This is a genomic window from Streptomyces sp. SS1-1, assembly GCF_008973465.1.
In the GTDB taxonomy this organism is placed as follows: domain Bacteria; phylum Actinomycetota; class Actinomycetes; order Streptomycetales; family Streptomycetaceae; genus Streptomyces.
In genome coordinates this window covers 4,751,325-4,862,009 of the sequence record NZ_WBXN01000004.1, presented here as the reverse complement: position 1 = coordinate 4,862,009, position 110,685 = coordinate 4,751,325, and the positions used below count along the sequence as shown (strand labels likewise).

Genomic DNA, 110,685 nt, shown 5'->3' with positions numbered 1-110,685 from the left:
GTGCTGGCCCTGCTCGCCGAGCGGCTGGCCTGAGCGGACGGGACCGGCTCACGCCGACCGTTTCCGGAAGGCCGTCCCACGCCGACCGTTCGCGGAAGGCCGTCCCACGCAGACCATGCCCGGAAGGCCGTCCCGCGCCGGCCGTTCGCGGAAGGCCGTCCCATGCCGGCCGTCTCCGGAAGACCGCCTCACGCCGACCGTTTCCGGGAAGCCGTCTTCTTGGCCGCGGGCTTCCTGGCCGCCGTCGTCTTCGCCGTCGTCTTGGCGGTGCTCTTGGCCGTCGACTTCTTCGCGCCCTGGGCGGACTTGGACGTCGACTTCCTCGCGGAGGACGTGGACGACGTGGACGACGCGGACGACGCGGACGACGCCGACGAGGCCGTCTTCTTCGCGGCGGTCTTCCCGCCGGCCGCGGACTTCTTCCCGGAGGTCTGCTTCGGGGCCGCGCGGGCGGACTTGCGCTGCGGCAGCGTCCGTACCTCCGCCTCCGAGGTCTTCGCCGGCTCCCCCGAGTCGGCCGGTTCCTCGCCCCGCGACTCCTTCGCCGCGCGCACGCTCTTCTCCAGGGCGGCCATCAGGTCGAGGACCTTGCCGGAGCGCGCCGGCTCGGGGGTCTCGGGCGGGGCCTCGCCGGAGACCTTCGCGGCGACCACCTCCTCCAGCGCCTCGCGGTACTCGTCGTGCAGCTCCTCCAGCTCGATCTCGCCGAGGGTGTCCATCAGGGCGTCCGCGAGGTCGAGCTCCTTGTCGTTCACGGTGACGGGTGTGTCCGGTGCGACGCCCTCGGGGGCCCGGACCTCGTCCGGCCACAGCAGACCGTGCATGGCGATGGCGTCGTCGACGACCCGCAGCATGCCGAGCCGCTCCCGGCCGCGCAGGGCGTACTTGGCGATGGCCACCTTCTGGCTGCGCTTGAGCGCCTCGCGCAGCAGGGTGTACGGTTTGGCGGCCTGCGCCCCGCCCGCCGCGAGGTAGTAGGCGGCGTCCATCTGGAGCGGGTCGATCCGGTCGGCCGGGACGAAGGCGACGATCTCGATGGTCCGGGCGGTCGGCAGCGGGAGGTGGGACAGGTCCTCGTCGGTGATCGGGACGATCGTGCCGTCCGCGTCCTCGTACCCCTTGCCGATCTCGGCCTGGCCGACCTCGCGGTCCTCCAGCTCGCAGACCTTGCGGTAGCGGATCCGGCCGCCGTCCTCCGTGTGGATCTGCCGGAACGAGATCGAGCGGTTCTGGGTGGCGTTCACCAGCTTGATGGGGATGCTGACCAGGCCGAACGAGATGGCGCCGTTCCAGATGGATCGCACTTCCGCACCCCTTCGGTCGATACACCGGGCGTTGTGCCAGGATTGTTCCTATATTCATCCGTTTCTCTGGAATCCTCATCGTATGACGCCGATCACAGAGGTGGAGGGGCGACGGCTCGCGCTGAGCAACCTGGAGAAGGTGCTGTATCCGGCGACCGGCTTCACCAAGGGCGAGGTGCTGCACTACTACGCCACCACCGCGCCGGTGCTGCTGCCGCATCTGCGCGACCGGCCGGTGTCGTTCCTGCGCTACCCGGACGGTCCGGACGGACAGCTGTTCTTCGCCAAGAACGTGCCGCCGGGCACCCCCGACTGGGTCACCACCGCCGAGGTGCCCCGCATGGAGGGGCCGGCGCGGATGGTGCTGGTGCAGGATCTGGCGAGTCTGATGTGGGCCGCGAACCTGGTCACCGAGTTCCATACGCCCCAGTGGGTGATCCAGGCGCCCGGTGAGGCGGACCGGCTGGTCTTCGACCTGGACCCCGGGGCGCCCGCCTCGGTGGTCGAGTGCTGCGAGGTCGCCCTGTGGCTGCGGGAGCGGCTGGCCGCCGACGGCATCGAGGCGTACGCCAAGACCTCCGGCTCCAAGGGCCTGCACCTCAGCGCGGCCGTACGGCCGGTGTCGTCCGAGCGGGCCACGGAGTACGCCAAGGAGCTCGCCGTGGAGGCGGAGCGGGCGATGCCCCGGCTGGTCGTGCACCGGATGACGAAGAGCCTGCGGCCAGGCAAGGTCTTCGTCGACTGGAGCCAGAACGCCGCCCGCAAGACGACGGCCGCCCCCTACACCCTGCGCGCCCGCGCCGAGCCCCTGGTGTCGGCGCCGGTCACCTGGGAGGAGGTGGCGGAGTGCAGCTCCCCCCGCTCCCTGGCCTTTCTCGCTCCGGACCTCGCCCCGCGCCTGCAGGACTACGGCGACCTGCTGGCGCCCCTGCTGGATCCGAAGGCCGCGGCCGAGGTGCCCTGACGCCCGCGACCGGGTCGGCCGTACGGCTCCGCGACGGACTACGACTCCGCGACGCCCGTACGGCTCACAGCGCCGCCGTCCACACCGTGCGGTCCCGGGCCAGCGCGAACAGGGCCTCGACGTCCGCCGGCTTCAGCAGCCCGCCCGTCCGCGCGAACCCGGCGATCTCCGTGTCCCGGAGCACCCGTACCTCGCTCGGTGGCGTGGGCACCGCCACCTCGGCCGGGTCGACGAGGACGAGGACCGGGCGGACCTCGGCCGTCAGGGCGTGCGCCGCCCGGCCGGCGTCGGCGCGCAGGCGCCGCAGCAGCGGCTCGGTCGTGCGCCGGCCGAGCGTGACCAGCGGATCGGCGACGGTGACCTTCTGCCGGCGGGCGTACAGGCTGTGCAGGGCGAACAGGCCGCCGGGCCCGATCAGCAGATGGTGGACGCGGTCGCCGCCGGGCAGCGGCACGGAGTGCAGGACGCGCCAGCCGGCGCCGTCCAGGAGGTCCAGCGCCTCGCCGACGGTCCGCTCGGCGGTCAGCGCCCGCCGCCGGGGGTCGGCGCGCAGGCGGTGGGCGGGGCCGGGGTCGCGGTCGAGGGCGACGAGCAGCGCCTCGCCGGGGCGGTTGGGGGCCAGGTCGTCGTCCGGGTGGAGGGCGAGCCGGGCCAGGTCGGCGGGGGTGGGGACCGGGGGCGGGCCCACCGTGACCGGGCCGGTGACGAAGGGGCCGAGGGCCTCCAGCACCTCCTCGCGGTGGTCCCGGACCAGCAGGTTGACGCGGGCCGCCTCCCGGTCGTACCAGGCGATGTTCCGCCCGTCCGGGAGGCAGACGTACAGCTGTTCCTGGCCGTGCCGCCAGGCTGGTACGACGCGCAGTTCGCTCATGGCACCATTACCCCACCGACCATGGGAACAGGCGGGGTGCTGCGCGGGCAAGAACCCGGTTACCTTGGGGAGGAGTTGGGCAGGGCCCCGCGAGGGGCGGCTGGGGAGGCGCCGTTGCGTACCCGCAGGAAGCAACCCGACGTACCCGCTCCGGACAGTCCCTGGAGCGAGATCGTGCCCGGCCTGTGGATGGGCGGGCACCAGTTCCGCGGTCCGGCGGGGCAGCTGGAGTTCGCCGTGGTGCGGGACGAGTTCGACCTCGTCCAGACCTTGCTGCGGCTGCCCGGGCACGGGCCCGACCCGGGCGTGGAGCACCATGTGTGGCCGATCCCGGACGGGCCGCTGGACGGGACGCAGCTCGCGGGCGTGATCCGGCTCGCGGACGCCGTGACGGAGGCGCTGGACGCGGGCCGCAGGGTCCTGGTGCGCTGCTACCACGGTTACAACCGGTCGGGGCTGGTCGTCGCCCAGGCGCTGATCCGCGGCGGGCACTCGGCCGACCGGGCGATCCGGCTGATACGCTCCCGCCGCTCTCCCTGGGCGCTGCACAACGAGCTGTTCGTCGACTACCTCCACGCGGGACTGCCGGTCGCCCGGCTGCTGGAGGAACTCGACGGGTGATCGTGCCGCCCCTCCGACCCCGGGTGCGCAAAAAGGACTTCCGTACGAATACTGTGGACGCGCCCGCCCAGCGCCCGCTCAGCGCCCGCCCTTCCCTGGAGAACCGTGCCCCGCAGCCGCCTCATGCGCCTCGCCGCGCTCGTCGCCGTGCTGTCGGCGGCCGTCGCGGGGTGCGGTGACGCCGGGGAGCTGCGGAGCGCGGGCCCGACCGAGACCGCGGTGGCACCGGACAAGCTGTGGCCGCGGCTGACGCCCGCGTCGAGTCCGGCGTATGTGATCGGCGAGGTGAACCGGGAGGTCGTCAAGGGCCTCACCGTGCCCGGCGGGGACATCCGCGCCGTGGACCCGGTGGACGTCGTGCGCCGGGAGATGGCGAAGAGTCCCGGGGACTACGAGGGCGACAAGGCGCCGTACCGCGAGACCGGGCGGCTGATCGACGACTGCGGTGACGGCGCGGGGCACGGCCGGTGCCCGGTGCTGCGGCCCTACTACCGGGATCTCACCGGTGACGGGCGCGCCGATCTGACGCTGGGCTTCCGGCTGCTGCCGGGCCGGACCACGGCGGTGCGCGTCTACACGGTCGAGAAGGACCGGCTGGTGCAGGTGATGAGCTGGGACGACGCCGTCAGCGGGGTGGAGCTGGCCCGGCGTTCGGTGATCATCCGCTCACCGTCGGAGGTCGCCGGGTACGAGTACCGGCTCCAGTGGACGTGGGAGCCGGACCAGAAGGCGATGCTGCTGACCCACGACGAGATGCTGCGCACCGGGCCGCACCCGACGAAGCCGCCGAAGTCGCCGAAGGCGTCCGTGTCCCCCTCGGCGGGCACCCCGTGAGGCTCTGGCTGCCCCGGTGGGCCGGTCCGCTCGCCGTGCGGGCCGCCGTGTTCATCACGGTGATGTGCTGTGCGCTGGCGGCCCTGCTCGGTGTGCTGGTGCACGTCTCGGTGACCAACCAGACCGTCGGCAAGGCGCGCGACCTGGCGCTGGACCGGCTGGCGGGCGCCACGACGGCGTTCGAGGCCGGGGACAGGCTCGCTCCCGGCGCCGCGGTCGACCCGCCGGGCCTGCCGCGTTCCCTGCGGGACCTGGCGCTGGGCGGCGAGCGGGGCACCGTCGTGGCCCATCACCGGGGGCGCCCCACGATGTGGGCGGCGGGTCCCGTCGACCGGGGCCGGGTCCTCGCCGTCGAGGTGGACTACTCGCAGCAGGCCCGCACGATAGACGGTCTGGACCGGGCGATCCTGTGGTCGTCGGCGCTGGCGATCGGGGTGACGGTGCTGGCGGGCGCGTTCGCGGTGACGCGGGTGACGCGCCGGCTGCACACGACGGCCGGGGTGGCCCGGCGGATCAGCGTCGGCGACCTGGACGCGCGGGTGGGCGACCCCCGGACGAAGGACCCGGACCGGCCGCAGGACGAGGTGGCCGTGGTCGCGGCCGCCCTGGACTCCATGGCGTCCTCGCTCCAGGCCAAGCTGCTGGCCGAGCAGCGCTTCACGGCGGACGTGGCGCACGAGTTGCGCACCCCGCTGACGGGGCTGCACGCGGCGGCCGAGCTGCTGCCGCCGGGACGGCCGACCGAGCTGGTGCGGGACCGGGTGGCGGCGCTGCGGACGCTGACCGAGGACCTGCTGGAGATCTCGCGGCTGGAGTCGGGCCGCGAGCGCTCCGAAGTGGACACGGAGTCGCTGGCCGCGCTGGCCGACCGGGTGGTGCGGGGCGCCGCCGGTGACACGGAGGTCGTCGTGGTGCGGGACGCCGTCGTGGAGACGGACCGGCGGCGGCTGGAGCGGGTGCTGGGGAACCTGGTGGCCAACGCGCACAAGCACGGCCGGGCACCGGTGGTGCTGACGGTCGACGGTCCCGTGGTGACGGTCCGGGACCACGGCGAGGGCTACCCGGACTACCTGGTGGCACACGGCCCCCAGCGCTTCCGCACGGAGGGCGGCACCACGGGCCACGGCCTGGGCCTGACGATCGCCCTCGGCCAGGCAGAGGTCCTGGGCGCCCGCCTGACGTTCACCAACGCGGAGGACGGCGGCGCGGTGGCGCGGTTGGCGCTGCCGTAGGAGCGGCGGGGTGCGACACGGCTGACGTCCGTCGCACTGGCCTCTCCCCCCGGCACGGGCCGCTCGGTTGGCCCATTCAGACGCGCGGCAGCCCCCGGGCCGCTCCTAACGTGGCGATCAGTCAGGTTTTCCTGTCCCGGGGGTTGTCCGGGACTGTCCTCGGAGGTGCCTCATGGCCCTGCGTTCGCGTTTCGCCCTGTCCATAGCCGCCGGTCTGCTGGCCACCGCCGCGGCCGCCACACCCGCCCTGGCCGACGACGAGTGGGGGTCCGGCACCGGCACGGAGTCGCAGGGGGACTGGGGCGGGGCCCAGGGAGTGGGTGGGGACTGGAGCGGCCAGGGCGGGGAGCAGAACGGCCAGGGGGCCTCGCAGGGCGCCTCACAGGGCGCGGCCCAGGGCGACTGGGGTGGCGGTCAGGGCGGGAACCAGCAGTTCACCCGGGGCCGGGTGACCGCCGGCACGTTGCTGCTGCGCAGTGCGCCGAACCGGGGCAGCCAGGTCATCCGTGTCGTGCACCGGGGGGACCGTGTCCGCATCTTCTGCAAGACCCGGGGCGAGAGCGTCCAGGGCAACGGGAACTGGTACCTCCTCGCGGACGGCATCTGGGCCTGGGGCTCGGCGCGCTACATCGACACCTTCGGGCACACGCCGCGCTGGTGCTGAGGCATCAGGCGCGCGAGACGGACTATTTGGGTAGGTTCCGGACATGATCAAGGCCGGAACCTCCCTGGCGGCAGCGGACGCACCCGCTCCCGCCGCACCCCTCCCCCGGCGCCGTGGCATCGAACTGTCCCTCATCGTCGTGGCCGTCCTGCTCAGCGTGTACGGCTACTGCGCGGTCGGCCTCGCCCGGCAGGGCACCGTTCCGCCCGGCGCCGCCGGCTACGGCGCCGGGCTGGGCGTGCTGGCGCTGGTCGCGCATCTGGCCGTACGCCTGCGCGCCCCCGCCGCGGACCCCCTGCTGCTGCCGATCGGCGTCCTGCTCAACGGGCTCGGCCTGGTGCTGATCTACCGGCTCGACCTGGAGACGCCGGGCGACGCGGCGGCGCCCACCCAACTCGTGTGGTCCACGCTGGGGGTGGCCCTGTTCATCGTGGTCGTGCTGCTGCTGCGCGACCACCGGGTGCTCCAGCGGTACGCGTACGTCTGTGTCGTCGCCGCGCTCGCCCTGCTGACCCTGCCGATCCTCTTCCCCTCGGTGAACGGCGCCCGCATCTGGATCCGGATCGCCGGATTCTCCATCCAGCCCGGCGAGTTCGCGAAGGTGCTGCTCGCGGTGTTCTTCGCCGCGTACCTGGCCGCCAACCGCAGCGCGCTGGCGTACACGGGCCGGCGGGTCCTCGGGGTGGAGCGGCTGCAGCTGCCGACCGGGCGGGTCCTCGGCCCCATCGTCGCGATCTGGCTCATCAGCGTGGGCGTGCTCGTCCTCGAACGGGACCTGGGCACCTCGCTGTTGTTCTTCGGGCTGTTCGTGGTGCTGCTGTACGTGGCCACCGGGCGCACCGGCTGGATCGCGGTCGGTCTGCTGCTGGCCGCCCTCGGCGCGGTCGCCGTGGGCCTGCTGGAGCCGCATGTGCACGCGCGGGTGGAGGACTGGCGGCACCCGTTCGCCTCCATCGAGGCGGGTGAGGGCCCCAACCAGCTCTCCCAGTCGCTGTTCGCCTTCGCGGCGGGCGGCACGTTCGGCACCGGGCTCGGCCTCGGCCACTCGATCCTGATCGGCTTCGCGGCCAAGTCGGACTTCATCCTGGCCACCGCCGGGGAGGAGCTGGGCCTGGCCGGGCTGTCCGCGGTCTTCCTGCTGTACGGCCTGCTCGTGGAGCGCGGCTACCGGACGGGCCTCGCGCTGCGCGACCCGTTCGGGCGGCTGCTCGCGGTGGGGCTCGCCTCCATCGTGGCGCTCCAGGTGTTCGTGATCGCGGGCGGGGTGACCGGGCTGATCCCGTTGACCGGCATGGCGATGCCGTTCCTGGCGCAGGGCGGCTCGTCGGTCGTCACCAACTGGGCGATCGTGGCGCTGCTGATCCGGCTGAGCGACCGCGCCCGCAGCCGTCTCGGCGTGCCCCGCGGCGAGGAGGCCGCGGCGCCGGAGACGGGTCGGCACGAGCCCGCGGGGGCCGCCCGATGACCCGGCACATCCGCCGCGCCGCATTCTTCTGCGCGCTGCTGCTGGCCGCGCTGCTGGTCAACGCCGCCCGCGTGCAGGTCGTCGAGGCCCCGTCGTACGGCGACAACATCGCCAACCGGCGCACCACCATCGCCCGGTACGGGCAGCCGCGCGGGAACATCCTGGTCGACGGGGCGCCGGTCACCGGCTCGCAGGACACCGGGGAGCATCTGCGCTACGAGCGGACGTACACGAACGGCCCGATGTACGCCCCGGTGACCGGCTACGCCTCGCAGGTCTACGGCACGACCCTGCTGGAGCACACCGAGGACGGAGTCCTGGCGGGCACCGACCCGCTGCTGTCGCCGTTCCCCCTGTGGGGGGCCGCCGCGCGGGGCCGGTACCCGGGCGGGGACGTGGTCACCACGCTGCGGGCGGCCGCGCAGGAGGCCGCGTACGAGGGGCTGGCGGGCCGCAAGGGGGCGGTCGCGGCGATCGAGCCGTCGACGGGCCGCGTCCTGGCCCTGGTGTCGGCGCCCTCCTACGACCCGTCGGTGCTGTCGGGGAACGGCTCGGCGGTGGCCCGGTCCTGGTCGACGCTGAACCGGGACCCGGACAAGCCGATGCTGAACCGGGCGGTGCGCAAGACGTATCCGCCGGGGTCGACCTTCAAGGTGGTGACGGCCGCCGCCGCCCTGGACGCGGGGGTGGTCGAGGACCTGGACGTCCGCACCCGCACCCCGGACCCGTACACGCTGCCGGGCACCCGGACGAAGCTGACGAACGCGTCCGAGGGCTGCGAGGACGTGCCGCTGCGCAAGGCGTTCGAGTGGTCCTGCAACACGGTGTTCGCGAAGCTCGGCGTCGAGGTGGGCGTGGAGCGGATGGCGGCGACGGCGGGCGCGTTCGGGTTCAACGACCCGGATCTGAAGATCCCCTACTCGGTGGCCCGGTCCACGTTCGACACCCGGGTGGACCGGGCGCAGCTCGCGCTGTCGTCGATCGGGCAGTACAACACGCGGGCCACGCCGTTGCAGATGGCGATGGTGGCGGCGGCCGTGGCCAACGGGGGTCAGGTGCGCTCGCCGTATCTGGTGGAGCGCACGGTGCGGGCGGGCGGGGGCACGGTGGCGGCGGCCGGGTCCCGGCCGATGCGGCAGGCGATGCGGCCCTCGACGGCCGCGAAGCTGCGGGAGCTGATGGTGGACGTGGTGCGGGAGGGCACCGGTACGAACGCCTGGATCCCGGGCGCGACGGTCGGCGGCAAGACCGGCACCGCGCAGCACGGCCTGGGCAACTCCGGGACGCCGTACGCCTGGTTCGTCTCGTGGGCGCAGGGCGACCGCGACGTGGAGCCGAAGGTCGCGGTCGCCGTGGTCGTGGAGGACGCGGACGCGGACCGTGGCGAGATCAGCGGCGGCGGGGACGCGGCGCCGATCGCGCGGGCGGTGATGGAGGCCGTGCTGAAGTCGTCGCCTGAGCCGCGGCGGTGATCCGGGCGGCTCAGTCGCCGCCCGCGCGCACGGCGTCGGTCACCTCGGCGACCCGCTCGCGCTCCTCGCGCGCGAACCGCTCGGCGTCCAGCCGCTCGGCGATCTCCTCGTCCTGGGACATCAGCAGGTCCAGGTTGTGGTCGCCCATCTCCAGGACGCCCATGTCGACGTAGGCCTGCTGGAGGCGTCCGCCCCACAGGCCGATGTCCTTGACGCAGGGCACGATGCGGGAGAACAGCAGCCGGCGGAACAGCTGGAGGAACTCGGAGCGCTCGCTGAGCTCCTCGGCCTCCGCCTTCGGGATGCCGAAGTTCTCCAGGACCTCGACGCCCCGCAGCCGGTCGCGCATGAGGTAGCAGCCCTCGATGACGAACTCCTCGCGTTCGCGGAGCTCGGCGTCGGTGAGCTGCCGGTAGTGGTCGCGCAGGGCCATCTCTCCCGGTCGTTCATCCGGTCCCAGTGGGGTGTGCCGTACAGGGCCATCGCGTCCTCGGGGGTGCCCAGCGGGTCGTACGGGTCGACCTCCAGGTCCCAGTCGATCCTGCGCTGCCCGTCCCACTGTCTGTCCTTGCCCTTCTGGTAGAGGGCGAGGAGGCGTTCGCGGCCGTCGTCGTACTCCCAGGTGAAGCGGGCCGCGCCGGTCGCCGGTACCTGCCAGAGGGGGTCACCCGGATCGTCGGCGTACACGTCGAATGTCGGCATATGGCGCAGGCTCCTCCTTGGTGGACGCGGGGTCAACAAGTGCGGCACGGGGGATTGACGGGCTTGCTGACAGGCAGTCTCATAAGACCCGTACGATGTGACCACCGGTAACGAGGTGAGGGACCGATGACTGCCCTGACGGAAGCCGAGGCGCTGGACGGACTGCGCGACGCGCTCGGCCTGCTCAAGGACCGCGAACAGGTGGCCGAACGCCTCCTCGCCTCTTCCGCGAAGCACTCCTTCGACCCCGACAAGGAGCTCGACTGGGACGCGCCCTTCGAGGAGGGCAAGTGGTTCTGGCCGCCGGAGCTCGTCTCGCTCTACGACACCCCGATGTGGAAGCGGATGAGCGAGGAGCAGCGCATCGCGCTCTCCCAGCACGAGGCCGCCGCGCTCGCCTCCCTCGGCATCTGGTTCGAGATCATCCTGATGCAGCTGCTGGTCCGGCACATCTACGACAAGTCCGCGACGAGCGCCCACGTGCGGTACGCGCTCACCGAGATCGAGGACGAGTGCCGGCACTCCAAGATGTTCGCGCGCCTGATCTCCCACGGCGGCACGCCCTGGTACCCCGTCAGCCGCGTCCACCAGAACCTGGGCCGGCTGTTCAAGACGATCTCCACCACCCCGGGCTCCTTCACGGCCACCCTGCTCGGCGAGGAGATCCTCGACTGGATGCAGCGCCTGACCTTCCCGGACGAGCGCGTCCAGACCCTCATCCGGGGCGTCACCCGTATCCACGTGGTCGAGGAGGCCCGCCATGTGCGGTACGCCCGTGAGGAGCTGCGCCGGCAGATGATGACGGCGCCGCGGTGGTCGCAGGAGTTCACCCGGGTCACCTCGGGCGAGTTCGCCCGCGTCTTCTCGGTCGCCTTCGTCAACCCGGACGTCTACACCAACGTCGGCCTCGACAAGAAGGAGGCCATGGCGCAGGTGAAGGCCAGCGGCCACCGCCGCGAGGTCATGCAGACCGGCGCCAAGCGGCTGACCGACTTCCTGGACGACATCGGCGTCCTGCGCGGAGTGGGCCGCCGCCTGTGGAAGTCGTCGGGCCTGCTCGCCTAGGCATGGCCCCTGGTCCCTTCCGGCCCGGCGGTTAGGCTTCCTTCCATGCCAGCCGCTCCCGCCTACCGCCGCCTGAGCGTCGAGGAGCGCCGTACCCAGCTCCTCGACGCCGCCCTCGGACTCTTCGCGCACCGCGCCCCCGAGGAGGTCTCCCTCGACGACGTGGCGGAGGCGGCCGGGGTCTCCCGTCCCCTGGTGTACCGGTACTTCCCGGGCGGCAAGCAGCAGCTGTACGAGGCGGCCCTGCGCTCCGCCGCCGAGGAGCTGCGGACCTGCTTCGACGAGCCCCGCGAGGGTCCCCTGGTCCCCCGGCTCGCCCGCGCGCTCGACCGGTACCTCGCCTTCGTCGACCAGCACGACACCGGCTTCAGCGCCCTCCTCCAGGGCGGCAGCGTCGTCGAGACGTCCCGGACGACCGCCATCGTCGACGGGGTGCGCCGCGCCGCCGCCGAGCACATCCTGCGGCATCTGGAGGTCGGCGATCCGGGGCTGCGGCTGCGGATGACCGTCCGCATGTGGATCACGGCCGTGGAGGCGGCCTCCCTCATCTGGCTCGACGAGGGCAAGCAGCCGCCCGTGGCGGAACTGCGCGACTGGCTGGTGGACCAGTTCGTCGCCGTGCTGTCGGTGACCGCCGCCCGGGACCCGCAGACCGCCGCACTGGCCGAGCGCCTCCTGGCGGATGGCTGACACTGGTCCCGTGAAGAGCGAAGACACCCCGTTCGAGGGCGGCCCGATGGACGGCCGCGTGCTGCCGGTGCTGCTGGGGATCACCGGCCACCCGCCGAAGACGTACCGCATCCCCGTCCCGGACCCCGACGGCGGGCCGCCCACGGTCCTCGTCTACCGCCGCGTGCCGCGCGCGCAGGGCGCCCGGCCGGGCCTGTCCCGGCGCTGGAAGTACGCCTACGACCCCGAGGGCGAGCAGGGCCGCCGGCTGAACTGGCCGTGGTCGCGTCCCGGCGACACGCCGCGCGGCACACCGGACGACCCCCACGGGTGACCGGCCTACGCCGAACCGCGCACGTCCCGCGCGCACACCCGGTGCGTCCGCCCGATGCTCTCGGTGCGAGCAGAGACCCTGTCCGCACCGGAGGTGATGTCATGTCAGGAAGGCCGCTGCGTCTGGCGTGCACCGCGGCCGTGCTGTCCGCCGCGCTCCTCGCACCCGGGGCCGCCACGGCGGCCCCCGAACCCCCCGAGCGCACCACGGCCGCCCTCCTGGCGGACCTTCAGAGGCTGTACCGGGAGGCGGAGCGGGCGACCGAGACGTACAACGCCACCGAGGAGAAGCTGGCCGGGCAGCGCGCCGAGGTGGCCCGCCTGGACAAGGCCCTCGCCGCCGCGCGGCTGCGGCTGCACGACAGCCGGGGCGCGGCCGGCCGGCTGGCCCGCCAGCAGTACCAGAACACCACGGCGATCTCCCCGTACGTCCGGCTGCTGCTGGCCCGGGACCCTCAGCACGCCCTGGACCAGGGTCATGTCATCGGGCTGCTGGCCCGCGAGCGCGCCGACACCGTCGGCCGGCTGACCGGCACGGAACGCGCGGCCGACCGGCTGGCCCACGCCGCGCGCGCCGCCCTCGACCGGCAACTCGCCCTCGCCGAACGGCAGAAGAAGGACCGCGACACGGTACGGAAGCGGCTGCGGAAGGTGGAGGAACTCCTCGCCTCCCTCACCGCCGAGCAGCTCGCCGCGCTGGCCGAGCTGGAGGAGAAGGGCGTCACGAAGGCGCAGAAGGACCTGCTGGAGTCGGGCACCCTCGCCGAGGACGACCACAAGCCGTCCGCCCCGGCCCGGCGTGCGATCCGCTTCGCCGAGCGGCAGCTGGGCAAGCCGTACCGGTGGGGCGCCGAGGGCCCGAAGGCGTACGACTGCTCGGGGCTGACCCAGCGGGCCTGGGCGCACGCCGGCACCCGCATCCCCCGTACCAGCCAGGAGCAGTGGGCACGGCTCGAGCGCGTCCCCCTGATCGAACTGCGCCCCGGCGATTTGGTGATCTACTTCCCGGACGCCACGCACGTCGCCCTGTACATCGGCAAGGGCAAGGTGGTCCAGGCCCCGCGTCCCGGCGCGAAGGTCACGATCTCCCCGATCGCCTCCAACCCGGTCCTGGGCGCGGTCCGCCCGGCGCCCAGGACGCGCACGTCAAAGTAGCCGAAGTGGCCTTTTATCGAGCCACCGATGATCGATGATCGACGTCGCCACGATCGGCTCCGGCGTCCTCGCCGCCATCTACGAGCTCGCCGTGCTGATCCCCTCGCTCGCGGTCGCCGTCCGCCGTCCGCACGACACGGACCGCTCCGGCGGGTGGCTGGCGAACAAGTACGGCGAGAACCCGAAGCTGGTCCCGGCCGCGGCCTGATCACCTCACCCTCGCCCACCCGACGGCGGCCCGCCCCCTCCTGGGGGGGCGGGCCGCCGTCGGGTCGTGCCGCGGTCAGGCTCCGGCGAGCGAGCCCAGGTAGGCCTCGGTCTTCTCCGGCTCGTAGAAGAAGTTCTCGAAGTCGGCCGGGTCGTTGAACGCGTTGGCGAAGCGGTCGGCGGCCGGCTGGAGCTCGCCCGCGGCGCCGATGAGGTTCAGGACGTGCTCCGGCGGCGGGGCCAGCATGGCGTTCGTCCACTTGGTGACGTGCTGGGCGGTGGCCCAGTAGCGGTCGAACGTGGCCCGCATCCAGGCCTCGTCGAACTCCTTGTCGCCGTGCTCCAGGATCGACGCGAGGTAGGCGGCCGCGCACTTGGACGCGGAGTTGGAGCCCTGCCCGGTGATGGGGTCGTTGGCCACGACGACGTCCGCGACGCCGAGGACCAGGCCGCCGCCGGGGAGCCGGCCGACGGGGTTGCGGACCGTCGGGGCGTACCGCCCGCTCAGCGTGCCGCCGGCGTCCGTCAGCTCGACCTTGGTGGCGCGGGAGTACTCCCACGGCACGTACCGCTCCATGAGTTCCAGGGTCAGGGAGAGGTGCTCGGCCGGGTCCTTCACGCCGTCGAAGACGTCGAGCGGGCCGCCGGGTATGCCCTCCCAGAACAGGATGTCCGCGCGCCCGGACGTCGTCAGGGTCGGCATGACGAACAGCTCGCCGACGCCGGGGACGAGGTTGCAGCGGACGGCCTCGGTGCCGGGGTGCTCGGGGCGCGGGCCCATGCCGTGCACGTAGGCGACGGCGAGGGCGCGCTGGGGCTCGCTGTACGGGGAGCGCTGCGCGTCCCGGCCGAACATCTGGACGAGCTCGCCCTTGCCCGCGGAGACCAGCACGAGGTCGTAGGTGCGGGAGAAGTAGTCGAGGTCGCCGACGGCCGCGCCGTGGATGACGAGCTGGCCGCCGCGCTGGGCGAAGGTCTCCATCCAGCCGGCCATCTTCACCCGCTGGTCCACGGACTGCGCGAACCCGTCGAGCCGGCCCAGCCAGTCGATCGCGCGGGCCGCCGGGCCCTCGGCCCAGGAGCCGGGGGCGGCGACCGAGACACCGAGTCCTTCGATCTTCGGGGCCTGGGACTCCCAGAAGTTCAGCTGGAGGTCGCGCTCGTGCTGGAGTGCGGTGTGGAACATGCACTGGGTGGACATGACCCGCCCGGAGCGGATCTCGTCCGCGGTCCGGTTGGACATCAGGGTGACCTCGTACCCGTGGGACTGGAGTCCGAGGGCGAGCTGGAGACCGGACTGGCCGGCCCCGACGACGAGTATCTTCCGCATGCGGGTGAGGGCTCCTAACCGCGATTCACTCGGGGGTGACGTCGAGCGCGTGTCCCACCAGGGACAGAAGGGTCTCGATCACCGAGATCCGGCGCCGCGCGTCCATGATCATTACAGGTATGTGCGCGGGGATCGTCAACGCCTCGCGCACGTCCTCCGGTTCGAACCGCTCGCTGCCGTCGAAGTGGTTGACCGCCACGACGTACGGCAGTCCGCAGCTCTCGAAGTAGTCCAGCGCGGGGAAGCAGTCCTTCAGCCGCCGGGTGTCGGCCATGACGACCGCGCCGATCGCGCCGCGCACCAGGTCGTCCCACATGAACCAGAACCGCTGCTGGCCCGGTGTGCCGAACAGGTACAGCACCAGGTCGTCGTCGAGCGTGATCCGCCCGAAGTCCATGGCCACGGTGGTCGTCGACTTGCCGGGCGTGGCGGTGAGGTCGTCGGTCTCCTCGCTCGCCTCGGTCATCAGCGCCTCGGTCTGCAGCGGTGTGATCTCGGAGACCGCGGTGACCAGCGTGGTCTTCCCGACGCCGAACCCGCCGGCCACGACTATCTTCGTGGCGATCGGGGCCCGGGTGCGGTCGGTCTGCCAGGACCTCAGGTCTTCCTCGGTCGTGTCCTCAAAGACGACGGAGTCCACTCAGCACCCTTTCGAGCAGAGCCCGGTCCGGACGGCCGGTGCCATGACCGGTTCCGGTGCCGTACACACGGATCTTTCCCTGGTCCGCCAGGTCGCTGAGGAGCACGCGGACCACGCCGAGCGGCATCTTCAGCAGCGCGGCGATCTCGGCCACCGTACGCATCCGGCGGCACAGTTCGACGATGGCCCGCAGCTCGGGCATCACCTTGGTGCTGAGCGAGCCCTTCGTGAGCTCCTTGCGCTCCTCGGGGGCCTCCAGCGCGGCCACGAAGGTCTCCACCAGGAGGACGTGACCGAAGCGGGTGCGGCCGCCGGTGAGCGAGTACGGCCGCACGCGGGCCGGTTTTCGGTCACCTCCGCGCACGGGGAGCTGTGGCCGGTTCCTCGGGGCGTTGCTCATCGGGTGCTCCCTGCCGACGCGGGCTCCAGCGACTTCCGCAGCTCGCTGCGGAGTTCGGGAGTGAGGACGTGGCCGGCCCGGCCGACGAAGAGCGCCATGTGGTAGGCGACGACACTCATGTCGCAGTCCGCGGAGCCGTGCACACCGAGCAGCGAGCCGTCGCTGATGGACATGACGAAGAGGCTGCCCTCCTCCATCGCGACCATCGTGTGCTTCACCCCGCCGAACTCCATGAGGCGGGCCGCGCCGACGGTGAGGCTGCCGATGCCGGAGACGACGGTGGCGAGGTCGGCGGAGGACCCGCGCGGGCCGGAGCGGTCCGTGGGCCTCGCCTCGCGGGCCTCGTCGTTGCGTGCCTGGTCCGAGGAGAGGAGGAGCAGGCCGTCGGAGGAGACGACGGCGACCGACTGGATACCCGGCACCTCCTCGACCAGATTCGTCAACAACCAGTGCAGGTTGCGGGCTTCACTGCTCAGTCCGAAGGTACTGGGCGCGGTCAACTGCTTGCCTCCTCGACTGTGCCCCCCGTGGCTGCTTCGGATTCGGTGCGCGCCTCGGCGGGCGTGGCCGGTGCCTTGTTCTGTCCGGTGCGTTCGGCGATCTCCGCCTCGACGTCGCGGTAGCCGGCCTCGGCTCCCTTGCGGAAGCCGCCGAGCCGGCGGCGCAGGGCCTCGGCGTCGACCGTGCCGCCGCGCCGCGGTGGCGGGGCGGCCGGTGTGGTGATCCTGGGGGTGCGCTTGGGCAGGCCCTTGTCGGTGACGGGCTCCGTGTCCTCGTCGGCCTCTTCCGCCTGTTCCGCCTGTTCCGCCTGCTCGGCCTCGTCACGGGTGCGCTCGTGGGCGTCGGGGCCGATGGCGTACGGGTCGGGCCGCTCGGGCAGCGACTCCTCGGCCGGGGCGGCGGCGGGCTCCGGGATCAGCAGCTCCATCGTCGTCTCGGACGGCGAGGGCTCGGCCGGTGCCTCCTGCGCGGCGGGCGTCTCATCCCCTGTATCGGGCTCGGCGCCCTCGGCCTCGGACGGCGGCTCCGCCTCCTGCCGCTGGACGGCCTTCTCGGCCAGCTCCACCAGCGGGTCGGCGCCCTTCGGCCGGGCCGGCAGGTGGTTGGAGTTGGCCTCGGCGTCGGCGCCCGGCAGGGAGAAGGTGTGGCTGCCGGCGGGGCGCGGCGCGTCCGTGGGGACCGCGGCGGTGGGGGCGGCGGCCAGCAGGCCCGCGGGCAGGACCGCGACGGCCGCGACGCCGCCCTGCTTCTGCTCGCGCAGCTGGACGCGGACGCCGTGCCGGTGGGCGAGACGGGCGACGACGTACAGGCCGAGGCCCAGGCCGTCCTCGCCCTCCTGGTCGTAGGTGGCCTCGGGGTCGAACTCGGCGAGGCGGGAGTTGAGCCGCGTCAGCCGGTCGCCGGCCATGCCGATGCCCTCGTCCTGCACGGAGAGCATGACCTCGCCGCTCTCCAGCAGCCAGCCGGACACCTCGACGGGCAGGTCGGGCGGCGAGAACGAGGTGGCGTTCTCCATGAGTTCGGCGAGCAGGTGGGAGAGGTCGTCGGCGGCGAACCCCGCCACGTGCGCGTGCGGCGGCAGCGCGGCGATGCGGACCCGCTCGTACCGCTCGATCTCGCTGACGGCGGCGCGGACGACGTCGACCAGCGGCACCGGCCCGGCGTGCTGCTGAACGTGCTCGGTGCCGGCCAGCACGAGGAGGTTCTCGCTGTGCCGGCGCATGACGGTGGCGAAGTGGTCGAGCTTGAACAGGGTGGCGAGGCGCTCGGGGTCCTGCTCGCGCTCCTCCAGACCCTCGATCACGCCGAGCTGGCGCTCCACCAGGCCGAGGGTGCGCAGGGCCAGGTTGACGAAGGTGCCGCCGATGCTGTCGCGCAGGCGCTCCAGCTGGGCGGCGGACTCGGCGAGTTCGCCGCGCAGCTTCTCGCGGGCGTCGGCCATCTTCTGGCGCTGCCCGACGAGGTGCTTGCGGTCGGACTCCAGGGTGGCGATGCGCTCGTGCAGGGCGACGGCGCGGGTGTGCAGCGCGTTGACGGAGTCGACGACCTGGGCGAACTCGTCCTTGCGGCCGGTGAACCGCACGGGTTCCTCGGCGGCCGGGTCGGCGGCGCCCGCGAGCCGGGCGGAGCCGAGCCGCAGCACGGCGAGGGGGCGGGTGAGGCTGCGGGCCATGCCGGTGGCGACGCCCACGGCGAGCAGCATCAGCGCGCCGAGGATCGCGATGTGGATCTCCAGCGCGGTGACGTCGTCGTCGCGGAGCTCCTCCAGGGCCTTGGTACGGCGGTCGTAGAGCGCGGACTCCGCGCCGCGCATCGAGTCGACGCGGGCGGACAGGGCGGCCGAGGCACGGCGGGTGTTCGTGGCCAGGTCGCGGTCGGAGAACGTGGGCTGGTCGGTGAGGGCGGCCAGGTAGCGCTCGGCGGTGTCGACCTCGGGGCCGGTGACGGTGGAGTCGTAGGAGGCGCGCGCGGCCGGGGCGGCGGTGTCGCGGAAGCCGGCGAGGGCCGCGTCGGAACGCAGCCGGGCCTGCTGGGCGGCGGTGGTGAGAGCGTCGCGCTGCTTGGCGTCCGCGTCCGAGGCGGTCTTGCGGGTGGTGGCGACCCCGGTGAGCGGGTCGATCACGGTCTGGGTGGTGGTGGGCACGCTCAGCGCGGCGAGCAGCAGTCCGCGGGCGGCGGCGGCCTGCTGTACGGCGGTGTCCAGTTCGGCGAGCGCGTGGGCGCCGGTGCCGGCGCGGGACGGCATCTCCTCGGCCAGCTGCTCGGCGAGCCGGTGCAGTTCGGTGACGGCGCCCGTGTAGGCGGCGTGCGCCTCCAGGGCGCTGCTCTTGCCGGTGAGCGCGGAGCGGCGCAGGGTGGCGACGCCCTCGAGGTCGTCGCGGAGCCCGGCGGGGAGGTCGGTGTCGGCGCGCAGCTCCTCGACCTGCCGGTCGACCCGGGCGCTGCGCTGTTCGCTGGGCGCCTTGGACTTGGGGCGGCCGGCGGCGATGTAGGAGGTGACCTCGTCGCGCTCGTCGGCGAGGGAGTGCGCGAGGGTGAGCGCGTTCTGGGTCTGCTCGGCGAGCGTCACCGTGCTCTGTGTGTCGTGCAGTTGCCCGGAGGCGGCGACGACCGAGGGGACTCCGGCGCCGGCGATGGCGGCGGCCACGACGGCCACGGCCACGATCAGCCGGTTCCGTACGTGGGTCGGGCGTCCCTTGCCCGCCGGGGCGGGGGCGTCGGCGGTGCCGGGGATGGGCTGGTCGCCTCCTGCGGAGGCCGTCTGCTTGCCTGAGCGACGAGGCCGCGTCTTCTGCACCGGTGCTCGCATTCCTGACTCGTGGTACCCATGGGTCCGGATGACGTGTCGTCAACTGGCGTCGACCGTACGTACACCCCTCCCCCAAGCTCGCGACTGGGTTCGCGCCCGGGGTGGCCCTCACCGGTCCCCGACCCTCCCAGTGCGGGTGGGCGACGGCCGCACATCACCTGAGCCGCCACCCGAAGGAGTGAACCCCGGAGGGGAGTTGGCGGGCAAGTTCCCGTGGCGTGTGCGGACGCCGTGCGCGGTGGGCCGGTTGGACGTCTGCGGCGGGCGGTGGCAGTATTCGCCGCCACGCCTTGCCGGAGTCCAGCATTCCTCCCAAATCAGGCGGGTGACCTGCGCGGCCGTGACGATCCGGCGGGAGTCGCGCCCTCCTGGGAGACCTTGTGAAGGGCTCGTGCAGACTGGCCGGATGCGTACCGAGCTAGTTTCGGAGTCGGGCGATCCGGACCGCGCCAACGAGGACTTCGCGAGTGTCGCCCTGCCCGCTTCGGGGCGGGGCGGGGCCCTCGTCGTCCTGGACGGGGTGACGCCGCCGAGGGACGCGACGGGGTGCCGGCACTCCGTCCACTGGTTCACCGCACGCCTGGGCGGGGCGCTGACCGAACTGACCGTTTCCCTCCCCGATGTTCCGCTCGCGGACGTGCTGGGCCGTGCCATCGCCCGTACGGCCGAGGCCCACGCGGGGACCTGTGACCTTTCTCACCCGCGCACGCCGCAGGCAACCGTCGTCCTCGCGCGGTGGTCCACCGGGGCGGTGGAGTACCTCGTGCTGTCCGACTCGGTGCTCCTCGTGGAGTCGCCCGACGGCACGGTGACGGCCCGTCTGGACGACCGGCTGGCCCGGCTGCCGCGTTCGGCACTGGCGACGGACGCCCACATCGACGCGCATCTGCGCAACAGGGAGGGCGGCTTCTTCACGGCGGCCGCGGACCCGGCGGTGGCGGCGCGCGCGGTGACGGGAACGCTGCCGCGCGGCGGGGTACGGACCCTGGCCGCCCTGTCGGACGGCGCGGCCCGCTGGGTGGAGCGCTTCGGGCAGGGCGACTGGGCGGACTGCCTGGCGCTGATCCGGGAGGAGGGCGCGGGGACGCTGGTGGAGCGGGTCCGGGAGCTGGAACGCGCACACGAGGGCCGCGGCAAGCGGCATGACGATGCGTCGGTGGTGTACGTGGAGCTGTGAGGCGGGACCCGCCGGGGGTTGTCGGGTGGGCGGGCTGCCAGGGGTGCGGGGGTGTGTGGGGCCGCCTGGGCGGGAGCGCCGTTCGGGCCCTGCCGTGATCGCGCGGCTTCCGGTGCGCGGGGGTTGTTCGCGCAGTTCCCCGCGCCCCTTCGCCGCCGGGACCGTGAGGCCCCACCAAGCCGTGATGCCGGCCGGACGGGCAGGGCGCGCCCTAGTCCATGCCTCGGTTCAGCTGGTTCAGGAGGCGGGCCAGTTCGGCCACCTCCTCGCGTTGCCAGTGGGAGAGCTGGGCGACGTAGCGTGCCCGGCGGGCCTCGCGGACCTTGGCGACGCGGCGGCGGCCCTCCTCGGTGAGGTGCACCAGCCAGGCCCGGCCGTCCGCCGGGTCCGGTTCGCGGGCGACGAGTCCCAGGTCCTCCAGGGCGCGCAGCTGGCGCGACATGGTGGCCTTGCCGACGCCGATGAACGCGGCGAGTTCGGTGGCGCGCAGTTGCCCGGACTCGTCCAGCCGGACCAGCAGTCCGTACGCCGCCGACTCCAGGTCCGGGTGGACCTCGCGGGCCATCTCGCCCTGCTTGGCGCGGGCCCGCCGGAAGAGAACCGTCAACTCGCGTTCCAGGTCCAGGAACTCGGGCTGGTCCATACCACCGCGGGCAGCCCCGGGTCCGGGCGCCGTCGCGTCGCCGTTGCCGTCTTCGTGCACGTCAGCCCCTGCCTCGTTTTCCCGGCCCTGAAAGTTTCCGCCAACCGGCGTCATCGCCGCAGCTCCTTCAGTATTTCGCAGGCTTAGACCAACGGCAGCCGCCAGGCCCTCTTCCACCAGCCCGGTCCGCTGCCTAGCGTCGTACGGCGGAGCATGACACTGACATGCTCACGCCACACCCGTGCGCGTTCCCCACCATGCGTCACCGAGCCTTCGGAGGCACGCTATGCCCGTGCACAGACCCGAACAGCGCCACCCCCACAGCCCCCATCCGACCGGACTCCTGCTCACCCTCGTCCTCGCCCTGGCCCTGCTCGTCCTGGCCGCCCAGCCGTCGTCCGCGCGGGACGACGCCACCCCGCCACGCGGCTCCGCGTACATGGGCGTCGGCGTCGCCGCCCACGACGGCACCGACGGCTCTCCCGCCGGCACCCTGGCCGCCCAGACGGAGGGCGTGGACGTCTCCAGCCACCAGGGCAACGTCGCCTGGTCCACCCTCTGGTCCAGCGGCGTCAAGTGGGCCTACGTCAAGGCCACCGAGGGGACGTACTACACCAACCCCTACTTCGCCCAGCAGTACAACGGCTCATACAACGTGGGCATGATCCGCGGCGCGTACCACTTCGCGACGCCGGACACCACCAATGGAGCAACCCAGGCGGACTACTTCGTCGACCACGGCGGCGGCTGGTCCCGCGACGGCCGCACCCTGCCCGGTGTCCTCGACATCGAGTGGAACCCGTACGGCGACGCCTGCTACGGCAAGTCCGCGAGCGCGATGGTCACATGGATCCGCGACTTCGCGAACCGCTACAAGGCCCGCACCGGCCGCGACGCCGTCATCTACACGGCGACGAGCTGGTGGAAGCAGTGCACCGGCAACTCCAGCGCCTTCGCCACGGCCAACCCGCTGTGGATCGCCCGGTACGCGACGGCCGTCGGCGAACTGCCCGCCGGCTGGAGCTACCACACGATGTGGCAGTACACGTCGACCGGCCCGACCGTGGGCGACCACGACCGGTTCAACGGCGCGCTCGACCGGGTCGTGGCCCTGGCCAACGGCTGACCTCCCCCGCACGGCGAAGGCCCGGGCCCCCTTCCGGGGACCCGGGCCCCACCCTGTCCGGCGGCGTCCGTCACGCCGCCGCCGGAACCTCCCGGGCCGCGTCGCTGGTGGCCGGCGACAGGGCCAGTTCCAGGACCTGGCGGACGTCGGTCACGGCGTGGACGTCGAGCTTGTCCAGCACCTCGGCCGGGACGTCGTCCAGGTCGGGCTCGTTCCGCTTGGGGATGATCACGGTCGTGACCCCCGCGCGGTGCGCGGCGAGGAGCTTCTGCTTCACCCCGCCGATGGGCAGCACCCGGCCGGTCAGCGAGACCTCACCGGTCATCGCCACGTCCGTGCGGACCAGCCGCCCGGACAGCAGCGAGGCCAGCGCCGTCGTCATCGTGATGCCCGCGCTCGGGCCGTCCTTCGGCACCGCGCCCGCCGGGAAGTGGATGTGCACGCCCCGGTCCTTCAGGTCGGCGACGGGCAGCTCCAGCTCGGCGCCGTGGCTGCGCAGGAAGCTCAGCGCGATCTGGGCGCTCTCCTTCATCACGTCACCCAGCTGGCCGGTCAGCGTCAGACCCGCCGCGCCCGTCTCCGGGTCGGCCAGCGACGCCTCGACGAACAGGACGTCACCGCCCGCGCCGGTCACCGCGAGTCCGGTCGCCACGCCCGGCACCGCCGTACGGCGCTCGGCCGGGTCCTGCGCCGACTCGGGCACGTGGTGCGGCCGGCCGATCAGCCCGCGCAGCTCGCCCTCGGTGACGGTGAACGGCAGCTCCCGCTCGCCCAGTTCGTGCTGGGCCGCCACCTTGCGCAGCAGCCGCGCGATGGACCGCTCCAGGGTGCGCACGCCCGCCTCACGCGTGTACTCGCCGGCGAGCTTGCGCAGCGCGCCCTCGTCGAGGGTGACCTCGTCCGCGTTCAGTCCCGCCCGCTCCAGCTGGCGCGGGAGCAGGTGGTCGCGGGCGATGACGACCTTCTCGTCCTCGGTGTAGCCGTCGAGGCGGACCAGCTCCATACGGTCGAGCAGGGCCTCCGGGATGGCCTCCAGGACGTTGGCCGTGGCCAGGAACACCACGTCGGACAGGTCGAGCTCGACCTCCAGGTAGTGGTCCCGGAAGGTGTGGTTCTGCGCCGGGTCCAGGACCTCCAGGAGGGCCGCCGCGGGGTCCCCGCGGAAGTCGGAGCCCACCTTGTCGATCTCGTCGAGCAGGACCACCGGGTTCATCGACCCGGCCTCTTTGATCGCCCGCACGATCCGTCCGGGCAGCGCCCCGACGTACGTACGGCGGTGACCGCGGATCTCGGCCTCGTCGCGCACACCGCCGAGGGCGACGCGCACGAACTTGCGGCCCATCGCGTGGGCGACGGACTCGCCCAGCGAGGTCTTGCCGACGCCGGGCGGGCCGACGAGGGCCAGCACGGCACCGCCGCGCCGTCCGCCGACAACACCGAGCCCGCGCTCACCGCGCCGCTTGCGGACCGCCAGGTACTCGGTGATCCGCTCCTTCACGTCGTCCAGACCGGCGTGCTCGGCGTCCAGCACGTCCTTCGCGCCCTGGATGTCGTAGGCGTCCTCGGTGCGCTCGTTCCACGGCAGCTCCAGGACGGTGTCCAGCCAGGTGCGGATCCAGGAGCCCTCGGGCGACTGGTCGGAGGACCGCTCCAGCTTGTCGACCTCCTTGAGGGCGGCCTCGCGGACCTTCTCCGGCAGGTCGGCCGCCTCGACGCGGGCGCGGTAGTCGTCGGACTCCTCGCCGTCCTGCTCGCCGTTCAGCTCGCGCAGCTCCTTGCGGACGGCCTCCAGCTGGCGGCGGAGCAGGAACTCGCGCTGCTGCTTGTCGACGCCCTCCTGGACGTCCTTGGCGATGGTCTCGGCCACGTCCTGCTCGGCGAGGTGGTCGCGCAGCTGCTGCGTGGCGAGCTTCAGCCGGGCCACCGGGTCGGCGGTCTCCAGCAGCTCGACCTTCTGCTCGGTGGTCAGGAAGGGCGAGTACCCGGAGTTGTCGGCGAGCTGCGAGACGTCGTCGATGGCCTGCACCCGGTCCACGACCTGCCAGGCGCCGCGCTTGCGCAGCCAGGCGGTGGCGAGGGCCTTGTACTCCTTCACCAGCTCCGCCACCTGTCCGGGCAGCGGCTCGGGCACGCTCTGGTCGACCGGCGTGCCCTCGACCCACAGCGCCGCACCCGGCCCGGTGGTGCCGGCACCGATGCGCACCCGGCCGCGGCCGCGGATCAGGGCACCGGGGTCACCGTCGGCCAGCCGGCCGACCTGCTCCACGGTGCCGAGCACCCCGGTGCTCGCGTAGGTGCCGTCGATACGCGGCACGAGCAGCACCCGGGGCTTGCCGGGCGTGGACCGCGCGGCGGCCTGGGCGGCCTCCACGGCGGCGCGCACGTCGGCGTCGTTCAAGTCCAGGGGGACCACCATCCCGGGCAGCACGACCTCGTCGTCGAGCGGCAGCACGGGCAGGGTGAGCGATGTGGACGTCGAAGCCATGATCTCCCCTTAGGCAGTCAAGTTGAGTTACGCCGACTCAATGCTTGACGGCCCTTGATTGTTCCCGGCCCGCCGACGCGTTCGCTGACAGCGATCGGCCGGGAACCCGGGGTGCCGGAACCGCCCGGTGTGCAAGGGAGCCGCAGAACTGCCACGGCTATTCCGGCAGCCCCCGGCCGCCGCCGGACTGGCAGGATGGGCCGATGCCCACTTCGTACGACACCCCTGTAGTCCTGGACCGTCGCGAAGGCCCCCACGGGGAGGTGGTGCTGCGGCGGCACGGTGATCTGCTCCAGATCATCGCCAACGGCTGCTTCCTGATGGACACGTCCGACGGCCGCTCGGAGCGGCTGCTGGTCGACGCCGCGCTGGACGCGCTGGGCGACCGTTCACGGCCGCACATCCTGATCGGCGGGCTCGGCGTCGGGTTCTCGCTCGCACACGCGGCGGCCGACCCCCGGCCAGGGAGGATCACCGTCGCGGAGCGCGAGCGCGCGATCATCGACTGGCATCTCGGCGGGCCGCTCTCCGGTCTCTCGGCGGCGGCGCTCGCGGACCCGCGGACGTCGATCCTGGAGACCGACCTCGTCACTCATGTGTATGAGACATCCGCCACGTACGACGCGCTCTGCCTCGACATCGACAACGGGCCCGGCTGGACCGTCACCGAGGACAACGAAGGCCTGTATTCGCCAGGCGGACTGGCCGCGTGCGCAAGGGCGTTGACACCGGGCGGGGTACTGGCCGTATGGTCCGCGCAGCCCTCTCCGGAATTCGAAGAAACCTTGCGCAATGCCGGATTCCAGCAGGTGCGTACCGAAGAGATCCCCGTTGCCCGGGGCGTTCCGGACGTCGTGCACCTCGCCGTCCGACCTGGATAGCCCTGGCACGGTGACTCCCCGTACTCTGCTTTCCTGACGCGGATCATTCAAGCGTCAATCGCAAGCATGCGCAGGCACAGCCAGTAAGCGGGATCACCCCACGGATTCCGGAAAGCAACTTTGGGGCGGGCGATGGAGCAGACACACACCTCCCACAACGGCACGGCGGCGACCCCCGGCGCACAGCGCCGGGTCCTGGTGGTCGAGGACGATCCGACCATCGTGGACGCCATCGCGGCCCGTCTGCGCGCCGAGGGATTCCTCGTGCAGACCGCGGGAGACGGCCCGGCGGCCGTCGACACGGCCGAGGCCTGGCAGCCCGACCTGCTGATCCTCGACATCATGCTGCCGGGCTTCGACGGTCTGGAGGTCTGCCGCCGGGTGCAGGCCCAGCGGCCGGTGCCGGTGATGATGCTGACCGCGCGCGACGACGAGACCGACATGCTGGTCGGGCTCGGTGTCGGCGCCGACGACTACATGACCAAGCCGTTCTCCATGCGGGAGCTGGCGGCCCGTGTGCACGTGCTGTTGCGCCGCGTCGAGCGCGCCGCCCTCGCGGCCACCACGCCGCGCTCGGGCATCCTGCGCCTCGGCGAGCTGGAGATCGACCACGCGCAGCGGCGCGTGCGGGTGCGCAGCGAGGACGTGCACCTCACGCCGACCGAGTTCGATCTGCTGGTGTGCCTGGCGAACACCCCGCGCGCGGTCCTCTCGCGCGAGCAGCTGCTCGCCGAGGTCTGGGACTGGGCGGACGCCTCCGGCACCCGGACCGTCGACAGCCACATCAAGGCGCTGCGGCGGAAGATCGGGGCCGAGCGCATCCGCACGGTGCACGGCGTGGGCTACGCCCTGGAGACGCCGACGCCATGAGCGACGGTCCGGCCGCGCGGAGAGGCCCCGGGGAGCCCTGGGGCGGCGTTCGTCCGTTCTCGATCAAGACCAAGCTGGGCGCGCTCGTCGTCATCGCGGTCCTGATCACCACCGGACTGTCGATGATCGCGGTGCGCACCCAGACGGAGCTGCGCTTCATCACGGTCTTCTCGATGATCGCCACCCTGCTCATCACGCAGTTCGTGGCGCACTCGCTCACCGATCCGCTGGACGAGATGAACACGGTGGCCCGGTCGATCTCCCAGGGCGACTACACGCGCCGGGTCAGTGAGAGCCGCCGTGACGAGCTGGGCGACCTGGCCGGGACGATCAACCTCATGGCCGACGAGCTGGAGGCCCAGGACCAGCAGCGCAAGGAGCTGGTCGCGAACGTCTCGCACGAGTTGCGCACCCCGATCGCGGGCCTGCGCGCGGTCCTGGAGAACGTGGTCGACGGCATCGCCGAGGCGGACCCGGAGACGATGCGCACGGCACTGAAGCAGACCGAGCGCCTGGGCCGGCTCGTGGAGACGCTGCTCGACCTGTCCCGCCTGGACAACGGCGTCGTCCCGCTGCGGATGCGCCGCTTCGAGGTGTGGCCGTATCTGTCCGGGGTGCTGAAGGAGGCCAACATGGTCGCCTCCGCGCGCGCGGGCATGACCTCGGGCTCCGGCAGCCACACCCGTACCGACGTGCATCTGCACCTCGACGTGTCGCCGCCGGAGCTGACCGCGCACGCCGACCCCGAGCGCATCCACCAGGTCGTCGCCAACCTGATCGACAACGCGATCAAGCACAGCCCGCCGCACGGCCGGGTCACGGTCAAGGCGCGCCGCGGGCCGCACCCGGAGTCGCTGGAGCTGGAGGTCCTGGACGAGGGGCCGGGCATCCCGCGCTCGGACTGGCACCGGGTCTTCGAGCGCTTCAACCGGGGCGCGGTGAGCCGGCCGCACGGGCCGGGCAGCGACGGCGGCACGGGTCTGGGGCTCGCGATCGCGCGCTGGGCGGTGGATCTGCACGGCGGCCGGATCGGCGTGGCGGAATCGGATCGGGGTTGCCGGATTCTTGTCACACTTCCAGGGCAGCCGTCCGTACAAAGTTGACGTAAAGTTCGAAGCGGAGCGCCAAGATCCACACGCGTCGTGCCTGACAGGCCGTGTGATCAGGTACAGACCTGCGCCGTCGCAGCGTCAGCTCGCGGCCGCGCCATCCCATTTGCGGGCCGCTGAAGCGGAACCACGCTTGTTTCCCGCCAATTCTGAGCCCGAAACACGCTTCGCGATGTGACTTACACGACGATGACCATGCCCGGCCTGACCTTCCCGCTCGGGGAGGCGTAGCCTTGATTCCCGCTGTCCATCACCTTGTGAAGCGGAAGAGGGCGGTTCTCGCCGTGTCGCCACAGTCCCCCAGTAACGCATCGAGCATCTCGACCGACGCGGACCAAGCGGGCAAGAACCCCGCTGCCGCGTTCGGAGCCAACGAGTGGCTCGTCGACGAGATCTATCAGCAGTACCTCCAGGACCCGAATTCGGTAGACCGCGCCTGGTGGGACTTCTTCGCCGACTACAAGCCGGGGGCTGCCGCCGCCCCGGCTGCGGCGGGTACCGCGGCCGCGGGGGCCGCGGAGACCACCGCTCCCGCCGCCGCGCCGGTCCCGGCTCCCGCCCCGGCCTCGAAGCCGGCTCCGGCCAAGGCCGCCGCGCCTGCCGCGCCCGCCGCTCCGGCGGCTCCGGCGGCGAAGCCCGCTCCGGCCACCAAGCCGGCCCAGCCGAAGAAGGCCGAGCCCGCCGCCGCCTCCGCGGACGGCCCCGAGTTCGTCACGCTGCGCGGCCCCTCCGCCGCCGTCGCGAAGAACATGAACGCCTCGCTGGAGCTGCCGACCGCCACCTCGGTCCGCGCGGTCCCGGTGAAGCTGCTGTTCGACAACCGCATCGTCATCAACAACCACCTCAAGCGGGCCCGGGGCGGGAAGATCTCCTTCACGCACCTGATCGGCTACGCGATGGTGCAGGCCATCAAGGCCATGCCGTCGATGAACTACTCCTTCGCGGAGAAGGACGGCAAGCCCACCCTGGTCAAGCCGGAGCACATCAACCTCGGTCTCGCCATCGACCTGGTCAAGCCCAACGGCGACCGCCAGCTCGTCGTCGCGGCGATCAAGAAGGCCGAGACGCTGAACTTCTTCGAGTTCTGGCAGGCCTACGAGGACATCGTCCGTCGCGCCCGCGACAACAAGCTGACGATGGACGACTTCACCGGTGTCACGGTCTCCCTGACCAACCCCGGCGGCCTCGGCACCGTGCACTCCGTGCCGCGTCTGATGCCCGGCCAGTCGGTGATCATGGGCGTCGGCTCCATGGACTACCCGGCGGAGTTCCAGGGCACCTCCCAGGACACCCTGAACAAGCTCGGCATCTCCAAGGTCATGACGCTCACGTCGACCTACGACCACCGGGTCATCCAGGGCGCCGCCTCCGGCGAGTTCCTGCGCCAGGTCGCGAACCTGCTGCTCGGCGAGAACGGCTTCTACGACGACATCTTCGAGGCCCTGCGCATCCCCTACGAGCCGGTCCGCTGGCTCAAGGACATCGACGCCAGCCACGACGACGACGTCACCAAGGCCGCCCGGGTCTTCGAGCTGATCCACTCCTACCGGGTCCGCGGCCACGTCATGGCCGACACCGACCCGCTGGAGTACCGCCAGCGCAAGCACCCCGACCTGGACATCACCGAGCACGGCCTCACCCTGTGGGACCTGGAGCGCGAGTTCGCCGTCGGCGGCTTCTCCGGCAAGTCCCTGATGAAGCTGCGCGACATCCTCGGCGTGCTCCGCGACTCGTACTGCCGCACCACCGGCATCGAGTTCATGCACATCCAGGACCCCAAGCAGCGCAAGTGGATCCAGGACCGCATCGAGCGCCCGCACACCAAGCCGGAGCGCGAGGAGCAGCTGCGCATCCTGCGCCGGCTGAACGCGGCGGAGGCCTTCGAGACCTTCCTGCAGACCAAGTACGTCGGCCAGAAGCGCTTCTCCCTGGAGGGCGGCGAGTCCGTCATCCCGCTGCTGGACGCGGTCATCGACTCGGCGGCCGAGTCCCGCCTGGACGAGGTCGTCATCGGCATGGCCCACCGCGGCCGGCTGAACGTCCTGGCCAACATCGTCGGCAAGTCGTACGCGCAGATCTTCCGTGAGTTCGAGGGCAACCTCGACCCGAAGTCGATGCACGGCTCCGGCGACGTGAAGTACCACCTGGGCGCCGAGGGCACCTTCACCGGCCTGGACGGCGAGCAGATCAAGGTCTCGCTCACCGCCAACCCCTCCCACCTGGAGGCGGTCGACCCGGTCCTGGAGGGCGTCGCCCGCGCCAAGCAGGACATCATCAACAAGGGCGGCACGGACTTCACCGTCCTGCCGATCGCCCTGCACGGCGACGCGGCCTTCGCGGGCCAGGGTGTCGTGGCCGAGACCCTGAACATGTCGCAGCTGCGCGGCTACCGCACCGGCGGCACCGTGCACGTGGTGATCAACAACCAGGTCGGCTTCACCGCGGCCCCCGAGTCCTCGCGCTCCTCCATGTACGCGACGGACGTGGCCCGCATGATCGAGGCCCCGATCTTCCACGTGAACGGCGACGACCCCGAGGCCGTCGTCCGCGTCGCGCGGCTCGCCTTCGAGTTCCGTCAGGCGTTCAACAAGGACGTCGTGATCGACCTCATCTGCTACCGCCGCCGCGGTCACAACGAGTCGGACAACCCGGCCTTCACCCAGCCGCTGATGTACGACCTGATCGACAAGAAGCGCTCGGTGCGCAAGCTCTACACCGAGTCCCTGATCGGTCGCGGCGACATCACCCTGGAAGAGGCCGAGCAGGCACTGCAGGACTACCAGGGGCAGCTGGAGAAGGTCTTCACGGAGGTCCGCGAGGCCACCTCGCAGCCGTCGACGGCCGCGCCCTCGGACCCGCAGGCCGAGTTCCCGGTCGCCGTGAACACCGCGGTCTCCGCGGAGGTCGTCAAGCGGATCGCCGAGTCCCAGGTCAACATCCCCGACCACATCACCGTCCACCCGCGTCTGCTGCCGCAGCTGCAGCGCCGGGCGTCGATGGTCGAGGACGGCACGATCGACTGGGGCATGGGCGAGACCCTCGCGGTCGGCTCCCTGCTGCTGGAGGGCGTCCCGGTCCGGCTCGCCGGCCAGGACTCGCAGCGCGGCACCTTCGGCCAGCGTCACGCGGTGATCATCGACCGTGAGACGGGCGAGGAGTACACGCCGCTGCAGTACCTCTCCGAGGACCAGGCGCGCCTGAACGTCTACAACTCGCTGCTGTCCGAATACGCGGCCATGGGCTTCGAGTACGGCTACTCACTGGCCCGCCCCGAGGCGCTCGTGATGTGGGAGGCGCAGTTCGGCGACTTCGTCAACGGCGCCCAGACGGTCGTGGACGAGTTCATCTCCTCGGCCGAGCAGAAGTGGGCCCAGACCTCCGGCGTCGTCCTGCTCCTGCCGCACGGCTACGAGGGCCAGGGCCCGGACCACTCCTCGGCCCGCCCGGAGCGCTTCCTCCAGATGTGCGCGCAGAACAACATGACGGTCGCGATGCCGACGTCGCCGTCGAACTACTTCCACCTCCTGCGGTGGCAGGTGCACAACCCGCACCACAAGCCGCTGGTCGTCTTCACGCCGAAGTCGATGCTGCGTCTGAAGGCCGCGGCGGCGAAGGCGGAGGAGTTCACCTCCGGCCAGTTCCAGCCGGTCATCGGTGACGCGTCGGTCGACCCGGCCGCCGTGAATAAGGTCGTCTTCTGCGCCGGCAAGGTCTACTACGACCTGGAGGCGGAGCGGAAGAAGCGCGGCGTCACGGACACGGCGATCATCCGCATCGAGCGCCTGTACCCGCTGCCGGGTACCGAGCTCCAGGCGGAGATCAAGAAGTACCCGAACGCCGAGAAGTACCTGTGGGCCCAGGAGGAGCCGGCGAACCAGGGTGCGTGGCCGTTCATCGCGCTCAACCTGATCGACCACCTGGACCTCGCGGTCGGCGCCGACGTCCCGCACGGCGAGCGCCTGCGCCGGATCTCGCGTCCGCACTCCTCGTCCCCGGCCGTCGGTTCCGCCAAGCGGCACCAGGCCGAGCAGGAGCAGCTGGTGCGTGAGGTCTTCGAGGCCTGATCCCGCGTACGGAAGGCCCGGCTCCGAGTCCCCTCGACTCGGCGCCGGGCCTTCCGGCGTTCTCAGCTGAGGGCGGCCAGGAGCTGGGCCAGGGCCCGGACGGTCGACCGGATCTCCAGCAGGTACGCGGTCGCGCCGGACGGGCGCCGGGCGGGCTCCGGCGCCGGTGACGGTTCGATGCCGACGGTGTCCACCTCCACGGCGAAGGGCAGCTGGAGCATCCGTACGGCGGTGGCGTGCTGGGCGGGGACGTGGAGCGCGGTCGTCACCAGCAGCAGCCGCTCCCCCGGCTCCAGTTCGGCGATCCGTTCGGCGAAGAAGGCGTAGCTGTCCGCGGTGTCCGCGCGGCGGCGCTCCGGCGCGCTCGACGGGGCGGCGACCACCCGGACGGGCAGCCTGCCGGGTGTGCGGTAGGTGCGGACGGCCCAGGTGCCGCCGGGCAGTTCGGACTCCTCGCCCGCCACGGACTCCGGTGTCTGCAGGTTGAACGCGCGGCGCGTGCCGAAGTCGAGCGCCTCGTACTCCTCGCCGAGCTCGGGTGCCCCGGCGAGCGCCGCGAGCTCGAACTCGTCGCCCACGAAGGGGCGGTGGCCGCCGAGCGCGGTGACGGAGCCGGTCGTCACCCGCCCGGTGCGGATCAGGTGGGCGGCGTACGCCGTGCGGGCCAGGCAGGCCCGGATGAGTCCGCCCAGCACCAGGACGTGCTCGTAGTGGCCGTAGCGCAGGCGGGTGCCGCCGCACAGGCCGAGCGCCTCGGCCGCGGCCCGCACGAGCCGCTGCTGCTCGGGCCGCACGGGCAGTTCGTCGGCGAGGTTGCGTTCCCTGCCCCGCCGGGTGTCCCAGCGCAGGGTGAACACGTCGAGGCGGGCCAGCCGCTCCGCCGCGTCGCCCTTCCCGGCCGCGAGGTCGCGGGCCAGCTCGTGGTCCTGTTCGGTGCGGGCGAACGCCTCGACCAGGGCGCGGACCGGCGGGGAGGCCAGCCAGAACTCGATGTCCGCGGCAGGTTCAACTCCCGTGCCGACGAGGGGGACCGGGTCGAAGTGGGTACTCATGTCGTTCCGCCTCCGTGGGGTGGGTCTACCGCGCGCCGTCCCGAGAACTGCCGGGAGGGGGGCAGGGTCACGGAGCCCGCGGGGGCGGCTCCGGCCCGGGACGCAGCCATGGCGGCCAGGACATATCCTCACTGCATGTACTTCACCGACCGAGGCATCGAAGAGCTGGAGAAGCGGCGCGGCGAGGAGGAGATCACCTTCGAGTGGCTGGCCGAGCAGCTGCGCACCTTCGTCGATCTGAACCCCGACTTCGAGGTACCGGTGGAGCGGCTGGCGACGTGGCTGGCCCGGCTGGACGACGAGGACGACGACATCTGAGGACGCCGCCCTCGGGCGTCAGTCCAGCGGCCTGACCGGCGCCCAGGCGAGACCGAGCGCGCCATGGGCCAGCAGGAGCGCGCCCGCGGCCGTCCAGCCGCCGCTGCGGCGGTGCACGCCCCAGGCGGTGAGGGGCAGACCGGCCGCGATCTGGGCCAGGGAGAGCACGCGGCCCCACGGCCCGGCGGTCCACGGCCAGGGGCCGGGACGGTCCTCCTGTGTCCCGTGCCGGTCCGCGCCGTCGCCCTCGGACCGGTTCGCGTCCTGTGCGGGGCGCGTGTGCGGCCAGGCGCGCGCGGTGGCGCACATCAGTTCGGCGCTGTCGCCCGGCGCGAGACCGCCGGGCAGGTCCACGCCCGCGCGCTGGAGGACGGCGAGCAGGCCGCGCAGCCGGGAGCGGGCGTCGGAGGCAGGGTCGGGGCGGGTCAGGTCGTCGAGGGACTGCACGTCGAGCACGGGGTCGAGGCCGAGCCGCCCGGCGAAGGTGTGCATGGCCTCGTCCACTCCCGCCGGGGTGCCGTTGGCGAGCCATTCGTAGCCGACCGGGCGGCGGAAGCCCGAGGCGAGGGAGAACCCGGCGCGTTCGGTGTCCCACCACAGGGCGAGCGCGGGCCAGGGGGCGCCGACGGCCAGGGCGAGCGCCCATCCGGAGAGGACGCGGTCGACGGGCTCACCGCCGTCCTGCCAGGGCCTGCCCTCGGGGACGAGGACGCTCCACCCCTCGCCGGCGGGGGCGATCAGCATGTCCTCGCGCAGCAGCCGGGCCACGGGCGCGACGGCATCGGGTTCCGCCCGGCACAGGAGCAGGGCGCCCGGGGCCGGCTGGGCCTCACGGGCGGACCGGGACTGTTCCGTCGACATGCCTCCCACGCTAGGCCGGATTGTCCGGTCAGCGGGATTTGTGATCACCAGAACGAGTGCCTTGACTTTCCCTGCCCGCGATATATCGTGTTTTACGGAAGACGCGATATGGCGTGTCGTGTTCAGGTCCGGCCCGCGAGCCGCACCCGGTCAGCCAGGAGGTCCGCACCATGCCCGAGTGGTCCGTCACGGAGCCCAGGAAACTCACTTTCGAGGAGCCGGTGCGCGACCTGCACGTCCGCGTCGTCAACGGCACGGTGAACGTCGTGGGCACCGAGGAGGGTTCCGCCCGCCTGGAGGTCTCCGAGCTGGAGGGCCCGCCCCTGGTGGTGACCCAGCGGCACGGCACCCTGACCGTCGCCTACGACGACCTGCCCTGGAAGGGGTTCCTCAAGTGGCTGGACCGCAAGGGCTGGCGCCGCAGCGCGGTGGTCTCCCTGGCGGTACCGGCCGGCACCCGGGTCGAGGTGGGCGTGGTCGGCGCGAGCGCGTTCGTCTCCGGGCTGCGGGGGCCGTCCGTGATCAAGGGCGTCACCGGCGACACGACACTCGTCGGCCTGTCCGGCCCGGTCCGCGCGGACACCGTCTCGGGGAACCTGGAGGCACAGGCCGTCACCGGCGACCTGCGCTTCAACTCGGTCTCCGGCGATCTGACGGTCGTCGAGGGGGCCGGCTCCTCGGTGAAGGCGGACTCGGTCAGCGGGTCCATGATCGTCGACCTCGACCCGGAGGGCCCGACGGACGTCCGGCTCACCAGCGTCTCCGGCGAGATCGCGATACGGCTGCCCGCCCCGGCGGACGCGGACATCGAGGCCAACACCGCGAGCGGCACCATCTCCAACGCCTTCGACGACCTGCGGGTGCACGGCCAGTGGGGCGCCCACAAGATCACCGGACGGCTGGGCGCCGGCACCGGCAAGCTCCGGGCGACGACGGTCTCCGGCTCGATCGCCCTGCTGCGCCGCCCGCCACGCGACGAGGAGCCGTGGGAGGGGCACACCGGCAAGGAGCCGGGCCCCACTCCGGGTGCGGCACCGGGCCCGGTGGACGGTCCGGCGGACGCGGCGGGGGACAATTCCCTCTCCGGCCAGGGCGACGACCCGTCCGGCGCCCCCACACCCCGCCCGGCCGACGGCCCGACCGACAAGAAGGTGCTCTGACATGCCCCCCGTCTTCGCCCACGGCCGTCTCCGCCTGTATCTGCTGAAGCTGCTGGACGAGGCGCCCCGCCACGGCTACGAGGTGATCCGCCTCCTGGAGGAGCGCTTCCAGGGGCTGTACGCGCCGTCCGCCGGCACCGTCTACCCCCGTCTGGCGAAGCTGGAGGCCGAGGGCCTGGTCACCCACACCACCGAGGGCGGCCGCAAGGTATACGCGATCACGGACGCCGGTCGCGCCGAACTGGCCGACCGCAGCGGTGAACTGGCCGACCTGGAGCTGGAGATCCGGGAGTCGGTCGCCGAGCTGGCCGCCGAGATGCAGGCCGATGTGCGCGGCGCGGCCGGGGATCTGCGGCGCGAGATGCGGGCCGCCGCGTCCGAGGCCCGCAAGGGCGGCTCCCGGTCGGAGACCTCCTACGGCGACCATGGGGACGTCGGCGACAAGGAGGCGTGGCGGGCCGCCAAGGAGGAGATGCGCCGGGCCAAGCAGGAGTGGAAGGAGCAGGCCCGCCGCGCCAAGGACGAAAGCCGTCGCGCCCGCGAGGAGGCCCAGCGCGCCCGGCGCCAGGCCAAGGAGGCGCAGGACCGCGCCCGGGCCCAGGCGCAGGAGGAGGTCCAGCGCATCGCCCGCAAGGTCCAGGAGCAGGTGCAGGACCACTTCGCGCGCGGCGACTGGCCGACGGGGCTGCGCGAGGGCCTGACGGAACTGGCCAAGGAGTTCGGCGACTTCGGCAAGGACTACGGCAAGGGGCTCGGCCGGGACTTCGGTTTCGGCCGCCAGGGCGCCTCGTCCCAGGGTTCCGCCTCGAAGGGCGCGTCCTCCCCCGGTGCCGATCCGGCCGGGGACTCCCCCGCCGCCGAGTACACCCGCCCCCCGGAGTTCTCCGAGACCCCGGAGGACTTCCCGGCCGGCTACGAGCCCTCCTGGTCCCATGAGGCCGGCACCGGTGACCCGGTCCGCGATCTGGACCGCCTGCTCGACCGGTTCCGCGACGACATCCGCGACGCGGCCCGCGACCACGGTGTGACACCGGACCAGTTCCGGGACGTCCGCCGCCACTTGTCGACGGCGGCGGCCCACATCGGGGCCGTGCTGCGGGCGCCCAGGTCCTGAGGGAGACCCGGCCTCGGGCGTGCCCCGGCCGGCGGTGGCCTCTCAGCCGGCCTTGGTCTCCGGGCCGCCGTACAGGACCCGGGTGACGGACTCGTGGGTGACGCCGTGGTCGGCGAGGGCCTCGGCGGGCACGCCGGGGCGGCTGGTCAGGGCGAGCAGCAGATGCTCGTCGCCGATGTGACGGTCCCGGCGGGCGACGGCCATGCGCAGCGACCGCGTCAGCACGTCCTTGGCGTCCTTGCTGAACGGGCGGTGCCCTGACCACCCGGTGCCGCTCCGGCGGTCCCCGGCGAGCGCGCCGACGCCGTGCGCCTCCTCGACCCGGGCGACGATCTCCGTGACGTCGATGCCCAGTCCGGCGAGCGCCTCGGTCTCGGCCTGCGAGAGCCCGCCCCGCCGCCGGGCGTCGCCGAGCGCCCGGCGTACGGAGTCGACCCACTCCACACCGCCGAGTGCCGCCAGGGCGAACGACGCCCGGCCGCCCTCCCGGTCGAGCAGGGCGAGGAGCAGATGCTCGGCCCCGACGGCCGGCGCCTTGTCCCGCTCGGCGTGCTCCACCGCGCCCGCCACCACCGCGCGGGCGTCCTTCGTGAACCGCTCGAACATCAACGCCTCCCGTATTTCTTGTGCACGGCCTGCCTGCTGACCCCGAGTTCCGCGGCGATCTCCTGCCACGACCACCCTTGGTTGCGCGCGCTGCGCACCTGCACCGCCTCCAGCTGTTCCAGCAGCCGGCGCAGTGCCGCGACGGCCCGCAGGCCCACGCGTGGATCGCGATCTCCCGCCCGCTCGGCGAGATCCGTTGCCTCGGTCATGCTGTCAATATTGGTTGACAAGCCTCGGCATGTCAACCCCAGTTGACATGCGTCATGCCTGAGGCCCGGGAACGCGAACGGCATGGCACCCAGGCTCAGTTGGTGAGGTTCAGTTGGTGAGGTTCAGTTGGTGAGGTTCAGTTGGTGAGCACGATCTTCCCGAACTGCTCGCCGGACGCCATCCGCTCGAAGCCCTCGCGGGCGCGGTCCATCGGAAGCACCTCGTCGATCACCGGACGCACCCCGGTCGCGGCGCAGAAGGACAGCAGGTCCTCCAACTCGTCCTTCGTGCCCATGGTGGAGCCGACGACCTTCAGCTCCAGGAAGAAGATCCGGGTGAGTTCGGCGTGCGAGGGCCGGTCGCCGCTGGTGGCACCGGAGATGACCAGCGTGCCGCCGGGCTTCAGCGACTTCACGGAGTGCGACCAGGTGGCCGCGCCCACGGTCTCGATCACGGCGTCCACGCGCTGCGGCAGCCGGGCCCCCGACTCCACGGCCTCCACGGCGCCCAGCTCCAGGGCGCGCTTGCGCTTGGCCTCGTCCCTGCTGGTGGCGAAGACGCGCAGCCCCGCCGCCTTGCCGAGGACGATGGCGGCCGTGGCGACACCGCCGCCGGCCCCCTGCACGAGCACCGAGTCGCCGGGCCGTACACCGGCGTTGGTGAACAGCATCCGGTACGCCGTCAGCCAGGCGGTGGGCAGGCAGGCGGCCTCCTCGAAGGAGAGCTCCTTGGGCTTGGGCAGGACGTTCCACGTGGGAACGGCGACCTGCTCGGCGAAGGTGCCCTGGTACCGCTCGGTGAGGATGGACCGGGGCTCGCGGGGGCCGACCCCGTGCCCGCTCTGACCGATGACGGAGTGCAGGACGACCTCGTTGCCGTCCTCGTCGACGCCCGCGGCGTCGCAGCCGAGGATCATCGGCAGCCGCTCCTCGGGGAGGCCCACACCTCGCAGGGACCAGAGGTCGTGATGGTTCAGGGAGGCGGCCCTGACGTCGATGGTGCTCCAGCCGGGGCGGGCCTCGGGGGCCGGGCGGTCCCCCAACTCCAGGCCGGAGAGCGGCTGGTCGCGGTCGATTCGGGCGGCGTAGACGGCGAACATGACCTCGACGATAGGCTCCGCGCCCGGCCGGCGGAACGGTGGGGCGTTGTGAGACACGCCCTCTTGCCAAGCCGCGGAGCACCCCGTGGGCCTTCCGCGCCCGCGGAGCCCCTTCCGCGCGACACGCCGGGCCCGCCCTCCCCGCTCACCCGGACGGACGAGCGGCCGGGTAAAGAGACGGCACGCATCGGCGGGCGGCACAACGAGACGGCACGCACCGGCGGTACGAGCGAACGGCCCCGCCCGGAAGCCGGGCGGGGCCGTCCATGCGACGTCCGGGTCAGCGGCGCGCGACGCCCTCGGCGCGCGCGGCGGCGGCGACGGCCGCGGTGACCGCGGGAGCCACCCGCTCGTCGAACGGGGACGGGATCACGTAGTCGGCGGCGAGGTCGTCACCGACGACACCGGCGAGCGCCTCGGCGGCGGCGATCTTCATGCCCTCGGTGATGCGGGAGGCCCGCACCTGGAGCGCCCCGGCGAAGATGCCCGGGAAGGCCAGCACGTTGTTGATCTGGTTCGGGAAGTCCGACCGGCCCGTGGCGACGACGGCCGCGTACTTGTGCGCGACCTCCGGGTGCACCTCGGGGTTCGGGTTGGCCATGGCGAAGACGAACGCGCCCTCCGCCATGGAGGCGACGGCCTCCTCGGACACCGTGCCGCCGGAGACGCCGATGAAGACGTCCGCGCCGGCCAGCGCCGACTCCAGCGAGCCGGTGAGCCCGGCCTTGTTGGTGAAGCCGGCCACCTCACGCTTGACGTCCGTCAGGTCGGTCCGGTCGGCCGACACGACGCCCTTGCGGTCGGCCACCGCGACATCGCCGATGCCGGCCTCGACCAGCATCCGGGCGATGGCGACCCCGGCCGCGCCGGCGCCGGAGATGACGGCCCGCAGGTCCGCGAGGCCCTTGCCGGTCAGCCGCGCCGCGTTGCGCAGGGCGGCCAGCGTGACGACGGCCGTGCCGTGCTGGTCGTCGTGGAAGACCGGGATGTCGAGACGCTCCTGCAGCCTGCGCTCGATCTCGAAGCACCGGGGCGCCGAGATGTCCTCCAGGTTCACCCCGCCGAAGGACGGCGCGAGGCGCACCACGGTCTCGACGATCTCGTCGACGCCGGTGCAGGCGAGCGCGATCGGGACGGCGTCGACCCCGCCGAACTGCTTGAACAGGATCGCCTTGCCCTCCATCACCGGGAGGGAGGCTTCGGGGCCGATGTCACCGAGCCCCAGCACGGCCGTGCCGTCGGTGACGACGGCGACGACGGACGACTTCCACGTGTAGTCGTTGACGAGGTCCGGCTGCTCGGCGATCGCGCTGCACACTTTCGCGACGCCGGGCGTGTACGCCAGGGACAGGTCGTCCTTGTCGCGGACCGGCACGGTGGCCTGCACGGCCATCTTGCCGCCGCGGTGCAGGGCGAATGCCGGATCGAAGGAATCGAGGGGCTCGACCCCGCCGTCCTGATCGGTATTGCCCCCGCTGCGAGGATTGACGATCTCCGCTGCCACTTTGTCTGACCCCTTAGGTGTTCTGGTTGAGGGTGGGACCACTCCTGGTGAGAAGTGGGCGGGGACGCGCATGGCCCTGCTCGTTGATACGTACGACGTACGACGTACGGCCCATACGCGACGGGCGCGCCGCACACGCGCCCTGAAGCCCCGGATGAGGGGTGTAAAGAACCTTCTTACCGGACGGACCGCGCCGGGACGAGTCCAATACGTGCAAGATCACATGACGCATGGGGAGACTTCCTCACCCATGGATACGAATCGGACACGACGTGAGGACGTCACCGGTGTGAATCGTGCCGAAATGGGCGGACAATCATCACCAAACATTATGAAAGGCCGATGACCCTCACGTACCCCGCACACCACCGGTCCGTATCCCGCGAAACGCCGAAGATCTTCCGGCCGGAAGGATGGATTCCCGCAAGAGGTGCGGTCTGGGTGGACCGGCCCGCGGCGGTTCGGGGGTAACCCGTTATCCGATTTTGACATGGCGGGCGCCCTGAATGGCCCAGTCCGAATGGCAAGATGCCGTAATCACACAGGGTCGCGACACTCGAAGGCGTGTGCTCTCGTCGACCTGAGCAACTCCAGGCCCCTGCCGGTCCACCGGCAGGCGCCCGCCCCATCGGCAACTCCACCCATCCGCCGGAGGAACCCACCATGACCGCACGCACCACCCGTCGTACGACCGCCGCTCGCTCCCGGTTGGCAGTGGTCGGCTCGATCGCGGTCGCAGGCGCACTGATTCTCACCGGTTGCGGTGACCAGACCGACAGCAACTCGGAGAGCTCCGGCTCGAAGAGCGCGGCGCCGCTCGCCGACAAGCTGCCGCAGGCGATCCGCGACAAGGGCGTCATCAAGGTCGGCTCGGACATCGCGTACGCCCCGGTCGAGTTCAAGGACGACTCCGGCAAGACGGTCGGCATCGACCCCGACCTGGCCGCCGCCATGGGCAAGCAGCTCGGCGTGACGTTCCAGTTCGAGAACGGCACCTTCGACAGCCTCATCACCGGTCTGCGTTCCAAGCGCTACGACATCGCCATGTCGGCCATGACGGACACCAAGGACCGCCAGGAGGGCATCGACTCGGACACCGGCAAGAAGGTCGGTGAGGGCGTCGACTTCGTCGACTACTTCACGGCCGGTGTCTCGATCTACACCCAGAAGGGCAAGAACACCGACATCAAGACCTGGTCGGACCTGTGCGGCAAGAAGATCGTCGTGCAGCGCGGCACGGTCTCCGAGGACCTGGCCAAGGCCGAGGCCAAGAAGTGCTCCGGCGGCAAGACCATCACCATCGAGGCCTTCGACAACGACCAGCAGGCCCAGACCCGCCTGCGCGCCGGTGGCGCCGCCGCCGGTTCGTCCGACTTCCCCGTCGCCGCGTACGCCGTGAAGACCTCCGGCGGCGGCAACGACTTCCAGCTGGTCGGCGAGCAGGTCGAGGCCGCCCCGTACGGCATCGCCGTCGCCAAGACCAACACCCAGCTGCGGGACGCCCTCAAGGCCGCCCTCGACGCGATCATCGAGAACGGCGAGTACGAGAAGATCATCAAGAAGTGGGGCGTCGAGGACGGTGCGGTGAAGGAAGCCACCGTCAACGGCGGCAAGTGACCGCGCCGGACAGCGGGCACTGAAAGGCAACACCTGTGACTGACATCGACAAGAAGGACGGGCCGGCGGACACCCCGCCGGCCGGCCCGGAGGCCATCAAGGCCATCCCGGTCCGCCACTACGGACGGTACGTCTCCGCCGTCGTGGCGCTCGCCCTGCTGGCTGCCGTCGTGTACGCGTTCTCCCAGGGCAAGATCAACTGGGGTGCGATCCCGGACTACTTCTTCGACGACCGCATCCTCGACGGCGTCGGCAGGACCCTGCTCCTGACGATCCTGTCCATGGCGATCGGCATCATCGGCGGCGTCCTGCTCGCCGTGATGCGCCTGTCCAAGAACCCCGTGACCTCGTCCATCGCGTGGTTCTACATCTGGTTCTTCCGCGGCACCCCGGTCCTGGTCCAGCTCATCGTCTGGTTCAACCTCGGCCTGGTCTTCGAGTACATCAACCTCGGCCCGTTCTACAAGAACGAGTGGTCCGACTTCATGACGCCGTTCCTGACGGCGCTCCTGGGTCTCGGCCTCAACGAGGCGGCGTACATGGCGGAGATCTGCCGCGCCGGTCTGCTCGCCGTCGACGAGGGCCAGACGGAGGCCTCGCACGCGCTCGGCATGAGCCACGTCAAGACGCTGCGCCGCATCGTCATCCCGCAGGCCATGCGCGTGATCGTGCCGCCGACGGGCAACGAGGTCATCAACATGCTGAAGACGACCTCGCTGGTCTCGGTCGTCCAGTACCCCGAGCTGTTCCGCGCGGCCCAGGACATCGGCCAGACCTCCGGTGCCCCGGCCGAGATGCTGTTCCTCGCCGCCGCCTGGTACCTGCTGCTGACCTCGGTCTTCAGCATCGGCCAGTACTACCTGGAGCGCTACTACGCGCGCGGTTCGAGCCGGTCGCTGCCGGCCACGCCGTTCCAGAAGATCAAGGCGAACCTGCTGTCCCTGTCCAACCGCTCGGCGTCGACGGGAGGCACCGCATGACCGCCATGGTCAAGGCCGAGGGCGTCCACAAGTCCTTCGGCCCGGTAGAGGTCCTCAAGGGCATCGACCTCGAGGTCAAGCAGGGTGAGGTGTTCTGCCTCATCGGTCCCTCGGGTTCCGGCAAGTCGACCTTCCTGCGGTGCATCAACCACCTGGAGAAGATCAACGCCGGACGGCTGTACGTCGACGGCGAGCTGGTCGGCTACCGCCAGAAGGGCGACAAGCTGTACGAGCTCAAGGACAGCGAGGTCGCGCTGAAGCGCCGGGACATCGGCATGGTGTTCCAGCGGTTCAACCTGTTCCCGCACATGACGGCCCTGGAGAACGTCATCGAGGCGCCGATCCAGGTCAAGGGCGTCGCGAAGGGCCAGGCCCGGGAGCGGGCGCGCGAGCTCCTCGACCGGGTCGGTCTGGCCGACAAGGCCGGGAACTACCCCTCGCAGCTCTCCGGCGGCCAGCAGCAGCGCGTGGCGATCGCCCGTGCGCTGGCCATGGACCCAAAGCTGATGCTCTTCGACGAGCCCACCTCGGCGCTCGACCCGGAGCTGGTCGGCGACGTCCTGGACGTCATGCGCGACCTGGCCGAGTCCGGCATGACGATGGTCGTCGTCACGCATGAGATGGGCTTCGCCCGCGAGGTCGGCGACAGCCTGGTCTTCATGGACGGCGGTGTGGTCGTCGAGTCCGGCGATCCGCGGGAGGTCCTGACCAACCCGCAGCACGAGCGGACGCAGGCGTTCCTGTCCAAGGTGCTCTGACACCTGGCAGGCCCGAGAGGGGCGGTACGGATCATCCGTACCGCCCCTCTCGTCATCCGCTACTTCAGCGCCAGCAGCAGCGTGTCCGACGGGGAGCACCAGACCGGCCGGGCCTCCCCGAAGCCGGCCTCGCGCAGGACGCGCGCGTGCCAGGCGGCCGAGGGCATCTCGCCGTCGGCGTGGTCGCCGTAGATCTCGAAGCGGCGGGCCGTCGGCTCGGCGAGGGCCGGGTCCTGGGCCGCCAGCCGCCACCACTCGGACCAGTCGTGGACGCCGTCCGCCCTGGCCGCCTCCATGCGCGCGTGGCGCTGGGCGCGCTCGGCGGCGTTGATCCGGGGCGTCGATTCGTCGATCATGTGGTCCGCGTTCATGAAGACACCGCCGTCACGGACGAGCTCCGCGACCTGACCGTAGAGGGCCACGAGGGGTTCACGGTGCAGCCAGTGCAGGGCCGTGGCGGTCAGGACGGCGTCGTAGGAGTCGTACGGCAGCCGGGCCGGCCAGTCGGGGTCCTTGAGGTCGGCCGTGACGAACGAGATCCGCTCGTCGCCCGCGAAGGTGCCCTCGGCGATGGCGAGGAGCGCCGGGTCGAGGTCGACGCCGGTGCTGGTGGCCTCCGGGAACCGCGCGAGCAGCCGGGCCGAGATACTTCCGGTGCCGCACGCGAGGTCGAGCACGCGCGGGGCGGGGCCGACGAGGGCCTCGACCATGTCCAGCATGATCCGGAAGCGGTCCTCCCGGTCGGGCATGTACCACTCCTGCTGCCGGTCCCAGCTGCGCTGCCAGCCGGCCCAGTCCGCCGTGGCCGTGGTCGCCGTGCTGTCCAGATCCGTCATCGGGCCCCTCCGTCACAGGATTGCGTAATACCCTGGATGCGCGATCGCCCATTACCCGACCGCACGACGACGATAGAACGTCTCCGTAAGGACTACAAGTGGAACTGGCCTATTACTCGGACTACGCCGTACGGCTCGTCAACAGCGAGGACCCGGCCCGGGGCAAGGACTCGCTGACCTCGGTCGAGGCCGTCCGCGACCTCTTCGGCGGCGGCCAGGAGGCGGCCCGCCGCGCCACCGAGGCCGACGTGACCCGCTTCCGCTCGGTCCGCGCACGCCTGCGGTCGGTCTTCGAGGCGGCGGACGAGGGCGACGAGTCCACCGCGGTGAACCTGCTGAACGCCCTGCTCCTGGAGTTCCCGGTGAGCCCGCAGATCTCCGGGCACGACGTCCGGGACGAGGACGGGCGCCCGCTGTGGCACATGCACCTGGCCGACCATCCGTCGAACGCGACCGCCGGTTACGCGGCCATCGCCGCGATGGGCCTGGCGTTCCATCTGACGGAGTACGGCGTCGACCGGCTGGGGCTGTGCGAGGCGTCGCCCTGCCGCAACGCCTACCTGGACACCTCGACCAACCGCTCCCGGCGCTACTGCTCGGACCGCTGCGCGACCCGTGCCAACGTCGCCGCCTACCGGGCCCGCAAGCGCCTGGAGGCCGACCGGTCGGCCAGCACCGGGCGCACCGCCGACAGCGCCCAGCGCAGCACGGCCCACGGGGAGCGCTGACCGGGCTTGCGCGGCCGGACCCGCAGCCGTACACGGCCCAGGATCAGCTCGTCGGGGACGACGCCGTAGTCGGTGCTGTCGCCGCCGGCGAACGCGTTGTCGGCCAGCACCCACCAGCCGCCCTCCCGGCGCTCGGCCGCGCGCTTGACGACGAGCAGGTCCTGCTGGAAGGGATGACGCAGGACGACGATGTCACCGGGACGGGTGCGGCCCCGGTGCGAGACCACGAGCAGATCGCCGTGGTACAGCGTGGGCACCATGGACGGACCGGTCACCTCGGCCCACCCGTAGGGCCGCCCGGCCCGCCCGCGCTCGGTCTCCTGCGACAACTCCGGCATCCCCGGCACCTCCCCGGTACGGTCCTCCACCAGTCTCAGTCTCACCCTGGACTTTTGTCCTAAGCCCACGGGGGCACTCGCGAAATCCGGTCTTGCAGGGAGTAATGTCCCACCTGAGAAGACGATCACGAGGAAGGAATGCTCCATGCTTTCCCGCCTGTTTGCCCCCAAGGTCAAGGTCAGCGCACACTGCGACCTGCCCTGCGGTGTGTACGACCCGGCCCAGGCCCGCATCGAGGCGGAGTCGGTGAAGGCCGTCCAGGAGAAGATGGCCGCCAACGACGACCCGCACTTCCAGGCGCGTGCCACCGTCATCAAGGAGCAGCGCGCCGAGCTGGCCAAGCACCACGTCTCGGTGCTCTGGAGCGACTACTTCAAGCCCCCGCACTTCGAGAAGTACCCGGAGCTGCACCAGCTGGTCAACGACACCCTGAAGGCCCTCTCGGCCGCCAAGGCGTCGACGGACCCGGCGACGGGCCAGAAGGCTCTGGACCACATCGCCCAGATCGACAAGATCTTCTGGGAGACCAAGAAGGCCTGAACCCAGGCCGTTTCGTCGTTCTCCCGACGCCCGAAGGGGCTCGGCCGGTTCGCCGGGCGGGCCCCTTCGGTGTCGGTCGGGGCGGGCCGCCCTCGGCCCGCACGCGTTTCAGCGGCCCCCGGTTCCCTGAAGGGGCCGTGACGGTGTTCACCCGCTGAGAAGTCGTTCTTGATCGACATGACCCCGTAGGTTTTGGCATGTCCACCCCGGTGGGCGAGATGCCGATTCCCGGGGGGAACACGCGTGCCCGAAACGTCCTCGACGGCCGTCATGACGGCGGCGGTCGTGCCCCGCGCGCACGCCCTGGAGCCGGTGCGCCGGCGGTCTCGGCGGTCGTTGCTGTGGGTGGTCCCCGCGGTGTGGACCGTCGCTCTCGGGCTGTGGGGGCTCTCCCGGCAGCAGAGCGTCTGGCGGGACGAGGCCGCGACCTGGCAGGTGGCCCGGCGCTCCAGCGGGGCGATCGCACACATGCTGGAGCACGTCGACGCCGTGCACGGCCTCTACTACCTGCTGATGCACGCCCTGTTCACCTGCTTCGGCGCCGGCACGACCACCCTGCGGCTTCCCTCGGTGCTGGCCATGGCCGTCGCGGCGGCCTGTGTCACCCGGCTCGGGCAGCGGCTCGCCGGGGCCTCGGCGGGGCCGGCCGCCGGGCTGGCCCTCGGGCTGATCCCCGCCGTGCAGTTCCACCTGCAGGAGGGGCGCCCGTACGCCCTCGTGACCGCCGGGGCCGGGGTCGCGACCGTGCTGCTCGTGACCGCCCTGGAAGGGCGTGCCCGGCGCCGGCACTGGATCGCCTACGCGGCCGTGGTCGCCGTGTGCGGGCTGCTGAACTGGCTGGCGCTGCTGGTGCTGCCCGCGCATCTCGTGACCCTGGCGTGGACGCGCACCCCTCGCCGGGTCCTGGCGCGCTGGGCGGGGGCGTCGGCGGTCGCCGTGGCGGCGGTGCTGCCGCTGATCCTGTTCAGCCTCGGGCAGGCCGAACAGGTCTCCTGGATACCGCCGTTGACCTGGCACCAGCTGATCGGCCCCGGGGTCCTCGTCGCGATCGGGGCGCTCGGCGCCCTGGTGGACCGCCCCCGCACCCGGCGTGTGTCGGCGGCGGCGGTGGGGCTTCCACTGCTGGCGGTGCCCCAACTCCTGCTCCTGGGCGTCTCCTTGGTGAAGCCGCTCTTCCTGGACCGCTATGTGCTGTTCTCGATGCTGGGTCTGGCGCTGCTCATCGGCACCGCGCTGGGCGCGGCCGTCCGGGCGCTCCGGCCGCGGCTGCCGCGGGTGTCGGCGGCCCTGGTCCCGGTGGCGGTCGCGGTGGCACTGGTCGCGCTGCTGCCCCAGTCGCTGGCGAAGCGGTCCCCGGCGAGCCGCGTCGACGACGTGCTGGCGGTGGCGGCGGACGTGGGGCGGCTGAAGCGGGGCGGCGACGCCGTAGTGTTCGTGCCGGCGGCCCGGCGGGACACCGCGCTGGTGTCGCCGGCCGCCTTCGCGGGGCTGCGGGACATAGCGCTGGCCCGTGGCCCGGTGGAGTCCGGCACGCTGAAAGGCGAGGAGGCGTCGCCCGCCCGGATACGGTCCGCGATGCTGGCCCAGCGGCGCATCCTGCTCGTCACGGACGCGGCGGCGGTGGCCCGGCCGGTGGCGGGGCGCCGGGACCAGGTCAAGTCGGCCCTGCTGACGCGGTACTTCGGCGTGGTGGCGGACTTACAGGTGCGCGGGCGGCGGGTGACCGTGTACGAGCGGCGGCCGTCCCGGTGAGCGGCGGTTGCCCGGCCTACGATCACCCCATGAGCATCCGCTGGACGTACGCCTTCGTGGACCGGCCCGCCGCCGTCTTCGGACGGGCCCACACCTTCTGGGCGGCGGTGACGGAGAGTGGCCTGTCGGCCTTCCGGGGCGAGCGGGACGAGTTCGTCACCCTGCTGCCGGGCGGCGGGGCGGACCCCTGCGTCAAGGTGCAGGGGGTCGGATCGGGGGCCGGGGGCGCGCATCTCGACTTCGCCGTCGAGGACGTACGGGCGTTCGTGGACGGCGCGTCGGAGCGCGGGGCCGGGCTGGTCGCCGAGCACGACGGGTGGGCCGTGCTGCGCACGCCGGCGGGGCTGTCGTTCTGCGCGGTGCCGTGGGCCGGGGAGGCGGTCCGGCCGCCCGTCGTGGACGGGAGCCGTCTCGACCAGGTCTGCCTGGACGTCCCGCCCTCCGCGTTCGACGCCGAAGTCGCCTTCTTCACCGCGCTGTTGGACGGCTGGGAGTCCCGGCCCGGCTCGCGCCCCGAGTTCCATGTGCTGCGTCCCCCGGCCGGGCTGCCGGTCCGCGTCCTCATCCAGCGGCTCGGCGAGGAGCGCGCGGCCTCGGCCCATCTCGACCTCGCCTGCGCGGATGTGCCGGCGACCCGTGCCCGGCACGAGGAGCTGGGCGCCGTCTTCGTCGCGGAGGGCGCGCACTGGACGGTGATGCGGGACCCGGCGGGTGGCGTCTACTGCCTGACGTCTCGCGATCCGGGCACGGGCGCGCTCAGCGGGACCTGACGAAGCACAGGGTGTCCTCGCCGGGCTCGGGCGGTGTGCACTCAGGCGGGGGCGTGGGGCTGGTCGCGTTCTCCCAGCGGTACGGCCCCGGCGGTCCTGCGGCGTCCCGCAGCCACAGCGTCACGCCGCCCGCGACGGCGGCCAGCACCAGCCAGGCCGCCACGATCCACCGCCATAACCGGCGCCGCCCCGTCACGCCCACCGCTCCACGTCGACCACGGCGCTCACCGGCAGGGGTCCGTACACGTGCGGAAACTCCTCGCCGCCCGGCTTCACGGCTTCGTAGCGCAGCGGCACGTGCAGCCGCTCCGGGTCGACGACCAGCACGACCAGGTCGTCGTGGCCGTCGTAGGAGCCGTAGAGGAAGGCGGCGACCGCCGGGAGCTGGGCACGGGTCGAGCAGTGGATGAAGCCCTCCTCCTGGAGCGTGCGGCCACGAGTGGAGATCTCGTAGGCACCGCGCTCGCGGGCGGCCTCCCAGAGCGAGCGCTCGGTGAGGTGGAGGATGTACGCGTGTTCGGACATGCGGCGAGCCTACGGTCCGGGGTGGACCGGCTTTCCGACGCAGGTCAGGATTCGGTCACGGTGGTCTTCTCGGGCCGGTCGGCGGGGGCGGGATGTCCGGGCGGGGCGGGCCGGTGGTGATGCTGCTCGGCGGCCTCCTCCGATGAGTGCGCCGCGCAGTCCGGGTTCCGGCAGGGGCCGGCGACCCAGGTGGGGACCCACGCGCCCAGCGTCTTGTGACGCCGGACGACCGTTTCGACGGGCTGTCCGCAGGAGGGACAGACGTGCTCTTCGCTGCCCATGTCCCCAGGGTAGGGCGGCTCGGGGCTCAGCGCTTCCTGCTGTACGTACGGACCACGGCTCCGTTGCCGAAGGCGCGGACCTCGTCGAGGGCGAAGTCGGTGACGGAGAAGCCCGAGGCGAACATCGGCATGCCGGTGCCGTAGACGACCGGGTAGCTCTTGACGACCAGTTCGTCGATCTCGTCGAGCAGGGCGCCGGCGAGCTGCGAGCCGCCGCACAGGTAGATGTCCCGTCCGCCCTCCTCGGCCTTCAGCGCCCGGACCCTGCCGACGACGTCGTCCGCGATCAGCTCGACCTCGGGGTCCGGGGACTCGGGCAGGGAGCGCGTCGCGACGTACTGGCGCAGGTGGGCGTAGGGGCTCGTGATGCCCAGCTTCAGCGCCTCGTCGTAGCTGCCGCGGCCCTGGATCACCGTGTCGAACCGCCTGTTCTCCAGATGGTCGAGGCCGAGGGCACGGCGGCCCTGCGTCGGCACCGTCTCCGGGTACTGCTCCGTGAGATACGCCAGGAACTCCTCGTCCACGAAGCGGAACATGTCCGTGGCGTCGCCGGCCGCGTCCCCGATGAAGCCGTCGAGGGAGCAGGCGATGAAGTACGTGAGCTTTCGCAAGCCGGTCTCTTTTCGTAGGCTGACCGCAACCACTTCGGTTCTAGTGCTTCAGTTGTAGTGCTCCACCTGTAGTGGTTACAAGTGCTTTTCCCGTGCTGTTCCGTGAGAGCTTCAAGTGAGGGAGGGGATTCCGCATGGCGGGGAATCCGGAGCGGCGGGCCGCTCTCGTCGACGCGGGCGTCGAGGTGCTGGCGCGCGAGGGGGCGCGGGGGCTGACCTTCCGGGCGGTGGACGCCGAGGCCGGGGTGCCGGTCGGCACCGCCTCCAACTACTTCACCGGGCGCGCGGACCTGCTCCGGCAGATCGACGCCCGGCTGCACACGCGGCTCGCGCCGGACCCGAAGGTGATGGCCGGGCTGCTCGAACGGCCGAAGGACCGCTCGCTCGTCACCGCGTTCATGCACGACCTGATGGGCCGCGCGACCCGCGACCGCACGGGGTATCTGGCGCTGCTGGAGATGCGCCTGGAGGCGTCACGGCGCCCCGAACTGCGCGACGCGTTCACCAAGTCGGTGCGCGGCGACCTCGACGAGGCCCTCGCCTTCCACCGCTCCGCCGGGCTGCCCGGCGGCGACGAGGTCGTCACCGTCCTCTATCTGGCGATGCTGGGCCTGCTCATGGAGCACCTGACCCTGCCGGACGTCCTGGACGGCGTCCTGCCCGGCGTGAGCATCCCGGACGGGCTGGTGGAACGCATCACGGCGACGGTGCTCCCGGAGGAGTAGGCGTGGCCGGCCGGTGGTGGGGCGGCCGGGCTCAGGCCCGCGGCTCGCGCCACATCGGCCACATTCGCGGGCCCTCCGGGAGGTCGAGGGGGCGTCCTTCCAGGGTGAAGCCGAGGCGTTCGTACAGCACACGGCTGCGGGCGCTGCTCGCCTCCAGGTAGGCGCCGAGACCTTCCTGGTCGCAACGGTCGAGGACGGAGGTGATCAGGGCCGTGCCCAGGCCCTGCCCCTGCCGCTCCGGGGCCGCGGCGATCATCCACAGGTACTCGTGGGCCCGCCCGGCCGGATGGACCCCGGCGGTCAGCCGGCCGATCAGTTCGACGCGCTCGTTGTCCGGGTCGACGTCCGCGCGCAGCTGGGCGGGGCCCTCGTCGTCCTGCTCGGGCGCGTCGGCGGGGACGGACATCCACAGCGCGCAGGCCGTGCCGTCCTCGGTGACGTCGATCCGGCCGTGGGCCAGGACGACATCGGTGAACGCGGCCATCAGCTTCGGGTGGGTGGTACGGCGGTGCTCCTCGCCGGGGAAGACCCAGCTGCTGACCGGGTCGTTCTGGAAGGCCGCGTCCAGCAGCCCGACCACCAGCTCCCGGTCCGCCTCGCCCGCCGTCCGGATCGCCACACCCATGAGTCCGCGCCCCTTCGTCTCAACCGGCCTTGATCGTAGGCCGGTTGACCGTGTCCTGCCGCACCGGGGACGACTTTGACGCGATCCGTTCGGCTCACGGAGGCGGACAGGGGGCACCCGCGTACGGAGGCGGGACAGGGGACGGGCCCCGCACACCGTGGGGATGTGCGGGACCCGCCGGGCCGGAGCCAGGAAGGCGCCGTACGGGGTCAGGAGCCGTACGGCCCCGATGGCTCCGGGGTCCTCATGGCCGCGGCGCCCTGCCCGCGGCCCTCGCTCAGGCGCTGCGCCGGGTCACGAACTCGGCCAGCGCCAGCAGTCCCCCCGCCTCCTCCGGGTCGGGCACCGCGCGGGCGAGCGCCTGCACGGCACGGGCCATCCGGTCCGCGGCCTGGGCCTGCGCCCAGTCACGGCCGCCCGCCCGTTCCACGGCGAGCGCGGTGCGCTGAAGGTCCTCCTGGTCGTAGGGCGTCGTGTACAGCTCGGCGAGCTCACGGGCCGCCGGGCCGCCCGAGGTGAGCGCCGCGACGACGGGCAGCGACTTCTTGCGGGCGGCGAGGTCCGCGCCGACCGGTTTGCCGGTGCGGCCCGGGTCTCCCCATATGCCGATCACGTCGTCGATGAGCTGGAACGCGAGCCCGGCCTCGCGGCCGAACGCGTCCAGCGCCCGCACCTCGTCGTCGCCGGCGCCCGCGTACAGCGCCCCGAGCGCGCAGGCGCAGCCGAGGAGCGCGCCGGTCTTGGCCTCGGCCATGGCGAGCACCTCGTCGAGGGAGACCTCGCCGGGGTGCCGCTTCTCCAGCGCGGTGTCGGCGTGCTGGCCTTCGCACAGCTCGACCACGCAGTCGGCGAGCCGGGCCGCGGCCGCGGAGGACGCCGGATGCGGGTCCTCGGCGAGCAGGCGCAGGGCGAGCGCCTGCAGGGCGTCCCCGGCGAGGATCGCGTCGGCGTCGCCGAACACGGTCCACGCGGTGGGCCGGTGCCGGCGGGTGGTGTCCCGGTCCATCACGTCGTCGTGCAACAACGTGAAGTTGTGGACCAGTTCCACCGCGACGGCCGCCCGCAGGGCCGCCGCCCGGGCCCGTGGCCCGCCGAGGGCCGCCGCGGCGGTGAGGACGAGGGCGGGCCGGATGGCCTTGCCCGCGCCGCCCGTCGCCGGATTGCCGTCCGGGTCGGTCCAGCCGAAGTGGTAGAGCGCGATCCGGCGCATGGAGGGCGGCAGCGACTCGATCGCGGCGCGCATCTCGGGGTCGACGGACGCCCGGGTGCCCTGCATGATCGCCGCCGCCTCGGGCGGGTCGGCAGGCCCCGGGCGGCCCTGCGGGCCGGTCAGGGCGGGCCCCCGCCCCTCGGGCGGCTCGGTCGGACGCGGTACCCCGGCGGGGCGGTGCTGTGTCTCCGTCATGAACTCACCCACGGCCTCGCCTCGATGAGTCGGCCCACGGTGGCCCTTCCGCTCCGGCTGGACGCCTACGCGGTGGGTCTACCCACGCGGCGTGCGCGGAACACGGCGTACCGCCGGCGAAGGTCATCGCCAACGGCCGATCTCGACGTTCTCCAGGACGCCGAGGGCGTCCGGGACGAGGACGGCGGCCGAGTAGTACGCCGTCACCAGGTAGTTGATGACGGCCTGTTCGTTGATGCCCATGAAGCGGCACGACAGGCTCGGCTCGATCTCGTCGGGGATGCCCGCCTGCTGGAGCCCGATGACGCCCTGCTCCGCCTCGCCGGTGCGCAGCGCGATGATCGAGGTCGTCCGGGCCTCGGTGACCGGGATCTTGTTGCACGGGTAGATGGGCACGCCCCGCCAGGTCGGGATGCGGTTGCCGCCCATCTCGATGGTCTCCGGGACCAGTCCGCGCTTGTTCAGCTCGCGTCCGAACGCGGAGATCGCGCGCGGGTGGGCGAGGAACATCTTGGTGCCGCGCCGGCGGCTGAGCAGCTCGTCCATGTCGTCGGGGCTGGGCACGCCGTCGTGCGGCTGGAGCCGCTGGTCGTACTCGCAGTTGTGGAGCAGGCCGAACTCGCGGTTGTTGACGAGTTCGTGCTCCTGGCGCTCCTTCAGGGCCTCCACGGTGAGCCGCAGCTGCTGCTCGGTCTGGTTCATCGGCTGGTTGTACAGGTCGGCCACGCGCGTGTGGATGCGCAGCACGGTCTGGGCGATGCTCAGTTCGTACTCGCGGGGCCGGGCCTCGTAGTCCACGAAGGTGTGCGGGATGTCCGGCTCGCCGCTGTGGCCGGCCGCCAGGTCGAGCGCCTTCTCGCCGTACTTGTTGGTGCGCTGCGCGGGGATCGACCGCAGCTGCTCCAGATGCCCCTGGAGGGACTCGGCGCGCTCGGCGATCTGCTGGAAGTCCCGGCGGTCCAGGACCAGGACGGTGCAGGCGGTGGCCGTGCGGGCCGTGTACTCCCAGATGGCGTCGGGGTCGAGCAGCGCCTGCTCGCCGAGGTAGGCGCCGTCGGCGAGGACACCCAGCAGCTCGTCCTCCCCGTAGGGGCCGGTGCCGATCTTCTCCACCCTGCCGTGCGCCAGCAGGTACACCGCGTCGGCCGGGCTGCCGAACGAGGCGATGACCTGGCCGGCCGCGAACTCCCGCTGCGTACAGCGCTGGGCCAGCTCGGAGAGCACGTCCTCGTCCTCGAAGTCCCGCAGCACCGGGAGTTCGCCCAGCTCGGCGGGGATGACCTCGACCCGGTCGCCGGTCTTCACGAACGTGACCCGGCCGTCCCCCACGGCGTACGTCAGCCGCCGGTTCACCCGGTACGTGCCGCCCTGCACATTGACCCAGGGCAGCATGCGCAGCAGCCAGCGGGAGCTGATCTCCTGCATCTGGGGTGCTGACTTGGTCGTGGTGGCCAGGTTCCGTGCGGCCGCCGTGCCGAGGCTCTGCTGCGACTTGGCCTGCTCCGTACGGACCTCTTCGCCTACCGACATATGGAATTGCCCTCCCGGTCGTGCACCGGCGCCGTCGTGGCGCCACGCGTAGCGATCTGCCTGACCAGGCTTTCATCACGGAACGTGTTGGTGCTATTACACGAACGAGGGGGAATGGATCACCGGCGCGCTGGGCAGATGGCGGTCTTCTGTCCATCCGTACCGGCGCCGCGGACTGGCCGAAACGGCTCGCTCACCGTGCGAGCGGGGAGGCGAGAAGGAGTCCTTTCCTCCGTTTCCGGTAAAGCACCGGTACGAGGCGGCCGCATCCGGCGGCCGCCCCACGGCGCGAGGAGGCGTACATGGCCACTCCCATGTCCGCGAGCAGATTCCTGCAGAGGCTGCGCGCGGAGGGCGTGACGGTCGTCGAGGTCGGCGACTGGGAGCACCACAACCGCAACCACAAGGGGCCCTGGGGCCCCGTGCACGGCGTGATGATCCACCACTCGGTGACCAAGGGCAGCGCGCACACCGTGGAGCTGTGCCGCAAGGGCTACGAGGGGCTGCCCGGCCCGCTCTGCCACGGCGTGATCACCAAGGACGGCAAGGTCCACCTGGTCGGCTACGGCCGGGCCAACCACGCCGGGCTCGGGGACGACGACGTGCTGCGCGCGGTCATCGCGGAGAAGGCGCTGCCGCCGGACAACGAGGCCAACACCGACGGCAACCGCCACTTCTACGGCTTCGAGTGCGAGAACCTGGGCGACGGCAAGGACCCCTGGCCCGAGGCGCAGCTGGAGGCGATCGAGCGGGTGTCGGCCGCCATCTGCCGGCATCACGGCTGGAACGAGCGCTCGGTGATCGGGCATCTGGAGTGGCAGCCCGGGAAGGTGGACCCGCGCGGGTTCACGATGGCGTCCCTGCGCGGGCGCATCAAGGAGCGGCTGAAGTAGCGGCGCCGCGCCGGTCACAATGGCCGGGTGACCAGCCGTGACGCCGTGCCCGACCTCGCCGCCCTGGGGCCCCTGCTGCCGTCGCCGCTGTGCGAGTCGGCGGACGGGCGGCTGGAGCGGCGCGGGGTGCGGCTGCTGCTCAAGCGGGACGATCTGATCCACCCGGAGCTGATCGGCAACAAGTGGCGCAAGCTCGCGCCGAACCTGACGGCCGCGGCCGGACGCACGGTCGTCACCTTCGGCGGCGCCTATTCGAATCATCTGCGGGCCACGGCGGCGGCGGGCCGTCTCCTCGGCCTGCCCACGGTCGGCGTGGTGCGCGGCCAGGAGCTGGCGGAACGTCCCCTCAACCCGTCGCTGGCCCGGTGCGTGGCCGACGGGATGCGGCTGCACTTCGTCGACCGGTCGACGTACCGCCGCAAGGGCGACCCCGCGACGCTCGCCGCCGTCCTGCGCGCGGCGGGCGCCCAGGACGCTCATGTGGTCCCGGAGGGCGGCAGCAACGCCCTCGCCGTCCAGGGGTGCCGGGCGCTGGGCGAGGAGCTGCGCGGGCGGGCCGACGTGGTCGCGGTGGCGTGCGGCACGGGCGGGACCCTGGCGGGGCTGGCCGCCGGCCTGGGGCCGGGCGAGCGGGCCCTGGGCGTGCCGGTGCTCAGGGGCGGCTTCCTCGGCGCCGAGGTGCGTGCCCTGCAGTCGGCGGCGTTCGGGGGCCCGCGCGGGGACTGGTCGCTGGAGGAGCGCTTCCACTTCGGCGGGTACGCGCGTACGACGCCCGCTCTGGAGTCTTTCGCGGCCGACTTCGAGGACCGGCACGGGATACCCGTCGAGCGTCTCTATGTCGCCAAAATGCTGTACGCGCTCGTGGCCCTCGCCGAGGAGGGCGCCTTCGCGCGCGGGACGACGGTCGCGGCCGTCGTCACGGGGGCGCCGTTCACCGGGTGAGTCCGGGGCCGGGCGCGGGTCAGTCGGCCTCGCGGTAGGCCGCCGCCTCCTCCAGGTCCAGCCTGCGCAGCAGGGTCCGCAGCATCTCGTCGTCGATGTAGCGGCCGTCGCGCAGCTTGACGAAGACCGCGCGTTCGGCGCCGATCACCTCCCGCGACAGCCGCCGGTAGGTGTCGTCGACGGACTCGCCGGTGATCGGGTTGGCCTGGCCGAGGCGCTCCCAGACGGAGTTGCGCCGGCGTTCCAGGACCGCGCGCAGCCGCTCGACCAGGGGCTCCGGGAGGGCGTTGCGTTCGTCGGCGAGGAGTTCCCGCAGGCGTTCCTCGGCGGCCCGGGACGCCTGTGCCTGGGCGTTGGCCTCGGCGAGGGTCTCGGCCTGGGGGTCGCGCCCGGGCAGCTTCAGCAGGCGGATCAGCGGCGGCAGTGTCACGCCCTGCACGACGAGGGTGCCGATCACCGTGGTGAAGGTCAGGAACAGGATGAGGTTGCGCTCGGGGAACGGCTCGCCCTCCTGCATCGTCAGCGGGATGGAGAACGCGATGGCGAGGGAGACCACGCCCCGCATCCCGGCCCAGGAGATGACGAACGGCGCCTTCCAGGTCGGGTTCTCCTCGCGCTCCCTGATCCGGGCCGAGAGCATCCGCGGCAGGAAGGTCGCCGGATACACCCACAGGAACCGCGAGGCGACGACGACGGCGAACAGGGCGGTCGCGTACCAGGCGGCCGTGGAGCCCTCGAACTCGCCGAGGCCGCGGAGGACCACCGGCAGCTGCAGGCCGATCAGGGCGAACACGGCCGACTCCAGCACGAACGCGACCATCTTCCAGACCGCCTCCTCCTGGAGCCGCGTCGCGAAGTCGACCTCCCACGCGCGGTGCCCGAGGTAGAGCGCGACCACCACGACGGCGAGCACTCCGGAGGCGTGCACCTGCTCGGCGACCGCGTACGCCACGAACGGGGTCAGCAGCGACAGTGTGTTCTGCAGCAGCGCCTCCTTCAGATGGGTGCGCAGCCAGTGGATCGGCACCATCAGCACCAGTCCGGCGACGACGCCCCCGACGGCGGCCAGCAGGAACTCGCGGATGCCGCCGGCCCAGGTGGCGCCCTCGCCGACCGCCGCGGCGACGGCGACCCGGTAGGCGGTGATCGCGGTGGCGTCGTTCACCAGGGACTCGCCCTGGAGGATCGTGGTGATCCGCGACGGCAGGCCCACCCGGCGGGCGACGGCCGTCGCCGCGACCGCGTCGGGCGGCGCCACGACCGCGCCCAGGACCAGCGCCGCGGTCAGCGGGAGCCCGGGGACCAGGAGGTAGGCGGCGTAGCCCACGACGACGGTCGCGAACAGGACGTACCCCACGGACAGCAGCGCCACGGGGCGCAGCTGCGCGCGCAGGTCGAGGTAGGAGCTGTCGGTGGCCGCCGTGTAGAGCAGCGGCGGCAGGATCAGGGGCAGCACGACATGCGGGTCGAGGCGGTAGTCCGGCACGCCCGGCACGTACGACACGAGGAGCCCGGCCGTGACGAGCAGCAGAGGGGCCGGGACGGGGACCCGCCGGGCGAGCGCGGCCACCGCCGCGCTTCCCGCCACCAGCAGCAGCAGCGGCATCACGTCCATGCTTCTCGCCCACCCTCGTCCGTCGCCCACGCTCGCGCGTGCCCGCTCGTATGTCCGCTCGTCGCGTCCGGGGGACGGCGGCCACCCGCGCTCCCCGGCCATGATTTTCGCGCGCGGGGCCCCGCGCGGCCGTCGTAACCTGGCAATCATGAAACAGTGCACGCACGCCGACGGGCTGCCGCACCCGGAACCCGAGCCGCTGAGCGAGACGTGTCCGGAGTGTCTGGCGGAGGGTACGCATCCCGTACAACTCCGGCTCTGCCTCACCTGCGGTCACGTCGGCTGCTGCGACTCCTCCCCCAGCCGGCACGCCACCGCGCACCACAAGGAGACCGGACATCCGGTCATGCGGACCTTCGAGCCGGGGGAGAACTGGCGCTGGTGCTTCGTGGACCACGTTCTCGTGTGACGGGGACGTAGGCTGGACGGCGCCGGAACCGGACGGTTCGACCGTCTGACGTCTGGGTACGTCAAACCGGCGCGCGCTCTTCCCAATTGGGCCCGCAGACCCCCTAGCCACGGAGCGTATCCGTGTGTTTACTATGAGTGACAGCAAGGGGTTGGGGTCCTGGGGACAGGAAACTTCGAAGCGCGGTAGCGTCACCGCTGAACCACAGATCGCGTTACCCCGGGGGGCGACCCTCGGCCCCGAGAAGCTTGTACCACCTTGGAGGTGAGGGTGTCCCAGATCGCAGGCGAGCCCGTGACCCAGGACTTCGTGGAAGTCCGGCTGCCGGCTGCGGGTGCCTACCTGTCGGTGCTGCGTACGGCGACTGCCGGCCTCGCCGCCCGTTTGGACTTCACCCTCGACGAGATCGAGGACCTTCGCATCGCGGTGGACGAGGCCTGCGCGATCCTGCTCCAGCAGGCCGTGCCCGGCTCGGTGCTCAGCTGCGTGTTCCGGCTCGTCGACGACTCGCTGGAGGTCACCGTCTCGGCCCCGACCACGGACGGCCACGCCCCGTCGCGGGACACCTTCGCCTGGACCGTCCTGTCGGCCCTGGCCGGCAAGGTCTCCTCGGCGGTGGACGAGGACAAGACCGTGTCGATCAGCCTCTACAAACAGCGCGGCGCGGGACCCGGGCCGGCGTGAGGGACGGGGACGGGCCGGTGCGGGACGAAGAGCGCGGCACACGGGGGCTGCCGGACGGCACCTCCTTCTGCTCCGACGGAGCCGGGAGCCTGGGGGCGGGCCCGAGCGGCCCGAGCGGTTCCCGCCGCATGGCGGACGGCATCGACGGCATCCCCGAGCAGGCCCGGCCGCACCCGGAGGACGACTCCGTGGCGACCGGCCTCCTGGACGACGGGCGGGGTGACGAGGGTGCCGTGCAGGGTGCGCCCCCGGCCGGGCGCATCGGGGTCTCCCCGGCCCGGCCGGCGGCGAGGGCTCGGGAGAGGGCGACGGGCGGGACGATGAGCGAGCACGAGCGACAGGCCGAGGACCGGGCGGCGGCCGGCGCGCGCGGCGCGCAGGCCACACGCCACGACCCGCAGGACCGCAGCGGGGCGCGCGCCCTGTTCATCGAGCTGCGCGGGCTGCAGGACGGCACCCCGGAGTACGCGGAGCTGCGCAACCGGCTGGTCCGGATGCATCTGCCGCTCGTGGAGCACCTCGCGCGCCGCTTCCGCAACCGCGGCGAGCCCCTCGACGACCTCACCCAGGTCGCCACGATCGGGCTGATCAAGTCGGTCGACCGGTTCGACCCGGACCGCGGCGTGGAGTTCTCGACGTACGCGACGCCGACAGTCGTCGGCGAGATCAAGCGGCACTTCCGCGACAAGGGCTGGGCGGTCCGCGTCCCGCGCAGGCTGCAGGAGCTGCGCCTCGCGCTGACGACGGCCACCGCGGAGCTGTCCCAGCTGCACGGCCGCTCCCCCACGGTCCACGAGCTCGCGGAGAAGCTGGCGATCTCGGAGGAGGAGGTCCTGGAGGGCCTGGAGTCGGCCAACGCCTACTCCACGCTGTCCCTGGACGTCCCCGACACCGACGACGAGTCCCCGGCGGTCGCGGACACCCTGGGCGCGGAGGACGAGGCGCTGGAGGGCGTCGAGTACCGCGAGTCGCTCAAGCCGCTGCTGGAGGACCTCCCGCCGCGCGAGAAGCGGATCCTGCTGCTGCGCTTCTTCGGCAACATGACCCAGTCGCAGATCGCGCAGGAGGTCGGCATCTCCCAGATGCACGTCTCGCGTCTGCTGGCGCGCACGCTGGCGCAGCTGCGGGAGAAGCTCCTCGTGGAGGAGTGACGGCCTCGGCCGGGCGGGCGGTTACCGCTCGCCGGGTTCGGCGCCGGGCCGCCGGATGCCGAGGGCCCGCGTGGTCGACGGGCTGAGCAGGAAGACCAGCGTGGCGATCGCGGCGGCGGCGACGGCGATCCCCACCGGGATGGCGATGCTGTCGGCCTGCAGCAGGCTGTAGGCCACCGGCAGCGCCAGGATCTGGGTGATCACGGACGGTCCCCGGCTCCAGCTGCGCAGGGCGAGCAGTCCGCGCGCGGCGAGCAGCGGCAGCAGGGCGAGGACGACGAGGGTGACACCGAGAGTGACGGCCTGCTGCCGGTCGTCGGGGTCGCCCGTCAGTCCGAGGACCAGCACCCAGACACCGCCGACGGCCAGTCCCAGCCCTTCCAGGGCGGTGAGCACGGCGGCGTAGGTCAGCCGCCGCGGGCGCGGACCGGCGGTTTCCTCGGGAGCGGGGGTCTGCTGCTTGGTCACCCTTGAAGGGTAGCCGTCCGGGCGGAGCCTCTTTCCGGCCGAGGTCCCCTATCTCCCCCGCTTCCCGTGGCGAGGCTCACGCGGGTCGCCACGGTCGATCCCCACCTCGGCCTGTGCCCGGTACCCCCCAGTAGGTACGCTGCCAGTCATGCGTGCACTTCTCGTGGTCAATCCGGCGGCAACCACCACAAGCGCACGTACGCGCGATGTCCTGATCCATGCGCTCGCCAGCGAGATGAAGCTGGAGGCGGTCACCACCGAGTACCGCGGACACGCGCGCGACCTGGGGCGGCAGGCGGCGGACAGCGACGACATCGACCTGGTGGTCGCCCTCGGCGGCGACGGCACGGTGAACGAGGTCGTCAACGGTCTGCTGCACAAGGGCCCCGATCCGGAGAGGCTGCCGCGGCTCGCGGTGGTGCCCGGCGGTTCCACGAACGTCTTCGCCCGCGCCCTCGGGCTGCCCAACGACGCCGTCGAGGCGACCGGCGCCCTGCTGGACGCGCTGCGCGAGGGCAGCGAGCGCACGGTCGGCATGGGGATAGCCGCCGGCACCCCGGGGACCGCCGACGAGGCGGTGCCGGGCCGGTGGTTCACCTTCTGCGCGGGGCTCGGCTTCGACGCGGGGGTCGTCGGCCGGGTCGAGCAGCAGCGCGAACAGGGCCGGAAGTCCACACACGCTCTGTATCTGCGCCAGGTGGCGCGCCAGTTCCTCCAGGAGCCCAACCGCCGGCACGGCACGATCACGCTGGAGCGGCCGGGCGAGGACCCGGTGACCGATTTGGTGCTGTCCATCGTCTGCAACACCGCTCCGTGGACGTATCTGCTCAATCGCCCCGTGTACGCGGCGCCTAAGGCCTCGTTCGATACCGGTCTGGACGTACTCGGTCTCAGCCGGATGTCCACGGTCGCGGTTGCCCGGTATGCGACCCAGTTGCTCACTTCGTCCCCCGAGCGGGGACCCCATGGCAAGCACGCGGTCTCGTTGCACGATCTGGACCGGTTCACCTTGCATTCGAAGGTCCCCCTGCCCCTTCAGATGGACGGCGACCACCTGGGGCTGCGTACGAGCGTGACGTTCACAGGCGTACGCCGTGCACTGCGTGTGATTGTGTGAGCGGAACGGGCGAAAGTCCTTTCACTCGAACGTTTAGGCCAGGATCCACCCCATGGAAGTACGGCTGTGACCTAGTCGACACCGAGGAATCAAAAAAAACTTTCCGGAAGGGGTTGTATCCGCCGCCGAGGTTTGCGAGTCTCTACATGGCGATCGGGACGGCCCGCAAGACCGGCCTCCACTGATCACCAGAATCCCCTTCAACTCACAGGACCCACGCCGGGAAACCTGGCGGTAGGCCCTTCACTTGTTGAGGGATTCGTGAAAGCGTTCACATTCACAAGCAACCCGCATGTAATCAAGGAGAGGTAGCAGCCATGGACTGGCGTCACAACGCCGTTTGCCGCGAGGAAGACCCCGAGCTCTTCTTCCCCATCGGCAACACCGGTCCTGCGCTGCTGCAGATCGAGGAAGCCAAGGCCGTCTGCCGTCGCTGCCCGGTTATCGAGCAGTGCCTGCAGTGGGCGCTCGAGTCCGGTCAGGACTCCGGCGTCTGGGGTGGTCTCAGCGAGGACGAGCGCCGCGCCATGAAGCGCCGCGCCGCCCGCAACCGGGCTCGTCAGGCCTCCGCCTGACACTCCCACCCCGCAGCACAGCCTGAGCTTGGCGGCGCGTACAGCGCGTACGCATCTCCCGCCCCGAGCCGCAGCGCGCAGTACCCCCGATGAGCACTGGCCCCGGACCTTCTGGTCCGGGGCTCTTTGCCGTCCGGAGCCGTCCGCGCTCCCCCGCCGGCCGGGGCTACTTGGTCGCCCGTACCGGGATGTCGAGGATCACCCGGGTGCCCCGCTCCGGGGCGGGGACCATGTCGAACGTGCCGCCCAACTCGCCCTCGACGAGCGTCCGTACGATCTGCAGGCCGAGGTTGCCCGCGGTGTGCGGGTCGAAGCCCGCGGGCAGGCCGACACCGTCGTCCTGGACGGTGACCAGGAGGCGCGCCTGCTTGGTCGTCCCGCCGCGGACGGCCGACACCTCGACGGCGCCGGTGTCGCCGTCGCGGAACCCGTGCTCCAGCGCGTTCTGCAGGACCTCGGTCAGGACCATCGACAGCGGGGTGGCGACCTCGGCGTCCAGGATGCCGAAGCGGCCCGTGCGCCGGCCGGTGACCTTGCCGGGCGAGATCTCGGCGACCATCGCGAGCACCCGGTCGGCGATCTCGTCGAACTCGACGCGCTCGTCCAGGTTCTGGGAGAGCGTCTCGTGCACGATGGCGATCGAGCCGACACGGCGGACCGCCTCCTCCAGGGCCTCCCGGCCGCGGTCGGACTCGATGCGCCGGGCCTGCAGGCGCAGCAGGGCGGCCACCGTCTGAAGGTTGTTCTTGACCCGGTGGTGGATCTCCCGGATCGTCGCGTCCTTGGTGATCAACTCGCGCTCGCGGCGGCGCAGTTCGGTGACGTCCCGGAGCAGCACCAGCGAACCGATGCGGATGCCCTTGGGCTTGAGCGGGATCGCCCGGAACTGGATGACGCCGTCCTCGGACTCGATCTCGAACTCGCGGGGCGCCCAGCCGCTGGCGACCTTGGCGAGCGCCTCGTCCACCGGGCCGTGCGTCGGGGCGAGTTCGGCGGTGGTGCGGCCCAGGTGGTGGCCGACCAGGTCGGCGGCGAGCCCGAGGCGGTGGTAGGCGGACAGCGCGTTCGGGGAGGCGTACTGGACGACGCCGTCGGCGTCCACCCGGATCAGGCCGTCGCCGACCCGCGGTGAGGCGTCCATGTCGACCTGCTGGTTGGCGAACGGGAACGAGCCGGCCGCGATCATCTGCGCGAGGTCCGAGGCGCTCTGCAGATAGGTGAGCTCCAGACGGCTCGGGGTGCGGACGGTGAGCAGGTTGGTGTTGCGGGCGATGACGCCGAGGACGCGGCCCTCCCGGCGGACCGGGATCGACTCGACGCGGACCGGGACCTCCTCGCGCCACTCCGGGTCGCCCTCGCGCACGATGCGGCCCTCGTCGAGCGCGGCGTCCAGCATCGGGCGGCGGCCGCGCGGGACGAGGTGGCCGACCATGTCGTCCTGGTAGGAGGTGGGGCCGGTGTTGGGCCGCATCTGCGCCACGGAGACGTACCGGGTGCCGTCGCTGGTGGGCACCCACAGCACGAGGTCGGCGAAGGAGAGGTCGGAGAGCAGCTGCCACTCCGAGACCAGCAGGTGGAGCCACTCGAGGTCGGTGTCGTCGAGGGCCGTGTGCTGGCGTACGAGTTCGTTCATGGAGGGCACGAGGCCGAGCGTACCTGGGGTTACGGACGGGACCGGCATGCCGCCCTCGGGCAGCCGTACGGCCCCGGAGACACCCGCGGGCCGCGGCGCCTGAGAGGGACCCTCAACCCTCCCGGCACCGCAGCCCGGAGCAATATCGGCCGTGGGGTGTGCGGTCCCGGTCGGCCGAGGATGAGGACCCGGGGCAGTCAGGGCAGAGAGCTCCGGTTCCTCGGTCCGCCTTCCTGTGCGGGGAAGACGGAAGTCGGTGCGTACTTCGTACTACGCACTCCCTGGCATTGTGGACTAGACCACTCGGGTGTGTCCATGCGTGGGAGCTTGTTCGCTGTTGGCGCTTCTGTGCGGGCTCTCGGACCGGCCCGAGCCGGTCGGTCGCCCTGGCATACATCACGCAGCCTAACCCGTGTGGGTTCATGTCGGGGCGGGTCGACCGGGGCAATTCCAGCGGGCGACCGCCGGTTCGTCCCGGCCTGCCCGGTTCGAGTGGTTCGTACCGGGTCACACGGCCTGCGGAAGGGCCCTGAACAGCGGGCCGGAAAGGCGACCCGCGGGCCGCGCTCACCTGGGCCGGAAGGCCCCGCTCTGTTAGATTGGTCTAAACCACATGCTCCCTTCAGGGTGCCCTTCGAGTCCCTCCTGAGATCGGCAGGCCCAGCGTGGAAGTTGTCATCGTTCCGGACGCCCAGGCGGGTGGCGAGCTGATAGCCGAGGCCATGGCCCAGCTGCTCCGACGCAAGCCCGACGCCCTGCTCGGTGTGGCCACCGGGTCGACACCGCTGCCCATCTACACGGCGCTCGCGGCCAAGGTGCGCTCCGGTGCCGTCGACGCCTCACGGGCGCGCGTCGCCCAGCTCGACGAATACGTGGGGCTCCCGGCCGAGCACCCGGAGTCCTACCGCTCGGTGCTGCGCCGCGAGGTGCTGGAGCCGCTGGGCGTCGGCATGGACGCGTTCATGGGCCCGGACGGCACGGCCGAGGACGTGCAGGCCGCGTGCGAGGCGTACGACAAGGCCCTCGCGGCGGCCGGCGGGGTCGACCTCCAGCTGCTCGGGATCGGCACGGACGGGCACATCGGCTTCAACGAGCCGTGTTCCTCGCTGGCCTCGCGGACCCGGATCAAGACGCTCACCGAGCAGACCCGCGTGGACAACGCGCGCTTCTTCGACGGGGACATCGAGCAGGTCCCGCACCACGTGATCACCCAGGGCATCGGGACGATCCTGGAGGCGCGGCACCTGGTGCTGCTGGCCACCGGCGAGGGCAAGGCGGACGCGGTCGCCGCGACCGTCGAGGGACCGGTCGCCGCGATCTGCCCGGCGTCGGCGCTGCAGCTGCACCCGCACGCCACGGTCGTCGTCGACGAGGCCGCCGCCTCGAAGTTGAAGCTGGCGGACTACTTCCGGCACACGTACGCCAACAAGCCCGACTGGCAGGGGATCTGAGTCCCCGCTCCCGCGCACATGACGAAGGCGCCGGCCCCCTGGGAAGGGGGCCGGCGCCTTCGTCGTCGGTACCTAGACGCCCGCGATGACCTCGGCCGCCGCGCGGCCGCAGACGCGGGCCGCGCCGTGGGTGGCGATGTGCAGGGCGCCGCGCGGGGCGGCCTGGGGGACGCCCATCTCGACCACGATCGTGTCGGGGCGGGCCGTGAGCAGGTCGTCCAGGGCCGCCGCCATCCAGGGGTGGCGGTGCTCGTCGCGCACGACCGCCACCAGACGGCTGCCACCCGCCGCCGCCAGCGCCTCGCGGCCGGCGTCCTCGCCCGTGTGGCTGCCCGTGCGGGTGCCGGGGAGCAGGCGGTCCAGGTCCGCCGCCACGCCCCACGGCGTCTCGTCGCCCACGGCGATGTTGGCGACCGGCGTGAAGGCGGCGACATAGGGCGCCTCGGTGAGCGGGGTGAAGGACGCGGCGCCCGTCAGCCGCAGGGCGCGGCGGGCCGCGACCAGGCCGATGTCGGGGCGGGCCTCGACCGGTTCCGCGGTGGCGGTGGCCGTCCAGCGGGCCAGCTCGCGGACGCGTTCGGCGGCCTCCGCGAGCCGGGCCTCGGGGAGCTCGCCCGCGCGGACGGCCGTGACGAGGGCGTCGCGCAGCCGCCGTACCGTCTCGTCGTCGGCGAGGCCGCCGCCCACGCAGATCGCGTCGGCGCCGGCCGCGATCGCGAGGACGCTGCCGCGTTCGATGCCGTAGGTGGCGGAGATGGCCTGCATCTCCATGCCGTCGGTGACGATGAGTCCGGTGTAGCCGAGTTCCCCGCGCAGCAGATCGGTCAGGACGGCGCGGGACAGGGTGGCCGGGCGGTCCGGGTCCAGTGCGGGGACCAGGATGTGCGCGCTCATCATCGCCCGGGTGCCGGCGGCGATCGCCGCGCGGAACGGGGCGAGTTCACGCTCCGTCAGCACCGCGGCGCCGGCGTCGATGCGGGGCAGCGCGTGGTGGGAGTCGACGGCGGTGTCGCCGTGGCCGGGGAAGTGCTTGGTGCAGGCCGCGACGCCCGCCGACTGGAGGCCGGTGACATAGGCGGCGGTGTGCCGGGCGGCCAGGTCGGTGCCGGCGCCGAAGGAGCGCACGCCGATCACCGGGTTGGCCGGGTTGGAGTTGATGTCGGCCGACGGGGCCCAGTTGAGGTTGACCCCGCAGGCGGCGAGGCGGCGGCCCAGCTCGGCGGCGACCTGCCGGGTGAGCTCGACGTCGTCGACGGCGCCGAGGGCGTGGTTGCCGGGGAAGCTGGAGCCGGAGCGCACCTCCAGCCGGGTCACGTCACCGCCTTCCTCGTCGATCGCCACGAGGACGTCGTCGCGCTCGGCGCGCAGCTGGGCGGTGAGGGCCGCCAGTTGCTCGGGCGAGGCGATGTTGCGGCCGAACAGTCCGACGGAGGCGAGGCCCTCCCCGAGCCGGCGCAGCAGCCAGTCCGGGGCGGTGGTGCCGGTGAAGCCCGGCTGGAGGACGGTCAGGGCATCGCGCGTGAGTGTGTCGGTGCCGCTGGCGATTGTCGTCATCGGGTGGCGTTATCCCTTCACGGCGCCGGCCGTCAGGCCGCTGACTGCCCTGCGCTGCAGGAAGACGAAGAGGATCAGGATCGGGATGGCGAAGAGGGAGGACGCCGCCATGGTCGCGCCCCAGTCGTTGCCGAACGCGGTCTGGAAGCTGGACAGCCACAGGGGCAGGGTCTGCGACTCCGCCTCCTTGTTCAGCACCAGGACCAGCGGGAACTCGTTCCACGCGGTGATGAAGCCGAACAGGGACGTGGACATCAGTCCCGGCGCGAGCAGCGGCAGGATGACCTTGAGGAATGCCTGGGAGCGGGTGCAGCCGTCGACCATCGCCGCCTCCTCCAGTTCCCGGGGCACCGCGGCGACGAAGCCGCGCAGCGTCAGGATGGTGAAGGGCAGGATCATCATCATGTAGAAGACCGTCAGCGGCAGCAGGCTGTTCAGCATCGACGCGTCGCGGACGATCATGTACATCGCGATGATCATGACCTCCCAGGGTGCCATCTGGGCCAGCATGAAGCCGATGACGAACCCGCGCCGCCCCTTGAACCGCATCCGGGCGAGGGCGAACGCGCCGGCCAGCGCGACGACGAGGGCGAAGGCGACCGCGCAGACGGTGACGATCAGCGAGTTGCCGACGTAGGTCCAGAAGTGGTCGACGCCCGTGGCCCGCTTGAAGTGCTCGAAGGTGACGTCGGTCGGGAACCAGACCGGGTCCTCGGAGATGATGTCGCCGGTCGGCTTGAACGCCGTGGCGAACATCCAGTACACGGGGAAGACGAAGCCGATGAACAGGATGACGGCCGTGACGTTGGGCCACAGGCGGCCGAAGAGTGAGCGCTTCACAGCTCGTCCTCCTCTTGCTTGAGCACGATCCTGAGGTAGTACGCGGTCAGGCCGAGCAGGATCAGGATGGTCAGGACGGCGATCGCGGCGCCCATGCCGTAGTGCTGGTTGCCGACGCCCTCGATGTAGGCGTAGACGGGCAGGATCTCGGTGAGCCGGTCGGGGCCGCCGCCGTTGATGGTGAAGACCTGCACGAACGCCTTGAAGACCCAGATGACCTCGAGGAAGGTCGTGGCGTAGAGGAAGGGCCGCAGGAACGGCATGGTCACCGTGGTGAAGCTCTTCCACACGCCCGCGCCGTCCAGGGACGCGGCCTCGTACAGCTCGCTGGGGATGGTGGTCGTGGCCGCGTAGAGGTTGATCGCGACGAACGGGATCGACATCCACACGATCAGCAGCGTGACCACGAAGAACGTGGACATCTGGCTGCTGGTCCAGCTGTAGTCGGCCATCGAGTGCCAGCCGAGCTTGTCGAGCACCCAGTTGACGACGCCGAAGCGCTGGGCGAACAGCCACTGGTAGACGGTGCTCGCGGCGACCACGGGCATCGCCCAGGCCAGTACGAGCCCCATCATGAGCGTGAGCCGCATCCGCTTGCCGAGGCGGGCGAGCAGCAGGCCGATCAGCGTGCCCGCGACCATGATCAGGACGACGTTGACCGCCGTGAACAGGATCGAGCGCAGGGTGACGCGCCAGAAGTCCTCGCCGGTGAGGACCTGCTGGTAGTTCTCGACGCCGTTCCACTCGGTGACGTGCTGGATCAGCTGCGCCATGTTGAGGTTCTGGAACGACAGCAGCACGTCCTTCAGCAGCGGCCAGCCGAGCAGCAGCACGGTGGCCGCGCAGGCCGGCAGCAGCAGGAGGTACGGGACGAACGCGCCCGCGCGCTTCCCCGTCGCGGGTCTGCGCCCGCCGGGGCCCGGCGTCGTCTTCGCCACGTCCACCGGACCGGAGGGCGGCCGTTCGGTCTGCACGGTCATGCTCGCGATCTCTCTTCTCGACCTACCGGAACGAGGGTGCGGGGGCGGCCCGAAGGCCGGCCCCCGCACCCGGTGCCCTTACTGCTGCTGCGCGAGGCGCTTGTTGAACTCGTCCTCGACCTGCTTGGCGGCGGCGGCCGGGGACTTGCCGTTCAGCACGGCGGTCATGTACGTCTTCACCGGGTTCGGCGCGTTCTCCACGGCGGCCCACTCGGGGATCAGCGGCGTGGTGCCACCGCCCGCGGCGGCCGGCGCGGCGGCCTCGGCGACCACGTTGCCCTTGAGGTTGCTCTGCAGCGACTCCTTGTTGGGGATGACGCCGTTGAGCTTGGCGAGCTCGCCCTCGTAGGTGTCGGACAGGGCGATCTTCAGGAACTCCTTGGCCAGCTCCTGCTTCTTGCTGCCCGCGGCGACCGCGAGGTTGGAGCCGCCGAGGAAGACGCCCTCGGGCTTGTCGGCCGTGGCACCGGGGATGGTGAAGTAGCCGATCTCCTTCTCGATCTTCGGGTTCGCCTTGGTGGCGATGCCGGCCTCCCAGCCCATGCCGATGAAGGCGCCGACGTTGCCCTTGCCGAAGACCTCGCCCTGCTGCGGGGTGGCCTCGTCCTTGTCCTTGGGGGCCTTGGACAGGGCCTGGAACTTCTTGTAGGTCTCCATCGCGGCGGCGACCTTGGGGTCGGCGAGGTTGGAGACGTACTTGCCGTCCTGCTCCTTCACGAGCTGGACGCCCTCACCGATGGTGAGGCCGACGAAGTGGTACCAGTTCTGGCCGGGCAGGTAGATCGGCTCGGCGTCGGTCTTCTCGCCGATCTGCTTGAGGTCGGCGTAGAACTCGTCGCGGGTCTTGGGCGTGTCCTTGATGCCGGCGTCGGCCCAGATCTTCTTGTTGTAGAGCACGACGCGGTTGGCGAAGTACCAGGGCGCCGCGTACTGCTTGCCCTCGAAGATCGAGGACTCGTTGAGGGACGCCGTCCACTCGCCGCCGATCTCGTTCTTGAGGTCCGCCAGGTCGGCGAGGCCGCCGGTCTTGGCGTACGCCGGGGTCTGGGTGTTGCCGATCTCGAAGACGTCCGGCGGGTTGTCCTCGGAGAGCGCGGTGGTCAGCTTCTGCTGGATGCCGTTCCACTGCTGGATCTCGAACTTGACCTTGGCCTTGGTCTTCTTCTCGAACGCCGCGGCGACGTCCTTCTGCCACTGGTCGGGCGAGGAACCGTCCATCACCCACACCGTCAGCGTCTGGCCCGCGTAGCCGTCCGCCCCGGCCTTTCCGTCGCCGTCGCCGTTGTCGCCCCCGCACGCCGCCAGGGAGATCATCATGCCCGCGACACCGATCGCGGATATCAGCCTGCGCTTCACGCCACCCTCCTCAGGGATGCCACAAACCCCCCTGCCTCCCCGCACTAGCGATGGGCCGGGACCTGGACCAATGGTGTAGACCAGTACCCGGAGCTTGGACCAGACCAGAAGGGGTGTCAAGGGTGGTGGAATACGCTCCGACCAGCCGTTATGCGACCTACATATGCAGGAACCTTTAAGTAAGAAACCCTCGAAAAGGCGATTCACAGCCGCCATCAGTCGCTATACCACTGCATTCTGTGGACTAGACCAAACGGCGCGGCGACGGTATACAGAACAGATCACGGAGCGTACGGGGACAGGCCCCACGCGCGCGTGCCACGATGTGAGCCGCAGCCGGAGCCGGGAAGGCGGAGCATGAGCACCGACGTCAGCAGTGCGGAGAACGAGAGCGGCGTCCCCGTCCGTACCGCCCGCGTGCCCAAGTACTACCGCCTGAAGAAGCACCTCCTCGACATGACGGAGACCCAGGCGCCCGGCACCCCGGTGCCGCCCGAGCGCACGCTCGCCGCCGAGTTCGACACCTCGCGCACGACCGTGCGCCAGGCCCTGCAGGAACTCGTCGTCGAGGGCCGGCTGGAGCGCATCCAGGGCAAGGGCACGTTCGTCGCCAAGCCGAAGGTGTCGCAGGCGCTGCAACTCACCTCGTACACCGAGGACATGCGCGCCCAGGGCCTGGAGCCGACCTCCCAGTTGCTGGACATCGGGTACATCACCGCCGACGACCGCCTGGCCGGCCTGCTCGACATCACGGCCGGCGGCCGGGTGCTGCGCATCGAGCGGCTGCGCATGGCGAACGGCGAGCCGATGGCCATCGAGACCACGCATCTGTCGGCCAAGCGCTTCCCCGCCCTGCGCCGGTCGCTGGTCAAGTACACCTCGCTGTACACCGCCCTCGCCGAGGTCTACGACGTGCACCTCGCCGAGGCCGAGGAGACCATCGAGACCTCCCTGGCCACCCCCCGCGAGGCCGGCCTGCTCGGCACCGACGTGGGCCTGCCGATGCTCATGCTGTCCCGGCACTCCCTGGACCGCACCGGACAGCCGGTGGAGTGGGTGCGCTCGGTCTACCGCGGCGACCGGTACAAGTTCGTCGCGCGACTGAAGCGGCCGCAGGACTGAGGCGTCAACGCCGCTGCTCAGCCGCCCTGTGGCGCGTACACGATTCCTCCACATCCGAACCGTGACCGAGGCCTTCCGCTGCGGTCGCGCCGTCACCTAGATTGCCCGGGCATTTCACAGGCGATCAACAAGGGGACGGAGCCGTCAGATGTCAGATGCCCCAGAAGTGAACAGAGGCGTGGTGACGCCGACCCGGGTGGTCATCGGCCTCTGCCTGGCCGCGCCCTTCGTGGCGATGCTGTGGGTGGGTTCGTACGCCAAGACCGACCCGGAGTTCATCGGCATCCCCTTCTTCTACTGGTACCAGATGCTGTGGGTGCTGCTCTCGACGCTGCTGACCATGACGGCGTACAAGCTGTGGCAGCGTGACCAGCGCGCCCGCGCCCCGCGGAAGGGCGGTGCGGCGGAATGAACGACGGCGTGAACGGCGTCGCGCTCGGCGTCTTCATCTTCTTCTTCCTGGCCGTCACGGTCATGGGGTTCCTGGCCGCGCGCTGGCGCAAGGCCGACAACGAGCACAGCCTCGACGAATGGGGCCTGGGCGGCCGGTCGTTCGGCACCTGGGTGACCTGGTTCCTGCTCGGCGGCGACCTGTACACCGCGTACACCTTCGTGGCGGTCCCGGCGGCGATCTACGCGGCCGGCGCGGCGGGCTTCTTCGCGGTGCCGTACACCATCCTGGTCTACCCGCTGATCTTCACGTTCCTGCCGCGGCTGTGGTCGGTGTCGCACAAGCACGGCTATGTGACGACCTCGGACTTCGTGCGCGGACGGTTCGGCTCCAAGAGCCTGTCGCTGGCCGTGGCGGTCACCGGCATCCTGGCGACGATGCCCTACATCGCGCTCCAGCTGGTCGGCATCCAGGCCGTCCTGGACGTGATGGGCGTCGGCGGCGGCGAGAGCACCAACTGGTTCGTCAAGGACCTGCCGCTGCTCATCGCCTTCGGCGTGCTGGCGGCGTACACCTACTCGTCGGGACTGCGCGCCCCCGCGCTGATCGCCTTCGTGAAGGACACGCTGATCTACATCGTCATCGCGGTGGCGATCATCTACATCCCGATCAAGCTCGGCGGCTTCGACGAGATCTTCGCCAAGGCGGGCGACGCCTTCGCGGAGCCGAACCCGAAGACGGGTGCCCCGCGCGGGGCGCTCACCCCGGGCGACGCGACCCAGTGGACGTACGCCACGCTGGCGCTGGGCTCCGCGCTCGCGCTGTTCATGTACCCGCACTCGATCACCGCGACGCTGTCCTCGCGCAGCCGTGAGGTGATCCGGCGCAACACCACGATCCTGCCGCTGTACTCCCTGATGCTGGGCCTGCTGGCCCTGCTGGGCTTCATGGCGATCGCGGCCGGGATCAAGGTGCAGAACGGGCAGCTGGCGATCCCGCAGCTGTTCGAGGACATGTTCCCGGCCTGGTTCGCGGGCGTGGCCTTCGCGGCCATCGGCATCGGCGCGCTGGTGCCGGCGGCGATCATGTCCATCGCGGCGGCGAACCTGTTCACCCGCAACATCTACAAGGACTTCATCAAGCCGGACGCCACGCCCGCCCAGGAGACCAAGGTCTCCAAGCTGGTGTCGCTGCTGGTGAAGGTGGGCGCGCTGGTCTTCGTCCTCACCATGGACAAGACGGTCGCCATCAACTTCCAGCTGCTGGGCGGAATCTGGATCCTGCAGACCTTCCCGGCCCTGGTCGGCGGCCTGTTCACCCGCTGGTTCCACCGCTGGGCCCTGCTGGCCGGCTGGGCGGTCGGCATGGTCTACGGCACGCTCGCCGCGTACGGGGTGGCGACCCCGGCGCAGAAGCACTTCGGCGGCTCCTCCAAGGAGATCCCGGGCATCGGTGAGATCGGCTACATCGGTCTGACGGCGTTCGTGCTCAACGTGCTGGTCACCGTCGTCCTGACGTTCGTCCTGAAGGCCGCGAAGGCCCCGGACGGCGTCGACGAGACGAAGCCGGAGGACTACACGGCGGACGCGGGCGACCCCGGCGTCCAGGTGGAACTGCCGCCGGCCACGGCGGGCTCGTCCCACTGAACCACCCGTGAGCGGCGGGCCGTCGGAGAGATCCGGCGGCCCGCCGCTGCGTGCGTACGGCACACTCGGCGGTATGGACATCGTGATCCGGCCGGCGGACCCCGGCGAGTACGGCCCTCTGGGCGAGATCACCGCACAGGCCTACCTCCAGGACGGCTTCCTCGACTTCGGCGAGGACGACGCCTACCTCGGCGAGCTGAAGGACGTGGCCAAGCGCGCGGCGGCCGCGCAGGTGCTCGTGGCCGTCGAGCACGGCCGCCTCCTCGGCGGTGTGACCTTCGTCCCCGAGGGCGGCCCGATGGCCGATCTGGCGGGCCCCGGCGAGGCGGAGATCCGTATGCTCGCCGTCGACCGCGCGGCCCGGGGCCGGGGCGCCGGCGAGGCGCTCGTGCGCGCCTGCGTCGACCGCGCCCGCGCCACGGCGGGCTGTGTGCGCGTGGTCCTCTCCTCCCAGCCCACCATGCACAGCGCCCACCGCCTCTACGAGCGGCTGGGCTTCGTCCGTACGCGGGAGCGGGACTGGAACCCGCTGCCGGAGCTCCTCGACCTCACGCTCGTGACCTACGAGTTGACGCTCTGACACCAGTACGCCACAACATCTAGGGGTGGCGCGGCAGGCGAGCACAAGATGTATGCTCATGCTCGCTGTCGCCGCAGGGGAATCCGGTGCGAATCCGGAACTGTCCCGCAACGGTGTACTTGTGCATGTCTCATGCGCTTCGTCAGTCCGAGGACCTGCCGACAGTGCGTCCCGGCCACCCGGCCGGTGCGCTCCGACGTCCGGGCCTCGTGGAATGGGCCGGTGGACGCGACGCCCCGTGCGCTCGTGAGCTGCCCCCTGCCCTCCGCAAGGCCCTGTGCCGAGCGAGGGAGAGCCTCACGTGACGATCGCGCCAGCCGAACCGGCCTCAGCGGCGGCCCAACCGGAGAACGACGGTCCCGGTGCCGCGCTGCTGCGGACCCTGACCGAGCTGACCGCCGACCTCCCCGACGCCGACCCCGGCCGGGTCGCCGCCGCCGCGCTGCGCGGCCGGTCCGCCCGGGCCGACGAGACGGAGTTGCGCGAGCTCGCCACCGAGGCGGCGGCCGGGCTCATCTCCGAGGACCCCGCGTACAGCAGGCTGGCCGCGCGGCTGCTCACCCTCTCCATCGCCGCCGAGGCGGCCTCGCAGGGCGTCACGACCTTCACCGGGTCCGTCGCGACCGGCCACCGCGAGGGCCTGATCGCCGACCGGACCGCCGCGTTCGCCCGCACGCACGCCGCCCGGCTCGACGCGCTCGTCGACCCCGCCGCCGACGACCGGTTCGGCTACTTCGGGCTGCGCACCCTGCACAGCCGCTATCTGCTGCGGCACCCGCACACCCGCAAGGTCATCGAGACGCCCCAGCACTTCCTGCTGCGGGTCGCCGCCGGTCTCGCCGCGGACGACAGCGCGGGGGCGGTGGACGAGGTCGCCGCGCTCTACCGGCTGATGAGCCGCCTGGAGTACCTGCCGTCCTCCCCCACGCTCTTCAACTCCGGCACCCGGCACCCCCAGATGTCGTCCTGCTACCTCCTGGACTCCCCCAAGGACGAACTGGACTCGATCTACGACCGGTACCACCAGGTCGCGCGCCTCTCCAAGCACGCGGGCGGCATCGGTCTGTCGTACTCCCGCGTCCGCGCCCGGGGTTCGCTGATCCGGGGCACCAACGGGCACTCCAACGGCATCGTGCCGTTCCTGAAGACACTGGACGCCTCCGTGGCGGCCGTGAACCAGGGCGGCCGGCGCAAGGGCGCCGCCGCGGTCTACCTGGAGACCTGGCACTCCGACATCGAGGAGTTCCTGGAGCTGCGGGACAACACCGGTGAGGACGCCCGCCGTACGCACAATCTGAACCTCGCGCACTGGGTGCCGGACGAGTTCATGCGCCGGGTCGAGGCCGACGGGACGTGGAGCCTGTTCTCCCCCGCCGACGTGCCCGAACTGGTCGACCTGTGGGGCGAGGAGTTCGACGCCGCCTACCGCGCGGCGGAGCGCGAGGGGCTGGCCCGCAAGACCCTCCCGGCCCGGGAGCTGTACGGCCGCATGATGCGCACCCTCGCGCAGACCGGCAACGGCTGGATGACCTTCAAGGACGCCGCCAACCGCACCGCCAACCAGACCGCCCTGCCCGGCCACGTCGTGCACTCCTCCAACCTGTGCACCGAGATCCTGGAGGTCACGGACGACGGGGAGACGGCGGTCTGCAACCTGGGCTCGGTCAACCTGGGCGCGTTCGTGCGGGACGGCGACATCGACTGGGAGCGCCTGGACGAGACGGTCCGCACGGCCGTCACGTTCCTCGACCGGGTCGTGGACATCAACTTCTACCCGACCGAGCAGGCCGGCCGTTCCAACGCCCGGTGGCGTCCGGTGGGCCTGGGCGCGATGGGCCTGCAGGACGTCTTCTTCCAGCTGCGGCTGCCCTTCGACTCCGCCGAGGCCAAGGCGCTGTCCACCCGGATCGCCGAGCGGATCATGCTCGCCGCGTACGAGGCGTCCGCCGGCCTCGCCGAGCGCGAGGGCCCGGTGCCGGCCTGGGAGAGGACGCGGACCGCGCGGGGTGTGCTGCACCCCGACCACTACGACGTCGAGCCGGCCTGGCCCGAGCGCTGGGCCGCGCTGCGCGAGCGGATCGCCACGACCGGGCTGCGCAACTCGCTGCTGCTGGCGATCGCGCCCACCGCCACGATCGCGTCCATCGCCGGTGTCTACGAGTGCATCGAGCCGCAGGTCTCCAACCTGTTCAAGCGCGAGACGCTGTCCGGCGAGTTCCTCCAGGTCAACTCCTACCTGGTGGAGGAGCTGAAGCGGCTCGGCGTGTGGGACGCCCGCACCCGCGAGGCACTGCGCGAGGCCAACGGCTCGGTGCAGGACTTCGCCTGGATCCCGGCGGACGTACGGGCGCTGTACCGCACGGCCTGGGAGATCCCGCAGCGCGGCCTGATCGACATGGCGGCGGCCCGCACCCCGTTCCTCGACCAGTCGCAGTCCCTGAACCTGTTCCTGGAGACGCCGACCATCGGCAAGCTCTCCTCGATGTACGCGTACGCCTGGAAGCAGGGGCTGAAGACGACGTACTACCTGCGCTCGCGCCCGGCGACCCGGATCGCCCGTGCCGCCCGCGCCACCGTCCCCGTCCAGCAGGTCACCGACCCCGACGCGGTCGCCTGCTCCCTTGAGAACCCCGAGTCCTGCGAGGCCTGCCAGTGATGTCCCGTACCCAGAACCTTCTCGACCCCGGCTTCGAGCTGACCCTGCGCCCCATGCGCTACCCGGACTTCTACGAGCGCTACCGGGACGCCATCAAGAACACCTGGACCGTGGAGGAGGTCGACCTCCACTCGGACGTGGCCGACCTCGCGAAGCTGACCCCGGCCGAACAGCACCTGATCGGACGGCTGGTGGCGTTCTTCGCGACCGGTGACTCGATCGTCGCGAACAACCTGGTGCTGACGCTGTACAAGCACATCAACTCCCCCGAGGCGCGGCTGTACCTCTCGCGCCAGCTGTTCGAGGAGGCCGTGCACGTCCAGTTCTATCTGACGCTGCTCGACACCTACCTCCCCGATCCGGAGGACCGGGCGGCGGCGTTCGCGGCGGTGGAGAACATCCCGTCGATCCGTGAGAAGGCCGAGTTCTGCTTCCGCTGGATGGACTCGGTCGAGAAGCTGGACCGCCTGGAGTCACAGGCCGACCGCCGGCGCTTCCTGCTCAACCTGATCTGCTTCGCGGCCTGCATCGAGGGCCTGTTCTTCTACGGCGCCTTCGCCTACGTCTACTGGTTCCGCAGCCGGGGCCTGCTGCACGGCCTGGCGACCGGCACCAACTGGGTGTTCCGCGACGAGACCATGCACATGTCGTTCGCGTTCGACGTGGTCGACACGGTCCGCAAGGAGGAGCCGGAGCTGTTCGACGACCGGCTCGGCCAGGAGGTCACCGACATGCTGAGGGAGGCCGTCGAGGCCGAGCTGCAGTTCGCGCGCGACCTGTGCGGTGACGGCCTCCCGGGCATGAACACCGACTCGATGCGGCAGTACCTGGAGTGTGTCGCCGACCAGCGGCTGACCCGCCTCGGCTTCGCCCCGGTGTACGGCTCCGAGAACCCCTTCTCCTTCATGGAGCTGCAGGGGGTTCAGGAGTTGACCAACTTCTTCGAGCGGCGCCCCTCGGCGTACCAGGTGGCGGTGGAGGGCACCGTCGACCTGGACGAGGACTTCTGAGTCCGGACCGCGTCGCGCTCCTGGGCCTCCCTGATCTGACGGTCGATACGGCGGTCGTGCACGATCCCGATCACCGAGGGGAGGACCAGGAGGACGAACATCCCGAGCACGACGGCCATGGCGAGCAGTGTCTGTGTCTGTTCCGTAGTCATGACACCACTGTCGCGCCGGACACTCCTGTCGAACAGTGGCAGGACTGCCGTGCACCCTCGATTTACTGCCATCCGCGAGGCACAATGGCAGCATGCTGAAGAACGTGGCGGCCGTCCTGCTCGACGGCGTACACCCCTTCGAACTCGGCGTGGTCTGCGAGGTGTTCGGCATCGACCGCAGCGACGAGGGCCTGCCCACGTACGACTTCGCGGTCGCCTCGGCCGAGGGGCCGACGCTGGGCACCCACGCCGGCGGGCTGACCCTGTCCACGCCGTACGGACTGGAGCGGCTGGAGGAGGCGGACCTGATCGCCGTGCCGGCCGGGAACGACTACCTCACCCGTGACTTCCCGCCCGAGCTGCTGGACGCCCTGGTCAGAGCGGTCGACCGGGGCGCCCGGGTGCTCAGCGTCTGCTCCGGCGTCTTCCTGCTGGGGGCGGCGGGGCTGCTCGACGGGCGGCGGTGCAGCGTGCACTGGCGGCACGCCGAGGAGCTGGCCCGGCGGCACCCCCGCACGACCGTCGAGCCCGACGTCCTGTACGTCGACGAGGGCCCGGTGATCACCAGCGCCGGCACCGCCGCCGGCATCGACGCCTGTCTGCACCTGGTGCGGCAGGAACAGGGCACGGAGATCGCCAACAAGATCGCCCGGCGCATGGTCGTGCCGCCGCACCGGGACGGCGGCCAGGCCCAGTACATCGAGCGGCCGCTGCCCGTCTCCTCGTGCGACACGGTCGGCGAGGTGCTGGCCTGGATGGAACGGCACCTCGACGAGGACCTCACCGTGGAGCAGCTCGCCGAGCGGGCGCTGATGTCCCCGCGGACCTTCGCCCGCCGCTTCCAGCAGGAGACCGGCACCACCCCCTACCGCTGGATCCTGCGGCAACGGGTCCTGCTGGCCCAGCACTTGCTGGAGGCGACGGACGAGACGGTGGACGCGATCGCCGGCCGGACGGGGTTCGGCACGGCGGCCGCGCTGCGCCACCAGTTCGTCCGGGCCCTCGGGACGACCCCGCAGGCGTACCGGCGGACGTTCCAGGGCCCAGAGGCCGCTAGCCGCGGGGCATCGTCCGCAGCCTGAGGTCGTGCGGGTGGAGGGTGATGCCGACCCGGGTGCCGTCCTTGGAGCCGGGGGCCTGCTCGAAGCGGTACGACGTCGCCAGCGACGCCGTGACGAGGGTCAGCAGCGCCATCGAGAAGTGGTCGCTCGGGCACTTGCGGTTGCCGACACCGAACGGGGCCATGGCATGCTTCGGCACCTCCTTCGCCCGCTCCGGGAGCCAGCGGTCCGGGTCGAACCGGAGGTGATCGGCGTACGACCGCGGATCGCGCTGCACCGCGTACGGGCTGTAGACGATGTCGGACCCGGCCGGAATGCGATAGCCACCGAGTTCCGTGTCCGTGACCGCGCGCCGGGTGAGAATCCAGATCGCGGGACGCAGGCGCATTGCCTCCACGACGACATTGTTGGTGTGCCGGAGGCTTCGGACGTCGCCGAATGCCACCGGACGGCCGTCGGTCACGGATTCAACTTCCGCGCGCACCTTGTCGGCGTGTTCCGGGTGCTCGGCGAGCACATGGAGCAGCCACATGATCGTGGACCCCACGGTTTCGGCGCCCGCGGTGAGAATGGCCACGACCTGATCGTGGATCTCCTGCTCCCCAATGGGGTCGCCATTGTCGTCCGTGGCCTCCAGCAATGCCGTCAGCAAATCGTTCGGCTTTTGACCGGAGGCCCGGCGTTCGGCGACGATCTCGTCGACGATGAGATGGAAGTCGGCCAGGGCTCCGTTGAATCGGCGGTTGGCCGGAAGGGGCAGCCTGTAAAGCGGCCCGAGCGGGATCACCATCCGCCGGTACATCCCCCGGAAGAGCGTGTCGAGCGCCGCGGACAGCCGCTCGGCGCGCTCGTCCATGTACGCCCCGCGCAGCAGGCAGCGGGCGGCGACGCGCACGGCGATCCGGAACGCCTCGGTGGTGCAGTCGATGATCTCGCCCGCCGCCCAGCGCCCGGTGAGCGCGTGGGCCTCCTCCTCCATGACCGGCGCGTAGCCGGGGATGGCGTCGAGCCGGAACGCGGGCTGCATGGTGCGGCGCTGCCGGCGGTGGCGCGGGCCGTTCGCGGTGGCCACGCCCTCCTTGCCGAGCAGGTCCTCCAGCGACTCCCACAGCGGCCCGGCGATCTCGAAGTCGGTGCTCAGCGCCAGTGCGCCGGTCAGTCCGGGGGTGGTGACGGCGTACAGCGTCTTCGGGCCGAGCTTGATCCGGACGACGTCGCCGTGGTCGCGCAGCCCGGACATGAAGGCGAGCGGGTCGCGGACCATCCGCCAGGCGTGGCGCAGCACGGGGACGCCGCCGCCGGCGAGGGGCGGCTCGCGCAGCTCGGAGGAGGGACGGGAACCGGTCGTGGGGTGGGTGGACTCGACGGTCATTTCTCACCTGCCGCTTCGTTGCTGACGTACGGGGGCGTGGACCGGTCGTCCCAGCTGTCGACCTTGTACCGGCCGGACTCGTGGTGGAACCAGTAGACGGAGCTGAACCAGTTGCGCATGGCGCCGACGCAGGTGCGCACGGCGGCACCGAGTTCCTTTCCGTGCCGGGTGCCGTCGCAGAGGGAGTCGGCGAGTTCCAGGGCCTCGCGTTCGGCGACGAGGAATTCGGAGACACAGGTGTCGACGCGTCGCCGCATTTCCGCGACAGCCTCCTCCAGGGTCAGCCGTTCATGGGTGACGAGACTGATGCCGAGATTGTGGACCTCGTCGCCCGCGATTTCCTTCGGAAGCGAGCAGAGGTCGTTGTACCAGGCGGCGAAATCCTGGCTCAGTAATGCGGCCCGCGCGTAGGCGGGGTGTTTTCGCACGGGGTCCGGGAGTTCCAGCTGGGCGCTCGGCTCCAGCAGATCGGTCCAGATCTCGTGGGCGAAGGTGAGACGGCGCAGGGCGAGGTATTCCTCGACGGTGGGAATGCGGCCCTCGGTGCGGTTCGTGAATTCCCGGTCGTACGCCTCGATCACCGCGTGGAAGTGGCGGGCGAAGCGGGTGTTCCAGGTGGGGGACAGGAACGAGTAGAGCCGCGTCAGGCTGTCGGCCAGGCCCGCGACCAGCGGATCGGCGTGCCGCAGGTGGCTCTCGGGGGCGTCGAGGGCGGCGTGCAGCCGCGTCCGCAGGCGCCCCCAGGCGGCAGGGCGGCGGTGGACGATGTCCCGGTCGTGCCGGTCGTCCCAGACGAAGAACCACGCGCTGTAGTCGGCTATCGCCTGCAGGACGTCCTCGGGGGCCTCGGTGTAGTACCCCGCCATGAGGTCCGTGTAGCACAGGCCGTCGGCATGCTCTTCGACCTTGTCGGCCGGCATGAGCCGCTTTTCGAGGAGCCAGGTGCGGGTCTTCTCCTGGAGCCGGGGCCAATAGGGATGGAGTTGCCTGGGAAACGCTTCCTCGATCACCGGAAGAGAGAGCGATGGTGGAACCGGTACCGCCATGGGTGTCGATGTGGTGCCGCGTGAGAAAGCATGCACGAACAAACCCCTCTCAGGCCGCCAGTCGGTCACGCCCTCCACTGCGCCGGGCGTGCACCGTCGTGTATCCCCGCTCTTCCATTCAGCACCACAACTGACCGTTCTGGGAACGGATTTGCATCATTCACTACCCCTACAGGACCGCCGTCCCGCTGTCACCGGGAGAACAGGGTCGAACAGATGACGGACATGCGAACGGCGCCCGCCCGGGACGGAGGTCACGGGGGGCGCCGTACGGAAGGTGCCGGTGGGGCGTGCGGGGCGTCAGTCGTTGGCGACGACGGGGTAGCGCGGCTCGTTCTCGGCCATCTGCCGCAGCGCGTCCTTGCGCTCCCGCTTGGAGAGGCGGTCGATGTAGAGGTAGCCGTACAGATGGTCCGTCTCGTGCTGGAGGCAGCGGGCGAAGTAGCCCGTGCCCCGCACCTTGATCGGGTTGCCCTTCTCGTCCTGGCCGGTCACCTCGGCGTAGTCGGGACGGGCGAGCGGCGCGTACGCGGTCGGCACGGACAGGCAGCCCTCGTTGCTGTCGTCCAGGCGGCGCCGGTCCGCGGGCAGCTCCACGAGCTTGGGGTTGCAGACGACACCGACATGCCGCACGCCGTCGTCGTCCGGGCAGTCGTAGACGAAGACCTTCAGGTCGACGCCGATCTGGTTGGCGGCCAGGCCGACGCCCTCGGCGGTCCGCTGCGAGGCGAACATGTCGTCGACCAGCTTCCGCAGCTCGTCGTCGAACTCGGTGACGTCCTTGCACTCCTTGTGCAGGACCGGGTTGCCGACGACCGTGATGGGCCGGGAGGTGCCGCGCTCGCGGTACGCCTGCTCACGCTCCTCGCAGTCCTCCGAGTCGATGACGAAGCCCTCGTCGTCGACGGGGAGCACGCCCGCGTGCTGCTGTTCGGTGTCCTGCTGGGCCATGACAGACGTAAGCCTTTCCTGCACAAACCGGGGATCGGACGGACGGTGATGCTGATACAGGGTACGGCGAATGCTCAGCAGACCTCTTCGAGATCACGCCAGTCACGGCTGTCCGGGCTGTCCGCGACCCAGCCGTCCAGCAGCCCCCGGACCAGCCCGGCCGGCGCGGCGACCCCGCACTCGCGCTCCGGCACCCACAGCTGCCCGTCGGTGCGGTGCCCGAGCGGACCGGGGTGGCCGGGCTCACTGTGGTCGTGCGGGTCCAGATGCTCCCCGTCGCCCTCGTCGGACGGCATCCGCGACTCGGAGCACATCCGGCACAGCAGCCGCACGGACGACGACCAGTCCTCCGCGGCGAACCCGGCGTCGGCGGCGAGCTGCTCCAGGGCGTCCCGGTCGGCCTCGGTGGCCGCCTCCAGCAGGACCACCCAGGTCGGGACCGGCGAGGGCGCCCACAGCTCGATCTCGTCGAAGACCGGGAAGGAGTGCCCGGACGACGTGGTGCGCTCCCCGTGGGGCACGCCGTCGTGCAGCACGACCTCGCCCCAGCGGCGCCCGGACGACGGCAGCGGGATCGACAGCACCTCGATCCGGGCGGGGTCCAGCCGCCGCCCCCACACGACCTCGGCCTCACCCTCCGGGGAGAGCCGTACGGCCGCGCTGCCCAGGTCCATCCCGGCCGGCTCACCGGACTCGGTGGCCCCGCCGGGCACCCGCAGGCCGTACGCCTGCCAGGCGCGCCGGGCCAGCGGCCAGTCCTGCAGGGCGGTGGCGGCGATGCCGACGTTCCACCAGTCGGGGGCGCCGGTCTCCCGGTCGAGCAGGGCGACGGCCCGCAGCCCGGCGGCGCGGGCCTGCTCCCAGTCGTGCCGGAACTTGTGCAGCAGGGCGAGGTTGAACCAGGACTCGGACAGCCAGGGCTCCAGATCGGCGGCCCGCGTCAGCAGCGCGCCGGCGTCCTCGTACCGGCCGTCGCCGATGAGAGTGAACGCCCGGTCGGTGGCCTGCCGCCAGGAGGCGGAGGGCCGGTGCCGTCCCTTGCCGAAGATCCTCACGATTCCCGCCTGCCAGTTCCGTGGAGTGGGCTGGCTAGTGCTGCCCCCGGACACCCTTTCCTTCGCATCCAACCACGTACGGCTGGAAGGGCGCTCATTACCCATGGGTTACCCAGCCACGGGCATGCTCAGACCGTCCCTGGACAGGACCCGCGCCAGTGATCCGACGACCTCGGGGGCGTACTCCCCCGCCGTCCCCAGGCGCAGCTCCTCCAGGGCTTTCAACGCTCCACCGGGCCCGGCGTCGCGGGCCTTCTCCTCGTAGGCGTTCACCGCGCGCACGATCCGGGCGGCGACCGGTTGCTCGGCGCAGGGGTCCGCCAGGCGCTCGACGACCAGGGCGACCTGCGGGCTCACCCCGGTCTGGCGGACGACGGCCCCGCCGAGCAGCGCGATCCGCCGCTGCTCCTCCGCCGGCAGCCGGGCCGTGGCCCCGGCCGGTACCGGGTCGACCAGGCTGAGCTGTCCGATGTCGTGCATGAGCGCCGCGTACTCCAGGATCGTGAGCTCCGCCTCGGACAGCCCGAGGTCCCGGCCGACCGCCCGGCTGAGGGCGGCCACCCGGCGGGCGTGCCCGGCCGGGGTGTACCCGGCGATCTCGGTGGCCCGGGCGAGGGAGGCGATGGTCTGCCGGTAGGTGGTCCGCACGGCGGCGTACCGGCGGAACGACATCTGGGTGAGCAGCAGCGGCACGGAGAAGACCGGCAGCGCCCACAGCCCGACCACGCCGACGGCGAGCGCCATCACCGCGCCCGTCGCGCAGACCGCCGAGCCGATGCCGAGGGTGGCCCGCAGCTCGTCCCGCAGCAGCGGCCCGAACGGCCAGCCGGTGCGGGAGTGCGCGAGGGCGGCGGCGAGCAGGGCGTCGCAGAGGAAGGTGAGGGTGAGGACCGCCGCGAGGAGCAGGGCGTAGGAGGTGCCCCAGCCGTGCAAGGCGCCCTGGTCGTAGAGGGGGTGCAGACAGACGGCGGCGAAGCCGGTGGTGAGCACGCGCCGCGCGAGGTGGTCCCGCACGGGCCGGCCCTGTGCGATGTGCGGCACGCCGCCGAGCAGCGAGGCGGCGAGGACGACACCGACCACCTGGGTCACCCCGTGGTGGGTGGCCTCCCCGCCCGCCTCCCCGAGCAGCGCGTACGACAGGGCGGCCGCCGCGCCGAGGGGTGCGGTCTCCCGGCCCTCGGCGCCGGGCCTGCGGGTCAGTTCGCCCAGGACGACGAGGGCGCCGAAGGCGAGCGCGGTGGCGCGTTCGTCGAGGCCGTGGCGCAGGCAGTCGAGCAGGGAGAGCCCGGCGAGGAGGGCGGCGCCTGTGTGGACGCAGCCGAGCAGGAGCGGGGGCCGCGGGGCGGTCACCGGTGGGCCCCGGGGGCGCTGGAGACGGGCGGGCGGGGCGGGAGCGGGCCGGTCTCGTCGGCGGTCACCGCGGGGTGCCAGCCGAGGCGGCGGACGGCCCGGACGAGCGCGGTGACCATCCGGGGGTCGAACTGCGAGCCGGCGCACCGCTCCAGCTCCCGCAGCGCGACGGGGACGGGCCGGGCGCGGGAGTAGGACCGGGTGGACGTCATCGCGTCGAAGGCGTCCGCCACGGCCACCACCCGGGCGGGCTCCGGGATCTGGCTGCCCCTCAGCCCGTAGGGGTAGCCGCTGCCGTCGAGGCGCTCGTGATGGTGCAGGACGGCGGCCCGGGCCTCGCCGAGGAAGGAGATGCCGCGGACCATCTCGTGCCCGTACTCGGGGTGCAGCTCGATGATCCGGCGTTCCTCGGGGGTGAGCGGGCCGTCCTTGCGGAGCAGCCGGGTGGGCACGCCCAGTTTGCCGACGTCGTGCAGGATGCCGGCGAAGCGCAGGACCTCCACCCGCTCGTCCCCCAGGCCCAGTTCCCGCGCGATCATCATGGAGGCGTGCCCGACGCGCTCGCTGTGGCCGCGCGTGTAGCCGTCCTTGATGTCGACGGCCTGGACGAGGGCGCGGATGGTCGCCTGATGGGCCGCGTGCTCCCGGTGGTACTGGGCGAACACCCACCACGACACGCACATGGGGAGCAGCACGAGCAGGGCCGCGACCGGGCCGTACGGGCTCTGCCACAGGACGGCCATCATGAGCCCGGCGAGTCCGTGCACGGCGATGGGCGCGAGGGAGCGCGGGAAGAGCCCGCGCCAGGCGCGGCGGGCCGGGACGCGCTCGGCTAGCGCGAGGATGCCGCCGTCGAGCAGGGTGAGGACGAGACAGAAGGCGACGACGGCGGCCCCGGCGGCGGCGAGCGCGCCGGGGAACTCGGCGGCGGTCACGGGACCCGGCTCGCCCAGGGCCGCGTAGACCTCGGCGGCCGCGCGCACGGCGAGCACGAGCTGGGAGGCCCGCCACAGGCGGCGCATCCCGCGCGGCGGGTGTCCGACGGGCCCGAGCAGCGCGCCCGGCACCGCGACGAGCGCGGCGGCGGGCGGCGGCAGCAGGAACGCCCCGGCCAGCAGCACGGGGTAGAAGGTGCCGGACAGACGGCCGCGGGCGGCGACGCGTCCCCCGCCGGCGTAGAGCGCGGCGAGGAGGGCCACCACCCACCACGGCGGACGTGCGGAGGGCACGGGCAGCAGGCAGAGTGCCGCCGCGAGGGCGGCACAGGCGACGTACCCGCGCGCCCGTGCCGGCAAGGTCTCCATGCCCGGCCCCTCCCCCACCGTCACCTGCTCAGCTCACGCGGAGCCTAGGTGGGCCGGGGGGCGGGCGCGGGCGTGTCGCCCGGCATTCGCACGTTCGGGTGACGCGGGAGTCAGGTCTCCTGCGGCGCGGCGGCGACGTCGTGCTCGGGCACGGACTGACCGGAGCGGATCAGGTCGAGCCGGCCCAGCACCTTCGCGCGCAGGTCCGTGGGGACGTCGTCATGGCCGCAGCAGCGCTTGACGAGCTTCTTCACCGCTTCTTCGAGCCCGTACTTCTCCAGGCACGGCGAGCACTCCTGGAAGTGCTGCTTAAACTTGTCGCGGTCGACGTCCGGCATCTCGCTGTCGAGGAACTCGTAGAGGTGGTCGAGTACCTCGGAGCAGTCCGTCTCGTGCGGCTCTCCGCAGCTCATGAGCCCGAGCCTTTCGCTTCGTCCGACTCTCCGGCGCCGGCCGGGACCAGCCCGCGCTCGCGGGCGTAGTCCTCGAGCATGCCGCGCAGTTGACGGCGGCCCCGGTGCAGCCGGGACATCACCGTACCGATGGGTGTCCCCATGATGTCCGCGATCTCCTTGTACGCAAAGCCCTCTACGTCGGCCAGATACACGGCAATGCGGAATTCCTCGGGGATCGCCTGCAGTGCTTCCTTCACGTCCGAGTCCGGCAGGTGGTCGAGCGCCTGCGACTCGGCGGAGCGCAGACCCGTCGACATGTGCGACTCGGCGCGCGCCAGCTGCCAGTCCTCGATCTCCTCGGCCGCGGAGCGCTGGGGTTCGCGCTGCTTCTTGCGGTACGAGTTGATGAAGGTGTTGGTGAGGATCCGGTACAGCCAGGCCTTCAGGTTGGTGCCCTCGCGGAACTGGTGGAAGGACGCGTACGCCTTGGCGTAGGTCTCCTGCACCAGGTCCTCGGCGTCGGCGGGGTTGCGCGTCATGCGCAGGGCGGCCGAGTACATCTGGTCGAGGAATTCCAGCGCGTCCCGCTCGAAGCGCGCGGTGCGCTCCGCGGTCGTCTCCGGGGACGTGCCCACGCCCGTGCCCAGGCCCTCGGGCTGCTCCGCCTGGCCGTTGTCGGTCCCTGCGTCGGTACCGGGAACCGGACCCACCTCCTCAAGATTGCGGGCAGGGCCGAATCCGGCCGTGCCTGAATCGGAGGATAGACGACCTGCCGTGCCTGCCGCCCCTCGAATGGGAGCGGTCTTGGCCGCGTGCAGCACCGTCCAGTCCAGGTCGGCACGGCTGCTGCGACTCGGGCAGAAGGTCGAACCCATGCGGTGGACTTCCTCTCCTACGACGTCGGTGCCGGTGCTCAGCACCGCATGTCCGCCACAACAGAGGCCGGGCCCGCATCATTCCCGAACCTTTACCCCAGTGACCCGGCCCACGCCGCCACGGCGTCCGTGACGAGGGCCACGGCCTCGTCCTGTCCGAGGGGCGCCCGCTTGGGCACGGCGAACCCGTGATCGGCGTGGGGCACCTCGACGAGTTCGTACGGGCCGTCGGGGAACTCCTCCGGCCTGCCGAAGGGGTCGTTGCCGCCCTGGACGACGAGGGTGGGCACCCCGGCGCCGAGCAGTTCGTCCGCCCGGGACTTCTCCGGCTTGCCCGGCGGGTGCAGGGGGAAGCTGAGCGCCAGCACGGCGTGCGCCCCGAGTTCGCGGGCCGTGCGGCAGGCGACGCGGGCGCCCGCGCTGCGCCCGCCCGCGATCACGGGCAGCCCCGGCGCGGCGAGCGCCGGCCACAGCCCCCGCCAGCCGGTGTCCAGGGTCTTCGGCGCGGGCGCCACCTTCTTGCCGGCCACCCGCCAGGGCTGCTCGACGAGGGCGACGCTCACCCCGTGCTCCGGGAGGGTCCGGGCGAGCGCCACGAGGTCGCGGGCGCCGATGCCGCCGCCGGCGCCGTGGCTCACGGCCAGCACGAGCCGGGGCCGGGGCGCCGGGTGCCAGGTGACGCGGGCGTCCCCCGCGTCCGTGGCGATGGTCTCGATGATCTCGGTCGTCACGTCAGAAGAGTGTGCCCTCTTCGGGGCCGTCGAGCTCCTTCAGCAGCTCCGGGCCGTTGTTGCGGACGTTGCTGACGAGGGTGGAGACGGGGTAGGCGCGCATCAGCCCGGACGGCGGCGGCGCGAGCAGGGAGCGCAGCTCCTCCGGGTCCTGGCGGGTGGGGTCCAGCCAGGCGTCCCAGCGGTCGGGGGTGAGCATCAGCGGCATCCGGGGGTGGATGTCGGCCAGGGAGCGGGGGCCCTCCTCGGGCGCCACCGCGAGCGGGGCCGTCTCCGCCTCGGTCGTGATCACCGAGCAGGTCACCCACCAGGCCCGCGGGTGGTCGTCCGGCAGGGTCCGGTCCCGCCAGAACTCGTACAGCCCGGCCATCGCGAAGACGGAGCCGTCGGCGGGGAGCACGAAGTAGGGCTGCTTGCGCGGCCGTTTGCGCTTCCCCTCCTGCTCCAGGTCCAGCTCCTGGCGGCCGGTGACCCACTCGTAGTAGCCGTCGGCGGGGATGACGCAGCGCCGGGAGGTGAAGGCCCGCCGGTACGACGGCTTCTCGTGCACGGTCTCCGCGCGGGCGTTGATCATCTTGAAGGCGGTCTCGGGCGTCTTGGACCAGCTCGGGACCAGTCCCCACTTCAGCGTGCGCAGCTGCCGAACCGGGCGCGGGTCGGCCGCGTCTTTCAGGGGACGGTCGAGGACGACGTGGACCTCCTTCGTCGGGGCCACGTTGTAGTCCGGCTCCAGGGTCTCCTCGGGTTCCCACGTCTCGATCCCGAAGATCGCCGCGAGATCCTCGGGCCCACGACTGGCTGCATACCGTCCGCACATACGTGCCACACTGCCAGATTCCATCCACCCCGAGGGAGCCGACGCCTCACATGGACCGCACCGCATCCGCCTCGCTCGCCTCCCTGTGGGGCGAGGTCTCCGGTACCCAGACCGACCCGGACCTGTGGGTGGTGATCGCCACCCTGGTGGCGGCGCTCGCCGTCGTCGTCCCGCCCGGTCTGTGGCGGCTGTCACGCAACGCGATCACCATCGCCCACGAGGGCGGACACGGACTGGTCGCCCTGCTGACGGGCCGGACACTGACCGGGATACGGCTGCACTCCGACACCAGCGGCCTGACCGTCAGCCGCGGCAAGCCGTACGGCATCGGGATGATCCTCACGGCGGCCGCAGGCTACACGGCCCCGCCGCTGCTGGGGCTCGGCGGGGCCGCGCTGCTGTCCGCGGGGCGTATCACGCTGCTGCTGTGGCTGGCGACGCTGCTGCTGCTGGCGATGCTGGTGATGATCCGCAACGCCTATGGGGCGCTCACCGTGTTCCTCACGGGCGGCACCTTCGTGGTCGTCTCATGGCTCACGGGACCGCAGGTGCAGGCGGCGTTCGCGTACGCGGTGGTGTGGTTCCTCCTGGTGGGCGGTGTCCGGCCGGCCTTCGAGCTGCAGGCGAAGCGCTCGCGCGGCGGGGCCGGCGACTCGGACGCGGACCAGCTGTCGCGGCTCACCCATGTACCGGCGGGGCTGTGGCTGTTCCTGTTCCACGCGGTGTCGCTGTGCGCGCTGCTCGGCGGGGGCCGGTGGCTGCTGGACCTGTGAGGCCGTGCGTCACAGGGCGCGGCCCACGGCGCGGCACCGGCGGGACCGCCTGCTTATAAAGTGGGGCCATGGCCCCGAACGACACATCCACCGCCCTCTGGCCCGCCCCGCACGCGAGCGGAGCCGTCGACGCGACGGTCCACGTGCCGGGGTCCAAGTCGGTCACCAACCGTGCTCTCGTCCTCGCCGCCCTGGCCAGCGAGCCGGGCTGGCTGCGCCGTCCGCTGCGCTCCCGGGACACGCTGCTGATGGCGGGCGCGCTGCGCACGATGGGCGTCGGCATCGAGGAGGGCGTGGGTCCCGAGGGCACCGGCGAGGCGTGGCGGGTGCTTCCCGCGGGGCTGCGCGGCCCGGCCACGGTCGACGTGGGCAACGCCGGCACGGTGATGCGCTTCCTGCCCCCGGTGGCCGCGCTGGCCGACGGCCCGGTCCGCTTCGACGGCGACCCGCGGTCGTACGAGCGTCCGCTGCACGGGGTGATCGACGCGCTGCGCGTCCTCGGTGCGCGGATCGACGACGACGGCCGGGGCGCGCTGCCGCTGACGGTGCACGGCGGGGGTGCGCTGGAGGGCGGCGTGGTGGAGATCGACGCCTCGTCGTCGTCCCAGTTCGTGTCGGCGCTGCTGCTGTCGGGGCCGCGCTTCAACCAGGGCGTCGAGGTCCGGCACACCGGCTCCACGCTGCCGTCGATGCCGCACATCCGGATGACCGTCGACATGCTGCGCGCGGTCGGCGCCCAGGTGGACACCCCGGAGTCGGGCGGCGAGCCGAACGTGTGGCGGGTCACGCCGGGTGCGCTGCTCGGCCGTGATCTGACGATCGAGCCGGACCTGTCCAACGCGCAACCGTTCCTCGCGGCGGCGCTCGTGACCGGCGGCAAGGTCCTGATCCCGGACTGGCCGGCCCGCACCACGCAGCCCGGCGACCGGCTGCGCGAGATCTTCACCGAGATGGGCGGCTCCTGCGAACTCACCGAGTACGGGCTGGTGTTCACCGGTTCGGGTGCGATCCACGGCATCGACGTGGACCTCGGCGAGGTCGGCGAGCTGACCCCGGGCATCGCGGCGGTCGCGGCCCTCGCGGACTCCCCCTCGACGCTGCGCGGGGTGGCGCATCTGCGGCTGCACGAGACGGACCGGCTGGCCGCGCTCACCAAGGAGATCAACGAACTCGGCGGTGACGTCACGGAGACCGCCGACGGCCTGCACATCCGCCCGCGCCCGCTGCACGGCGGGGTCTTCCACACGTACGAGGACCACCGCATGGCGACGGCCGGCGCGGTCATCGGCCTCGCGGTCGAGGGCGTGCTCATCGAGAACGTGGCGACGACGGCGAAGACCCTGCCGGACTTCCCCGATCTGTGGACCGGGATGCTCGGGGCGTAGGGCTCGGGGACACAGCGATGCGCCGCTACGGCAAGCACACCGACGAGGACGACATCCGCACGCGCCCCGGCCGTCGGAACACCCGGCCCCGCACCAACATCCGGCCCAAGCACGAGGACGCCGCCGAGGGCATGGTCCTCACCGTCGACCGGGGCCGGCTGACCTGCCTCGTCGAGGACCGGGTCGTCCTGGCGATGAAGGCACGCGAACTGGGCCGCAAGGCCGCGGTGGTCGGTGACCGGGTGGCCCTCGTCGGTGATCTCTCCGGCAAGAAGGACACCCTCGCGCGGATCGTGCGCATCGAGGAGCGCACCTCGGTGCTGCGCCGGACCGCCGACGACGACGATCCGTTCGAGCGGGTCGTGGTGGCCAACGCCGACCAGCTCGCGATCGTCACCGCCCTTGCCGACCCCGAGCCGCGGCCCCGGCTGATCGACCGCTGTCTGGTGGCGGCGTTCGACGGCGGTCTGGAGCCGCTGCTGGTGCTGACGAAGTCCGATCTGGCGTCACCGGACGAACTGCTGGAGCTGTACGGCGCGTTGGACATCCCGTATGTCGTCACCAACCGTGAGGAGCTGGCCGACGGGGCCGCCGCCGACCGGGTGCGCGAGCATCTGGACGGCAGGGTCACGGCGTTCGTGGGCCACTCCGGCGTCGGCAAGACGACACTGGTGAACGCGCTGGTGCCGGACGACCGCCGGCGGTCGACCGGGCATGTCAACGCGGTGACCGGGCGCGGCCGGCACACCACGACGTCGGCGCTCGCGCTGCCGCTGGGCGGCGCGGACGGCTGGGTGGTGGACACCCCGGGCGTCCGGTCGTTCGGCCTCGCCCACATCGACCCGTCCCGGGTGATCCACGCGTTCCCCGACCTGGAGCCGGGCACCGAGGGATGCCCGCGCGCGTGCAGTCACGACGAGCCCGACTGCGCGCTGGACGCCTGGGTGGCGGAGGGGCACGCCGATCCCGCGCGCCTCTACTCGCTGCGGCGGCTGCTGGCCACGCGGGAGCGCACGGAGGGCGACTGACCTCCGCGTTGTTTGTCCCCCCACGAGTTCGGTAAGGGCATAATCGCACCGAGCGAGCTCCAAGCCTGGCCAAAGGCTGACGATTCTGACGAAGCGGTCACCGAAACACGGCGTACGGGAGGACAGCACATGGCGTGGCTGCTGGTCATCGTGGCGGGGCTGCTCGAAACCGGCTTCGCCGTCTGTCTGAAACTGTCGCACGGCTTCTCGCGGCTGTGGCCGACCGTCGCCTTCTGCATCTTCGCGCTGGGCAGTTTCGGCCTGCTGACGCTGTCCCTGCGGAAGCTGGACGTGGGTCCGGCGTACGCGGTGTGGACGGGCATCGGGGCGGCCGGCACCGCGATCTACGGGATGATCTTCCTCGGCGACATCGTCTCGACGCTGAAGATCGTGTCGATCTCCCTGGTCATCCTGGGAGTGGTCGGCCTCCAGCTCTCCGGATCGGCCCACTAGTACACGCAGTCGCGCTCAGTCCGTCAACTGGCGGTCCAGCGCCTCCCGTACGAGATCGGTGACGCCGTCCTCGCCGGGCGGCGGGGCGGCGACACAGGACAGGGCGAGGCGCAGGGCGAGTTCGCAGCCGCGGGCGAGGCCGGCCCGGTCCGGCGGGGCGGTGCCGGACCCGGCGAGCACCGAGACGGCCCGGTCGCGGACCATGGCCACGAGGTCGCCCGGCGCGGGCAGCGGCCCGTCGGCCCTGCGCTGGGCGGGCACGGCCGAGGAGGACGGCACGGCGGTCAGCGACGGCGACGGCAGGCGCTCGCTCCAGCAGCCGGTGAGCAGGGCGCGGACCAGGGCGTTGTCGCGGGCGAGGCGCGCGGTCCACTCGGCGGTGGCGGTGAGCCGGCCGCAGATGTCGCCGGGGGTGGCGAGGGCGCGTTCGACGCCCGCGAGATAGGTGTCGGCCTCGCGGCGGACGAGTGCGCGGGCGAGCCCCTCCTTGCTGCCGAACTCGTTGTAGAGCGTCTGCCGGGAGACCCCGGCCGTCGCGGCCACGTCAACCATCCGCACGGCTGACCACGGCCGGCGCGCCAGCGCCGAGTGGGCGGCGTCGAGCAGTGAATCCCGCGCTGCAGGCATCATCGCCTCCTGGGGCGAGCGGCTAGCGCCCAGATTTGACGGGTGCGGGGGCACTGTCAAGGGTTCGCGAAGGTGCACGGGGCGCCCTTCGGCCGGGTGTTCGGAACCGTGGAGCGGGCCCGGGTGGCGCGCTGGACCGGGTCCGCGCGGGGGTGTGGTGGCCCCACCCCGATCACGACAGATACGGTTCGTTCCATGCCGGACTACCTCGACGATCTCCGCCTCGCCCACGTCCTCGCTGACGCCGCCGACGCCGCCACCATGGAGCGCTTCAAGGCGCTCGACCTCAAGGTCGAGACCAAGCCGGACATGACGCCGGTGAGCGAGGCGGACCGGGCGGCCGAGGAGCTGATCCGGGGGCAGTTGCAGCGGGCCCGCCCGAGGGACGCGATCCACGGCGAGGAGTACGGCGTCGAGGGCACCGGGCCCCGCCGCTGGGTGATCGACCCGATCGACGGCACCAAGAACTACATCCGCGGCGTCCCCGTGTGGGCGACGCTCATCTCGCTGATGGAGGCGGGCGAGGGCGGCTTCCAGCCGGTCGTCGGTGTCGTGTCCGCGCCCGCGCTCGGCCGCCGCTGGTGGGCCGCCCAGGGGTACGGGGCGTTCAGCGGGCGCAGCCTGTCCACCGCGACCCGGCTGCACGTCTCGCGCGTCTCGAAGCTGTCGGACGCGTCGTTCGCGTACTCCTCGCTCAGCGGCTGGGAGGAGCAGGGCCGCCTGGACGGCTTCCTGGACCTGACCCGCGAGGTGTGGCGCACGCGCGCGTACGGCGACTTCTGGCCGTACATGATGGTCGCCGAGGGTGCGGTGGACCTGTGCGCCGAACCCGAGCTGTCCCTCTGGGACATGGCCGCCACCGCCATCGTCGTGACCGAGGCGGGCGGGACCTTCACCGGCCTCGACGGCCGTCCCGGCCCGCACAGCGGCAACGCCGCGGCCTCGAACGGACTGTTGCACGACGAACTCCTGGGCTACCTCAACGGCCGCTACTGACGGCCCTCTTGTTGACCTCCTCTTTGCCTGTCACTCTGGGGATCCCCCACTTGTGAACTTGTGCATCGCCGACTGGCGCGTCCGGCGCCGGGCAGGAGCGGCGGTGCGGGGGCACTTCAGGAGGTGGCTCCATCCATGCTCGTACGAGACGCCATGAGCACCGTGGTCCTCACCATCGGCCCCACCCACACCCTTCGTCAGGCGGCCGCGCTGATGTCCACCCGCCGGGTGGGCGCGGCCGTCGTCCATGATCCCGACGCGGGCGGCATCGGCATCCTGACCGAACGCGACATCCTCAACTCCGTCGGTCTCGGGCAGAGTCCGGACACCGAGCGGGTCCACGACCACACCACCGACGACGTCGTCTTCGCGACGCCGTCCTGGACGCTGGAGGAGGCCGCCCGCGCGATGGCGCACGGCGGCTTCCGCCATCTGATCGTGCTGGAGGGCGACGAGCCCGTCGGCGTCGTCTCGGTCCGGGACGTCATCCGCTGCTGGGCCCCGGCCCGTCAGCAGGTCCCCGCCTGAGCACACGGGACGGGCCGGGCTCCCCGAGGGAACCCGGCCCGTCCGTCCGGCAGGCGGTCCAGTGCTGGTGATCAGCCGCGCAGTTCCCGCACGGCGGCCTCCAGCCGCTTGCCGAAGTCCTCGTCGGCCTGCCGGAAGTTGTTGATCGCGCGCTCGGCGATGTCGTCGCGCGTCACCCCCGAGATGGCGTTCGCCAGGTTCTTCACCAGGCGCTCCTTCTCGTCCTCCGTCATCAGCCGGTAGAGGTTGCCCGCCTGCACGAAGTCGTTGTCCTCGGCGTGGACGGGCGTGACCGTCTCGCCGGTGACCCCGGAGACGGCGACGGGCTGCCACAGCGGACGGTCCGTCTGGAAGGGGCCGCCGAAGCTGTTCGGCTCGTAGTTCTTCGCGCCCTTGTGGCGGCCGTCGTACAGATGGCCGTCACGGGAGTGGGTGCGTGCCTCGGTGGCGTGCGGGCGGTTCACCGGCAGGTGGTCGGCGTTGATGCCGACGCGGTAGCGGTGGGCGTCGCCGTACGCGAAGAGACGGCCCTGGAGCATCTTGTCCGGGGAGGGACCGATGCCCGGCACGAAGTGGGCGGGGCTGAAGATGGACTGCTCGACCTCGGCGAAGATGTTCTCCGGGTTGCGGTTGAGCTCCAGCTTGCCGAACTCGATCAGCGGGTAGTCCGCGTGCGGCCAGACCTTGGTCAGGTCGAACGGGTTGAAGCGGTAGGTCGCCGCGTCGGCCACCGGCATGACCTGGACGGACACGGTCCAGGACGGGTACTCGCCGCGCTCGATGGCCTCGCGCAGGTCCCGCTGGTGGGAGTCGGGGTCCTTGCCCGCGAGGATCTCGGCCTCCTCGGCGGTCAGGTTCTTGATGCCCTGGTCCGTCTTGAAGTGGTACTTGACCCAGAACGCCTCGCCGGCCTCGTTGGTCCACTGGTAGGTGTGGGAGCCGAAGCCGTCCATGTGGCGGTAGGACGCCGGGATGCCGCGGTCACCGAACAGCCAGGTCACCTGGTGCGTGGACTCGGGCGACAGCCCCCAGAAGTCGAAGACGTTGTCCGCCTCCTGCGAGCCGGTGTACGGGTCGCGCTTCTGGGTGTGGATGAAGTCGGGGAACTTGATCGCGTCCCGGATGAAGAACACCGGGGTGTTGTTGCCGACGAGGTCGTAGTTGCCCTCCTCGGTGTAGAACTTCACCGCGAAGCCGCGCGGGTCGCGCACCGCGTCGGCGGCGCCGAGGTTGCCCGCGACCGTGGAGAAGCGCAGGAAGACCTCGGTCTCCTTGCCCACCTCGGAGAGGAACGCGGCCCGGGTGTACCGCGTGACGTCGGCGGTCACCGTGAAGGTGCCGTACGCGCCGGCGCCGCGGGCGTGCACCACGCGCTCCGGGATGCGCTCGCGGTTGAAGTGGGCCAGCTTCTCGAGCAGGAACTGGTCCTGGACGAGGACCGGGCCGCCGATCCCCGCGGTCTCGCTGTTCTGGTTGTCGGCCACCGGAGCTCCGGCTTCCGTCGTGAGCGGTCCCTGGGTCACGTACGCCTCCTGCTTGGTTCTGGGTGAATCCGGCCGTCCCTGTCCCTTGGCCAAACTCATCGCCGATCCTACAATGGACATTGTCTAAGTCAAGTGAGGCTCCAAAGTCACATCTGTTCAGAAGCTGGTCCTGGTGCTGTTAAGGTGTCTGCCATGAGTGACCTTCTGGAACGGCTGCGTGGACGCGGATGGCGTATGACCGCACAGCGGCGCGTCGTGGCCGAGGTCCTCGCCGGCGAGCACGTCCATCTGACGGCCGACGAGGTGCACGCCCGAGCTGTCGCCAAGCTGCCCGAGATCTCCCGCGCCACCGTCTACAACACGCTGGGTGAGCTGGTCTCGCTCGGCGAGGTGGTCGAGGTCTCCACCGACAAGCGCGCCAAGCGGTACGACCCGAACGCCCACCAGCCGCACCACCACCTGGTGTGCGCGCAGTGCGGCACGATCCGGGACGTCCACCCCACGGGGAACCCGATGGCCGACCTCCCCGACTCCGAGCGCTTCGGCTTCTCGGTCTCCGAGGTCGAGGTCACGTACCGGGGCGTCTGCCCGAACTGCTCGAAGGCCTGACCCGATCGTCCGAAGCCCCGGCGCCCCTGAGGTGCCGGGGCTTCGCGCTGCCCCGCGACCGGGGGATGTACGACAGGGGAAACACCAAGGGCCGGAATCCTGAGGATTCCGGCCCTTGGCCTTGAGTAGCGGGGACAGGATTTGAACCTGCGACCTCTGGGTTATGAGCCCAGCGAGCTACCGAGCTGCTCCACCCCGCGTCGGTGAAATGAACACTACGTCAAGGACGCGGACCGAGGCAAATCACTTCCCGCTCCTCAGGCCGACAGCTCCTCGCGCAGGGCGTCCCGCAGCCGCGCCGCGCGCTGGGCGACCTCCTTCGGGCCGAGGGTCACCGCGCGGTCGGCCCACCGCTGGCCCTCCGCCAGCTCGCCGCGACGCGCGTAGACCAGGGCGAGGCGCAGAGCCGACCGCCCGTGCCCGGCGTCGGCCGCACGGGTCCACCACACCGCGGCCTCGGGCTCGCTGCCCTCCCTGGCCAGCAGCAGGCCGAGGTTGAACGCGCCGTTGCGCGAGCCGGCCTCGGCGGCCCTGCGGTACCACTCGGCCGCCTCCACCACGTCGCCCCGGGCCGCGGCCAGCATGCCGACCCGGACCTGGGCGCGCCGGTGCCCCTGGGTCGCCGCCCGCTCGTACCACTCCTCGCACTCGGTCTTCTCGTGCACGATCTCCCCGAGCTCGTGCGCGGGCTCCGGCGGGCGCCGCGCGTCGAGCAGGGTCGCCAGCCGGTACGCCGCCTCGGCGCTGCCCGCCCCGGCTGCGCAGCGCAGATGCCGCTCGGCCGTGAACTCGTCCCCGTCCCGCAGGCACGCGATGCCGACCTGGAGCGCCGCCTCCGAGTGCCCGGCGGCGGCCGCGCGCTCGTACCACCGCAGCGCGGCCTCCTCCTCACCGCGCCCGGCGTGCAGGATGCCCAGATTGAACGCGGCGTCCACGCTGCCGGCCTCGGCGGCCTTGGAGAACCAGGGCTCGGCGCCCGCCGCGTCCCCGACCTGCAGCAGCAGGATGGCCAGCGCGTTCGCCGCCTCGCGGTGCCCGGCGTAGGCGGCTCTGCGGTACCACTGCTCGGCCTGCGCGGTGCGCTTCTGCTCGGCGCAGAGCAGGCCCAGGTTGTACGCGCCGTTCACATCGCCGGCGTCCATGGCGGCCCGGTACCAGCGCTCGGCGGTCTGTGTCTCCCCGCGCTCGGCGTGCAGCGCGCCCAGCGCGTTGGCCGCGTTGCCGTCGCCGTCCTGGGCGGCGCGCAGCCACCACACGGCGGCGCTCTCGCTGTCCCCGGCGTCGCGCAGCAGGAAGCCCAGCGCGCAGGCGGCCCGCGGCTCGCCGTCCTTGGCGGAGGTCAGGTACCAGCGCCCGGCCTCCTTGAGCTCTCCCCGCCGCTCGAGGATGGCGCCGAGGTGCAGGGCGGCCCGGCGGTGGCCGCGCGCGGCGGCCTGCCGGTACCACTGCTCGGCCTCCTCCGGCGAGGCCTCGTCCGCGGCACCGTCGTCGGGCCCGTCCAGGTCCGTACGGCCGGCCTGCCGGTCGAGCGCGCGGGCCAGCCGGTACGCCGCCTCGCGGTGGCCGCGCTCGGCGGCCGCCCGCATCCAGCGCTCGGCTCCGGGGTCGCTGCGGTGCTCCAGCAGATCGGCGAGCGCGTAGGCGCCGAGCGCGTGCCCCTGCTCGGCGGACTGCCGCAGCCAGTACTCGGCGGCGGGCTCGTCACCGCGCTCGCGGTGGTGCCGGCCGAGGGCGTGCGCGGCGGCGGCCGACCCGGCCACGGCGGCGATCCGCCACCAGCCGGCGGCTTCCTCGGCGTAGCCGCGCTGGTGCAGCAGCACGCCCAGGTTGTTGGCGGCGGCGCGGTCACCCGCGGCGGTGGCCGCGCGCAGATGCGGTTCGGCGCCGTCGAGGTCGCCGCGGCGCAGCAGCATGGCACCGAGGACGCTCATGGCCTCGACCTCGCCGCTCTGCGCGGCGAGCCGGTGGCGCGCCTCCTCGGCGGCCTGCCCCGCCCCGTCGGCGCCCACGGGGCGGACGGGAACCGGGCTGTCGTCGGGCTGTACCAGGTCACTCATCGGCTGCGAGGCGTCCTCCGTCGGCTGCGCCGAATCGCCCACCGACCGTACAAAGTCGGCAGGCTGCACAAACCGCCCTGTCTCCAACAGAGTTGCCTTGTCCCCCATAACGTCCATCGTCGCACCACCTGCAACCTGGGTACACCTGGTATACCGCAGCCAGTGAGGTCACTACAGCGTTTTGTCGACATGCCCACAGAGAGACAAGTCAAACACAAGAGGCCCAACTCACCACGGCGGCGCGTCGATTCCGCTGCCCGGCACATGCGTTCGCACACCAGAAAGGCCCGGATCCGTGAGGATCCGGGCCTTCGGTGTCGGGCGAATAAATCGCCGACTTCAGTAGCGGGGACAGGATTTGAACCTGCGACCTCTGGGTTATGAGCCCAGCGAGCTACCGAGCTGCTCCACCCCGCGCCGTTGTGTTGCAACCGTACCACGGCGCGGGATGGGCCTTTCGCCCAGCTGAGCGTCCCTAGGTGCCGGTGGGACTGCTGCTCGGCTCGGGACTCTTGCTCGGCTTGGCGCTCGCGCCGCCGTCGCCGGCACCGCTCGCGCCCTTGTCCGCGGCGTCCTGGGCGTCCTCGGCCCGCCGCAGCGCGTCCTGCAGGTCCTTCTGCGCCTTGCCGTACGCCTCCCAGTCACCCTTCTTCAGGGCTTCCTGGCCGGCGTCGAACGCCTTCTGGGCGTCGTTCAGCGCGTTCTGGACCGTCGGGTCGCTGGACTTCGGCGGCGGGGTCGTACCGCCGTCGTCGCCCTTGTCCGGCGGCTCGGTGGTCGGGCCCTCGGCTCCGAAGATCTTGTTCAGCGCCTCGTCGAGGGTGTCCTCGAACGCGGTGGCGCCGCCGTAGGACACCAGCACCTTGCGCAGCAGCGGGTACTTCAGCCCGCCACCCCGGACGTAGACCGGCTCGACGTAGAGCAGTCCGCCGTCCAGGGGCACCGCCAGCAGGTTGCCGTACTCGACCTCCGAGTCGCCGCCTCTCAGCAGCCTGATCGTCTCGGCGATGTTCTGCTCGGAGTTGAACTGGCTCTGCACCTGACTGGGGCCGTTTACCGTGGTGTTGGTCGGCAGTTTCAGAATTCTGATCTTGCCGTAGTCACCGGTCCCCGCCTCGGCGTCGACGGCCATGAACGCGCTGAGGTTGTCCCTGCCGTTGGGCGTGAACGTCGTCGTCAGCGAGAACGCCTGCGCCTGCTGGTCGGGCATCTTCATGCTCAGGTAGTACGGCGGCACCGCGCTGCCCGACTTGTTCGTCGGGTCGTCCGGCACCTGCCAGACCTCGCTGCCGCTGAGGAACGTCGTCGCGTCCTTCACGTGGTAGCGGGTGAGCAGTTCACGCTGGACCTTGAACAGGTCCTGCGGGTAGCGCAGATGGGCCATCAGCCCGCTGGAGATCTCGCTCTTGGCCTTCACCGTGCCGGGGAACGCCTTCATCCAGGTCTTCAGGACGGGGTCCTTGGTGTCCCACTGGAAGAGCTTGACCTCGCCGGTGTAGGCGTCGACCGTCGCCTTCACCGAGTTGCGGATGTAGTTGACCTGGTTCTGCTGGGCCACCACCGCGCGGTTGTCGTTGGTGGCGGTCAGCGAGTCGGCCGTGGTGTCGCCCAGGGTCGTACGCGAGGAGTACGGGTAGCCGTTCGTCGTCGTGTACGCGTCGACGATCCACTGGATCCGTCCGTCCACGACCGCCGGGTAGGCGTCGCCGTCGATGGTCAGCCACGGGGCGACCGCCTCGACGCGCTCCTTGGGCGTGCGGTTGTACAGGATGCGCGAGCCCTCGCCGATCGCACCCGAGTACAGGATCTGCGGCTCGCCGAACGCCACGGCGTACGCGGCCCGGTTGACCGGGTTGGAGAGGCTGACCCCGCTGTCGCCCTTGTAGCTGTAGGTCTTCTCACCGCTGTCGTCGGAGTAGTCGATCTCCTTCTGGGGACCGCCGACGATCGAGTACATCGTGGTCTTCTCGCCGTAGTAGACCCGCTGCTCGTACGTGCCCAGGTCGCCCTTGGACGGCAGGTCGGACTCGGTGAACTCCGGACGGCCCTGGGAGTCGGCGCTGGTGCCCTCGGCGGCGACGGCGCCGTAGCCGTGGGTGTACCGGAAGTGGTCGTTGATCCAGTTGCGCTTCGGGATGCCGTTGAGGTTGATCTCGCGCAGACCGATGACCGTGTCCTGGTCCTTGCCGTCCTTGCTGTACCGGTCGACGTCCAGGTTGGTCGGGAACGCGTAGTAGTTCCTGATCTGCTGAAGCTGCTGGAACGTCGGCGAGACGATGTTCGGGTCCATGATCCGGATGCTCGCCGTGGGGCCCACGTCGTCGCGCAGCTTGGTCTTGTCCTCGGTCTGGCTGGTGCCCGGGTACTCGGTCACCTTCGTGCCGTCGATGCCGTAGGCCTCGCGCGTCGCCTTCAGGTTCTTCTCGACGTACGGCGCTTCCTTGGCCTGCTCGTTCGGCTGGACCTGGAACTTCTGCACGATCGCCGGGTACAGGCCGCCGATGAGGATCGCGGACAGCACCATCAGGCCGAAGCCGATCACCGGCAGCTGCCAGGTGCGCCGCCACAGCGTGGCGAAGAACAGCAGGGCGCAGATGACGGCGATGCAGAACAGGATCGTCTTCGCCGGCAGATAGGCGTTGGCGTCGACGTACCGCAGGCCGGTCCAGTTGTCGGTGGCCTTGAAGTCACTCGACTTGACGGCCAGGCCGTACCGGTCGAGCCAGTAGGCGACGGCCTTCAGCGTGACGAAGATGCCGAGGAGGACCGACAGGTGCCCGGTGGCGGCGGCCGTGGCGCGCGCGCCGGGGCTCGTGATGCGCAGCCCGCCGTACAGGTAGTGGGTGAGCGCGGCGGCGATCACGGAGAGGATCACGGCGGCGAAGCCGAAGCCGAGCAGGAACCGGTACCAGGGCAGGTCGAAGGCGTAGAAGCCGACGTCGAGGTGGAACTGGGGGTCCTTCTCGCCGAAGGGCACGCCGTTGACCCACATCAGCCAGGTCCGCCACTGGCTGGAGGCGGAGGCGCCGGCGATCAGGCCGACGAGCGCCGTGATGGCGATCAGCAGCCACTTCTTGTAGGGCGCGATGCCCATGCGGTACCGGTCGAGGTTCTGCTGCTCCATCGACATCGCGCTCAGCGGCGGACGCAGCCGGTGGGCCAGCCAGATGTTGAAGCCGACCGCGAGGGCCATCAGCAGGCCGAAGACGAAGAACAGCCCGATCTTCGTCCAGAGCGTCGTCGTGAACACGGACGAGTAGTTGACCGACCGGTACCAGAGCCAGTCCGTCCAGAACCCCGCGAACATGGTGAAGGCCATGCCGAGGACGGCGAGGACGCCCAGTGTCATGAGCAGGGTCCGGACCCGCCGGGACGGGCGGCCCACTCTCATCCGTGGCCCGGTCGGGCCTCCGCCGCGGTCCGGCATCTGGAAAGCCAAGGTTTCGCACCCCGAAGTTCGCTGTTGGTCTGGGTCAGGCCCGCGTCTTCGTGGACCCTCTGTGGCCCCCCGTGATCGCGGGCCCACACCTATGCAACTTACTCACCCTTTACTCGGTTCCCGATTCCGGCCGGGAACGAGGCAGGATTGTGACCATGTCCAACACTCCCATGGCAGCCAACCCGCTGACCCGGGCCGTTCTCGAGATCGACGAGTACGCCTCCGGACTCGGCTGGGACCAGCCCGCCCGCCTCTTCGCCCTCGTCGACACCGCACGGCTGCGAGCCCAGGAACCCGGCCTCGCCGCCCAGCTCGGCCTGGGGGACGAGCAGGAGTCCACCGGCCTGACCCCGATCGAGCAGGACGAACTTCCAACGGGCCGGCAGCTCGACGAGTTCCTGGGCACGATCGCCTGGCCCGACGCCGTGACCGGCTGCGCGCTCACCGTGGAGCGCCTGATGCTGCCCCCGTCCGCCGAGGCGCAGGTGCCGCAGGGCCTCAGCGACACCGAGCTGACCCGCTGGGTGGCGGAGCACCCCGACCGCCAGGAGGTCCGTATGACCGTGGCGGTGCTGCGCGACGGCAGCCGTGAGTCGGCGCTGCGGCTGCGAGAGAAGGACGCTCCGACGGAGGTCCTGACCGGCTCCGAGCTGGTGCCCGGCCTGGCGCAGGCGCTGGCGGCGACGTTCGAGGACTGAGGACCTCGGGTACGACGGCGGGGGCGCCCCTCGGGTGAGGGGCGCCCCGTGTCGTGTGCCGGGCGGGGTCAGCTCCCGGTGGTGCACTTCGGCAGGGCGGCGGTGTCGCCGGAGCGGATGTCCTTCAGGGCGCCGAGCGCGTCGTCGATGGTGTCGACCTTGACCAGGGTGAGCCCGTCGGGGACGTCCCGGGCGGCGGTGGCGCAGTTGTCGGCGGGGGTGAGGAAGAACTGGGCGCCCTTGTCGCGCGCGCCCACGGTCTTCATCTCGATACCGCCGATGGGCCCGACCTTGCCGTCGTCGTCGATGGTGCCGGTGCCGGCGACGAACTTCCCGCCGGTGAGGCTGCCCGGCGTGAGCTTGTCGTAGAGGCCGAGGGCGAACATCAGGCCCGCGCTCGGGCCGCCGACGTCGGCGAGCTTGATGTCGATGTCGAACGGGAAGGTGTGGTCGGTCCCGGCGGAGATCCCGACGATGGCGCGCTTGGCGCCGCTGTCGTCGGACTCGGCTGTGGTGATCGTCACCTTCTCGGTGCCCTGCGGCGCCCGGTGCTCCTTCTCCGCGGCGGCCTGCTCCTTGGCGGGCACGATCGTGAAGACGACCTCCTGGCCGGGCTTGTGCTTCGTCACCAGCTCGGCCACGTCCCCGGGCTTCTTGACGGCGGTGCCGTCGACGGCCTTGATGACGTCACCGGCGTGCAGCTTGCCCTCGGCCGGGCTGCCCTTGACGACGGTCGAGACGATCACCCAGCTCTTCACCGGGATGTCCAGCGCCTCCAGGGCCGCGACCTTCGCGCTCTCCTGGGACTGGCTGAACTCCTCGGCGTTCTCCTGGGTGGACTCCTCCTCCGTCTTGCCGTCCGGGTAGAGGGTGTCGTGCGGCACGACCTTGTTGTCGTGCGCGAGCCAGCCGTAGACGGCCTCGACGAGGTTCATCCGGTAGTCGGCGCTCGTGACCCGGACGGTGGTCATGTTGAGGTGGCCGGTCGTCGGATACGTCTTGCGCCCGGAGATCTGCAGCACCGGCTCGCCGTCGTGCTCCCCCAGGGTGTTGACCGTGGGGCCCGGGGACATCTCGGCGTACGGCACGCGGATGAAGACTCCCGCGCACAGGAGCGCGATCAGCATCAGGGTGGAGGCGAGCATCGTCGCGGTGCGGCGTGGCATGGCACGACAGTACGTGACAGTGCTGTCAGAGCCCCGTCAGGGCCGGGATCCGGACCGCGCGGGTGCCTCGGGGCGCCGGCGGATCAGGTCCGCGACTGGGGCTTCTCCATGGCCGCGCGGAAGCGCGCGTATCCGTCGAGCTCCGGCCCGTCGCCACGGGTCCTGCGGGTTCTGTTGGCCCAGCTCCCCCACAGCCCCGCGCCGATCGCGGCCCCGAGCGGAATCAGCAACCAGGTGAGCGCCGCCATGCGCGCCTCCCGTCCCCACAGAGCGAACCGCAACTGACTGATCAGCAGATTAACCGCTGGCACTGACAACGCTCATGCCAGGGGTGCGGTTACGCAAGCCGGGTGGGGTGTACGGGTTCCCAGGGGCGTTGCGGCCGGGTCAGCAGGCGCCGACCCACTCCTCGGTGCCGTCGGAGAACTTCTGGTGCTTCCAGATCGGCACCTCGTGCTTGAGGTCGTCGATCAGCTTCCGGCACGCCTCGAACGCCTCGCCGCGGTGGGGGCAGGAGACGGCGACGACGACGGCCAGGTCACCGATCGCGAGGTCGCCGACGCGGTGCACGGCGGCGAGCGCCCGCACCGGGAACTCGGCGACGACCTTCTCGGCGATCCGCCGCATCTCCGCCTCGGCGCTGGGATGGCAGGAGTACGAGAGCGCGTCCACGTCGGCGCCCCCGTCGTGGTCGCGCACGGTGCCCACGAACAGCGCGGTCCCTCCGGCGGCGTCGTCCCCGACGGCCTGGAAGACCTCGTCCACGGAGAGGGCCGTCTCACGGATGCCGATGAGCTTGACCGGGTCCTGAGCGCCCTGCTCACCGGGGTGATCACTGGTAGGTGCCATGCCCCCATCGTGCCCCACGCGCGCGAGGGCGGGGAATAGCGTCATCGCCCGGCACACGCGTGGGGGGCTTTGGAGCCTCCTACAGGCTGCGGAGCCTCCTGCAGACGACACGCGCGGGCGGGGCGGCCCGTCAGATCCGGCGGCGGGCCTTGCGGGCCCTGCGGACCACCGCCGCCGCGCCCAGCAGCGCCACCGTCGCGCCCGCGGCACCCGCGGCCGTCGCGTCCTTGCGGCCCAGACGGCGTCCGGCGACCGTGTGGCGTCCGGAGACCTCGTCCAGCAGTTCCGCGAGGACCTCCTCGTTGGTCCACTGCGGCCGCCACCCCGCGTCGTGGAGCCGGCTGCCGCTGACCACCCACGGGTACATCGTGTACGCGAGGTCGCCGGCCGGGGAGGGCGTCAGGCCGATGCGGTGCAGCCGGGCCGCCGCGCCGAGGGCGACCGCGGACGGCAGCTCCATGCGCCGGATCCCGCTCAGCTCCTCGACCTCCTCCTGTTCCAGCCATCCGTCACAGCCGACGGCCAGTTCCCCGTCGACCTTCTCCAGGACGGCGTACTCCAAGGCGCCGCACAGGTCCTCGACGTGGCAGAACTGCCAGGCGGGCCGGGACCCGGCGACCACGAGCAGCCGGGGCGACTCGAAGTACCTGGTCAGGGCGGTGTCGGTGCCGCCGACCAGGACGGCGGGGCGGACGACGGTGACGTTGAGGCCCGGGTGCGCGCGGGGGGCGCGGCGCGCCAGGCGCTCGATCTCCAGCAGGTCGCCGACGCCGGTGGCCTCGGCGGTCGCCCGCAGCTCGGCGTCCTCCGACAGCGGCAGCTCGTTGTCCGGCAGAGCGCCGTAGACCATGGCGGACGTGCACAGCACCACCCGGTGCACTCCGGCGGCCGCGGCGGCCGTCAGGACGGTCTGCGTCCCCCGAACGTTGTAGGCGGTCCGCGCCGCGGGATCCGTCTCCAGATCGAGGTCGAGCGCCAGGTGCACGACGACGTCGGCGCCGCGCAGTTTGTCCGCGATCGCGGGGTCGCGCACGTCCAGGATGTGCCACTGCGCCGCCGCGCACTCGCCTCGCCGCTCGTCGATGGCGATGACCTGCTTGACCTCCTCGGAGGCGGCGAGCCGCTCCGTGAGCAGGGCGCCGACGCCGGACGCGGCACCGGTGACCGCGACGACGGGACCGCGCACACCGCGCGCGGGAGGGGTTGACGGGTTTCGCGCTGCGCGAACCTGCGGATCGGGGGAACTCACCGGGCGTCTCCAGCGGTTGTCTTCAGTACGAGCGTGAGTGACGCGTACGTACCAGGTGGCATCCATCCTGCCGCAGGCCGAGAGTCGGCGAAGCACCGAGGCCCGATCGGTCACAGGTGTCTACGCTGGGTGGTGTTATCGGGCAGTCGTGCCGCCGGCGCCAGCCGGTGGCCTTACCAGCCGAGGAACCCCGTGAGTGACACCCCATTCGGATTCGGCCTTCCGCCGGAGGAGCCGGACGACGGCGACGAGGGCAAGAAGAAGGACCAGGAGAGCGGTGGTGGTCAGGGACCGTCCAACCCGTTCGGCTTCGGGCTGCCCGGTGCCGGAGGCTTTGGCAGCCCGGGCGCCGACAACCCGTTCGCGGCGATGTTCGGTTCGCTGAGCCCCAACGACCTGGGCGCCGCCTTCCAGCAGCTCGGTCAGATGCTCTCCTACGAGGGCGGCCCGGTGAACTGGGACATGGCCAAGCAGATCGCCCGCCAGACGGTCTCCCAGGGCACGGCGGACGGCACCAAGGACGCGAGCGTCGGCCCGGCCGACCGCAGCGCCGTGCAGGAGGCGGTGCGCCTCGCCGACCTCTGGCTCGACGACGCGACGTCCCTGCCGTCGGGCGCGGGCACCGCCGTCGCCTGGAGCCGCGCGGAGTGGGTCGAGGCGACCCTGCCCGCGTGGAAGGAGCTCGTCGACCCGGTCGCCGAGCGGGTCGGCACCGCCATGGGCGACGTCCTGCCGGAGGAGATGCAGGCCATGGCCGGCCCTCTGATCGGCATGATGCGCTCGATGGGCGGCGCCATGTTCGGCACGCAGATCGGGCAGGCCGTGGGCGTGCTCGCGGGCGAGGTCGTCGGCTCCACCGACATCGGCCTGCCGCTCGGCCCGGCCGGCAAGGCCGCGCTCCTCCCGGTCAACATCGAGTCGTTCGGCAAGGACCTCGGTGTGCCGAAGGAGGAGGTGCGGCTCTATCTGGCGCTGCGCGAGGCCGCCCATCAGCGGCTCTTCGCCCATGTGCCCTGGCTGCGCTCCCACCTGTTCGGCGCCGTCGACGGGTACGCGCGCGGGATCAAGGTCGACACCGCCAAGCTGGAGGACGTCGTCGGCCAGTTCGACCCGCAGAACCCCGAGCAGCTGCAGGACGCCCTCCAGCAGGGCATGTTCCAGCCCGAGGACACCCCGGAGCAGAAGGCCGCCCTGGCCCGTCTGGAGACGGCCCTGGCCCTGGTCGAGGGCTGGGTGGACGCCGTGGTGCACGCGGCCGCGAAGCCCCGTCTGTCGTCCGCGGACGCGCTGCGCGAGACGCTGCGCCGCCGCCGCGCCTCGGGCGGTCCGGCCGAGCAGACGTTCGCCACGCTGATCGGGTTGGAGCTGCGGCCGCGCCGGCTGCGCGACGCCTCCCGGCTGTGGGCGTCGCTCACGGACGCGCGCGGTGTCGACGGCCGGGACGCCCTGTGGCACCACCCGGACATGCTGCCGACGGCCAGTGACCTGGACGACCCGGACGGCTTCGTGCACCGCGAGCAGATCGACTTCTCCGAGCTCGACAAGATGCTCGGCGAGGCGGCGAGCGGCGGCGGCTCCACCGGCAAGCCCGACCTGAGCAAGGGCCCCGAGGGCTCCAAGGACTCCGAGGACGGCCAGGACCGGAAGAAGGACGACGACAGCGAGTGAGCCTGTACGACGACGCGGTCCTGGTGCTCAAGGGGTACGAGGACCAGAGCGAGCTGCGCCAGGTCTACCTCGACCATCTCGCGGCGCACCCCGACGGCCTGTGGAAGTCCTGCTCGGACGGGCACCTCACGGCGAGCGCCCTGGTGGTCGACCCGGCCCGCGGGCGGGTGCTGCTGACGCTGCACCGGAAGCTGCGGATGTGGCTGCAGATGGGCGGCCACTGCGAGCCGGGCGACGCGACTCTGGCGGCGGCGGCCCTGCGCGAGGCCGGCGAGGAGTCCGGCGTCAGCGGCCTGACGCTGCTGCCGGGCGGCCCGGTGCGCCTCGACCGGCATCCCATCCCGGCGCCCTGCACCTGGCACTTGGACGTGCAGTACGCCGTCCTCGCGCCCCCGGACGCCGAGCACGCGATCAGCGACGAGTCCCTGGACGTGCGCTGGTTCGGCTACGACGAGGTGGCGGACGTGGCCGACGAGTCCGTCGTACGGCTGCTGCGGGCGGCCCGCGCACGGCTGTGAGCGCGTGAGCGGGAACGGGTGAGGGGCGACCGCCCTCGGTGGTCGCCCCTCACCCGTTCCCGACCGTCAGCTCCAGACGTTGCCCTGGTTCTGGCCGCGGGCCCCGTGCTGGCCCATGCCGTACTGAGCCGCGAGACCCGAGCCGATCTGGGCGTTCTGCGGCGGCAGCAGCTCGCTGGGCTGCACCAGCGCGAAGCCGGTGCCCATGAAGCTGAGCTCCCAGCCCTCACCGGTGCTGCCGCGGCGCCGCCACACCCCGGAGGAGTGCGTCTGCGCCTGCATCTGCACCCGCAGCCCGGTCGACCAGGCCACGATCGCGTCCGCGTCGCAGTTGACGTACTTGTCGGGCGTCACCTGCATCATCAGCGGCATGCCTGAGGTCATCAGGGCGACCTTGCCGCGGCCGGTGATGTTGAGCTGGTACTTCCCCGAACCGGAGATGCCGTAGAGGCTGTCCACGGCGATCACCTCGTGATGCAGCGTGGAGTCCATCGCCAGCACGTAGCTGCTGTCCACGGTCAGTCCGTCCTGGTCGACGTCGACCAGGTGGACGTGCTGCTTGAGGTTGGCGAGGTAGACGATGCCCTGTCCGTGACAGCGCATGAGGTCCAGGCCCTCACCGGTGACGGCACGCGCGCGTGACTGCTGGTTGCCCTGGAACTCGGCGTCGAACTCAACGAGTCCCTGGTAGGCGACCATCGTGCCCTTGCGGGCCAGGACGTCGTCGTGCCCCTCCAGGGTCACGCGGAGCATCTGCTTGTTCTGCAGACTCCAGCGGTCCTGGGTCTGCTGATCGTTGTAGGCGAAAATCGGGCTCTGCATGGCGTTCTCTGCTCCCCCTCAGCCCCGGACCCGGAGGCGGTCGGTACTGTCCTCGCTCGGCTGGACGACGACGATGCCCTGGCCGGAGAAGGCCATCTGGTAGGCCTCGCCGCTGCCCCGTCCGATCAGGGACTGCGCCTTGAAGCTGCGCTTGCCCTTCACCTTGAGGTTCGGCGACCAGGCGACGAGCGCGTCCGGGTCGACGTACGTCTCGTCCTCGCCGCCGCCGCAGTCGACGACGATCGGCTTGCCCCGGGAGGTCAGCGCGACCCAGCCCTGCCCGGAGATCTTGGTGTTCCACAGGCCCTGCCCGGCGAACTTCGCCAGGCCCTTCACCCGCTCGACACCCCACGTCAGATGCGCGTCGAAGGCGAGGAGGTTGGTGGCGTTGACGGAGATGCCGTCGCCGTTGAGGTTGATCACGACGACGTTGGCGCCGTAGTCGGCGAGGTAGAGCAGTCCGTCGCCGGAGCACTTCATCAGGGGCGCGCCCTCACCGGTGAGCCAGTCCTTGGCGATCTGGCGGACGGCGGGCGGGTTGGGCTCGTACTGGACGAAGCCCTCGTAGGCGACCATCGAGCCCACGCGCGCCATGAGGTCGTGCCCGGTCTGCAGGGCGACCTTGACCATGTGGTTGCCGTGGTTCTCCATGCGGGCGGCGACGGGTGCGGGGGCGTAGCCCGCGAGCGGCTGGTTCATGACGGGCTCTCCCTCAGATCTCGTACGGCTGGACGACGACGAAGCTGCCGGGCGCGGCCCGGAACTGGAGGTTCACGCTCTCGCCGGTGTCGCCCGGGTAGGCGTTGCGGCGCATGCGCACCTGGCTGGAGACGACCACCTGCGCGGCGGCCGACCAGGCGACCACGGCGTTGCAGTCGGCGAACGTCGTGGGCGTCACGGGCAGCACCACGGGGGTGCCGTGCGTCTTGACGACGATCGTGCCGGTGCCGGTGAACTGCATCGTGAACAGCGCGCCGCCGGGGATGCCGTGCCCCTCGATCCGGCGGACCTCGTACTGCAGGGACTCGTCGAAGGCGAGGACGTTCTCCGCGGAGACACAGATGCCGTCGCCCTGGAGTTCGATGGGGTGCAGCATCGTGGAGTCCTCGGCGAGGAACACCTGGCCCTGGCCGGTGCAGCGCATCAGCTGCATCTCCTGGCCGGTCGCGTTGCCCACGAGCCGGCCGGCGAATCCGGCGCCCTTGTAGCTGAAGTCGACCTTGCCCTGGTAGAGCACCATGCTGCCCTGCCGGGCCAGCACGGGCTGGCCGCCGACGCCGAGGTCGACGCGGACCATCTTCTTGTTCTGCTGCGTCCAGCGCTGGCCGGTCGGCGTCTCCTTGAACTGCTGGAGCGCGGCGGCGACACCGGGGGCCTGGGGCGCACCCTGCGGGGCGCCGTGCGGGACCTGGCCGGGGATCTGCCCAGGAACCTGTCCGGGCATCTGTCCGGGGACCTGCCCGTAGGGGGGCTGCTGGCCGTATCCCGGGGGCGGGGCCGGCTGGCCGTAGCCGGGCGGCGGGGGCGGTGCCTGCGGTGCCTGCGGCGCGGCGGGCGGGTAGCCGTAGCCGGGGGGCGGCGGCGCGGTGGGCTGGCCGTAGGGCGCGGGTGCCGGGGCGGGCGGCGGCGGGGCGACGCCGGGCGGTGTCATGGGCGCGACGATCGTCGGCTGGGCGTGCACCGACGGGGCCGGGCCGGGCGGCGGAGGCGTGGCGCCCGGCGGGGGCGCGAAGCCCTGGGCGGCCGGAGCCGGCGCGGGCGGGGCCATGGGCTGCGGGGCGGGGGCCGGAGCACCGGCGGGGGCGCCGAAGGCGGGCGGGGCGGCGGCCTGGGCGGGAGGCGCGAAGCTGGGCGCGCCGGCACCGGCCTGAGGCTGCGGCGCGGCCGCGGGCGTCTCCTCCTCGGCCACCTCGCCGCCGAAGTTCTTGAGCAGCGCCTCGAGGCCGCCGTCGAAGCCCTGGCCGACGGCGGCGAACCGCCACACGTCCTTCAGGTAGAAGTCGCCCAGCATCACGGCGCGCTCGGTGGTGAACTCCGAGCCGTTGAAGGCGTACCGGGCCACCTCCTCGCCGCCCGCGACGATGCGGAGGTAGCCGGGGCCGATCTGCGACATCTGACCGGCGCCGTCGATCGTCGCCGTGAAGGACAGCTTCTGGATCTGCGGGGGGATCTTGTCGAGCGTCACCCGGAACGACTCGGTGTCACCGGCCTGCGCGCCGAGGAGCTGGATGCTCTCCTCAGGGGACTTCGGCTGATTGAAGAAGACGAAGTAACGGTCGTCGGAGAGCCGTTCGTCGGCGTCGAGACCGAAGCAGCTGATGTCGAAGGTCAGCCCTGGGCCACCGATCTGCACGCCTACGTACAGATCCGTGCCCGCCGTGAGGTCACTGATCCTGGCCTTGTGGCCGCGTTGGAATTCCCTGGCCATGCGTAACGACCGTCCCCCATCCCGAAGTGAGTGCGTCGCGACAGGCTAACGGCAAACTCGGACATCGGACGAAGCCGGTACAGACCCGGTACACAACTTCCGCGAGGGCGTCGGAGGCCCCTTCCCGGGACGGCGTGGACGGGAGCGGTCACTCGCCCCGGGCGGCGGGGAGGTGGGGCAGACGCTC

At 71.7% G+C, this 110,685-nt stretch carries 109 protein-coding genes, 2 tRNA genes, 1 pseudogene and 1 riboswitch (2 of these 113 running past the window's edge); of the genes and pseudogenes, 55 read left to right on the top strand and 57 right to left on the bottom strand.

Going from position 1 to position 110,685, the window contains the following annotated elements; all coding sequences use genetic code 11:
- Positions 1-33, top strand: partial view of a thioesterase II family protein gene (locus tag F8R89_RS23840; protein ID WP_192806209.1) — the end only. It extends 702 nt beyond the left edge of the window; 33 of the gene's 735 nt are visible here — the last part of the coding sequence; its start codon lies beyond the left edge, outside the window; it ends in the stop codon at positions 31-33.
- Between the two features lie 155 nt (positions 34-188).
- Here the strand turns inward: F8R89_RS23840 and F8R89_RS23835 are convergent, their stop codons facing one another.
- The gene (locus F8R89_RS23835) at positions 189-1,304 is read right to left on the bottom strand and encodes a Ku protein (protein WP_151785854.1); all 1,116 of its coding nucleotides are present in this window, start codon (positions 1,302-1,304) and stop codon (positions 189-191) included.
- Between the two features lie 82 nt (positions 1,305-1,386).
- Between F8R89_RS23835 and ligD the strand changes: the two genes are divergently transcribed.
- The gene (ligD, locus tag F8R89_RS23830) at positions 1,387-2,268 is read left to right on the top strand and encodes a non-homologous end-joining DNA ligase (RefSeq protein ID WP_151785853.1); all 882 of its coding nucleotides are present in this window, start codon (positions 1,387-1,389) and stop codon (positions 2,266-2,268) included.
- Between the two features lie 64 nt (positions 2,269-2,332).
- On the opposite strand, the gene F8R89_RS23825 is transcribed toward ligD, so the two are convergent.
- On the bottom strand, positions 2,333-3,139 hold the full coding sequence (locus tag F8R89_RS23825) for a nuclease-related domain-containing protein (protein WP_151785852.1): 807 nt from the start codon (positions 3,137-3,139) through the stop codon (positions 2,333-2,335).
- A 114-nt stretch (positions 3,140-3,253) separates the two neighbouring features.
- Here F8R89_RS23825 and F8R89_RS23820 point away from each other — a divergent pair, with 114 nt between their 5' ends.
- The 6 genes from F8R89_RS23820 (at position 3,254) to F8R89_RS23795 (ending at position 9,427) form a co-directional block, all read left to right on the top strand.
- Positions 3,254-3,760 carry a dual specificity protein phosphatase family protein gene (locus F8R89_RS23820; RefSeq protein ID WP_151785851.1) on the top strand — a complete coding sequence of 169 codons (507 nt, stop codon included), beginning with the start codon at positions 3,254-3,256 and terminating at the stop codon, positions 3,758-3,760.
- A gap of 105 nt (positions 3,761-3,865) precedes the next feature.
- Entirely contained in the window at positions 3,866-4,594 is a 729-nt protein-coding gene (locus tag F8R89_RS23815; protein WP_151785850.1) for a hypothetical protein, read from the top strand.
- Positions 4,591-5,826: a sensor histidine kinase gene (locus F8R89_RS23810; protein WP_151785849.1), complete on the top strand. Its 1,236-nt coding sequence runs from the start codon at positions 4,591-4,593 to the stop codon at positions 5,824-5,826. Before F8R89_RS23815 ends, F8R89_RS23810 begins: the two co-directional genes overlap by 4 nt.
- A 172-nt stretch (positions 5,827-5,998) precedes the next feature.
- Complete coding sequence (locus F8R89_RS23805; RefSeq protein WP_151785848.1) at positions 5,999-6,490, top strand: SH3 domain-containing protein; 492 nt, start codon at positions 5,999-6,001, stop codon at positions 6,488-6,490.
- A gap of 43 nt (positions 6,491-6,533) precedes the next feature.
- The gene (locus F8R89_RS23800) at positions 6,534-7,955 is read left to right on the top strand and encodes an FtsW/RodA/SpoVE family cell cycle protein (RefSeq protein WP_151785847.1); all 1,422 of its coding nucleotides are present in this window, start codon (positions 6,534-6,536) and stop codon (positions 7,953-7,955) included.
- Complete coding sequence (locus tag F8R89_RS23795) at positions 7,952-9,427, top strand: penicillin-binding transpeptidase domain-containing protein (RefSeq protein WP_151785846.1); 1,476 nt, start codon at positions 7,952-7,954, stop codon at positions 9,425-9,427. The genes F8R89_RS23800 and F8R89_RS23795 overlap by 4 nt, the downstream gene beginning before the upstream one ends.
- Positions 9,428-9,437: 10 nt before the next feature.
- Here the strand turns inward: F8R89_RS23795 and F8R89_RS23790 are convergent.
- Positions 9,438-10,129 (bottom strand): annotated as a pseudogene (locus F8R89_RS23790) (hypothetical protein).
- A gap of 126 nt (positions 10,130-10,255) precedes the next feature.
- On the opposite strand from F8R89_RS23790, the gene F8R89_RS23785 reads away from it, so the two are divergent.
- The 5 genes from F8R89_RS23785 to F8R89_RS23765 all read left to right on the top strand — a co-directional run bounded on the left by F8R89_RS23785 (position 10,256) and on the right by F8R89_RS23765 (position 13,559).
- Positions 10,256-11,194 (top strand): AurF N-oxygenase family protein, encoded by a 939-nt coding sequence (locus F8R89_RS23785; RefSeq protein ID WP_151785845.1) that lies wholly within the window; start codon positions 10,256-10,258, stop codon positions 11,192-11,194.
- Positions 11,195-11,239: 45 nt separating this feature from the next.
- Positions 11,240-11,884, top strand: a complete 645-nt coding sequence (locus F8R89_RS23780) for a TetR/AcrR family transcriptional regulator (protein ID WP_151785844.1) — start codon at positions 11,240-11,242, stop codon at positions 11,882-11,884.
- Between the two features lie 10 nt (positions 11,885-11,894).
- On the top strand, positions 11,895-12,197 hold the full coding sequence (locus F8R89_RS23775; protein ID WP_151785843.1) for a hypothetical protein: 303 nt from the start codon (positions 11,895-11,897) through the stop codon (positions 12,195-12,197).
- Between the two features lie 101 nt (positions 12,198-12,298).
- The gene (locus F8R89_RS23770) at positions 12,299-13,351 is read left to right on the top strand and encodes a C40 family peptidase (RefSeq protein ID WP_151785842.1); all 1,053 of its coding nucleotides are present in this window, start codon (positions 12,299-12,301) and stop codon (positions 13,349-13,351) included.
- A gap of 34 nt (positions 13,352-13,385) precedes the next feature.
- Positions 13,386-13,559, top strand: coding sequence for a DUF805 domain-containing protein (locus tag F8R89_RS23765; protein ID WP_151785841.1), 174 nt, complete (start codon positions 13,386-13,388; stop codon positions 13,557-13,559).
- Positions 13,560-13,634: 75 nt separating this feature from the next.
- Here the strand turns inward: F8R89_RS23765 and F8R89_RS23760 are convergent, their stop codons facing one another.
- Genes F8R89_RS23760 through F8R89_RS23740 form a run of 5 tightly spaced genes read right to left on the bottom strand, consistent with a single transcriptional unit; the run spans position 13,635 to position 19,226 of the window.
- Positions 13,635-14,888 carry a styrene monooxygenase/indole monooxygenase family protein gene (locus F8R89_RS23760; protein WP_151785840.1) on the bottom strand — a complete coding sequence of 418 codons (1,254 nt, stop codon included), beginning with the start codon at positions 14,886-14,888 and terminating at the stop codon, positions 13,635-13,637.
- Positions 14,889-14,913: 25 nt separating this feature from the next.
- Complete coding sequence (locus F8R89_RS23755; protein WP_192806207.1) at positions 14,914-15,528, bottom strand: GTP-binding protein; 615 nt, start codon at positions 15,526-15,528, stop codon at positions 14,914-14,916.
- Positions 15,509-15,928: a DUF742 domain-containing protein gene (locus tag F8R89_RS23750; RefSeq protein ID WP_151785839.1), complete on the bottom strand. Its 420-nt coding sequence runs from the start codon at positions 15,926-15,928 to the stop codon at positions 15,509-15,511. The genes F8R89_RS23755 and F8R89_RS23750 overlap by 20 nt, the downstream gene beginning before the upstream one ends.
- Positions 15,925-16,428, bottom strand: a complete 504-nt coding sequence (locus F8R89_RS23745; RefSeq protein WP_151785838.1) for a roadblock/LC7 domain-containing protein — start codon at positions 16,426-16,428, stop codon at positions 15,925-15,927. Before F8R89_RS23745 ends, F8R89_RS23750 begins: the two co-directional genes overlap by 4 nt.
- A complete protein-coding gene (locus F8R89_RS23740; protein ID WP_225994471.1) occupies positions 16,425-19,226 on the bottom strand; it encodes a nitrate- and nitrite sensing domain-containing protein in 2,802 nt (933 codons plus the stop codon). Before F8R89_RS23740 ends, F8R89_RS23745 begins: the two co-directional genes overlap by 4 nt.
- 418 nt (positions 19,227-19,644) lie before the next feature.
- Here F8R89_RS23740 and F8R89_RS23735 point away from each other — a divergent pair, with 418 nt between their 5' ends.
- A complete protein-coding gene (locus tag F8R89_RS23735; protein ID WP_151785836.1) occupies positions 19,645-20,415 on the top strand; it encodes a protein phosphatase 2C domain-containing protein in 771 nt (256 codons plus the stop codon).
- A 211-nt stretch (positions 20,416-20,626) separates the two neighbouring features.
- Here the strand turns inward: F8R89_RS23735 and F8R89_RS23730 are convergent, their stop codons facing one another.
- Positions 20,627-21,118, bottom strand: coding sequence for a MarR family winged helix-turn-helix transcriptional regulator (locus F8R89_RS23730; protein ID WP_383660102.1), 492 nt, complete (start codon positions 21,116-21,118; stop codon positions 20,627-20,629).
- 226 nt (positions 21,119-21,344) lie between these two features.
- On the opposite strand from F8R89_RS23730, the gene F8R89_RS23725 reads away from it, so the two are divergent.
- Positions 21,345-22,184, top strand: a complete 840-nt coding sequence (locus F8R89_RS23725; RefSeq protein WP_151785834.1) for a lysozyme — start codon at positions 21,345-21,347, stop codon at positions 22,182-22,184.
- Positions 22,185-22,254: 70 nt separating this feature from the next.
- Here F8R89_RS23725 and lon read toward each other — a convergent pair whose 3' ends face one another.
- Positions 22,255-24,669, bottom strand: coding sequence for an endopeptidase La (lon, locus tag F8R89_RS23720; RefSeq protein ID WP_151785833.1), 2,415 nt, complete (start codon positions 24,667-24,669; stop codon positions 22,255-22,257).
- 203 nt (positions 24,670-24,872) lie between these two features.
- Between lon and F8R89_RS23715 the strand changes: the two genes are divergently transcribed.
- The 4 genes from F8R89_RS23715 to F8R89_RS23700 all read left to right on the top strand — a co-directional run bounded on the left by F8R89_RS23715 (position 24,873) and on the right by F8R89_RS23700 (position 31,593).
- The gene (locus F8R89_RS23715; protein WP_151785832.1) at positions 24,873-25,550 is read left to right on the top strand and encodes a spermidine synthase; all 678 of its coding nucleotides are present in this window, start codon (positions 24,873-24,875) and stop codon (positions 25,548-25,550) included.
- 132 nt (positions 25,551-25,682) lie between these two features.
- Positions 25,683-26,420, top strand: a complete 738-nt coding sequence (locus F8R89_RS23710; RefSeq protein WP_030956984.1) for a response regulator transcription factor — start codon at positions 25,683-25,685, stop codon at positions 26,418-26,420.
- Positions 26,417-27,523, top strand: a complete 1,107-nt coding sequence (locus F8R89_RS23705) for a sensor histidine kinase (protein ID WP_151785831.1) — start codon at positions 26,417-26,419, stop codon at positions 27,521-27,523. The genes F8R89_RS23710 and F8R89_RS23705 overlap by 4 nt, the downstream gene beginning before the upstream one ends.
- A gap of 290 nt (positions 27,524-27,813) precedes the next feature.
- Complete coding sequence (locus tag F8R89_RS23700; protein WP_151785830.1) at positions 27,814-31,593, top strand: multifunctional oxoglutarate decarboxylase/oxoglutarate dehydrogenase thiamine pyrophosphate-binding subunit/dihydrolipoyllysine-residue succinyltransferase subunit; 3,780 nt, start codon at positions 27,814-27,816, stop codon at positions 31,591-31,593.
- 62 nt (positions 31,594-31,655) lie between these two features.
- On the opposite strand, the gene F8R89_RS23695 is transcribed toward F8R89_RS23700, so the two are convergent.
- The gene (locus F8R89_RS23695) at positions 31,656-32,645 is read right to left on the bottom strand and encodes a hypothetical protein (protein ID WP_151785829.1); all 990 of its coding nucleotides are present in this window, start codon (positions 32,643-32,645) and stop codon (positions 31,656-31,658) included.
- 135 nt (positions 32,646-32,780) lie between these two features.
- Between F8R89_RS23695 and F8R89_RS23690 the strand changes: the two genes are divergently transcribed.
- Positions 32,781-32,963, top strand: coding sequence for a DUF6104 family protein (locus tag F8R89_RS23690; protein ID WP_055624112.1), 183 nt, complete (start codon positions 32,781-32,783; stop codon positions 32,961-32,963).
- An 18-nt stretch (positions 32,964-32,981) separates the two neighbouring features.
- Here the strand turns inward: F8R89_RS23690 and F8R89_RS23685 are convergent, their stop codons facing one another.
- Positions 32,982-33,824, bottom strand: coding sequence for a hypothetical protein (locus F8R89_RS23685; protein ID WP_151785828.1), 843 nt, complete (start codon positions 33,822-33,824; stop codon positions 32,982-32,984).
- A gap of 170 nt (positions 33,825-33,994) precedes the next feature.
- Between F8R89_RS23685 and F8R89_RS23680 the strand changes: the two genes are divergently transcribed.
- Together F8R89_RS23680 and F8R89_RS23675 are read left to right on the top strand one after the other, a co-directional pair.
- The gene (locus F8R89_RS23680) at positions 33,995-34,984 is read left to right on the top strand and encodes a DUF4097 family beta strand repeat-containing protein (RefSeq protein ID WP_151785827.1); all 990 of its coding nucleotides are present in this window, start codon (positions 33,995-33,997) and stop codon (positions 34,982-34,984) included.
- A 1-nt stretch (position 34,985) separates the two neighbouring features.
- On the top strand, positions 34,986-36,098 hold the full coding sequence (locus tag F8R89_RS23675; protein WP_151785826.1) for a PadR family transcriptional regulator: 1,113 nt from the start codon (positions 34,986-34,988) through the stop codon (positions 36,096-36,098).
- Between the two features lie 42 nt (positions 36,099-36,140).
- On the opposite strand, the gene F8R89_RS23670 is transcribed toward F8R89_RS23675, so the two are convergent.
- The 4 genes from F8R89_RS23670 to F8R89_RS23655 form a co-directional block, all read right to left on the bottom strand.
- The gene (locus F8R89_RS23670; RefSeq protein WP_151785825.1) at positions 36,141-36,704 is read right to left on the bottom strand and encodes a Clp protease N-terminal domain-containing protein; all 564 of its coding nucleotides are present in this window, start codon (positions 36,702-36,704) and stop codon (positions 36,141-36,143) included.
- Complete coding sequence (locus tag F8R89_RS23665; RefSeq protein ID WP_003997975.1) at positions 36,704-36,913, bottom strand: helix-turn-helix domain-containing protein; 210 nt, start codon at positions 36,911-36,913, stop codon at positions 36,704-36,706. The genes F8R89_RS23670 and F8R89_RS23665 overlap by 1 nt, the downstream gene beginning before the upstream one ends.
- Before the next feature lie 137 nt (positions 36,914-37,050).
- Positions 37,051-38,013 carry a zinc-binding dehydrogenase gene (locus F8R89_RS23660; protein WP_055624117.1) on the bottom strand — a complete coding sequence of 321 codons (963 nt, stop codon included), beginning with the start codon at positions 38,011-38,013 and terminating at the stop codon, positions 37,051-37,053.
- 280 nt (positions 38,014-38,293) lie between these two features.
- The gene (locus tag F8R89_RS23655; protein ID WP_151785824.1) at positions 38,294-39,517 is read right to left on the bottom strand and encodes an NADP-dependent malic enzyme; all 1,224 of its coding nucleotides are present in this window, start codon (positions 39,515-39,517) and stop codon (positions 38,294-38,296) included.
- Positions 39,518-40,180: 663 nt separating this feature from the next.
- On the opposite strand from F8R89_RS23655, the gene F8R89_RS23645 reads away from it, so the two are divergent.
- The 3 genes from F8R89_RS23645 to F8R89_RS23635 are packed head-to-tail and all read left to right on the top strand — an operon-like array spanning position 40,181 to position 42,872.
- Complete coding sequence (locus F8R89_RS23645) at positions 40,181-41,134, top strand: ABC transporter substrate-binding protein (RefSeq protein WP_151785823.1); 954 nt, start codon at positions 40,181-40,183, stop codon at positions 41,132-41,134.
- A 35-nt stretch (positions 41,135-41,169) separates the two neighbouring features.
- A complete protein-coding gene (locus F8R89_RS23640) occupies positions 41,170-42,114 on the top strand; it encodes an amino acid ABC transporter permease (RefSeq protein WP_151785822.1) in 945 nt (314 codons plus the stop codon).
- Complete coding sequence (locus F8R89_RS23635) at positions 42,111-42,872, top strand: amino acid ABC transporter ATP-binding protein (protein WP_151785821.1); 762 nt, start codon at positions 42,111-42,113, stop codon at positions 42,870-42,872. Before F8R89_RS23640 ends, F8R89_RS23635 begins: the two co-directional genes overlap by 4 nt.
- Before the next feature lie 59 nt (positions 42,873-42,931).
- Here F8R89_RS23635 and F8R89_RS23630 read toward each other — a convergent pair whose 3' ends face one another.
- Positions 42,932-43,708 carry a class I SAM-dependent methyltransferase gene (locus tag F8R89_RS23630; RefSeq protein WP_151785820.1) on the bottom strand — a complete coding sequence of 259 codons (777 nt, stop codon included), beginning with the start codon at positions 43,706-43,708 and terminating at the stop codon, positions 42,932-42,934.
- A 98-nt stretch (positions 43,709-43,806) separates the two neighbouring features.
- Here F8R89_RS23630 and F8R89_RS23625 point away from each other — a divergent pair, with 98 nt between their 5' ends.
- Positions 43,807-44,436, top strand: a complete 630-nt coding sequence (locus F8R89_RS23625; protein WP_151785819.1) for a CGNR zinc finger domain-containing protein — start codon at positions 43,807-43,809, stop codon at positions 44,434-44,436.
- Here F8R89_RS23625 and sodX read toward each other — a convergent pair.
- Entirely contained in the window at positions 44,340-44,774 is a 435-nt protein-coding gene (sodX, locus tag F8R89_RS23620) for a nickel-type superoxide dismutase maturation protease (protein ID WP_151788262.1), read from the bottom strand. The two genes, F8R89_RS23625 and sodX, sit on opposite strands and share 97 nt — an antisense overlap.
- 145 nt (positions 44,775-44,919) lie before the next feature.
- Between sodX and sodN the strand changes: the two genes are divergently transcribed.
- The 3 genes from sodN to F8R89_RS23605 all read left to right on the top strand — a co-directional run bounded on the left by sodN (position 44,920) and on the right by F8R89_RS23605 (position 47,837).
- On the top strand, positions 44,920-45,315 hold the full coding sequence (gene sodN, locus F8R89_RS23615; protein ID WP_151785818.1) for a superoxide dismutase, Ni: 396 nt from the start codon (positions 44,920-44,922) through the stop codon (positions 45,313-45,315).
- 270 nt (positions 45,316-45,585) lie between these two features.
- Positions 45,586-47,067 (top strand): glycosyltransferase family 39 protein, encoded by a 1,482-nt coding sequence (locus tag F8R89_RS23610; protein ID WP_151788261.1) that lies wholly within the window; start codon positions 45,586-45,588, stop codon positions 47,065-47,067.
- Between the two features lie 29 nt (positions 47,068-47,096).
- Complete coding sequence (locus F8R89_RS23605; RefSeq protein ID WP_151785817.1) at positions 47,097-47,837, top strand: VOC family protein; 741 nt, start codon at positions 47,097-47,099, stop codon at positions 47,835-47,837.
- Here the strand turns inward: F8R89_RS23605 and F8R89_RS23600 are convergent.
- Genes F8R89_RS23600 through F8R89_RS23585 form a run of 4 tightly spaced genes read right to left on the bottom strand, consistent with a single transcriptional unit; the run spans position 47,824 to position 49,254 of the window.
- Positions 47,824-48,033 carry a hypothetical protein gene (locus tag F8R89_RS23600; RefSeq protein WP_151785816.1) on the bottom strand — a complete coding sequence of 70 codons (210 nt, stop codon included), beginning with the start codon at positions 48,031-48,033 and terminating at the stop codon, positions 47,824-47,826. The genes F8R89_RS23605 and F8R89_RS23600 overlap by 14 nt on opposite strands.
- Positions 48,030-48,362 (bottom strand): DUF952 domain-containing protein, encoded by a 333-nt coding sequence (locus tag F8R89_RS23595; RefSeq protein WP_151785815.1) that lies wholly within the window; start codon positions 48,360-48,362, stop codon positions 48,030-48,032. The genes F8R89_RS23600 and F8R89_RS23595 overlap by 4 nt, the downstream gene beginning before the upstream one ends.
- A 44-nt stretch (positions 48,363-48,406) precedes the next feature.
- Positions 48,407-48,643, bottom strand: a complete 237-nt coding sequence (locus F8R89_RS23590) for a hypothetical protein (protein ID WP_151785814.1) — start codon at positions 48,641-48,643, stop codon at positions 48,407-48,409.
- A 26-nt stretch (positions 48,644-48,669) separates the two neighbouring features.
- A complete protein-coding gene (locus F8R89_RS23585) occupies positions 48,670-49,254 on the bottom strand; it encodes a dihydrofolate reductase family protein (protein ID WP_151785813.1) in 585 nt (194 codons plus the stop codon).
- Between the two features lie 134 nt (positions 49,255-49,388).
- On the opposite strand from F8R89_RS23585, the gene F8R89_RS23580 reads away from it, so the two are divergent.
- Positions 49,389-49,979 (top strand): TetR/AcrR family transcriptional regulator, encoded by a 591-nt coding sequence (locus tag F8R89_RS23580; protein ID WP_151785812.1) that lies wholly within the window; start codon positions 49,389-49,391, stop codon positions 49,977-49,979.
- 31 nt (positions 49,980-50,010) lie between these two features.
- Here F8R89_RS23580 and F8R89_RS23575 read toward each other — a convergent pair whose 3' ends face one another.
- The 3 genes from F8R89_RS23575 to F8R89_RS23565 all read right to left on the bottom strand — a co-directional run bounded on the left by F8R89_RS23575 (position 50,011) and on the right by F8R89_RS23565 (position 53,539).
- The gene (locus F8R89_RS23575; RefSeq protein WP_151785811.1) at positions 50,011-50,604 is read right to left on the bottom strand and encodes a GNAT family N-acetyltransferase; all 594 of its coding nucleotides are present in this window, start codon (positions 50,602-50,604) and stop codon (positions 50,011-50,013) included.
- 277 nt (positions 50,605-50,881) lie between these two features.
- Positions 50,882-52,009 carry a family 2 encapsulin nanocompartment cargo protein polyprenyl transferase gene (locus tag F8R89_RS23570; RefSeq protein WP_151785810.1) on the bottom strand — a complete coding sequence of 376 codons (1,128 nt, stop codon included), beginning with the start codon at positions 52,007-52,009 and terminating at the stop codon, positions 50,882-50,884.
- A gap of 123 nt (positions 52,010-52,132) precedes the next feature.
- Positions 52,133-53,539, bottom strand: a complete 1,407-nt coding sequence (locus tag F8R89_RS23565) for a family 2B encapsulin nanocompartment shell protein (protein ID WP_151785809.1) — start codon at positions 53,537-53,539, stop codon at positions 52,133-52,135.
- Positions 53,540-53,841: 302 nt separating this feature from the next.
- On the opposite strand from F8R89_RS23565, the gene F8R89_RS23560 reads away from it, so the two are divergent.
- Positions 53,842-54,432, top strand: a complete 591-nt coding sequence (locus F8R89_RS23560) for an N-acetylmuramoyl-L-alanine amidase (RefSeq protein WP_192806206.1) — start codon at positions 53,842-53,844, stop codon at positions 54,430-54,432.
- Between the two features lie 27 nt (positions 54,433-54,459).
- On the top strand, positions 54,460-55,374 hold the full coding sequence (locus tag F8R89_RS23555) for a 1-aminocyclopropane-1-carboxylate deaminase/D-cysteine desulfhydrase (protein WP_151785808.1): 915 nt from the start codon (positions 54,460-54,462) through the stop codon (positions 55,372-55,374).
- A gap of 19 nt (positions 55,375-55,393) precedes the next feature.
- Here the strand turns inward: F8R89_RS23555 and F8R89_RS23550 are convergent, their stop codons facing one another.
- Positions 55,394-56,989: a Na+/H+ antiporter gene (locus tag F8R89_RS23550; protein ID WP_151785807.1), complete on the bottom strand. Its 1,596-nt coding sequence runs from the start codon at positions 56,987-56,989 to the stop codon at positions 55,394-55,396.
- Positions 56,990-57,137: 148 nt separating this feature from the next.
- On the opposite strand from F8R89_RS23550, the gene F8R89_RS23545 reads away from it, so the two are divergent.
- The 3 genes from F8R89_RS23545 (at position 57,138) to F8R89_RS23535 (ending at position 59,233) form a co-directional block, all read left to right on the top strand.
- Positions 57,138-57,398: a UBP-type zinc finger domain-containing protein gene (locus tag F8R89_RS23545; protein WP_151785806.1), complete on the top strand. Its 261-nt coding sequence runs from the start codon at positions 57,138-57,140 to the stop codon at positions 57,396-57,398.
- Positions 57,399-57,668: 270 nt separating this feature from the next.
- Positions 57,669-58,082 (top strand): hypothetical protein, encoded by a 414-nt coding sequence (locus tag F8R89_RS23540; RefSeq protein WP_055624136.1) that lies wholly within the window; start codon positions 57,669-57,671, stop codon positions 58,080-58,082.
- A 17-nt stretch (positions 58,083-58,099) separates the two neighbouring features.
- Positions 58,100-59,233 carry an RNA polymerase sigma factor SigF gene (locus F8R89_RS23535; RefSeq protein ID WP_225994470.1) on the top strand — a complete coding sequence of 378 codons (1,134 nt, stop codon included), beginning with the start codon at positions 58,100-58,102 and terminating at the stop codon, positions 59,231-59,233.
- A gap of 21 nt (positions 59,234-59,254) precedes the next feature.
- Here F8R89_RS23535 and F8R89_RS23530 read toward each other — a convergent pair whose 3' ends face one another.
- Entirely contained in the window at positions 59,255-59,701 is a 447-nt protein-coding gene (locus tag F8R89_RS23530) for a hypothetical protein (protein WP_151785804.1), read from the bottom strand.
- A 148-nt stretch (positions 59,702-59,849) separates the two neighbouring features.
- Between F8R89_RS23530 and F8R89_RS23525 the strand changes: the two genes are divergently transcribed.
- Together F8R89_RS23525 and F8R89_RS23520 are read left to right on the top strand one after the other, a co-directional pair.
- On the top strand, positions 59,850-60,818 hold the full coding sequence (locus F8R89_RS23525) for a diacylglycerol/lipid kinase family protein (RefSeq protein WP_151785803.1): 969 nt from the start codon (positions 59,850-59,852) through the stop codon (positions 60,816-60,818).
- A gap of 317 nt (positions 60,819-61,135) precedes the next feature.
- Positions 61,136-61,393: a WhiB family transcriptional regulator gene (locus F8R89_RS23520; protein WP_003992873.1), complete on the top strand. Its 258-nt coding sequence runs from the start codon at positions 61,136-61,138 to the stop codon at positions 61,391-61,393.
- Positions 61,394-61,559: 166 nt separating this feature from the next.
- Here F8R89_RS23520 and F8R89_RS23515 read toward each other — a convergent pair whose 3' ends face one another.
- The gene (locus tag F8R89_RS23515; protein ID WP_151788259.1) at positions 61,560-63,026 is read right to left on the bottom strand and encodes a sensor histidine kinase; all 1,467 of its coding nucleotides are present in this window, start codon (positions 63,024-63,026) and stop codon (positions 61,560-61,562) included.
- Between the two features lie 665 nt (positions 63,027-63,691).
- Between F8R89_RS23515 and nagB the strand changes: the two genes are divergently transcribed.
- Positions 63,692-64,477: a glucosamine-6-phosphate deaminase gene (nagB, locus tag F8R89_RS23510; RefSeq protein ID WP_151785802.1), complete on the top strand. Its 786-nt coding sequence runs from the start codon at positions 63,692-63,694 to the stop codon at positions 64,475-64,477.
- A gap of 72 nt (positions 64,478-64,549) precedes the next feature.
- Here the strand turns inward: nagB and F8R89_RS23505 are convergent, their stop codons facing one another.
- The 4 genes from F8R89_RS23505 to F8R89_RS23490 all read right to left on the bottom strand — a co-directional run bounded on the left by F8R89_RS23505 (position 64,550) and on the right by F8R89_RS23490 (position 69,207).
- A complete protein-coding gene (locus tag F8R89_RS23505) occupies positions 64,550-66,031 on the bottom strand; it encodes a glycoside hydrolase family 3 protein (RefSeq protein WP_151785801.1) in 1,482 nt (493 codons plus the stop codon).
- A 9-nt stretch (positions 66,032-66,040) separates the two neighbouring features.
- Positions 66,041-66,871, bottom strand: coding sequence for a carbohydrate ABC transporter permease (locus F8R89_RS23500; protein WP_151785800.1), 831 nt, complete (start codon positions 66,869-66,871; stop codon positions 66,041-66,043).
- A complete protein-coding gene (locus F8R89_RS23495; RefSeq protein ID WP_151785799.1) occupies positions 66,868-67,851 on the bottom strand; it encodes a carbohydrate ABC transporter permease in 984 nt (327 codons plus the stop codon). The genes F8R89_RS23500 and F8R89_RS23495 overlap by 4 nt, the downstream gene beginning before the upstream one ends.
- A 78-nt stretch (positions 67,852-67,929) precedes the next feature.
- Positions 67,930-69,207 (bottom strand): extracellular solute-binding protein, encoded by a 1,278-nt coding sequence (locus tag F8R89_RS23490; RefSeq protein ID WP_151785798.1) that lies wholly within the window; start codon positions 69,205-69,207, stop codon positions 67,930-67,932.
- A 357-nt stretch (positions 69,208-69,564) separates the two neighbouring features.
- Between F8R89_RS23490 and F8R89_RS23485 the strand changes: the two genes are divergently transcribed.
- The 6 genes from F8R89_RS23485 to F8R89_RS23460 all read left to right on the top strand — a co-directional run bounded on the left by F8R89_RS23485 (position 69,565) and on the right by F8R89_RS23460 (position 76,612).
- Complete coding sequence (locus tag F8R89_RS23485; protein WP_151785797.1) at positions 69,565-70,329, top strand: GntR family transcriptional regulator; 765 nt, start codon at positions 69,565-69,567, stop codon at positions 70,327-70,329.
- Positions 70,330-70,477: 148 nt separating this feature from the next.
- Positions 70,478-70,741 carry a DUF3311 domain-containing protein gene (locus F8R89_RS23480; protein ID WP_079034149.1) on the top strand — a complete coding sequence of 88 codons (264 nt, stop codon included), beginning with the start codon at positions 70,478-70,480 and terminating at the stop codon, positions 70,739-70,741.
- Positions 70,738-72,366 (top strand): monocarboxylate uptake permease MctP, encoded by a 1,629-nt coding sequence (gene mctP, locus F8R89_RS23475; RefSeq protein ID WP_151785796.1) that lies wholly within the window; start codon positions 70,738-70,740, stop codon positions 72,364-72,366. The genes F8R89_RS23480 and mctP overlap by 4 nt, the downstream gene beginning before the upstream one ends.
- A gap of 73 nt (positions 72,367-72,439) precedes the next feature.
- A complete protein-coding gene (locus F8R89_RS23470; protein WP_151785795.1) occupies positions 72,440-72,946 on the top strand; it encodes a GNAT family N-acetyltransferase in 507 nt (168 codons plus the stop codon).
- 45 nt (positions 72,947-72,991) lie between these two features.
- Positions 72,992-73,124: riboswitch (cobalamin riboswitch) on the top strand.
- Positions 73,125-73,247: 123 nt separating this feature from the next.
- Entirely contained in the window at positions 73,248-75,602 is a 2,355-nt protein-coding gene (locus F8R89_RS23465) for a ribonucleoside-diphosphate reductase subunit alpha (protein WP_151785794.1), read from the top strand.
- Positions 75,602-76,612: a ribonucleotide-diphosphate reductase subunit beta gene (locus tag F8R89_RS23460; RefSeq protein WP_151785793.1), complete on the top strand. Its 1,011-nt coding sequence runs from the start codon at positions 75,602-75,604 to the stop codon at positions 76,610-76,612. Before F8R89_RS23465 ends, F8R89_RS23460 begins: the two co-directional genes overlap by 1 nt.
- On the opposite strand, the gene F8R89_RS23455 is transcribed toward F8R89_RS23460, so the two are convergent.
- Complete coding sequence (locus tag F8R89_RS23455; protein WP_062668204.1) at positions 76,525-76,764, bottom strand: hypothetical protein; 240 nt, start codon at positions 76,762-76,764, stop codon at positions 76,525-76,527. The two genes, F8R89_RS23460 and F8R89_RS23455, sit on opposite strands and share 88 nt — an antisense overlap.
- A gap of 92 nt (positions 76,765-76,856) precedes the next feature.
- Here F8R89_RS23455 and F8R89_RS23450 point away from each other — a divergent pair, with 92 nt between their 5' ends.
- Positions 76,857-77,846: a GlxA family transcriptional regulator gene (locus F8R89_RS23450; protein WP_151785792.1), complete on the top strand. Its 990-nt coding sequence runs from the start codon at positions 76,857-76,859 to the stop codon at positions 77,844-77,846.
- On the opposite strand, the gene F8R89_RS23445 is transcribed toward F8R89_RS23450, so the two are convergent.
- The 10 genes from F8R89_RS23445 to F8R89_RS23400 all read right to left on the bottom strand — a co-directional run bounded on the left by F8R89_RS23445 (position 77,818) and on the right by F8R89_RS23400 (position 87,721).
- Positions 77,818-79,197 carry a cytochrome P450 gene (locus F8R89_RS23445; RefSeq protein ID WP_151785791.1) on the bottom strand — a complete coding sequence of 460 codons (1,380 nt, stop codon included), beginning with the start codon at positions 79,195-79,197 and terminating at the stop codon, positions 77,818-77,820. The genes F8R89_RS23450 and F8R89_RS23445 overlap by 29 nt on opposite strands.
- Complete coding sequence (gene cyc1, locus F8R89_RS23440; RefSeq protein WP_151785790.1) at positions 79,194-80,279, bottom strand: epi-isozizaene synthase; 1,086 nt, start codon at positions 80,277-80,279, stop codon at positions 79,194-79,196. Before cyc1 ends, F8R89_RS23445 begins: the two co-directional genes overlap by 4 nt.
- Positions 80,280-80,543: 264 nt before the next feature.
- Complete coding sequence (gene def / locus F8R89_RS23435) at positions 80,544-81,194, bottom strand: peptide deformylase (RefSeq protein ID WP_151785789.1); 651 nt, start codon at positions 81,192-81,194, stop codon at positions 80,544-80,546.
- Between the two features lie 74 nt (positions 81,195-81,268).
- A complete protein-coding gene (locus tag F8R89_RS23430) occupies positions 81,269-82,249 on the bottom strand; it encodes a tetratricopeptide repeat protein (protein ID WP_151785788.1) in 981 nt (326 codons plus the stop codon).
- Between the two features lie 108 nt (positions 82,250-82,357).
- The gene (locus F8R89_RS23425) at positions 82,358-83,599 is read right to left on the bottom strand and encodes an HD-GYP domain-containing protein (RefSeq protein ID WP_192806205.1); all 1,242 of its coding nucleotides are present in this window, start codon (positions 83,597-83,599) and stop codon (positions 82,358-82,360) included.
- Positions 83,596-84,903: an HD-GYP domain-containing protein gene (locus tag F8R89_RS23420; protein WP_151785787.1), complete on the bottom strand. Its 1,308-nt coding sequence runs from the start codon at positions 84,901-84,903 to the stop codon at positions 83,596-83,598. The genes F8R89_RS23425 and F8R89_RS23420 overlap by 4 nt, the downstream gene beginning before the upstream one ends.
- A gap of 110 nt (positions 84,904-85,013) precedes the next feature.
- A complete protein-coding gene (gene rsrA, locus F8R89_RS23415) occupies positions 85,014-85,316 on the bottom strand; it encodes a mycothiol system anti-sigma-R factor (RefSeq protein WP_151785786.1) in 303 nt (100 codons plus the stop codon).
- Positions 85,313-86,008 carry a sigma-70 family RNA polymerase sigma factor gene (locus F8R89_RS23410; protein WP_192806204.1) on the bottom strand — a complete coding sequence of 232 codons (696 nt, stop codon included), beginning with the start codon at positions 86,006-86,008 and terminating at the stop codon, positions 85,313-85,315. The genes rsrA and F8R89_RS23410 overlap by 4 nt, the downstream gene beginning before the upstream one ends.
- A 257-nt stretch (positions 86,009-86,265) precedes the next feature.
- Positions 86,266-86,904 (bottom strand): alpha/beta family hydrolase, encoded by a 639-nt coding sequence (locus F8R89_RS23405; protein WP_151785784.1) that lies wholly within the window; start codon positions 86,902-86,904, stop codon positions 86,266-86,268.
- 1 nt (position 86,905) lies between these two features.
- A complete protein-coding gene (locus F8R89_RS23400; RefSeq protein WP_151785783.1) occupies positions 86,906-87,721 on the bottom strand; it encodes an SOS response-associated peptidase in 816 nt (271 codons plus the stop codon).
- A 50-nt stretch (positions 87,722-87,771) separates the two neighbouring features.
- On the opposite strand from F8R89_RS23400, the gene F8R89_RS23395 reads away from it, so the two are divergent.
- From F8R89_RS23395 to F8R89_RS23380, 4 genes are all read left to right on the top strand, one after another.
- Positions 87,772-88,494 (top strand): M50 family metallopeptidase, encoded by a 723-nt coding sequence (locus tag F8R89_RS23395; RefSeq protein ID WP_151785782.1) that lies wholly within the window; start codon positions 87,772-87,774, stop codon positions 88,492-88,494.
- 68 nt (positions 88,495-88,562) lie between these two features.
- Complete coding sequence (gene aroA / locus F8R89_RS23390) at positions 88,563-89,879, top strand: 3-phosphoshikimate 1-carboxyvinyltransferase (protein ID WP_151785781.1); 1,317 nt, start codon at positions 88,563-88,565, stop codon at positions 89,877-89,879.
- Between the two features lie 17 nt (positions 89,880-89,896).
- Positions 89,897-90,907, top strand: a complete 1,011-nt coding sequence (gene rsgA / locus F8R89_RS23385) for a ribosome small subunit-dependent GTPase A (protein WP_151785780.1) — start codon at positions 89,897-89,899, stop codon at positions 90,905-90,907.
- Positions 90,908-91,036: 129 nt separating this feature from the next.
- Entirely contained in the window at positions 91,037-91,360 is a 324-nt protein-coding gene (locus F8R89_RS23380; RefSeq protein ID WP_151785779.1) for a DMT family transporter, read from the top strand.
- A gap of 15 nt (positions 91,361-91,375) precedes the next feature.
- On the opposite strand, the gene F8R89_RS23375 is transcribed toward F8R89_RS23380, so the two are convergent.
- Complete coding sequence (locus F8R89_RS23375) at positions 91,376-91,987, bottom strand: TetR/AcrR family transcriptional regulator (protein WP_151785778.1); 612 nt, start codon at positions 91,985-91,987, stop codon at positions 91,376-91,378.
- 195 nt (positions 91,988-92,182) lie between these two features.
- On the opposite strand from F8R89_RS23375, the gene hisN reads away from it, so the two are divergent.
- Positions 92,183-92,983: a histidinol-phosphatase gene (gene hisN / locus F8R89_RS23370; RefSeq protein WP_151785777.1), complete on the top strand. Its 801-nt coding sequence runs from the start codon at positions 92,183-92,185 to the stop codon at positions 92,981-92,983.
- A 135-nt stretch (positions 92,984-93,118) separates the two neighbouring features.
- The gene (locus F8R89_RS23365; protein ID WP_151785776.1) at positions 93,119-93,511 is read left to right on the top strand and encodes a cyclic nucleotide-binding/CBS domain-containing protein; all 393 of its coding nucleotides are present in this window, start codon (positions 93,119-93,121) and stop codon (positions 93,509-93,511) included.
- Between the two features lie 71 nt (positions 93,512-93,582).
- Here the strand turns inward: F8R89_RS23365 and F8R89_RS23360 are convergent, their stop codons facing one another.
- Complete coding sequence (locus tag F8R89_RS23360; protein ID WP_151785775.1) at positions 93,583-95,034, bottom strand: catalase; 1,452 nt, start codon at positions 95,032-95,034, stop codon at positions 93,583-93,585.
- Positions 95,035-95,187: 153 nt separating this feature from the next.
- On the opposite strand from F8R89_RS23360, the gene F8R89_RS23355 reads away from it, so the two are divergent.
- Positions 95,188-95,604: a Fur family transcriptional regulator gene (locus F8R89_RS23355; RefSeq protein WP_151785774.1), complete on the top strand. Its 417-nt coding sequence runs from the start codon at positions 95,188-95,190 to the stop codon at positions 95,602-95,604.
- A gap of 126 nt (positions 95,605-95,730) precedes the next feature.
- On the opposite strand, the gene F8R89_RS23350 is transcribed toward F8R89_RS23355, so the two are convergent.
- The 4 genes from F8R89_RS23350 to F8R89_RS23335 all read right to left on the bottom strand — a co-directional run bounded on the left by F8R89_RS23350 (position 95,731) and on the right by F8R89_RS23335 (position 101,088).
- Positions 95,731-95,804 (bottom strand) — tRNA-Met (locus F8R89_RS23350).
- A 57-nt stretch (positions 95,805-95,861) separates the two neighbouring features.
- Positions 95,862-97,661, bottom strand: a complete 1,800-nt coding sequence (locus F8R89_RS23345; protein WP_151785773.1) for a tetratricopeptide repeat protein — start codon at positions 97,659-97,661, stop codon at positions 95,862-95,864.
- A 343-nt stretch (positions 97,662-98,004) separates the two neighbouring features.
- Positions 98,005-98,078 (bottom strand) — tRNA-Met (locus F8R89_RS23340).
- 58 nt (positions 98,079-98,136) lie between these two features.
- On the bottom strand, positions 98,137-101,088 hold the full coding sequence (locus tag F8R89_RS23335) for a UPF0182 family protein (RefSeq protein ID WP_151785772.1): 2,952 nt from the start codon (positions 101,086-101,088) through the stop codon (positions 98,137-98,139).
- Between the two features lie 167 nt (positions 101,089-101,255).
- On the opposite strand from F8R89_RS23335, the gene F8R89_RS23330 reads away from it, so the two are divergent.
- Positions 101,256-101,798, top strand: coding sequence for a PPA1309 family protein (locus F8R89_RS23330; protein ID WP_192806202.1), 543 nt, complete (start codon positions 101,256-101,258; stop codon positions 101,796-101,798).
- Positions 101,799-101,866: 68 nt separating this feature from the next.
- Here the strand turns inward: F8R89_RS23330 and F8R89_RS23325 are convergent, their stop codons facing one another.
- From F8R89_RS23325 to F8R89_RS23315, 4 genes are all read right to left on the bottom strand, one after another.
- Complete coding sequence (locus F8R89_RS23325; protein ID WP_151785771.1) at positions 101,867-102,964, bottom strand: PDZ domain-containing protein; 1,098 nt, start codon at positions 102,962-102,964, stop codon at positions 101,867-101,869.
- 83 nt (positions 102,965-103,047) lie between these two features.
- Positions 103,048-103,212, bottom strand: coding sequence for a hypothetical protein (locus F8R89_RS36265; protein WP_192806201.1), 165 nt, complete (start codon positions 103,210-103,212; stop codon positions 103,048-103,050).
- Between the two features lie 139 nt (positions 103,213-103,351).
- On the bottom strand, positions 103,352-103,813 hold the full coding sequence (locus F8R89_RS23320) for a molybdenum cofactor biosynthesis protein MoaE (protein ID WP_151785770.1): 462 nt from the start codon (positions 103,811-103,813) through the stop codon (positions 103,352-103,354).
- A gap of 130 nt (positions 103,814-103,943) precedes the next feature.
- The gene (locus F8R89_RS23315) at positions 103,944-105,062 is read right to left on the bottom strand and encodes an SDR family oxidoreductase (RefSeq protein WP_151785769.1); all 1,119 of its coding nucleotides are present in this window, start codon (positions 105,060-105,062) and stop codon (positions 103,944-103,946) included.
- Positions 105,063-105,254: 192 nt separating this feature from the next.
- Between F8R89_RS23315 and F8R89_RS23310 the strand changes: the two genes are divergently transcribed.
- Together F8R89_RS23310 and F8R89_RS23305 are read left to right on the top strand one after the other, a co-directional pair.
- The gene (locus tag F8R89_RS23310) at positions 105,255-106,730 is read left to right on the top strand and encodes a zinc-dependent metalloprotease (RefSeq protein WP_151785768.1); all 1,476 of its coding nucleotides are present in this window, start codon (positions 105,255-105,257) and stop codon (positions 106,728-106,730) included.
- Positions 106,727-107,248, top strand: a complete 522-nt coding sequence (locus F8R89_RS23305) for an NUDIX hydrolase (RefSeq protein ID WP_151785767.1) — start codon at positions 106,727-106,729, stop codon at positions 107,246-107,248. Before F8R89_RS23310 ends, F8R89_RS23305 begins: the two co-directional genes overlap by 4 nt.
- 66 nt (positions 107,249-107,314) lie before the next feature.
- On the opposite strand, the gene F8R89_RS23300 is transcribed toward F8R89_RS23305, so the two are convergent.
- The 4 genes from F8R89_RS23300 to F8R89_RS23285 all read right to left on the bottom strand — a co-directional run.
- Positions 107,315-108,070 carry an AIM24 family protein gene (locus F8R89_RS23300; protein WP_151785766.1) on the bottom strand — a complete coding sequence of 252 codons (756 nt, stop codon included), beginning with the start codon at positions 108,068-108,070 and terminating at the stop codon, positions 107,315-107,317.
- 18 nt (positions 108,071-108,088) lie between these two features.
- The gene (locus F8R89_RS23295) at positions 108,089-108,769 is read right to left on the bottom strand and encodes an AIM24 family protein (protein ID WP_151785765.1); all 681 of its coding nucleotides are present in this window, start codon (positions 108,767-108,769) and stop codon (positions 108,089-108,091) included.
- Positions 108,770-108,782: 13 nt separating this feature from the next.
- A complete protein-coding gene (locus tag F8R89_RS23290; RefSeq protein ID WP_151785764.1) occupies positions 108,783-110,498 on the bottom strand; it encodes a TerD family protein in 1,716 nt (571 codons plus the stop codon).
- Positions 110,499-110,646: 148 nt separating this feature from the next.
- Positions 110,647-110,685 carry the final stretch of a M48 family metallopeptidase gene (locus tag F8R89_RS23285; RefSeq protein WP_151785763.1) on the bottom strand. 558 nt of this gene lie beyond the right edge of the window, so the window shows 39 of its 597 coding nt (coding positions 559-597); the start codon falls outside the window, past its right edge; its stop codon occupies positions 110,647-110,649.

What these genes read in the sequence shown, in the direction of transcription:
- F8R89_RS23290 (WP_151785764.1), bottom strand. Translation starts at nt 110,498, where the DNA reads ATGGCCAGGGAATTCCAACGCGGCCACAAGGCCAGGATCAGTGACCTC.
- aroA (WP_151785781.1), top strand. Translation starts at nt 88,563, where the DNA reads ATGGCCCCGAACGACACATCCACCGCCCTCTGGCCCGCCCCGCACGCG.
- F8R89_RS36265 (WP_192806201.1), bottom strand. Translation starts at nt 103,212, where the DNA reads ATGGCGGCGCTCACCTGGTTGCTGATTCCGCTCGGGGCCGCGATCGGC.
- F8R89_RS23300 (WP_151785766.1), bottom strand. Translation starts at nt 108,070, where the DNA reads ATGCAGAGCCCGATTTTCGCCTACAACGATCAGCAGACCCAGGACCGC.
- F8R89_RS23710 (WP_030956984.1), top strand. Translation starts at nt 25,683, where the DNA reads ATGGAGCAGACACACACCTCCCACAACGGCACGGCGGCGACCCCCGGC.
- F8R89_RS23335 (WP_151785772.1), bottom strand. Translation starts at nt 101,088, where the DNA reads ATGCCGGACCGCGGCGGAGGCCCGACCGGGCCACGGATGAGAGTGGGC.
- F8R89_RS23750 (WP_151785839.1), bottom strand. Translation starts at nt 15,928, where the DNA reads ATGAGCAACGCCCCGAGGAACCGGCCACAGCTCCCCGTGCGCGGAGGT.
- F8R89_RS23605 (WP_151785817.1), top strand. Translation starts at nt 47,097, where the DNA reads ATGAGCATCCGCTGGACGTACGCCTTCGTGGACCGGCCCGCCGCCGTC.
- F8R89_RS23690 (WP_055624112.1), top strand. Translation starts at nt 32,781, where the DNA reads ATGTACTTCACCGACCGAGGCATCGAAGAGCTGGAGAAGCGGCGCGGC.
- F8R89_RS23610 (WP_151788261.1), top strand. Translation starts at nt 45,586, where the DNA reads ATGACGGCGGCGGTCGTGCCCCGCGCGCACGCCCTGGAGCCGGTGCGC.
- F8R89_RS23525 (WP_151785803.1), top strand. Translation starts at nt 59,850, where the DNA reads ATGCGTGCACTTCTCGTGGTCAATCCGGCGGCAACCACCACAAGCGCA.
- F8R89_RS23355 (WP_151785774.1), top strand. Translation starts at nt 95,188, where the DNA reads ATGAGTGACCTTCTGGAACGGCTGCGTGGACGCGGATGGCGTATGACC.
- F8R89_RS23325 (WP_151785771.1), bottom strand. Translation starts at nt 102,964, where the DNA reads ATGCCACGCCGCACCGCGACGATGCTCGCCTCCACCCTGATGCTGATC.
- rsrA (WP_151785786.1), bottom strand. Translation starts at nt 85,316, where the DNA reads ATGAGCTGCGGAGAGCCGCACGAGACGGACTGCTCCGAGGTACTCGAC.
- F8R89_RS23565 (WP_151785809.1), bottom strand. Translation starts at nt 53,539, where the DNA reads ATGTCGGTAGGCGAAGAGGTCCGTACGGAGCAGGCCAAGTCGCAGCAG.
- F8R89_RS23780 (WP_151785844.1), top strand. Translation starts at nt 11,240, where the DNA reads ATGCCAGCCGCTCCCGCCTACCGCCGCCTGAGCGTCGAGGAGCGCCGT.
- F8R89_RS23450 (WP_151785792.1), top strand. Translation starts at nt 76,857, where the DNA reads ATGCTGAAGAACGTGGCGGCCGTCCTGCTCGACGGCGTACACCCCTTC.
- F8R89_RS23520 (WP_003992873.1), top strand. Translation starts at nt 61,136, where the DNA reads ATGGACTGGCGTCACAACGCCGTTTGCCGCGAGGAAGACCCCGAGCTC.
- F8R89_RS23670 (WP_151785825.1), bottom strand. Translation starts at nt 36,704, where the DNA reads ATGTTCGAGCGGTTCACGAAGGACGCCCGCGCGGTGGTGGCGGGCGCG.
- mctP (WP_151785796.1), top strand. Translation starts at nt 70,738, where the DNA reads ATGAACGACGGCGTGAACGGCGTCGCGCTCGGCGTCTTCATCTTCTTC.
- F8R89_RS23400 (WP_151785783.1), bottom strand. Translation starts at nt 87,721, where the DNA reads ATGTGCGGACGGTATGCAGCCAGTCGTGGGCCCGAGGATCTCGCGGCG.
- F8R89_RS23785 (WP_151785845.1), top strand. Translation starts at nt 10,256, where the DNA reads ATGACTGCCCTGACGGAAGCCGAGGCGCTGGACGGACTGCGCGACGCG.
- F8R89_RS23635 (WP_151785821.1), top strand. Translation starts at nt 42,111, where the DNA reads ATGACCGCCATGGTCAAGGCCGAGGGCGTCCACAAGTCCTTCGGCCCG.
- F8R89_RS23320 (WP_151785770.1), bottom strand. Translation starts at nt 103,813, where the DNA reads ATGGCACCTACCAGTGATCACCCCGGTGAGCAGGGCGCTCAGGACCCG.
- F8R89_RS23365 (WP_151785776.1), top strand. Translation starts at nt 93,119, where the DNA reads ATGCTCGTACGAGACGCCATGAGCACCGTGGTCCTCACCATCGGCCCC.
- F8R89_RS23705 (WP_151785831.1), top strand. Translation starts at nt 26,417, where the DNA reads ATGAGCGACGGTCCGGCCGCGCGGAGAGGCCCCGGGGAGCCCTGGGGC.
- hisN (WP_151785777.1), top strand. Translation starts at nt 92,183, where the DNA reads ATGCCGGACTACCTCGACGATCTCCGCCTCGCCCACGTCCTCGCTGAC.
- F8R89_RS23570 (WP_151785810.1), bottom strand. Translation starts at nt 52,009, where the DNA reads ATGACGGAGACACAGCACCGCCCCGCCGGGGTACCGCGTCCGACCGAG.
- F8R89_RS23765 (WP_151785841.1), top strand. Translation starts at nt 13,386, where the DNA reads ATGATCGACGTCGCCACGATCGGCTCCGGCGTCCTCGCCGCCATCTAC.
- F8R89_RS23685 (WP_151785828.1), bottom strand. Translation starts at nt 33,824, where the DNA reads ATGTCGACGGAACAGTCCCGGTCCGCCCGTGAGGCCCAGCCGGCCCCG.
- F8R89_RS23805 (WP_151785848.1), top strand. Translation starts at nt 5,999, where the DNA reads ATGGCCCTGCGTTCGCGTTTCGCCCTGTCCATAGCCGCCGGTCTGCTG.
- F8R89_RS23345 (WP_151785773.1), bottom strand. Translation starts at nt 97,661, where the DNA reads ATGAGTGACCTGGTACAGCCCGACGACAGCCCGGTTCCCGTCCGCCCC.
- F8R89_RS23445 (WP_151785791.1), bottom strand. Translation starts at nt 79,197, where the DNA reads ATGACCGTCGAGTCCACCCACCCCACGACCGGTTCCCGTCCCTCCTCC.
- F8R89_RS23770 (WP_151785842.1), top strand. Translation starts at nt 12,299, where the DNA reads ATGTCAGGAAGGCCGCTGCGTCTGGCGTGCACCGCGGCCGTGCTGTCC.
- F8R89_RS23395 (WP_151785782.1), top strand. Translation starts at nt 87,772, where the DNA reads ATGGACCGCACCGCATCCGCCTCGCTCGCCTCCCTGTGGGGCGAGGTC.
- F8R89_RS23660 (WP_055624117.1), bottom strand. Translation starts at nt 38,013, where the DNA reads ATGTTCGCCGTCTACGCCGCCCGAATCGACCGCGACCAGCCGCTCTCC.
- F8R89_RS23675 (WP_151785826.1), top strand. Translation starts at nt 34,986, where the DNA reads ATGCCCCCCGTCTTCGCCCACGGCCGTCTCCGCCTGTATCTGCTGAAG.
- F8R89_RS23695 (WP_151785829.1), bottom strand. Translation starts at nt 32,645, where the DNA reads ATGAGTACCCACTTCGACCCGGTCCCCCTCGTCGGCACGGGAGTTGAA.
- sodN (WP_151785818.1), top strand. Translation starts at nt 44,920, where the DNA reads ATGCTTTCCCGCCTGTTTGCCCCCAAGGTCAAGGTCAGCGCACACTGC.
- F8R89_RS23665 (WP_003997975.1), bottom strand. Translation starts at nt 36,913, where the DNA reads ATGACCGAGGCAACGGATCTCGCCGAGCGGGCGGGAGATCGCGATCCA.
- F8R89_RS23330 (WP_192806202.1), top strand. Translation starts at nt 101,256, where the DNA reads ATGTCCAACACTCCCATGGCAGCCAACCCGCTGACCCGGGCCGTTCTC.
- F8R89_RS23480 (WP_079034149.1), top strand. Translation starts at nt 70,478, where the DNA reads ATGTCAGATGCCCCAGAAGTGAACAGAGGCGTGGTGACGCCGACCCGG.
- lon (WP_151785833.1), bottom strand. Translation starts at nt 24,669, where the DNA reads ATGGCTTCGACGTCCACATCGCTCACCCTGCCCGTGCTGCCGCTCGAC.
- ligD (WP_151785853.1), top strand. Translation starts at nt 1,387, where the DNA reads ATGACGCCGATCACAGAGGTGGAGGGGCGACGGCTCGCGCTGAGCAAC.
- F8R89_RS23560 (WP_192806206.1), top strand. Translation starts at nt 53,842, where the DNA reads ATGGCCACTCCCATGTCCGCGAGCAGATTCCTGCAGAGGCTGCGCGCG.
- F8R89_RS23505 (WP_151785801.1), bottom strand. Translation starts at nt 66,031, where the DNA reads ATGACGACAATCGCCAGCGGCACCGACACACTCACGCGCGATGCCCTG.
- sodX (WP_151788262.1), bottom strand. Translation starts at nt 44,774, where the DNA reads ATGCCGGAGTTGTCGCAGGAGACCGAGCGCGGGCGGGCCGGGCGGCCC.
- F8R89_RS23800 (WP_151785847.1), top strand. Translation starts at nt 6,534, where the DNA reads ATGATCAAGGCCGGAACCTCCCTGGCGGCAGCGGACGCACCCGCTCCC.
- F8R89_RS23550 (WP_151785807.1), bottom strand. Translation starts at nt 56,989, where the DNA reads ATGGACGTGATGCCGCTGCTGCTGCTGGTGGCGGGAAGCGCGGCGGTG.
- F8R89_RS23725 (WP_151785834.1), top strand. Translation starts at nt 21,345, where the DNA reads ATGCCCGTGCACAGACCCGAACAGCGCCACCCCCACAGCCCCCATCCG.
- F8R89_RS23495 (WP_151785799.1), bottom strand. Translation starts at nt 67,851, where the DNA reads ATGACCGTGCAGACCGAACGGCCGCCCTCCGGTCCGGTGGACGTGGCG.
- F8R89_RS23630 (WP_151785820.1), bottom strand. Translation starts at nt 43,708, where the DNA reads ATGACGGATCTGGACAGCACGGCGACCACGGCCACGGCGGACTGGGCC.
- def (WP_151785789.1), bottom strand. Translation starts at nt 81,194, where the DNA reads ATGGCCCAGCAGGACACCGAACAGCAGCACGCGGGCGTGCTCCCCGTC.
- F8R89_RS23680 (WP_151785827.1), top strand. Translation starts at nt 33,995, where the DNA reads ATGCCCGAGTGGTCCGTCACGGAGCCCAGGAAACTCACTTTCGAGGAG.
- F8R89_RS23515 (WP_151788259.1), bottom strand. Translation starts at nt 63,026, where the DNA reads ATGAACGAACTCGTACGCCAGCACACGGCCCTCGACGACACCGACCTC.
- F8R89_RS23295 (WP_151785765.1), bottom strand. Translation starts at nt 108,769, where the DNA reads ATGAACCAGCCGCTCGCGGGCTACGCCCCCGCACCCGTCGCCGCCCGC.
- F8R89_RS23485 (WP_151785797.1), top strand. Translation starts at nt 69,565, where the DNA reads ATGAGCACCGACGTCAGCAGTGCGGAGAACGAGAGCGGCGTCCCCGTC.
- F8R89_RS23375 (WP_151785778.1), bottom strand. Translation starts at nt 91,987, where the DNA reads ATGCCTGCAGCGCGGGATTCACTGCTCGACGCCGCCCACTCGGCGCTG.
- F8R89_RS23590 (WP_151785814.1), bottom strand. Translation starts at nt 48,643, where the DNA reads ATGGGCAGCGAAGAGCACGTCTGTCCCTCCTGCGGACAGCCCGTCGAA.
- F8R89_RS23595 (WP_151785815.1), bottom strand. Translation starts at nt 48,362, where the DNA reads ATGTCCGAACACGCGTACATCCTCCACCTCACCGAGCGCTCGCTCTGG.
- F8R89_RS23420 (WP_151785787.1), bottom strand. Translation starts at nt 84,903, where the DNA reads ATGGAGACCTTGCCGGCACGGGCGCGCGGGTACGTCGCCTGTGCCGCC.
- F8R89_RS23580 (WP_151785812.1), top strand. Translation starts at nt 49,389, where the DNA reads ATGGCGGGGAATCCGGAGCGGCGGGCCGCTCTCGTCGACGCGGGCGTC.
- F8R89_RS23545 (WP_151785806.1), top strand. Translation starts at nt 57,138, where the DNA reads ATGAAACAGTGCACGCACGCCGACGGGCTGCCGCACCCGGAACCCGAG.
- F8R89_RS23825 (WP_151785852.1), bottom strand. Translation starts at nt 3,139, where the DNA reads ATGAGCGAACTGCGCGTCGTACCAGCCTGGCGGCACGGCCAGGAACAG.
- F8R89_RS23470 (WP_151785795.1), top strand. Translation starts at nt 72,440, where the DNA reads ATGGACATCGTGATCCGGCCGGCGGACCCCGGCGAGTACGGCCCTCTG.
- F8R89_RS23645 (WP_151785823.1), top strand. Translation starts at nt 40,181, where the DNA reads ATGACCGCACGCACCACCCGTCGTACGACCGCCGCTCGCTCCCGGTTG.
- F8R89_RS23575 (WP_151785811.1), bottom strand. Translation starts at nt 50,604, where the DNA reads ATGGGTGTGGCGATCCGGACGGCGGGCGAGGCGGACCGGGAGCTGGTG.
- rsgA (WP_151785780.1), top strand. Translation starts at nt 89,897, where the DNA reads ATGCGCCGCTACGGCAAGCACACCGACGAGGACGACATCCGCACGCGC.
- F8R89_RS23760 (WP_151785840.1), bottom strand. Translation starts at nt 14,888, where the DNA reads ATGCGGAAGATACTCGTCGTCGGGGCCGGCCAGTCCGGTCTCCAGCTC.
- F8R89_RS23735 (WP_151785836.1), top strand. Translation starts at nt 19,645, where the DNA reads ATGCGTACCGAGCTAGTTTCGGAGTCGGGCGATCCGGACCGCGCCAAC.
- F8R89_RS23455 (WP_062668204.1), bottom strand. Translation starts at nt 76,764, where the DNA reads ATGACTACGGAACAGACACAGACACTGCTCGCCATGGCCGTCGTGCTC.
- F8R89_RS23380 (WP_151785779.1), top strand. Translation starts at nt 91,037, where the DNA reads ATGGCGTGGCTGCTGGTCATCGTGGCGGGGCTGCTCGAAACCGGCTTC.
- F8R89_RS23795 (WP_151785846.1), top strand. Translation starts at nt 7,952, where the DNA reads ATGACCCGGCACATCCGCCGCGCCGCATTCTTCTGCGCGCTGCTGCTG.
- F8R89_RS23715 (WP_151785832.1), top strand. Translation starts at nt 24,873, where the DNA reads ATGCCCACTTCGTACGACACCCCTGTAGTCCTGGACCGTCGCGAAGGC.
- F8R89_RS23460 (WP_151785793.1), top strand. Translation starts at nt 75,602, where the DNA reads ATGTCCCGTACCCAGAACCTTCTCGACCCCGGCTTCGAGCTGACCCTG.